115 protein-coding genes and 1 tRNA gene (2 of these 116 cut by a window edge) are annotated in these 111622 nt (G+C 62.3%); 68 read left to right on the top strand and 48 right to left on the bottom strand.

The genetic code is table 11. The annotated features are described in order from the left end of the window. Window positions 1–207: the end of a DUF1489 family protein gene (locus tag F2P47_RS09480; protein ID WP_152216111.1), read on the top strand. Its footprint begins 228 nt before the window's first position; 207 of the gene's 435 nt are visible here — the last part of the coding sequence; its start codon lies off the left edge, out of view; it ends in the stop codon at window positions 205–207. Here F2P47_RS09480 and panC read toward each other — a convergent pair. After that, the gene (gene panC / locus F2P47_RS09475) at window positions 204–1070 is read right to left on the bottom strand and encodes a pantoate--beta-alanine ligase (protein WP_152216110.1); all 867 of its coding nucleotides are present in this window, start codon (window positions 1068–1070) and stop codon (window positions 204–206) included. The genes F2P47_RS09480 and panC overlap by 4 nt on opposite strands. 88 nt (window positions 1071–1158) lie before the next feature. On the opposite strand from panC, the gene F2P47_RS09470 reads away from it, so the two are divergent. Then, entirely contained in the window at window positions 1159–1497 is a 339-nt protein-coding gene (locus tag F2P47_RS09470; RefSeq protein ID WP_152216109.1) for a hypothetical protein, read from the top strand. Window positions 1498–1500: 3 nt separating this feature from the next. On the opposite strand, the gene F2P47_RS09465 is transcribed toward F2P47_RS09470, so the two are convergent. From F2P47_RS09465 to F2P47_RS09450, 4 genes are all read right to left on the bottom strand, one after another. Then, window positions 1501–2679: an iron-containing alcohol dehydrogenase gene (locus tag F2P47_RS09465; protein ID WP_152216108.1), complete on the bottom strand. Its 1179-nt coding sequence runs from the start codon at window positions 2677–2679 to the stop codon at window positions 1501–1503. Then, entirely contained in the window at window positions 2676–4070 is a 1395-nt protein-coding gene (locus F2P47_RS09460; protein WP_152216107.1) for an aldehyde dehydrogenase family protein, read from the bottom strand. The genes F2P47_RS09465 and F2P47_RS09460 overlap by 4 nt, the downstream gene beginning before the upstream one ends. After that, window positions 4070–5449 carry a glutamine synthetase family protein gene (locus F2P47_RS09455; protein ID WP_152216106.1) on the bottom strand — a complete coding sequence of 460 codons (1380 nt, stop codon included), beginning with the start codon at window positions 5447–5449 and terminating at the stop codon, window positions 4070–4072. Before F2P47_RS09455 ends, F2P47_RS09460 begins: the two co-directional genes overlap by 1 nt. A 112-nt stretch (window positions 5450–5561) precedes the next feature. Further along, a complete protein-coding gene (locus tag F2P47_RS09450; RefSeq protein ID WP_246176815.1) occupies window positions 5562–7127 on the bottom strand; it encodes an amino acid permease in 1566 nt (521 codons plus the stop codon). A 416-nt stretch (window positions 7128–7543) separates the two neighbouring features. Between F2P47_RS09450 and F2P47_RS09445 the strand changes: the two genes are divergently transcribed. After that, window positions 7544–8467 (top strand): division plane positioning ATPase MipZ, encoded by a 924-nt coding sequence (locus tag F2P47_RS09445; protein WP_204886606.1) that lies wholly within the window; start codon window positions 7544–7546, stop codon window positions 8465–8467. On the opposite strand, the gene F2P47_RS09440 is transcribed toward F2P47_RS09445, so the two are convergent. Next, entirely contained in the window at window positions 8464–10338 is a 1875-nt protein-coding gene (locus F2P47_RS09440) for a D-alanyl-D-alanine carboxypeptidase (RefSeq protein ID WP_152216104.1), read from the bottom strand. The two genes, F2P47_RS09445 and F2P47_RS09440, sit on opposite strands and share 4 nt — an antisense overlap. 457 nt (window positions 10339–10795) lie before the next feature. On the opposite strand from F2P47_RS09440, the gene clpS reads away from it, so the two are divergent. From clpS to F2P47_RS09420, 4 genes are all read left to right on the top strand, one after another. Beyond that, a complete protein-coding gene (gene clpS, locus F2P47_RS09435) occupies window positions 10796–11125 on the top strand; it encodes an ATP-dependent Clp protease adapter ClpS (protein WP_152216103.1) in 330 nt (109 codons plus the stop codon). A 70-nt stretch (window positions 11126–11195) separates the two neighbouring features. Beyond that, a complete protein-coding gene (gene clpA / locus F2P47_RS09430; protein WP_152216102.1) occupies window positions 11196–13583 on the top strand; it encodes an ATP-dependent Clp protease ATP-binding subunit ClpA in 2388 nt (795 codons plus the stop codon). Then, window positions 13580–13963, top strand: coding sequence for a hypothetical protein (locus F2P47_RS09425; RefSeq protein ID WP_152216101.1), 384 nt, complete (start codon window positions 13580–13582; stop codon window positions 13961–13963). Before clpA ends, F2P47_RS09425 begins: the two co-directional genes overlap by 4 nt. 50 nt (window positions 13964–14013) lie before the next feature. Then, window positions 14014–14379 (top strand): VOC family protein, encoded by a 366-nt coding sequence (locus F2P47_RS09420; RefSeq protein WP_152216100.1) that lies wholly within the window; start codon window positions 14014–14016, stop codon window positions 14377–14379. Window positions 14380–14444: 65 nt separating this feature from the next. Here F2P47_RS09420 and F2P47_RS09415 read toward each other — a convergent pair whose 3' ends face one another. The 5 genes from F2P47_RS09415 to F2P47_RS09395 form a co-directional block, all read right to left on the bottom strand. Then, the gene (locus F2P47_RS09415) at window positions 14445–14870 is read right to left on the bottom strand and encodes an HIT family protein (RefSeq protein WP_152216099.1); all 426 of its coding nucleotides are present in this window, start codon (window positions 14868–14870) and stop codon (window positions 14445–14447) included. Between the two features lie 2 nt (window positions 14871–14872). Then, on the bottom strand, window positions 14873–16084 hold the full coding sequence (locus tag F2P47_RS09410) for a GNAT family N-acetyltransferase (protein ID WP_152216098.1): 1212 nt from the start codon (window positions 16082–16084) through the stop codon (window positions 14873–14875). A 124-nt stretch (window positions 16085–16208) separates the two neighbouring features. After that, complete coding sequence (locus tag F2P47_RS09405; RefSeq protein ID WP_152216097.1) at window positions 16209–16676, bottom strand: RidA family protein; 468 nt, start codon at window positions 16674–16676, stop codon at window positions 16209–16211. 85 nt (window positions 16677–16761) lie between these two features. Further along, window positions 16762–17025 carry a hypothetical protein gene (locus tag F2P47_RS09400; RefSeq protein ID WP_152216096.1) on the bottom strand — a complete coding sequence of 88 codons (264 nt, stop codon included), beginning with the start codon at window positions 17023–17025 and terminating at the stop codon, window positions 16762–16764. 98 nt (window positions 17026–17123) lie between these two features. Continuing rightward, window positions 17124–18095, bottom strand: coding sequence for a 2-hydroxyacid dehydrogenase (locus F2P47_RS09395; RefSeq protein ID WP_152216095.1), 972 nt, complete (start codon window positions 18093–18095; stop codon window positions 17124–17126). Between the two features lie 109 nt (window positions 18096–18204). Between F2P47_RS09395 and F2P47_RS09390 the strand changes: the two genes are divergently transcribed. Both F2P47_RS09390 and F2P47_RS09385 read left to right on the top strand, forming a co-directional pair. Next, a complete protein-coding gene (locus tag F2P47_RS09390; protein ID WP_152216094.1) occupies window positions 18205–19092 on the top strand; it encodes an EipB family protein in 888 nt (295 codons plus the stop codon). A 14-nt stretch (window positions 19093–19106) separates the two neighbouring features. After that, on the top strand, window positions 19107–19691 hold the full coding sequence (locus tag F2P47_RS09385) for a glutathione S-transferase family protein (protein WP_152216188.1): 585 nt from the start codon (window positions 19107–19109) through the stop codon (window positions 19689–19691). On the opposite strand, the gene F2P47_RS09380 is transcribed toward F2P47_RS09385, so the two are convergent. The 4 genes from F2P47_RS09380 to F2P47_RS09365 are packed head-to-tail and all read right to left on the bottom strand — an operon-like array spanning window position 19681 to window position 22861. Then, entirely contained in the window at window positions 19681–20955 is a 1275-nt protein-coding gene (locus F2P47_RS09380) for a DNA polymerase IV (RefSeq protein ID WP_152216093.1), read from the bottom strand. The two genes, F2P47_RS09385 and F2P47_RS09380, sit on opposite strands and share 11 nt — an antisense overlap. After that, window positions 20952–21869 (bottom strand): ROK family protein, encoded by a 918-nt coding sequence (locus F2P47_RS09375; RefSeq protein ID WP_152216092.1) that lies wholly within the window; start codon window positions 21867–21869, stop codon window positions 20952–20954. Before F2P47_RS09375 ends, F2P47_RS09380 begins: the two co-directional genes overlap by 4 nt. 3 nt (window positions 21870–21872) lie before the next feature. After that, window positions 21873–22586 (bottom strand): hypothetical protein, encoded by a 714-nt coding sequence (locus tag F2P47_RS09370; RefSeq protein ID WP_152216091.1) that lies wholly within the window; start codon window positions 22584–22586, stop codon window positions 21873–21875. Next, on the bottom strand, window positions 22583–22861 hold the full coding sequence (locus F2P47_RS09365; protein ID WP_152216090.1) for a DUF3572 domain-containing protein: 279 nt from the start codon (window positions 22859–22861) through the stop codon (window positions 22583–22585). Before F2P47_RS09365 ends, F2P47_RS09370 begins: the two co-directional genes overlap by 4 nt. A 208-nt stretch (window positions 22862–23069) precedes the next feature. Here F2P47_RS09365 and F2P47_RS09360 point away from each other — a divergent pair, with 208 nt between their 5' ends. The 3 genes from F2P47_RS09360 to F2P47_RS17695 are packed head-to-tail and all read left to right on the top strand — an operon-like array spanning window position 23070 to window position 24998. After that, window positions 23070–23435, top strand: coding sequence for a response regulator (locus F2P47_RS09360; protein ID WP_152216089.1), 366 nt, complete (start codon window positions 23070–23072; stop codon window positions 23433–23435). 9 nt (window positions 23436–23444) lie between these two features. Next, the gene (locus F2P47_RS09355; protein ID WP_152216088.1) at window positions 23445–24815 is read left to right on the top strand and encodes a PleD family two-component system response regulator; all 1371 of its coding nucleotides are present in this window, start codon (window positions 23445–23447) and stop codon (window positions 24813–24815) included. Window positions 24816–24839: 24 nt separating this feature from the next. After that, complete coding sequence (locus tag F2P47_RS17695; RefSeq protein WP_185681045.1) at window positions 24840–24998, top strand: hypothetical protein; 159 nt, start codon at window positions 24840–24842, stop codon at window positions 24996–24998. A gap of 306 nt (window positions 24999–25304) precedes the next feature. Here F2P47_RS17695 and rpmG read toward each other — a convergent pair whose 3' ends face one another. From rpmG to F2P47_RS09330, 5 genes are all read right to left on the bottom strand, one after another. Beyond that, complete coding sequence (gene rpmG, locus F2P47_RS09350) at window positions 25305–25472, bottom strand: 50S ribosomal protein L33 (RefSeq protein WP_152216087.1); 168 nt, start codon at window positions 25470–25472, stop codon at window positions 25305–25307. A gap of 135 nt (window positions 25473–25607) precedes the next feature. Further along, window positions 25608–26798: an MFS transporter gene (locus F2P47_RS09345; protein WP_152216086.1), complete on the bottom strand. Its 1191-nt coding sequence runs from the start codon at window positions 26796–26798 to the stop codon at window positions 25608–25610. A gap of 142 nt (window positions 26799–26940) precedes the next feature. Then, window positions 26941–27591: an NUDIX hydrolase gene (locus tag F2P47_RS09340; protein ID WP_152216085.1), complete on the bottom strand. Its 651-nt coding sequence runs from the start codon at window positions 27589–27591 to the stop codon at window positions 26941–26943. Next, a complete protein-coding gene (locus F2P47_RS09335) occupies window positions 27591–28358 on the bottom strand; it encodes an NUDIX hydrolase (RefSeq protein ID WP_152216084.1) in 768 nt (255 codons plus the stop codon). The genes F2P47_RS09340 and F2P47_RS09335 overlap by 1 nt, the downstream gene beginning before the upstream one ends. A 34-nt stretch (window positions 28359–28392) precedes the next feature. After that, the gene (locus tag F2P47_RS09330; RefSeq protein ID WP_152216083.1) at window positions 28393–29412 is read right to left on the bottom strand and encodes a LysR family transcriptional regulator; all 1020 of its coding nucleotides are present in this window, start codon (window positions 29410–29412) and stop codon (window positions 28393–28395) included. A 104-nt stretch (window positions 29413–29516) separates the two neighbouring features. Here F2P47_RS09330 and F2P47_RS09325 point away from each other — a divergent pair, with 104 nt between their 5' ends. Further along, on the top strand, window positions 29517–30767 hold the full coding sequence (locus F2P47_RS09325; protein WP_152216082.1) for an NADH:flavin oxidoreductase/NADH oxidase family protein: 1251 nt from the start codon (window positions 29517–29519) through the stop codon (window positions 30765–30767). Between the two features lie 5 nt (window positions 30768–30772). Continuing rightward, window positions 30773–31201, top strand: coding sequence for a VOC family protein (locus F2P47_RS09320; protein WP_152216081.1), 429 nt, complete (start codon window positions 30773–30775; stop codon window positions 31199–31201). 29 nt (window positions 31202–31230) lie between these two features. Here F2P47_RS09320 and F2P47_RS09315 read toward each other — a convergent pair whose 3' ends face one another. From F2P47_RS09315 to topA, 3 genes are all read right to left on the bottom strand, one after another. Continuing rightward, the gene (locus F2P47_RS09315) at window positions 31231–31656 is read right to left on the bottom strand and encodes a DUF983 domain-containing protein (RefSeq protein WP_152216080.1); all 426 of its coding nucleotides are present in this window, start codon (window positions 31654–31656) and stop codon (window positions 31231–31233) included. A 92-nt stretch (window positions 31657–31748) separates the two neighbouring features. Next, on the bottom strand, window positions 31749–34154 hold the full coding sequence (rnr, locus tag F2P47_RS09310) for a ribonuclease R (protein WP_152216079.1): 2406 nt from the start codon (window positions 34152–34154) through the stop codon (window positions 31749–31751). Between the two features lie 153 nt (window positions 34155–34307). Beyond that, complete coding sequence (gene topA, locus F2P47_RS09305) at window positions 34308–37007, bottom strand: type I DNA topoisomerase (protein WP_152216078.1); 2700 nt, start codon at window positions 37005–37007, stop codon at window positions 34308–34310. Between the two features lie 361 nt (window positions 37008–37368). Between topA and F2P47_RS09300 the strand changes: the two genes are divergently transcribed. Next, on the top strand, window positions 37369–37641 hold the full coding sequence (locus F2P47_RS09300; protein ID WP_152216077.1) for a hypothetical protein: 273 nt from the start codon (window positions 37369–37371) through the stop codon (window positions 37639–37641). A 3-nt stretch (window positions 37642–37644) separates the two neighbouring features. On the opposite strand, the gene dprA is transcribed toward F2P47_RS09300, so the two are convergent. The 4 genes from dprA to F2P47_RS09280 are packed head-to-tail and all read right to left on the bottom strand — an operon-like array spanning window position 37645 to window position 41670. After that, window positions 37645–38766 (bottom strand): DNA-processing protein DprA, encoded by a 1122-nt coding sequence (gene dprA / locus F2P47_RS09295; protein ID WP_152216076.1) that lies wholly within the window; start codon window positions 38764–38766, stop codon window positions 37645–37647. 11 nt (window positions 38767–38777) lie between these two features. After that, complete coding sequence (gene plsY / locus F2P47_RS09290; protein ID WP_152216075.1) at window positions 38778–39404, bottom strand: glycerol-3-phosphate 1-O-acyltransferase PlsY; 627 nt, start codon at window positions 39402–39404, stop codon at window positions 38778–38780. 2 nt (window positions 39405–39406) lie between these two features. Continuing rightward, complete coding sequence (gene pyrC, locus F2P47_RS09285; RefSeq protein ID WP_152216074.1) at window positions 39407–40705, bottom strand: dihydroorotase; 1299 nt, start codon at window positions 40703–40705, stop codon at window positions 39407–39409. After that, window positions 40702–41670, bottom strand: a complete 969-nt coding sequence (locus tag F2P47_RS09280; RefSeq protein WP_152216073.1) for an aspartate carbamoyltransferase catalytic subunit — start codon at window positions 41668–41670, stop codon at window positions 40702–40704. The genes pyrC and F2P47_RS09280 overlap by 4 nt, the downstream gene beginning before the upstream one ends. A 124-nt stretch (window positions 41671–41794) precedes the next feature. Here F2P47_RS09280 and F2P47_RS09275 point away from each other — a divergent pair, with 124 nt between their 5' ends. Next, on the top strand, window positions 41795–43471 hold the full coding sequence (locus F2P47_RS09275; protein ID WP_152216072.1) for an isovaleryl-CoA dehydrogenase: 1677 nt from the start codon (window positions 41795–41797) through the stop codon (window positions 43469–43471). 28 nt (window positions 43472–43499) lie between these two features. After that, window positions 43500–43955 carry a hypothetical protein gene (locus F2P47_RS09270; protein ID WP_152216071.1) on the top strand — a complete coding sequence of 152 codons (456 nt, stop codon included), beginning with the start codon at window positions 43500–43502 and terminating at the stop codon, window positions 43953–43955. A 316-nt stretch (window positions 43956–44271) separates the two neighbouring features. Here F2P47_RS09270 and F2P47_RS09265 read toward each other — a convergent pair whose 3' ends face one another. The 3 genes from F2P47_RS09265 to ruvX all read right to left on the bottom strand — a co-directional run bounded on the left by F2P47_RS09265 (window position 44272) and on the right by ruvX (window position 47016). After that, window positions 44272–45186: an AEC family transporter gene (locus F2P47_RS09265; RefSeq protein ID WP_152216070.1), complete on the bottom strand. Its 915-nt coding sequence runs from the start codon at window positions 45184–45186 to the stop codon at window positions 44272–44274. 97 nt (window positions 45187–45283) lie between these two features. Next, window positions 45284–46570: an MFS transporter gene (locus tag F2P47_RS09260; RefSeq protein WP_185681044.1), complete on the bottom strand. Its 1287-nt coding sequence runs from the start codon at window positions 46568–46570 to the stop codon at window positions 45284–45286. Window positions 46571–46608: 38 nt separating this feature from the next. Continuing rightward, complete coding sequence (gene ruvX, locus F2P47_RS09255) at window positions 46609–47016, bottom strand: Holliday junction resolvase RuvX (RefSeq protein ID WP_246176823.1); 408 nt, start codon at window positions 47014–47016, stop codon at window positions 46609–46611. A gap of 309 nt (window positions 47017–47325) precedes the next feature. Between ruvX and gatC the strand changes: the two genes are divergently transcribed. The 11 genes from gatC (at window position 47326) to F2P47_RS09200 (ending at window position 55795) form a co-directional block, all read left to right on the top strand. Further along, a complete protein-coding gene (gene gatC / locus F2P47_RS09250) occupies window positions 47326–47613 on the top strand; it encodes an Asp-tRNA(Asn)/Glu-tRNA(Gln) amidotransferase subunit GatC (protein ID WP_152216067.1) in 288 nt (95 codons plus the stop codon). A 3-nt stretch (window positions 47614–47616) separates the two neighbouring features. Next, entirely contained in the window at window positions 47617–49095 is a 1479-nt protein-coding gene (gatA, locus tag F2P47_RS09245) for an Asp-tRNA(Asn)/Glu-tRNA(Gln) amidotransferase subunit GatA (protein ID WP_152216066.1), read from the top strand. 5 nt (window positions 49096–49100) lie between these two features. Further along, window positions 49101–50585: an Asp-tRNA(Asn)/Glu-tRNA(Gln) amidotransferase subunit GatB gene (gene gatB, locus F2P47_RS09240; RefSeq protein WP_152216065.1), complete on the top strand. Its 1485-nt coding sequence runs from the start codon at window positions 49101–49103 to the stop codon at window positions 50583–50585. 220 nt (window positions 50586–50805) lie between these two features. Beyond that, window positions 50806–51180 carry a histone H1-like repetitive region-containing protein gene (locus F2P47_RS09235; RefSeq protein ID WP_152216064.1) on the top strand — a complete coding sequence of 125 codons (375 nt, stop codon included), beginning with the start codon at window positions 50806–50808 and terminating at the stop codon, window positions 51178–51180. Window positions 51181–51324: 144 nt separating this feature from the next. Further along, a complete protein-coding gene (locus F2P47_RS09230; RefSeq protein WP_246176821.1) occupies window positions 51325–51972 on the top strand; it encodes a glutathione S-transferase family protein in 648 nt (215 codons plus the stop codon). A 149-nt stretch (window positions 51973–52121) separates the two neighbouring features. Next, entirely contained in the window at window positions 52122–52463 is a 342-nt protein-coding gene (locus F2P47_RS09225) for a hypothetical protein (protein WP_152216063.1), read from the top strand. 33 nt (window positions 52464–52496) lie between these two features. Further along, window positions 52497–53132: a glutathione S-transferase N-terminal domain-containing protein gene (locus F2P47_RS09220; RefSeq protein WP_152216062.1), complete on the top strand. Its 636-nt coding sequence runs from the start codon at window positions 52497–52499 to the stop codon at window positions 53130–53132. Between the two features lie 177 nt (window positions 53133–53309). Further along, window positions 53310–53579, top strand: a complete 270-nt coding sequence (locus tag F2P47_RS09215; protein ID WP_152216061.1) for an SEL1-like repeat protein — start codon at window positions 53310–53312, stop codon at window positions 53577–53579. Window positions 53580–53672: 93 nt separating this feature from the next. Then, entirely contained in the window at window positions 53673–54530 is an 858-nt protein-coding gene (gene tesB / locus F2P47_RS09210) for an acyl-CoA thioesterase II (protein ID WP_152216186.1), read from the top strand. An 88-nt stretch (window positions 54531–54618) separates the two neighbouring features. Further along, window positions 54619–54711, top strand: a tRNA-Ser gene (locus F2P47_RS09205). A 139-nt stretch (window positions 54712–54850) separates the two neighbouring features. Further along, on the top strand, window positions 54851–55795 hold the full coding sequence (locus tag F2P47_RS09200; protein WP_152216060.1) for a glycosyltransferase family 8 protein: 945 nt from the start codon (window positions 54851–54853) through the stop codon (window positions 55793–55795). Here F2P47_RS09200 and F2P47_RS09195 read toward each other — a convergent pair. Then, on the bottom strand, window positions 55792–56850 hold the full coding sequence (locus F2P47_RS09195) for an O-fucosyltransferase family protein (protein ID WP_152216059.1): 1059 nt from the start codon (window positions 56848–56850) through the stop codon (window positions 55792–55794). The two genes, F2P47_RS09200 and F2P47_RS09195, sit on opposite strands and share 4 nt — an antisense overlap. Before the next feature lie 290 nt (window positions 56851–57140). On the opposite strand from F2P47_RS09195, the gene scpB reads away from it, so the two are divergent. Further along, entirely contained in the window at window positions 57141–57959 is an 819-nt protein-coding gene (scpB, locus tag F2P47_RS09190; RefSeq protein WP_152216058.1) for a methylmalonyl-CoA decarboxylase, read from the top strand. Between the two features lie 26 nt (window positions 57960–57985). Here the strand turns inward: scpB and F2P47_RS09185 are convergent, their stop codons facing one another. Next, window positions 57986–58576, bottom strand: a complete 591-nt coding sequence (locus F2P47_RS09185) for a cell wall hydrolase (RefSeq protein WP_185681043.1) — start codon at window positions 58574–58576, stop codon at window positions 57986–57988. A 208-nt stretch (window positions 58577–58784) separates the two neighbouring features. Here F2P47_RS09185 and F2P47_RS09180 point away from each other — a divergent pair, with 208 nt between their 5' ends. Next, window positions 58785–59171 carry a hypothetical protein gene (locus F2P47_RS09180; protein ID WP_152216056.1) on the top strand — a complete coding sequence of 129 codons (387 nt, stop codon included), beginning with the start codon at window positions 58785–58787 and terminating at the stop codon, window positions 59169–59171. A gap of 69 nt (window positions 59172–59240) precedes the next feature. On the opposite strand, the gene F2P47_RS09175 is transcribed toward F2P47_RS09180, so the two are convergent. Both F2P47_RS09175 and F2P47_RS09170 read right to left on the bottom strand, forming a co-directional pair. Further along, window positions 59241–62327, bottom strand: a complete 3087-nt coding sequence (locus F2P47_RS09175; protein WP_152216055.1) for an efflux RND transporter permease subunit — start codon at window positions 62325–62327, stop codon at window positions 59241–59243. Window positions 62328–62341: 14 nt separating this feature from the next. Next, complete coding sequence (locus tag F2P47_RS09170) at window positions 62342–63475, bottom strand: efflux RND transporter periplasmic adaptor subunit (protein ID WP_204886602.1); 1134 nt, start codon at window positions 63473–63475, stop codon at window positions 62342–62344. Window positions 63476–63655: 180 nt separating this feature from the next. Here F2P47_RS09170 and F2P47_RS09165 point away from each other — a divergent pair, with 180 nt between their 5' ends. After that, on the top strand, window positions 63656–64288 hold the full coding sequence (locus F2P47_RS09165; RefSeq protein ID WP_152216054.1) for a trimeric intracellular cation channel family protein: 633 nt from the start codon (window positions 63656–63658) through the stop codon (window positions 64286–64288). Between the two features lie 252 nt (window positions 64289–64540). Beyond that, the gene (locus F2P47_RS09160; RefSeq protein ID WP_152216053.1) at window positions 64541–65245 is read left to right on the top strand and encodes a class I SAM-dependent methyltransferase; all 705 of its coding nucleotides are present in this window, start codon (window positions 64541–64543) and stop codon (window positions 65243–65245) included. Here the strand turns inward: F2P47_RS09160 and F2P47_RS09155 are convergent, their stop codons facing one another. After that, window positions 65246–66115: an alpha/beta fold hydrolase gene (locus F2P47_RS09155; RefSeq protein WP_152216052.1), complete on the bottom strand. Its 870-nt coding sequence runs from the start codon at window positions 66113–66115 to the stop codon at window positions 65246–65248. Then, window positions 66112–68499, bottom strand: a complete 2388-nt coding sequence (locus F2P47_RS09150) for a lytic transglycosylase domain-containing protein (RefSeq protein ID WP_185681042.1) — start codon at window positions 68497–68499, stop codon at window positions 66112–66114. The genes F2P47_RS09155 and F2P47_RS09150 overlap by 4 nt, the downstream gene beginning before the upstream one ends. Window positions 68500–68850: 351 nt before the next feature. On the opposite strand from F2P47_RS09150, the gene dapA reads away from it, so the two are divergent. Genes dapA through F2P47_RS09130 form a run of 4 tightly spaced genes read left to right on the top strand, consistent with a single transcriptional unit; the run spans window position 68851 to window position 71853 of the window. Further along, on the top strand, window positions 68851–69726 hold the full coding sequence (gene dapA, locus F2P47_RS09145; RefSeq protein ID WP_152216050.1) for a 4-hydroxy-tetrahydrodipicolinate synthase: 876 nt from the start codon (window positions 68851–68853) through the stop codon (window positions 69724–69726). Between the two features lie 19 nt (window positions 69727–69745). Further along, on the top strand, window positions 69746–70243 hold the full coding sequence (gene smpB / locus F2P47_RS09140; protein ID WP_152216049.1) for an SsrA-binding protein SmpB: 498 nt from the start codon (window positions 69746–69748) through the stop codon (window positions 70241–70243). A gap of 3 nt (window positions 70244–70246) precedes the next feature. Beyond that, a complete protein-coding gene (locus F2P47_RS09135; RefSeq protein ID WP_152216048.1) occupies window positions 70247–71185 on the top strand; it encodes a DMT family transporter in 939 nt (312 codons plus the stop codon). After that, window positions 71182–71853, top strand: a complete 672-nt coding sequence (locus tag F2P47_RS09130) for a sulfite oxidase-like oxidoreductase (RefSeq protein WP_152216047.1) — start codon at window positions 71182–71184, stop codon at window positions 71851–71853. The genes F2P47_RS09135 and F2P47_RS09130 overlap by 4 nt, the downstream gene beginning before the upstream one ends. Window positions 71854–71861: 8 nt before the next feature. Here the strand turns inward: F2P47_RS09130 and F2P47_RS09125 are convergent, their stop codons facing one another. Further along, window positions 71862–72518 carry a uracil-DNA glycosylase gene (locus F2P47_RS09125; RefSeq protein WP_185681041.1) on the bottom strand — a complete coding sequence of 219 codons (657 nt, stop codon included), beginning with the start codon at window positions 72516–72518 and terminating at the stop codon, window positions 71862–71864. A gap of 17 nt (window positions 72519–72535) precedes the next feature. Continuing rightward, the gene (locus F2P47_RS09120; protein WP_152216045.1) at window positions 72536–73159 is read right to left on the bottom strand and encodes a LabA-like NYN domain-containing protein; all 624 of its coding nucleotides are present in this window, start codon (window positions 73157–73159) and stop codon (window positions 72536–72538) included. Between the two features lie 154 nt (window positions 73160–73313). Here F2P47_RS09120 and folK point away from each other — a divergent pair, with 154 nt between their 5' ends. From folK to parC, 12 genes are all read left to right on the top strand, one after another. Beyond that, window positions 73314–73859 (top strand): 2-amino-4-hydroxy-6-hydroxymethyldihydropteridine diphosphokinase, encoded by a 546-nt coding sequence (folK, locus tag F2P47_RS09115; protein WP_152216044.1) that lies wholly within the window; start codon window positions 73314–73316, stop codon window positions 73857–73859. 104 nt (window positions 73860–73963) lie between these two features. Further along, complete coding sequence (gene rpoZ, locus F2P47_RS09110) at window positions 73964–74386, top strand: DNA-directed RNA polymerase subunit omega (protein ID WP_152216043.1); 423 nt, start codon at window positions 73964–73966, stop codon at window positions 74384–74386. Window positions 74387–74521: 135 nt separating this feature from the next. Further along, the gene (locus F2P47_RS09105) at window positions 74522–76672 is read left to right on the top strand and encodes a RelA/SpoT family protein (RefSeq protein WP_152216042.1); all 2151 of its coding nucleotides are present in this window, start codon (window positions 74522–74524) and stop codon (window positions 76670–76672) included. Between the two features lie 80 nt (window positions 76673–76752). Further along, the gene (gene pyrE, locus F2P47_RS09100; protein ID WP_152216041.1) at window positions 76753–77337 is read left to right on the top strand and encodes an orotate phosphoribosyltransferase; all 585 of its coding nucleotides are present in this window, start codon (window positions 76753–76755) and stop codon (window positions 77335–77337) included. Between the two features lie 10 nt (window positions 77338–77347). Next, complete coding sequence (locus F2P47_RS09095; protein WP_152216040.1) at window positions 77348–77935, top strand: DUF2062 domain-containing protein; 588 nt, start codon at window positions 77348–77350, stop codon at window positions 77933–77935. Between the two features lie 21 nt (window positions 77936–77956). After that, a complete protein-coding gene (locus F2P47_RS09090; RefSeq protein ID WP_152216039.1) occupies window positions 77957–78715 on the top strand; it encodes a pyridoxine 5'-phosphate synthase in 759 nt (252 codons plus the stop codon). Next, complete coding sequence (acpS, locus tag F2P47_RS09085) at window positions 78712–79134, top strand: holo-ACP synthase (protein ID WP_152216038.1); 423 nt, start codon at window positions 78712–78714, stop codon at window positions 79132–79134. Before F2P47_RS09090 ends, acpS begins: the two co-directional genes overlap by 4 nt. A 97-nt stretch (window positions 79135–79231) precedes the next feature. Then, complete coding sequence (gene lepB, locus F2P47_RS09080) at window positions 79232–79990, top strand: signal peptidase I (protein ID WP_152216037.1); 759 nt, start codon at window positions 79232–79234, stop codon at window positions 79988–79990. Then, window positions 79978–80700 (top strand): ribonuclease III, encoded by a 723-nt coding sequence (gene rnc / locus F2P47_RS09075; RefSeq protein ID WP_204886600.1) that lies wholly within the window; start codon window positions 79978–79980, stop codon window positions 80698–80700. Before lepB ends, rnc begins: the two co-directional genes overlap by 13 nt. Then, window positions 80693–81622 (top strand): GTPase Era, encoded by a 930-nt coding sequence (gene era / locus F2P47_RS09070; RefSeq protein WP_152216035.1) that lies wholly within the window; start codon window positions 80693–80695, stop codon window positions 81620–81622. Before rnc ends, era begins: the two co-directional genes overlap by 8 nt. A gap of 93 nt (window positions 81623–81715) precedes the next feature. Then, window positions 81716–82456, top strand: coding sequence for a DNA repair protein RecO (gene recO / locus F2P47_RS09065; protein WP_152216034.1), 741 nt, complete (start codon window positions 81716–81718; stop codon window positions 82454–82456). Between the two features lie 106 nt (window positions 82457–82562). Continuing rightward, complete coding sequence (gene parC / locus F2P47_RS09060; RefSeq protein WP_152216033.1) at window positions 82563–84812, top strand: DNA topoisomerase IV subunit A; 2250 nt, start codon at window positions 82563–82565, stop codon at window positions 84810–84812. A gap of 56 nt (window positions 84813–84868) precedes the next feature. Here the strand turns inward: parC and F2P47_RS09055 are convergent, their stop codons facing one another. The 5 genes from F2P47_RS09055 to motA form a co-directional block, all read right to left on the bottom strand. Next, window positions 84869–85351, bottom strand: a complete 483-nt coding sequence (locus F2P47_RS09055) for a BsuPI-related putative proteinase inhibitor (RefSeq protein ID WP_152216032.1) — start codon at window positions 85349–85351, stop codon at window positions 84869–84871. A gap of 49 nt (window positions 85352–85400) precedes the next feature. Continuing rightward, on the bottom strand, window positions 85401–86141 hold the full coding sequence (locus tag F2P47_RS09050) for an arginyltransferase (RefSeq protein WP_152216031.1): 741 nt from the start codon (window positions 86139–86141) through the stop codon (window positions 85401–85403). A gap of 94 nt (window positions 86142–86235) precedes the next feature. Continuing rightward, complete coding sequence (locus tag F2P47_RS09045) at window positions 86236–86718, bottom strand: RDD family protein (RefSeq protein WP_152216030.1); 483 nt, start codon at window positions 86716–86718, stop codon at window positions 86236–86238. A 75-nt stretch (window positions 86719–86793) separates the two neighbouring features. After that, window positions 86794–87744, bottom strand: a complete 951-nt coding sequence (locus F2P47_RS09040) for a flagellar motor protein MotB (protein WP_152216029.1) — start codon at window positions 87742–87744, stop codon at window positions 86794–86796. Between the two features lie 26 nt (window positions 87745–87770). Continuing rightward, a complete protein-coding gene (gene motA / locus F2P47_RS09035; protein ID WP_152216028.1) occupies window positions 87771–88637 on the bottom strand; it encodes a flagellar motor stator protein MotA in 867 nt (288 codons plus the stop codon). Window positions 88638–88877: 240 nt separating this feature from the next. Between motA and F2P47_RS09030 the strand changes: the two genes are divergently transcribed. Continuing rightward, window positions 88878–89369: a flavin reductase family protein gene (locus F2P47_RS09030; protein ID WP_152216027.1), complete on the top strand. Its 492-nt coding sequence runs from the start codon at window positions 88878–88880 to the stop codon at window positions 89367–89369. A gap of 3 nt (window positions 89370–89372) precedes the next feature. Here the strand turns inward: F2P47_RS09030 and F2P47_RS09025 are convergent, their stop codons facing one another. Then, entirely contained in the window at window positions 89373–89882 is a 510-nt protein-coding gene (locus F2P47_RS09025; protein ID WP_185681040.1) for a MarR family winged helix-turn-helix transcriptional regulator, read from the bottom strand. Window positions 89883–90143: 261 nt separating this feature from the next. On the opposite strand from F2P47_RS09025, the gene F2P47_RS09020 reads away from it, so the two are divergent. The 4 genes from F2P47_RS09020 (at window position 90144) to F2P47_RS09005 (ending at window position 93634) form a co-directional block, all read left to right on the top strand. Further along, a complete protein-coding gene (locus F2P47_RS09020) occupies window positions 90144–90938 on the top strand; it encodes a hypothetical protein (RefSeq protein ID WP_152216025.1) in 795 nt (264 codons plus the stop codon). 106 nt (window positions 90939–91044) lie between these two features. Next, the gene (locus F2P47_RS09015) at window positions 91045–91914 is read left to right on the top strand and encodes an NAD(P)-dependent oxidoreductase (protein WP_152216024.1); all 870 of its coding nucleotides are present in this window, start codon (window positions 91045–91047) and stop codon (window positions 91912–91914) included. Window positions 91915–91938: 24 nt separating this feature from the next. Continuing rightward, window positions 91939–93081: a type III PLP-dependent enzyme gene (locus F2P47_RS09010; RefSeq protein ID WP_152216023.1), complete on the top strand. Its 1143-nt coding sequence runs from the start codon at window positions 91939–91941 to the stop codon at window positions 93079–93081. A gap of 97 nt (window positions 93082–93178) precedes the next feature. Beyond that, the gene (locus F2P47_RS09005) at window positions 93179–93634 is read left to right on the top strand and encodes a TetR/AcrR family transcriptional regulator (protein WP_152216022.1); all 456 of its coding nucleotides are present in this window, start codon (window positions 93179–93181) and stop codon (window positions 93632–93634) included. 6 nt (window positions 93635–93640) lie between these two features. Here the strand turns inward: F2P47_RS09005 and F2P47_RS09000 are convergent, their stop codons facing one another. Together F2P47_RS09000 and hemB are read right to left on the bottom strand one after the other, a co-directional pair. After that, window positions 93641–94681 carry an isopenicillin N synthase family dioxygenase gene (locus F2P47_RS09000; RefSeq protein WP_152216021.1) on the bottom strand — a complete coding sequence of 347 codons (1041 nt, stop codon included), beginning with the start codon at window positions 94679–94681 and terminating at the stop codon, window positions 93641–93643. A gap of 163 nt (window positions 94682–94844) precedes the next feature. After that, complete coding sequence (gene hemB, locus F2P47_RS08995; RefSeq protein WP_152216020.1) at window positions 94845–95855, bottom strand: porphobilinogen synthase; 1011 nt, start codon at window positions 95853–95855, stop codon at window positions 94845–94847. Between the two features lie 234 nt (window positions 95856–96089). Between hemB and ldtR the strand changes: the two genes are divergently transcribed. The 5 genes from ldtR to F2P47_RS08970 all read left to right on the top strand — a co-directional run bounded on the left by ldtR (window position 96090) and on the right by F2P47_RS08970 (window position 100483). Continuing rightward, window positions 96090–96596, top strand: a complete 507-nt coding sequence (ldtR, locus tag F2P47_RS08990; RefSeq protein ID WP_422560991.1) for a transcriptional regulator LdtR — start codon at window positions 96090–96092, stop codon at window positions 96594–96596. 124 nt (window positions 96597–96720) lie between these two features. Next, window positions 96721–97974 (top strand): L,D-transpeptidase family protein, encoded by a 1254-nt coding sequence (locus tag F2P47_RS08985; protein ID WP_185681038.1) that lies wholly within the window; start codon window positions 96721–96723, stop codon window positions 97972–97974. Window positions 97975–98028: 54 nt separating this feature from the next. Further along, on the top strand, window positions 98029–98814 hold the full coding sequence (locus tag F2P47_RS08980; protein ID WP_152216017.1) for a glycerophosphodiester phosphodiesterase family protein: 786 nt from the start codon (window positions 98029–98031) through the stop codon (window positions 98812–98814). Window positions 98815–98979: 165 nt separating this feature from the next. Then, a complete protein-coding gene (gene hemA, locus F2P47_RS08975) occupies window positions 98980–100191 on the top strand; it encodes a 5-aminolevulinate synthase (protein ID WP_152216016.1) in 1212 nt (403 codons plus the stop codon). Continuing rightward, the gene (locus F2P47_RS08970) at window positions 100181–100483 is read left to right on the top strand and encodes a DUF6898 family protein (RefSeq protein WP_204886598.1); all 303 of its coding nucleotides are present in this window, start codon (window positions 100181–100183) and stop codon (window positions 100481–100483) included. Before hemA ends, F2P47_RS08970 begins: the two co-directional genes overlap by 11 nt. A 21-nt stretch (window positions 100484–100504) precedes the next feature. Here the strand turns inward: F2P47_RS08970 and F2P47_RS08965 are convergent, their stop codons facing one another. Further along, entirely contained in the window at window positions 100505–100954 is a 450-nt protein-coding gene (locus tag F2P47_RS08965) for a Ros/MucR family transcriptional regulator (protein WP_152216015.1), read from the bottom strand. Window positions 100955–101407: 453 nt separating this feature from the next. Between F2P47_RS08965 and glyA the strand changes: the two genes are divergently transcribed. The 9 genes from glyA (at window position 101408) to F2P47_RS08920 (ending at window position 110450) form a co-directional block, all read left to right on the top strand. After that, window positions 101408–102724, top strand: coding sequence for a serine hydroxymethyltransferase (glyA, locus tag F2P47_RS08960; protein ID WP_152216014.1), 1317 nt, complete (start codon window positions 101408–101410; stop codon window positions 102722–102724). Window positions 102725–102783: 59 nt separating this feature from the next. Continuing rightward, a complete protein-coding gene (gene nrdR / locus F2P47_RS08955) occupies window positions 102784–103263 on the top strand; it encodes a transcriptional regulator NrdR (protein WP_152216013.1) in 480 nt (159 codons plus the stop codon). 35 nt (window positions 103264–103298) lie between these two features. Further along, on the top strand, window positions 103299–104417 hold the full coding sequence (ribD, locus tag F2P47_RS08950; protein ID WP_152216012.1) for a bifunctional diaminohydroxyphosphoribosylaminopyrimidine deaminase/5-amino-6-(5-phosphoribosylamino)uracil reductase RibD: 1119 nt from the start codon (window positions 103299–103301) through the stop codon (window positions 104415–104417). Continuing rightward, window positions 104418–105041, top strand: a complete 624-nt coding sequence (locus tag F2P47_RS08945) for a riboflavin synthase (RefSeq protein ID WP_152216011.1) — start codon at window positions 104418–104420, stop codon at window positions 105039–105041. Window positions 105042–105046: 5 nt separating this feature from the next. Next, window positions 105047–106198, top strand: a complete 1152-nt coding sequence (ribB, locus tag F2P47_RS08940) for a 3,4-dihydroxy-2-butanone-4-phosphate synthase (RefSeq protein WP_152216010.1) — start codon at window positions 105047–105049, stop codon at window positions 106196–106198. Further along, complete coding sequence (ribH, locus tag F2P47_RS08935) at window positions 106192–106653, top strand: 6,7-dimethyl-8-ribityllumazine synthase (RefSeq protein ID WP_204886610.1); 462 nt, start codon at window positions 106192–106194, stop codon at window positions 106651–106653. Before ribB ends, ribH begins: the two co-directional genes overlap by 7 nt. Window positions 106654–106670: 17 nt before the next feature. Further along, a complete protein-coding gene (nusB, locus tag F2P47_RS08930; RefSeq protein ID WP_152216008.1) occupies window positions 106671–107189 on the top strand; it encodes a transcription antitermination factor NusB in 519 nt (172 codons plus the stop codon). After that, the gene (gene thiL, locus F2P47_RS08925; RefSeq protein WP_152216007.1) at window positions 107167–108156 is read left to right on the top strand and encodes a thiamine-phosphate kinase; all 990 of its coding nucleotides are present in this window, start codon (window positions 107167–107169) and stop codon (window positions 108154–108156) included. The genes nusB and thiL overlap by 23 nt, the downstream gene beginning before the upstream one ends. A 170-nt stretch (window positions 108157–108326) precedes the next feature. After that, window positions 108327–110450, top strand: coding sequence for a sodium-translocating pyrophosphatase (locus tag F2P47_RS08920; protein ID WP_152216006.1), 2124 nt, complete (start codon window positions 108327–108329; stop codon window positions 110448–110450). Window positions 110451–110533: 83 nt separating this feature from the next. Here F2P47_RS08920 and F2P47_RS08915 read toward each other — a convergent pair whose 3' ends face one another. After that, complete coding sequence (locus F2P47_RS08915; protein WP_152216005.1) at window positions 110534–111064, bottom strand: outer membrane protein assembly factor BamE; 531 nt, start codon at window positions 111062–111064, stop codon at window positions 110534–110536. A gap of 116 nt (window positions 111065–111180) precedes the next feature. Between F2P47_RS08915 and F2P47_RS08910 the strand changes: the two genes are divergently transcribed. Beyond that, window positions 111181–111622, top strand: the 5' portion of a protein-coding gene (locus F2P47_RS08910; RefSeq protein WP_152216004.1) for a ubiquinol-cytochrome C chaperone family protein. The gene runs 122 nt beyond the window's last position; 442 of the gene's 564 nt are visible here — the first part of the coding sequence; the start codon lies at window positions 111181–111183; its stop codon lies off the right edge, out of view.

Raw genomic sequence — 111622 nt, 5'->3', positions numbered from 1 at the left:
CCCTTCGTCGATGGCGAGGGCATCAAGCGTTGCCGCCTGGTGCTCGATCCTGAAATCGTGCTGGTGCGCCGCCGCGAGCGCCGCCCCTTTCAGGGATGGCGCTATCTCGACCCGAAGGACGCGCCCGAGGATGTGAAGGGCGTGGATGAGGTTGACGACATGCCGGAAGACATGCGTCGCGAGCTGGAGGAGCTGGGCTTGCTCTAGACCGGCATATTGTCGATGAGGCGCGTGCGGCCGATCTTAGCGGCGACGAGAATGCGTGCGGGCGCGGTTGGATGGCCCGACGGGAAAATCTCCAGCGATGCGGCGTCGCGCACTTCCAGATAATCCACATGGTCGAAGCCAAGCGCGCGGATGCGGTCCGCGCCTTCGCTTGTCGCTTCGGGAATGATCGTGCCGGCCGCGACCTTCGCCGCCGTTTCGCGCAGGATCACGTTCAACTGGCCTGCCGCCTCCCGCTCCCGTTCCGAGAGATAGACATTGCGTGACGACATGGCGAGGCCGTCGGCTTCGCGCAGGATCGCGCCGCCGAGGATTTCGACCGGAATGTCGAGGTCTTCGGCCATGCGGCGGATGACGGCGAGCTGTTGCCAGTCCTTCTCGCCGAAACAGGCAATATCGGGAAGCGCCTGAATGAGCAACTTCGCGACGACGGTGGCGACGCCCGCGAAATGCGTCGGGCGGAACTGGCCTTCGAGCGGCGCGGAAACGCCTGCGACAGAAACCGTGGTCGAAAAACCGGGGTGATACATTTCCGCAGCCGAGGGGGCGAAGATGAGGTCGCCATGTCCGGCGAGCTTTTCGGCATCGGCGGCTTCGGTGCGCGGATAGGCGCCGAAATCCTCGTTCGGCGCGAATTGCGTCGGGTTGACGAATATCGAGACGACGACGCGGTCGACTTTCGTTTTTGCAAGATCGACGAGCGAAAGGTGGCCGGAGTGAAGTGCACCCATGGTCGGAACGAGGCCGACTTTCAGTCCTTGCTTGCGCCAGTCCGCAATGACGGCGCGAAGGCTCGCGACGCTGCGCGCAACGGGGATGGCATAGCTGGTCGTGTCGATGGTCATGGTCGCTTCTCCGGGAAATCCGGGCGGACCTTAAACGATTGAGCTAGTGTCCTCAACGAGGCTGGCGAAGCGCGAGGAGGCTTCCCATATGTGTGCCATGCGTATCCGGATTCAAACGATTGCAGCTTTTTTCGCGCTTTTTGGCGCGATGACGCCGCTATATGCGGGCCAATTTCCGTGGGAGCCGGTGAGGCCCGCGACGCCTCCGGTCATTTCGACGCAGCCGAAAACGCAGCAGCAAAAGCCGCCTGCTGTCGAGCCTCCGAGCCGCATTGTGCCGGGGCATCAGAGCAAGCAGGGATACGTGCCGACCTATGAGAGTACGGGGCCGGTGCACGCGCCCGCCGAGCCGGGGCAGAAATCGCAAGGATGGGTGCCCGGCCACCACGACGCCAATGGCGCATGGGTGCCGGGCCATCCCGAGTAGTCGTCAGACGAGGCGGCCCTCGATCGCGTTGCGATAGAGCTTTTCATAATCGCCAACGGTCATGGGCAACGGGTTGCCGCCGGTCGACGGATCTTCGAGCGCCATGGGCGCGGCTTCCGGGATCGCGTCGAGATCGACGCCGATTTCCTTCAGCGTGTGCGGAATGCCGATTTCCTCGCGGATCGCCAGCACCCAATCGACATAGCCGTTGAAGCTCTGATCCTTGAGGCCCATGTAGCGCGCCGCCGCGGCGAGCTTTTCCTCGATCGCGGATTTGTTGTGGACAAGCACATAGGGCATGACGACGGCATTGGTGAGGCCGTGATGCGTGCCGCGCAGCGACGAGCAGGGATGGCTCATCGAATGCATGGCGCCGAGGCCCTTCTGGAACGCGGTCGCGCCCATCGAGGATGCCGCCAGCATGTAGGAACGCGCCTCGATATTGCTGCCCTGTTTGACAGCGGTGGGCAGCCAGTCCTTTACGAGCCGCATGCCTTCGAGCGCGATGCCTTGCGCCATCGGATGCCAGAAGGGCGAGCAATAGGCTTCGAGATTGTGCGAGAGGGCATCCATGCCCGTCGCCGCCGTAATGTGGGCGGGGAGGCCGACGGTGAGTTCCGGGTCCGCGATCACTTCCACGGGCTGCATCTTCGGATGGAAGATGATCTTCTTTGTGTGGTCGCGCTCATCGGTGATGACGGCGGCGCGACCGACTTCAGAGCCCGTGCCGGCAGTCGTTGGCACGGCGACGATGGGGGCGATGCCCTTCGCATCGGCGCGGGTCCACCAGTCCTCACGGTCCTCATAGTCCCACATGGGCCGCGTCTGACCTGACATGAAGGCGATGGCCTTGCCCGCATCCATGGCGCTGCCGCCGCCGAAGACGATCACGCCGTCATGCTTGCCGTTGCGGAAAACCTTGAGGCCCGCTTCGACATCGGCGCCGATGGGATTGGGATGCACATCGGCGAAAAGCGCGCTCGGCAAGCCGTTCTGTTCGAGCGAGCCGATGGCATCGAGGATCATGTGCATCGGCTTCAGGCCGGGATCGGTGACGAGCAGAGGGCGCGATATGCCAGCGGCGCGGCATGCATCCGCCAGTTCCTTGATGCGGCCCGGACCGAAGCGAACTTTCGTCGGATAGTTCCAGTTGGCGGAAAGGGAAGGGTACTTGTCGATCATTTTGTTTTTGTCCGCAGGTGATAGCTTTTGGGCCGCGTCAGGAATTCATAGCCGACGCTCGAAAGCGTCGCACCGCGACCCGTGTCCTTGACGCCGGTCCAGGGGAGAGCCGGGTCTAGATAGTCGCAACGGTTCATGAAGAATGTTCCCGTCTCGACCTTCTCGCCAATGGCGATGGCGGCGTCTTCGTCTTCCGTCCAGACAGAGGCGGTGAGCCCATAGGGGCTGTCGTTCATCAGCTGAACGGCTTCATCGTCGGAGCGCACCTTCATGATGCCGATGACGGGGCCGAAGCTCTCCTCGCGCATCACTTCCATCTGGTGGTTCACATCGACGAGAACCTGCGGCGCGAGATAGGGTGTACCTGCCTTCGACGCCGGGAAGAGCTTTTCGTCGATCAGCGCCTTCGCGCCGCCGCACACAGCGCTTTCGATCTGTCCACGGACGAAAGCCGCGGCGGAAGACCGGACCATCGGCCCGAGCGTGGTCGAGGAATCGAGCGGACTGCCGAGCTTGTATTTCTTCGTCAGGTCCACGAAGCCATCGACGAATTCGTCATAGACCGCTTCATGCACATAGATCCGTTCCTTGCCGCAGCAGGACTGGCCCGAGTTGAAGAAGGCGCCATCGACGAGGTTCTCGACCGCGAAGGGCAGGTTGGCATCGGGGCGGACATAGGCCGGGTCCTTGCCGCCGAGCTCGAGGCCGACATTGATGAAGCGGCCGGAGGCTGCCTTTACCACGGCATGTCCGCCGGAGACGGAGCCCGTGAAGGCGACGTAATCGACGCGAGGATCGCCGATCGTCTTCTCCGTCATCTCATGGCTCATGTGGATCGCCTGAAAGAGGCCATCCGGCGCGCCGGCCTTTTCGAAAGCCTGCGCAAAGCGTTCGGCACAGAGCGGCGTCTGGCCGGAATGTTTCAAGATGACGGCATTGCCGGCCATGATCGCTGGAACGACGACATTGACCGAGATGAGGTAGGGATAGTTCCACGCGGCGACCGCGAGCACGACGCCGAGCGGATCGCGCCTGATCCAGCGATGAAAGCCTTCCTTCGGACCGACATCGATATCGGCGAGCGCGTCGGCTGCGATATCGACCATGTAGCGCGCGCGTTCCTCGAAGCCGCGGACTTCGCCCGCGCCATAGGCGATGGGACGACCCATCTGCCAGGCGAGCTCGGGCACGACTTCGTCCTTCATCGCGGTGAAGGCTTCAACGAAGCGAAGCGCGAGCGCGGCACGTTCCGCGACAGGCACGAGCTTCCACGCCGCCTGGGCGCGCTTCGCCTCGGACAGCGCCTCATCGACCTCTGCCCAGGTGGCGAGAGGCCGCTCGACATACACACTCCCGTCGACGGGAGAAATTACCTTCAGTGTTTCAGCCATTATCCGCGCTCGAAACCTCTCATGATTTCCCAATCTGTGACCCGGCGGTCATATTCGAACTGCTCCCAGCGGCCGGTGTGGAGATAATGCTCGACCACCTCGTCGCCCAGCGTGGCGCGGAGAGTAGCCGAGTTTTCAAGCTCGGTCAGTGCGTCACGAAGGCTTTTCGGTAGCGAGGGAATGCCTTCGCCGACATATGCGTCGCCGGAGAATTCGGGCTCGAGCTTCATCTTCTTTTCGATGCCCGCAAGGCCGCCTGCGATCAGACCCGCAAAGGCGAGATACGGGTTGAGATCGGCGCCGCCGATGCGACATTCGACACGCAGGCTCTTGCCGTGCCCGCAGAGGCGGAAGCCCGCCGTGCGGTTGTCGTTCGACCAGACGATATTGGTCGGCGCGAAGGTCCCGTTCACGAAGCGCTTGTACGAGTTGATGTTGGGCGCGAGGAAATAGGTGAGTTCCCGCGCATGGGCGAGCTGGCCCGCAAGGAATTGCTGGCCGAGATCCGAAAGGCCGTGGAGCTTGCTCTTGTCATCATGGAAGAGCGCCTTCTTCACCTTGTCGTCCCAGAGCGAAACGTGGATGTGGCAGGAGGAGCCGGCCTGCGCATAGTTCCACTTCGCCATGAAGGTGATGGCCTTGCCGTGAAGATGGGCGATTTCCTTGATGCCGTTCTTCAGGATCGTATGCCGGTCGGCCATTTCCAGCGCCTCGGCATAGCGGATATTGATCTCTTCCTGACCGGGGCCCCATTCGCCCTTGGAATTCTCGACAGGAATGCCTGCGCCTTCGAGCCCGTTGCGGATCGCGCGCATGATCCCTTCTTCCTTGGTCGTGCCAAGGATGTGGTAGTCCTCGATGTACCAGTTCGCGGTCTTGAGGCCCTTGTAGTGTTTCTCATGCGCGGCCTCGTAGGTCTCGTCGAAGAGATAGAATTCGAGCTCCGACGCCGTCATCGCCGTCATCTTCGCCTTGGCGAGACGCTTCAACTGCTTCTTCAGGATCGCGCGCGGCGCGTGCGGCACGTCTTCGCCGTGATGGTCGAGCGTGTCGCAGATGACAAGGGCGGTGCCGGGAAGCCAGGGGATACGGCGAAGCGTGCCGAGATCGGGCTTCATGACGAAATCGCCATAGCCCTGCGCCCAGCTCGCGGCCTTGTAGCCCGGCACCGGCTCCATGTCGGTGTCGACGGTGAGCAGATAGTTGCAGGCATGGGTTTCATGCACGGCCGTATCGAGGAAATAGCCGGCCTGCATGCGCTTGCCGACGAGGCGGCCCTGCATGTCGGGCATGGCCATGACGACGGTGTCGATGTCGCCCGTGCTGACGAGGTCGGATAACTGGTCGAGAGTGAGCTTACCTAGAGCGGGTTGAGGCATTCGGAGTAACTCCATTGTGCTTGCTCTGCGGGTTTGGATAGCCCGCTCGAACCGCCAAGGGCGTCAGGCCGGTGAGACCTGACGCCCTCTCATGCGGCTAGAATCTGAAACGTCAGACTTTCGTGGTCTCGCCGACAGCGGCTTCCGCCGCCTTGATGTTGGCGAGACGTTCGGCGGCAAGTTCGCCGGTGGGCGGACCCTGGAAGCGCCGGTTTTCGAAGATCACCCAGACGATAGCCGTCAGGATGAGAAAGCCGACTGTGATGTTGAGCGCCCAGTCGTTCGGCGGCTGTACGCCGATGATGAAGATCAGGACGATCGACGCAATCGAAAGTAGTGCGACGAGCGAGTATGCCGCACGACCGATATTCCATGGGCCCATTTTCGGCCACTTCGACGTTCCGTAGGCGAAGAGACCGAGCGTGATCGGGATCGCGAAGGAGAAGAAGAGGAAGATGACCGTGCAGGACACGACGATGGCGTAAGCCGATGTGCCCGCGATGGAGACGACCGTGGAGCCCCAGACGAAGAGCACGGAGAGAGTCGCGCCGACCCAGATCGCAGCCACCGGCGTCCGGTGCTTCGGCGAGACTTTCGAGAGGATCTTCGAGAAGGGAAGGCCGCCGTCGCGCGAGAAGGCGAAGATCATGCGCGAAGCGGAGGTCACCGTTGCCAGGCCGCAGAGGAGCTGCGAGATGAAGATGGCGACGTAGAGGACTTCCTTCAGGCCAGCCGGGACGCGCGCGTCCATGGCCCAGAAGAAGACGTTCCAGCCTTGTTTGGCTGCATCGTCCATGTTCGGAATGAGCAGCACGAAGGAACAGAGCATGATGTAGCCGAAGACGGCCGACCAGATCACCGAACGCACCATGCCGCGCGGAACGGCGTGCGCCGCCTTCACGGTTTCTTCCGATGTATGCGCCGAGGCGTCATAGCCGGTGATGGTGTAGATCGGCAGCAGCAGACCGAGCAGGAATACCCAGTTGTTGGAGACCTGCGGCCAGACGCCGCCACCGACGTCGCCCGAATAGTTGTGGAACGTGAAGAGGCGGGAGAAGTCCCAGCTCTCCGCGAAGATGAAGCAGACGATCGTGAGCGCAATGGCGGTCGCGAAGATGAGGTAGCCGGAAAAGTCGGTCAGCATCGCCGTAAGTTTGATGCCGTAATGGTTGATGAGCGCCATCGCGCCGGTGACGATGACAAGGAAGATCATCTGATTCGTTAGTGTGCCCTCAATTCCCAGCGCTGGTCCGAAGGCGCCGACGAAGAAGGTCCATGTGCCGACATTGATGGCGCCGAGAACGGTGATGAGGCCGAGCAGGTTGAACCAGGCGGTCACCCAGCCGGTGAAGCGGTTGCCGAGGAGTGAGCCCCAGTGATAGAGACCGCCGGCCGTCGGATAGGCCGAGCTGATCTGCGCCATGGCGAGAGCGAAGACGCCGGAGATGGCGCAGCCGAGCGGCCAGCCCACGCCGATGCCGAAGCCGCCAGCACCCGACGTCGCTTGGGCGAGCGAATTGATGCCGCCGGACAGAATACAGATGATGGAAAAGGAAATCGCGAAGTTCGAGAAACCACCCATCGAGCGGCTCAGCTCCTGCGCATATCCCATGTCATGCAGAATCTTGACGTCTTCGGAAATGTCGCCAGCCCCTGGCGAATTCGGATTTGCAGTCATCGTCCCCTCATTTTCGTTCAAAATGTTTTGCGTCGGAGGATCGACGATCCACCGCTTAAACCACAGAACGGGAAGACGACGCGCAGCCGTTTAGTCCCCGGCTTTCACCGATGGACCATACGTTTCTCCATATTTCTCAGTCTGAATTGCAACAGCGTCATCATCTGCGGCCCCCCTTGGCGAAACCGCGCGGACTTCCCGCAAGAAGTCTGCACGGTTTTGCCTGCCGTTTCATCAGGATTATTAAATGGGCAAGGTCTGATTTTGAGAATGCTGTTAATCGCATTATCAGAAGGGTGTGAGGGATTCGGGGTTGGCGGGCGGCGCGATTGACGCGGGACAGCCGAACCCACACTCTGCTACAGATTCATCAGGCGTACAGGTACGGGGCGATGACGGAGACGATGCCGGAGGCTATGCCGGACAAAGGTTCAGCCCATATTGTGGTGCTGGGCAACGAAAAGGGCGGGTCGGGCAAGACGACGACGGCCATGCATCTGATTGCGCTGCTGCTCCATGAGGGCGCGCGGGTCGGGTCCATGGACCTCGACAGCCGGCAACGCTCGCTTACCCGCTATGTGGAAAACCGCAAGGCCTGGGCCGAGGCGAATGGCGTCAATCTCGTCATGCCGGATCATGTCGTCATTCCGCGCTCGGATGCGGACACGGTCAGCGAAGCGCAGGCGATAGAGCGGGCGGCCTTCGAATCGGAGTTCAACCGGCTGGCGGCCAACAATGACTTCATCGTGATCGACTGCCCGGGCGCCGACTCATATCTGTCACGACTTGGCCACGCCAATGCCGATACGCTCATCACCCCGATGAATGACAGCTTTGTCGATTTCGACCTTCTGGGCCGTGTCGATCCGCAGAGCTGGAAGATCAAGGGCCCCAGCGTCTATAGCGAAATGGTCTGGGAGAGCCGCAAGCGCCGCGTCATGCGCGATGGCGGCAAGATCGACTGGGTTGTGATGAGAAACCGTCTGTCGTCGCTTGCCGCCAAGAACAAGCGGCGCGTCGAGGGAGTCCTGGAGGCGCTGGCCACTCGCATCGGCTTCCGGCTCGCACCGGGCGTTGGCGAGCGTGTGATCTTCCGTGAAATGTTTCCCTCCGGCCTGACGCTGCTCGATCTCCGTCAGGAGGGCGTCGAGGCACAGATGTCGATGTCTCATGTCGCTGCACGAGCGGAGGTGAGGGCGCTTCTGGATGTGCTCGATCTGCCAATGCCGGCAGCGCGGGCCGATAAGCTGGTGGCCGAAACAGCGCCCGAGGCTCAGGCGGAATCGGCGTCATCCTCTGAAGAGGCCGCGGACGAAGCCACGGGCTCCAACGCGGGTTAGCCCTGCTGCTTTTCTCTGGTCGAGCCCTTGGGCATCGCCCAATTGGCCGGCGGGATCGCGATGCAGGAAATGCTCTCACGGGCGAGGCGGCCGCAGGCATTGCGGGCCTCGCGTTCGTCGTCAAATCCGGCGAAGCGGGAACGATAGAGCGTGCGATTATCCGCCGTCTTGACCGCGAGCGTCACCGGAACAGCCTTGCCGAGTTCCGGCGCGGCCTTGATCGCGGAACGGATGCGATCAACCGCATCGGCCTGATCTGCATAGGCGCCGATCTGGATAACCCAAGAACCCTCCGGAATAAGCGGGTCGCCGGCACGCCAGCCATGGTTCGTGCGCGCAAGGATGGGATTGGCCGTCGCCTGGCTGAGGTCGATTTTCTGGCCGGTGGCCAATTGCGTCGCCTGATTGCCTTCGCTGGCCTGCGCGGGCGTTACGATCAGGCCGCCGATTTCGCGACTGGCGGTCCTCACCGGGCCTTCAGCCTTGTGCAGCGCCGCAAGCGCATAGGCCGTGGCGCGGTCGATGGGGGCCGAGGCGGTACGCGTTGCCGCGACGGGCGCGGCCGGTGCCGGTGCTGCTGCCGCCGCCGCAACAACGGGGCGCGGTGCAGGGATGATCGCCGGAGCAGCGGGCTCGATGGAAGCGACGCGTTGTGGCGCGGGCTCCGCGTTCAGCACGGCCGCCGGCGTGGAGGGGGCAGGTGTGCCGATGGCGGCCGACTGAACCACCGTCGCGGGCTTCGCGGGCGTCACGACCGGACGCGTCGTTTCGACGAGCGGCTGTGCGGGTGCAGGGGCGGTCAGGCTCGCAACCTGGTCGGTGCCCGTATAGGATTCTTCATCCGGATCCGGCTCGTCGCGGGAAGCGAGCGAAGCCAGCGCCAGACGGTCGCTATCCGAAACGCCCGTGGCCTTGGTAGCCGGGCGCGGAGCAGCGGCGGAGGCGACGCGCGTACCAGTGTCGCGCATGGCTATAGCGCTCGGCATGGCGCGGTCGAGGATCGACACCATCTGCAGATCGCGGGCACGCGATGTCTTGCCGCCGAGCACGACGCCGATGAGAGACTTGTTGTCGCGTTTGACGGTCGTCGTGAGGTTGAAGCCGGAGGCGGCGGTATAGCCGGTCTTGAGTCCCGTCACGCCTTCATATTTGCCGAGCAGGTGATTGTGGTTCCTGATGACCATGCCGTTCCAGGCGAATTCCTCGGTGCTGAAATAGCGGAAATACTGAGGGAAGTCGGTCTGCATGCGCTTCGCCAGCATGGCCTGATCGCGGGCCGTGGTGAGCTGACCCCTGTTGGGCAGGCCCGAAGCATTCATGTATTGGGTGCGGCTCATGCCGAGTGCGCGGGCCTTCGCCGTCATCAGGCGGGCGAAGTCTTTCTCTGTGCCGCCCATATATTCGCCGAGGGCGACCGCTACATCGTTCGCTGATTTCGTGACCAGCGCGAGGATCGCATCCTCGACGCGAATGGTCTGGCCAGGCCGGATGCCGAGGCGCGAGGGCGCCTGGTTGGCTGCATGAGTCGAAATAGGAACGCGCGAATTGAGCGAGATCTTGCCCTGTTGCAGGCGCTCGAACAGCAGATAAAGCGTCATCACCTTGGTCAACGACGCAGGGTAGGTCTGAGCGTCGGCGTTGCTCGAATAGAGGACGCGGCCGGAATAGGCGTCGATGACGAACGACGCTGCGGTGGGCGTGAAGCCTCCGCCCGCGCTCTGTCGGTGGTGGTGCTTCTTGGTCTTGGCTTCCGCGACGGTCGAGAACGCCAGACACGCAACGAGGACGGCGCAGAGGACTGCCATGCTCTGGCGGCGCAGCCTGGAAAAGCCGCGGCCTGACGGTGCAATCGCGAGTGCAGACGAAAACATACCCCGATGACCCCTTCATTCAGCCTGCCCCTGCCGGACAAGCAAGGCGAATACGCAACGCCACCTTGCGAATACTCTACCCGCTGCGAGTCGCCTTGTGAATCCCTCGTAACCATGAAAACGTCAAAAAAACGTCGAGATTCCCGTGACTTGGACAAGTTTTGCCCAAATTGAACCACCTTGGCGGCGCCGTCTCTGTTTGTTGGCGCCGCGACGGAGAGGCACATCCGACTCAGCATATGATCAATTTCAGCGGAAGCTGTTCCGCATCTTGTTTGCGCCAGGTCGATTAACGCCCGGTCATTGCGATGGATCGGGCTTTGAAATTGTCGAATTTGGCTTATCTAATAGGAGAGCCGGGAAAGAGCTTCCCGGCCTGGATTGAAGGTCGAACGTCGAAATCCGGCTTGCCGGGATGGGAGATTGGCCGGTTTGAGTGATTTGGCAGGATCGGGGCATGTCTGACGACACGCGGCGGGGAGATGACGAGGGTACGAATACCGGCGTCATCTCGAAAACGAAGCCGAAAACGAAAAAGCCCTCTTTGTACAAGGTGCTTCTGCTGAACGACGACTACACGCCGATGGAGTTCGTGGTTCTGGTTCTCGAGCACTTCTTCAACAAGGGGCGGGAAGATGCGACCCGGATCATGCTGCATGTGCATCAGCACGGCGTCGGAATCTGCGGTCTCTATACGTATGAGGTTGCGGAGACGAAGGTCACCCAGGTCATGGATTTCGCACGGCAGCACCAACATCCGCTGCAATGCACGATGGAGAGAGAGTAACATTTAGAGCGCTTGTTTAAGTCACTCGTTGAGTCACTGGGCTGACGCGCAGCGGAAGGAAAGGTCTTAAGTGCCGACATTTTCACGCAGTCTGGAGGAAGGCCTACATCGGGCACTGGCGCTGGCCAATGACCGTAACCACGAATATGCGACGCTCGAGCATCTGTTGCTGGCCTTGCTCGACGATTCCGACGCCGCCGCCGTCATGCGCGCCTGCAATGTCGATCTGGGCGTCCTTCGTCAGCAGCTCACCAATTACATAGACAATGAGTTGTCGAGCCTTGTCGTCGATGACGGCGAGGATTCGAAGCCGACGGCCGGCTTCCAGCGCGTGATCCAGCGCGCGGTGATTCATGTCCAGTCGTCAGGCCGCGACGAGGTGACGGGCGCCAATGTGCTGGTCGCCATGTTCGCCGAGCGCGAGAGCCATGCCGCCTATTTCCTGCAGGAGCAGGACATGACGCGCTACGACGCCGTGAACTACATCAGCCACGGCATCGCCAAGCGCGCGGAGATGAACGAGCAGCGCCCTGTGCGCGGCGCGTCGGAAGGCGAGGGCGAACCCCGCGAGAAGCCGAAGGGCGGCAAGGAGCGCTCGACCGAGGCGCTCGACGCCTATTGCGTCAATCTCAATGAGAAGGCGAAGGCGGGCAAGATCGACCCGCTGATCGGGCGCGAGAAGGAAGTTGAGCGCACGATCCAGATCCTCTGCCGCCGCTCGAAGAACAATCCGCTCTTCGTGGGCGATCCGGGCGTCGGCAAGACAGCCATTGCCGAGGGCCTCGCGCGCCGCATCGTCAAGGGCGAGGTGCCCGGGGTGCTGCTCAATGCGACGATCTTCTCGCTCGACATGGGCACGCTGCTCGCGGGCACGCGCTATCGCGGCGATTTCGAGGAACGCATCAAGGCGGTCATCAAGGAACTCGAAGCCTATCCGGGCGCGATCATGTTCATCGACGAGATCCACACGGTGATCGGCGCAGGCGCCACATCGGGCGGCGCGATGGATGCGTCGAACCTGCTGAAGCCGGCGCTGGCCAGCGGCACGCTGCGCTGCATCGGCTCGACCACCTATAAGGAGTACCGCCAGCACTTCGAGAAGGACCGGGCGCTCGTCCGCCGCTTCCAGAAGATCGACGTGGCGGAGCCGACGGTGCCGGACTCGATCAAGATTCTGAAGGGTCTGAAGCCTTACTATGAGGACTTCCACAAGGTCCGCTATACCAACGATGCCATCAAGTCGGCTGTCGAGCTGTCGGCGAAGTACATGCACGACCGCAAGCTGCCCGACAAGGCGATCGACGTTATTGACGAGGCGGGCGCCTCGCAGATGCTGCTGCCGGAATCGCGCCGCAAGAAAACCATCGGCGTGACAGAGATCGAAAGCGTCGTCGCGACCATGGCGCGCATTCCGCCAAAGTCCGTGTCGAAGACCGATACCGAAAAGCTGAAAGACCTCGACAAGGAGCTGAAGCGTGTCGTCTTCGGTCAGGACAAGGCGATCGACGCGCTTGCCGCCTCGATCAAGCTTGCCCGCGCCGGATTGCGCGAGGCGGAAAAGCCGATCGGGTCCTATCTCTTCTCCGGTCCCACGGGCGTCGGCAAGACGGAGGTCGCGCGTCAGCTTGCCTCCATCCTGGGCGTCGAGATGCTGCGCTTCGACATGTCGGAATATATGGAGCGGCACACCGTCTCCCGCCTCATCGGCGCGCCGCCCGGCTATGTCGGCTTCGATCAGGGCGGCCTGCTTACCGATGGAGTGGATCAGCATCCGCATTGCGTGCTGCTGCTCGACGAAATCGAGAAGGCGCATCCCGACCTCTTCAACATCCTGTTGCAGGTCATGGATCACGGCAAGCTGACCGACCATAACGGCAAGAAGATCGATTTCCGCAATGTCGTCCTCATTATGACGACCAATGCGGGCGCGTCGGAAGCGGCGAAGAACGCCATCGGCTTCGGCGCCGGCAAGCGCGTCGGCGAGGACGAGGATGCGATCAAGCGGCTCTTCACGCCGGAGTTCCGCAATCGTCTCGACGCGGTCATTCCCTTCGCGCCCCTGTCGTCGGACGTCATCGCGAACGTGGTCGAGAAGTTCGTGCTGCAACTCGACGCGCAGCTTGCCGACCGCAACGTGACCATCTCGCTGACGCCGGAAGCGAACAAGTGGCTCGCCACGCGCGGCTATGACGACCTGATGGGCGCGCGGCCTCTCGCCCGCGTCATTCAGGAGGCCATCAAGAAGCCGCTCGCCGACGAAGTTCTGTTCGGCCGCCTCATCAAGGGCGGGCATGTCACAGTCAAGGTGGATGACGAAGAAGATACGCTGGTCTTCGACATCGAAGAGGCGACGCCCCGGCACCCCGGTTCGCCGAAAAAGCCCGGCGCGCCCAAAAGCGGCGGTGACAATGGCAATGACGGCAGCGCGACGCCCAAGGTTCCGCTTCTCGTCGAATGAGTGACCATACCGATAGCATCAATGCGGCCATGAAGTGTCTCGACGACTTCATGGCCGCTTTCAATGCCCGGGACGTCGTGGCATTTGAGGCGACGTTCAATTTTCCGAGCGTGCGGCTGGCATCAAACACGCTGACGATCATCGAGCCCGGGCATCACAAGCCCTCGATGTTCGACAACTCGCTTGGAGAGGGGTGGCACCACTCGGCATGGGATCGCCGCGAGGTTATCCATGCCGGCCGTGAGAAAGTGCATTTCGATACGCGCTTCACGCGCTATCGTGCTGACGGCAGCGTGATCGGGCACTACGATTCCATTTATGTCGTGACGAACGAAAACGGGCACTGGGGCATCAAGGCGCGATCGAGCTTCGCACCCTGACGGTCCGGACAAGACGGCAACAACCATAAACTGACAGGGAGAACGATCAGATGATCGGATACGTAACGCTCGGCAGCAACGACCGCAAAAAGGCGGGTGCTTTCTATGACGAACTGCTTGGCCTTCTCGGCGCGAAGCGCGTGATGGAGGATGGCGACCGCCTGATCCTCTGGTCGAATGGCGGCCCCATGCTCGGCGTCATCGCGCCCTATGACGGCAATCCGGCCAAGGCCGGCAACGGCAACATGGTGGCCCTTGCCGTCGGCTCGCGCGAGAATGTCGACAAGATCCACGCCAAGGCGCTTGCGCTGGGCGGCTCGGACGAAGGTGCGCCGGGCCTGCGCGGCGGCAATTTCTACGGCGCCTATTTCCGCGATCTCGAAGGCAACAAGATCTGCGCCTTCCATATGGGCTAAGAGCGGAAGCTCTTCATCGTCATGCGCGGACATGAACCGCGCATGACGAATGGAGAGACGAGACGTTAGTGCCTTTCAAGCTCCGCCTTGATCAATTCGGCCTGCTTCTTCAGAACCTCAAAGTCAGCCAGTTCTCGCGCATGCAGCTTCAGGTCCGCGCCGCTCCAGCGGGGGATGACGTGCATGTGGATGTGGAAGACGGTCTGCCCGGCCTCCGCGCCGTTCAACTGTGCGATCATCAGTCCCGGCGCTTTGATCGCCCGCTTGACCGCGGCTGCGACTTTCTGCGTTGCCTGAATCAGGCTCGCGGCGTCATCGGGCGGAAGGTCGAAAATGTTTTCTGCGGCCATCTTCGGGATCACCAGCGTATGTCCCTCGGACTGCGGCATCACGTCCATGAAGGCGATGTTGCGCTCATCCTCATAGACCTTGAAGCAGGGAGCCTCGCCGCGAAGGATTTTCGCGAAAATATTGTTGTTGTCGTAGGCCATTCTCAGAAATCGTCCTCTTGCATATCCGCACCGGCGGCGTCAGATGCGAGATGGTGCCTGAAGGGCGAATATTCGCCAAGGGCCTCGACATCGCGATCCACGTAAATCCGCTCGCGCTCCAGATAATCGGCAACGGCCTCACGGAAGGCGGCATTGGCGATCCAGTGCGCGCTGTAGGTTCTGGAGGGCAGGTAGCCTCGCGCGAGCTTGTGTTCGCCTTGCGCGCCAGCTTCCACGCGGGAGAGCCCGCGGCTGATGGCGAAGTCGATCGCCTGATAGTAGCAGCATTCGAAATGCAGGAACGGGTGATGCTCCACCGCGCCCCAGTTCCGCCCGAAGAGAACGTCGCCACCAATGAAGTTGAGCGCGCCCGCGACGTAGCGGCCAGCACGCTTCGCCATGACGAGCAACGTCTGCTCGGGCATGCGCTCGTTGATGAGGCTGAAGAATTCGCGCGTGAGATAGGGGCTGCCCCATTTGCGGCTGCCGGTATCCATATAGAACGCATAGAAGGCGTCCCAGTGATCTTCGGTGAGGTCGGAACCCGTCATCCATTCGATTTCGACACCGTTTTCCAGTGCGCGTTCGCGCTCCTTGCGGATCATCTTGCGCTTGCGCGAGGAGAGGTCCGCGAGGAAGTCGTCGAATGTCGCGTAGCCGCGATTGTGCCAATGGAATTGCTGGTCGAGGCGCTGCAGGCAACCCTGCGCGCCAAGCCGCGCCCATTGCCGCTCCGGCAGGAAGGTCCAGTGGATGGACGATACGCCCATGCGCCGCGCAACCTCGATTGCGCCCGCAAGCAGCTGATCTTCCGCCGCCTCCCGGCCCGGCCCCGCAGGCGTCAGCAGGCGCGGGCCCGTTGCGGGTGTGAAGGGAACCGACACCTGCAACTTCGGATAGTAGTTTCCGCCCGCGCGCTGATAGGCGTCGGCCCAGCCATGGTCGAAGACGTATTCGCCGCGGCTATGGCTCTTCAGATACATCGGCATGGCGCCCGCGAGCCCGCCGCAACCATCTTCGAGGAGCAGATGATAGGGCGCCCAGCCCGTGCGCCGCGTGGCCGAGCCGCTATCTTCAAGTGCGCTCAGAAAGGCATGGGAGACAAAGGGATTGAAAGGCTCGTCGGCAGGGTTCGCGCAAGCATCCCACGCCGCCGGATCGACGGCGCCGAGGCCTTGCGCGACTTTGATGATGGCTTGTTCGGCGTCACCCATGCGGCGAGTTTAAAGCATGTTTCCATTGCCGTCATGGCCCGGCTTGTCCGGGCCATCCCCGTCTTTCTTGACTGCTTCAAAGACGTGGATGCCCTGCATGAAGCAGGGCATGACGGTGAGGCCTTTATTCAATCTCGAAAATGGCTTCGACCTCGACCGAGATGTCGACCGGGAGGCTCGGCGTGGAAACGGCGGAGCGCGCGTGGCGGCCGGCATCTCCGAAGATTTCGACCATGAGGTCCGACGCGCCGTTGATGACGGCGGGCTGCTGGTTGAACTCAGGCGTCGAGTTGACGAAACCGACAAGCTTCACGCAGCGCTTTACGCGGTCGAGATTGCCGCCGACGGCCTCGCGAAGCTGGGCGATGACGTTGAGCGCGGTGAGGCGGGCGGCCTTGCGGCCTGCTTCGACGTCATGGTCGCGGCCGAGCTTGCCGGCATATTCGACGCCGTTGGGTCCCACCGGTCCCTGACCCGAGATAAAGACGAGGTTGCCAGTGATCACCCAAGGCACGTAGTTCGCCATCGGGGCCGCTGCCTTGGGGAGCACGATTGCGAGTTCCGAAAGCCGCGCGTCGATCCTGCCTGTCATTTCCGTCTCCGCCTCGTTTCATCTCGATGAACAGGAGTAATACCTAATCCGTCGATGCCGATTGGGGAAGGGAAATGAAATTCGTTCAATTGCGCGGGGCCAGGTGCTCGGCGCTGCCTGCCGGGGACATGATGGTATTGTGAGCCGGTGGCTTCATCTGGCTCGACTGAAGCGTTTCAAGGGTAATATTGACGACAATGACGAGCATGAAAACGATCGTCAGTATCGCGAGTGTTTCCCAGAAGGCCTCGACCGGCCCGGACCGATCGTCGGAGCCATGGGATGAGACCGGCTCCTCGCTGCGCGGAGCTGGCAGGGAAGAATATGGCTCAATGTTGCGTTCGGGCATTGCCGGGATCTGCTTGTTGACGCCCGGATAATGCGCGGAATGCGCATAAAAATTCGATGTGGACTCTCGTCGGTCTTTATCAAGGCCGCATCATGCGGTCAGCCTTTCACACGATCCCTCGGTTCCCGGCCCGCGAAGAAGTCGTCGAGGTTGTCCAGCGCGCGGAAGCCCATGGCGTTGCGGGTTTCGAGGGTCGCGCTGCCGAGATGCGGCAGCAGGAAGGCGTTTTCGAGCGTCCGGTAGCGCGGATCGATATTGGGCTCGTTGGCGTAGACGTCGAGACCGATGGCGCGGAGATGCCCCCCCTGAAGCGCCGAAATCAACGCTTCATCGTCCACGATGTCGCCCCGCGCGGTGTTGATCACGATGGCGCCCCTGGGCAGCAGGGCGAGCGTACGGGCGTTGACGAGCAGGCGCGTCTCCGGCGTCGAGGCGCAATGGACGGAGAGGACATCCGAGGCGGCGAAAAGCTCATCCGCGGTCGCGTGGAAATGAGCGCCTTGCTCCTCCGCCGCGTCGAGCCTTTTGCGGTTGTGGTAGTGGATCGTCATGCCGAACGCGCGGGCACGGTGCGCCACCGCCTGGCCGATGCGGCCCATGCCGAGGATGCCGAGCCGCTTGCCTTTGATGTCCGTGCTGAGCATGCCCGTGGGGGCCCAGTTCTTCCATGTGTTGTCGCGGATGGCCGCCATACCCGCCGCCGCACCCCGCGCCGCTCCGAGGATGAGGAGAAGGGCAATGTCCGCCGTCGCGTCGGTCAGCACGTCCGGCGTATTGGTGACGGGGATGCCGCGCGCATCGGCCGCCTTCACGTCGATATGGTCGTAGCCGACCGAGAAACTCGCAATGACGCGAATGGAAGCGGGCAGGCGGACGATCAAGGCGGCATTGACCCTGTCGGCAGGCGTGACCAGAAGCGCATCCTTGCCCTCGGCCCTGGCGACGAGCTCATCCGCCGTTAGCACAGCATCCGTCGGGTTGGTGTCCGCGTCATAGCTTCGGGCAAGCCGCGCCTCGACGTCGGCGGGCAGCTTTCTGGTGACGAGCAGGCGGGGCAGCGAAGTTGGCACGGCGGGCCTCTGGGGTCTGATACCGGATGCTTTGGTTTATCCGATGGGTTGGGGTAGAAAAAGGACTGTCTGGCGGGCGACGGCGACTTCGGAAGGACGATACCCATAAATGTGGGACGGGTTTGGAATTCGGCAGAGGGGCGTCGCAGGCGCGCGCGGCCTCTTCATCGGCGCGGCAGTGGTCGCCCTTGCCCTGGTGGCCATGCTGGTCTGGGCTGCGAAAACGCGAAACGCAGGGCCGGCGCTTGCCATGCAGATGCATCGCGCGGTCTATGACCTGTCCATAGATGCAGCGAAATCGACAGGTGACACCGATGCCGTGTCGGGCCGCATGGTCGTCGAATGGCGAGGCGGCCCGCGCTGCGAAGGCTACACGTCCGAGCAACGCGTCGTGACCAATCTGGGCGATGGTAGCGGCGGCACGACGACCAGCGACATTCGGCTGAGTTCCTGGGAGTCGCTCGACGGCAATGAATTCCGCTTCGACAGGACCGAATATACGGACGGCAAGGTCACGGCTCATGTCAGCGGCCATGCGGTCCGTGAGGATGACCACGTACTGATCGAGGAGCAGGGCAAGGCCGCCGAGAAACTGCCCGAAGATGTGCTGTTTCCCACGGCCTTCAATATCGCATTGTTGAAGGCGGCGGCGGATGGCAAGGGTGTGTTCTCCGGCCCGCTCTTCGACGGTACCCAGGATGGGCCCACCGCCATTACCGCCTTTATCGGCGCGGCAGGCGATGCGCCCATCGATGCGCGCAAGGTCCGCGTCAAGAACAGGGGCGCGGGCGACGCGCTCGCGGCGGTCCATGCCTGGCCGGTGCATATGAGCTATTTCGACAAGGACAATGATGAGCAGGATGGCACGCCGAGCTTCGAAATGGGGTTCCGCATGTTCCCGAACGGCGTCATGAGCTCGCTGGAGATGAATTATGACGATGTGGTCCTGAAGGGGGAGCTCTCCCAAATCGAATATTTCAAGCCGGGGACTTGCTGAGGGAGAGGTGTGTGCTGACGATTTACGGAGATTCGATTTCGGGCAATTGCCACAAGGTGAAATTCGTCTGCGACCGTCTCGGTATTCCCTATCGCTGGATCGAAATGGATATTCTGAGGGGCGAGACGCGGACGCCCGAATTTCTGGCGATGAACCCCGCTGGGCAGGTGCCGACCGTCCGGTTCGAGGATGGCCGGTCGCTCGCGCAGTCTAACGCGATCATGCTTTATCTCGCCGATGGCTCAGACCTCATTCCGGCGGATGCTTTCGACCGCGCACTGATGAATCAATGGCTTTTCTGGGAGCAATACAGTCACGAAACAGCCATCGCGGTGCGCCGCTTTTACGCGCATATCCTGAAGAAGCCGGAAAGCGAGATCGACCCGGCGCTGATGGATAAGGGCAAGCGGGCGCTTGGCGTCATGGAAGGGCATATTGCGACGCGCCGATACTTCGTCGGTGAAAAGCTGACGCTCGCCGATCTTGCGCTCGTCGCCTATACGCGCTTTGCCCATGAGGCGGGTTTCGACCTTGCTGAATTTCCGCATGTGAGGTCGTGGGTCGACCGCGTGAAGGCAGACCTCAACCTCACTTCCTGATCCCGCGCCCTTTGATGATCGCGTCGGCACCGAACCTGGCGCGCACCTTGTCCATCGCCCTTTCGGCGGTGGCGCGCCGCGTCGCGGCTGGATCGAGCATGTCAGGGGGATCGGCGAGTTCGCCTTCGCCGAGTTGCGAAAGGCCGATGCCGAGAAGTCGGAATGCTGTGCCGTCCGCTTCTTTGGCGAGCAGCGGCGCGCCGATGCGATATATCACTTCGGCAAGCTGGGTCGGATCGGGGAGCGTGACGCTCCGTGTTCGCGTCTTGAAGTCGGCGGTCTTGAGTTTCAGCACGACCGTCTGCCCGGAAACGCCCGCCGCCTTGGTGCGCTCCGCCACTTTTTCGCAGAGCGGCCATAAGCGTCGTTCGAGCTCGGCGGCGTCGAAAATGTCGTCGAGGAAAGTCGTTTCGGCGGAAATGCTCTTCGCCACATTGGCGCTCGAAACAGAGCGATCGTCGAGCCCGCGCGAAAGCCGCCAGAGCCGCCGTCCCATGCTGCCGTAGCGCGCCATGAGGTCGCTTTCGTCCATCTTCTGAAGTTGCGAGATGCGGCTGATGCCGTCCCTGGTGAGCTTCTGCTCGAAAGCCTTGCCGACACCCCAGATCAGCGAGACGGGCTTCGTTGCGAGAAAGCCGGGCGCCTCCGCCTCGCCGATCACGGAGAAGCCACGCGGCTTGTCCATGTCCGAGGCGATCTTCGCGAGGAACTTGCAATAGCTGAGGCCCACCGAAACGGTGATGCCGATCTCCTTTTCGACGCGGGCCTGGAGCTTGGCCATGGTGATGGCGGGAGCGGAATGGTGGAGCCGTTCGGTGCCCGTGAGATCGAGAAAGGCTTCGTCGATGGAGAGCGGCTCGACGAGCGGCGTGAGGTCACGCATCATCTGGCGCACTTCGCGCCCGACGCGCGCGTATTTTTCCATGTCCGGGCGAATGACGACGGCTTCGGGGCAGGCCTGCAACGCCTTGAACATCGGCATGGCGGAACGCACGCCGCGAATGCGGGCGATGTAGCAGCAGGTTGAGACAACGCCGCGCTTGCCGCCGCCGATGATGAGCGGCTTGTCGAGAAGCTCGGGGTTATCGCGCTTTTCGACTGACGCATAGAAGGCGTCGCAATCAAGATGCGCGATGCCGAGATCGTGGATTTCCGAGTGAAAGACGAGACGGGGGCGGTTGCAGGCGGGGCAGCGCGTCATGCCCTCCGCGACAGCCGTGAAGCAGTCGCGGCAGAAACCGGGCCGTGGCGCCGCTTCCGTCATGCGATCCCGTCCCCCGACGCACTCTCCGGCCAGAGCCATGCCGCGCCGCGAACGCCGCTCGAGTCGCCATGCATGTTGCGGAGGAGCCTTGTGTCGACGCGATCGGAAAAGACATAAGCGCCCCAACGCGCGGGGACTTCGTCATAGAGCGCGGCCACGTTCGACATGCCGCCGCCAAGCACGATGACATGCGGGTCGATGAGATTGATGACGTGGGACAGTGCGCGGGCCAGGCGGTCGGCATAGCGGCGCAGCGCGAAGCGGGCGGGGCGGCTTCCCGCTTCCGCGGCGGCGACGATTTCCTGCGCCATCAGCGGTTCTTCGCCGGAGGCCGCGTATTCCGCCGCGAAGCCCGGCCCCGAGTTCCAGCTTTCGATGCAGCCCTTCTTGCCGCAGTAGCAGTCCGGGCCGGGGAGTTCGTCGGGCAACATCCAGGGCAGTTGGTTGTGGCCCCACTCGCCTGCGATGGCGTTGGGACCGGAAAGGAGGCGTCCATTGACGACAATGCCGCCGCCGACGCCCGTGCCGAGGATAATGCCGAAGACGCTCGCCGCGCCTGCGCCCGCACCATCCGTCGCCTCCGAGAGCGCAAAACAGTCGGCATCATTGGCGAGGCGCACCTCGCGCCCAAGCGCCGCCTCGAGATCGCGGTCGAAGGGCTTGCCGATGAGATAGGTGCTGTTGGCGTTCTTCACGAGGCCCGTCGCAGGCGAGATCGCGCCCGGCATGCCGATGCCGACCGTGCCGCGAGACTGCGTCTCCTGCTCCAGGGTGGCAACGAGGTCGCGGATCGCGGCAACGGTCGCGTCATAGGTGCCCGGCGTCGCGATACGCTTCCGCGCCAGTTCGCGTCCACCCGCGCCAAGCGCGATGCCTTCGATCTTGGTGCCGCCGAGGTCGATGCCGATACGCATAAATCAGAACCCGTCCTCTTCGAGCCGGGCCGAGATGAAGTCATGCGCCTTTGCCCAGTCGGTCGTGTGGAAATGGCTGTGCTCGGAGGGGCCGAGGAGTTTGGCGAGGCGCTGATCGGCGATGAAATGCACGCGATGCGTCGGCGCATGGGCTGCCGCCACCGAGGCGAGGTTGTGCGGAATATCGTCCAGGAAGACAACCGGCGCCTCGACGATTTCGGCGAGCCGCTTTACCGCGCCGCCCTTGAGACCCTTGTTGGCGATGACGGGGTAGGCCATGCCATGCGCGGCGAGGTTCCGGACGCGCGTTTCCTTTTCCGAGAAGGACACATTGGTCAGCACGACGACCTGTGCGCGGTTGGAAAGCGCGGTGAGCGCCTTCGCTGCGCCGGGTACGGGGATCAGTGAATGTGTGGAGGAGGCGAAGAAGCCCTGCATCAGCGCGGGCATCTCGGACGCGGGGAGGGCCTCGCCCGTGTCCCTGCGCTTGATGTTGCCGGTGAGGGCGAAGCTCTGCAGATCGAGCCAGAGGCCCTGCGTTTCGAGATAGAGCTCGAGCCCGGCAATGAACTGCATCAGCACTTCGTCGCAATCGGAGACGATAATGGGCTTTCCGCGCACGAGGCTCAACGCTTCGATCTGCGGCAGCACCTCCTCGTGCAGCGCGAGCGGATCGAGGCCGCGCAGATGCGGCGTGGCAGGGGCGGTCGTCGTCATGTCCAGTGCACCTCTTCGCCGCCGGGAAGGACCTTGCGCACTATGCCGGGAAGTTCGGGCCGCAGGTCCACCGCATCGCAGAAGGCGAGGAGGCGGGCTTCGTCCATCAGCAGGAAGTCGAGCACACCGCCCAGAATCTCCGGCTCGCCGGCGCGGGCCCGCAGGTCGTCGGGAGCGAGCCCGGTTATGTCGAAAAATGCAAACAGAAGCTCGTCGTCACCGGCGATATGGCCAAGTGCTTGAATGGCAATGATTTCAGCCTGTTCGGGCTTCATCTCAAATCCCGCTCTCCAATAGCTCGTTAAGCATGGCGCAGGTTCGAAACAAAACGCTGCAAATCGACCAGCTCTTTAAAGACTTAGTTAAGGATATTGACGTCATATGGAACGCCAGAGGACCGGGAATCAAGCCCGACCTGCCTTGGGCAGTATCGTGGCGCCGGCCAAATCCGGCAACAGGTGGAGTCTTGGAGCTATGGATGCGATGACCAAGAAAGTTCTGATCGTCGAGGACAATGAGCTCAACATGAAGCTCTTCCACGACCTTCTTGACGCGCACGGCTACGAGACGCTGCAGACCCGCGACGGGATCGAGGCGCTGGAGATCGCGCGCAAGAGCCGCCCCGATCTGATCCTCATGGACATTCAGCTTCCCGAAGTCTCCGGCCTCGAAGTCACCAAGTGGATCAAGGAAGACGACAACCTGCGCTCCATTCCGGTGGTGGCGGTGACCGCCTTCGCCATGAAGGGCGACGAGGAGAAGATCCGCGAGGGAGGGTGCGAGGCCTATATCTCCAAGCCCATCTCCGTGACTCAGTTTCTGGAGACGGTGCAGCGTTTCCTGAGATAAGGGCAGCCCGTGACCGCGCGCGTACTCATCGTCGACGACGTTCCCGCAAATCTGAAGCTGCTCGACGCGAAGTTGACGGCTGAATATTTCGATGTGCTCAAGGCCTCATGCGGGCCCGAGGCGATCGAGGTCGCGACCGCCCAGCAGCCCGACATCATCCTGCTCGACGTGATGATGCCCGGCATGGACGGTTTCGAGGTGTGCCGCAGGCTCAAGGCCGCGCCCCAGACCGAGCATATTCCCATCATCATGGTGACCGCGCTCGACCAGCCGCGCGACCGCGTGCAGGGTCTCGAAGCGGGCGCCGACGATTTCCTGACCAAGCCCGTCAACGATCTGGCGCTGTTTGCCCGCGTGAAGAGCCTTGTTCGCCTCAAGATGGTGACGGACGAGCTGCGCATGCGCGAGGCCACCGGGCAGCGCATCGGCGCTTTTATCGGCACCAGCACCGAAAAGATGCTCATGGTTGAGCCGGGCCGCGCCCTCGTTCTCGACGATCGCCCGACATCGCTGAAGCGGATGAGCGAGGCACTTTCGATCGAACATACGGTCACTGTCACCGAAACGCCGGAAGAGATGCTGCAGCTCGCCAGCGTCGGCGATTTCGATCTGTTGATCGTCAGCCTGACGTTGCAGGAATTCGACGGGTTGCGCCTCTGCTCGCAGCTCCGCTCGCTCGAGGCGACGCGCCAGACGCCGATTCTCGCCATCGTGGAGGAGGGCGACATGACGCGCCTCGTCCGCGCGCTCGACATGGGCGTGAACGACTATCTGCTGCGGCCGGTGGATCGCAACGAGCTGGTGGCCCGCTGCCGCACGCAGCTTCGCCGCAAGCGCTATCAGGATTATCTGCGCGACAAGTTCCAGCGGGGGCTCGAACTGGCGATCACGGACGGCCTCACGGGCCTCTACAATCGCCGCTACATGGAGAGCCATCTCGACTCGCTGGTCGATGAGGGCATCCAGTCCGGCAAGCCCGTCTCGCTGCTCATCTTCGACATCGACTTCTTCAAGTCGGTCAACGACACCTATGGTCATGCGGCCGGCGACGCGGTGCTGAAGGAATTTGCGCAGCGCATCCAGCAGAATGTCCGCGGCGTCGATCTGGCCTGCCGCCTCGGCGGCGAGGAGTTCGTGGTCGTCATGCCGGACACCGACATGTCCTACGCCTTCATGGTCGGTGAGCGGCTCCGGCAAAAGGTGGCCGAGGTCCCGTTCCGTGTCGAACCCACCGTCACGCTCAACGTGACCGTGAGCATCGGCATCGCCGTGACCGAGAAGGGCACCGACAAGGCGCAGGATCTTCTGGTCCGGGCCGACACCGCGCTTTATCGCGCCAAGCGCGATGGGCGAAATCGCGTGGTTGCGGAAGCGGCCTGAATATTTTTCCTTCTGATCAATGCTTTGAAGGCAGTTGTTGAAGCAATGCTGCACCTGATTGGTGCGCGGGAGTTGCTTGCCCGCTGCTTCATCGAAGAGATCATTAACCACGTTTCTTCATGGTTAATCATTGAATTGAGGGTGTTCGCTGCCATCCGGCTTTATTTGAATGCCCCGGAATGATACGCTCAATTTTAATCGAATACGTTTCGCTGCCGCGCTGGTTTCCCTAGCTGGGGGGTGAAGGAAACCGGGTCCGATGGCAGCGATGTGTGTCCTCGCGGGGCGCTCAGGTCCGCCGCATCTCCTGGGTCCGTGGGGCACGGCCGGTCGGAACGTGGCAGTGGAGTGGCCTCCTCTGTTAAGCCATGAAATTTCCGGCCGGCCACTTTTCGCGCTTCTGCGCCGCCGTCACGGCAAACGAAAAGGCCGGTCCAATGGACCGGCCTTTTTGCTTCATAAGGCGACGGGAGCAAGTCCCATCAAGCCTTATTTGATCTTTGTTTCCTTGAACTCGACGTGCTTGCGCGCGATCGGGTCGTACTTTTTGATCACGAACTTCTCGGTCATCGTGCGCGAGTTCTTCTTCGTCACGTAGAAGTAACCCGTGTCCGCGGTGCTCTCGAGTTTGATCTTGATGGAAGCCGGCTTCGCCATGGCGCGAAATCCTTGAATTGGGCGGGTCGGCCTGAGGCGCCCGCGAGGGTTCGTCTCGCCATCGGTGGGATGTGCGGATTGCGCCGGAGACTACTCGCCACGGGCGTCAAGTCAAGCCGTCCGTTGAGTTTCCCCTCAACCGGCGGTCGGGTCGTCCTTTACCATTTGCCAGCGCCACAGGGCCAAAAGCATGTATCCGAGGCCAAAAACGGCCATTGAGGCCGGGAGTCCGTGGGGAACCCAGGCCTGCATGGCAGCGCCGCCGATGGGCGGGCCCATCAGTGCGCCGATGCTGTAGCACATGACGAAGGCCGAATTGGCGGCGGCGAGGTCGGGCCCATGGAATCGCTGGCCGAGAAGCGTCAGCCCCACGGAATAGAGGCCGGTCACCATACCCCCGAAAACGAAGATCGCCGGAAAGACGAGCAAGGTGCCCGCAACGAGCGGGAGCAAGGCAATGATTCCCCCGGCCAGTCCGCCGCAGATGGCGAGCAGCAGGCGGCGGTTCATCCGGTCGGCCAGAATGCCGAGAGGGATCTGGCAGAGAATGTTGCCCGCCGCGAAGGCAGTGAGCACCAGCGCCGCCACCCGCGGCGTGAGACCGATCTTGACCCCGTAGATGGGCAGGAGGTTCATCACGCCCTGTTCGACCGCGCCGAAGACGAGGGCGGCGAGCGTTGCCGTCGGTGCGACTGTCAGGAAGGCCGCGAAGGAGCGGCTGGGCGCGTGGCCCTCGCCGCCGGGAGCCGTGTTGCCCGCCATGAGCACCGGAACGCAGGCCATGAGCGCGAGGCCCGCGATGAGGCCGAAGGGCAAGAAGCCCTCAGACCCCGCGAGGAAGAGCACCACTGGACCGGCGGCGAAGCCAATGGCCAGCACCGCGCCATAGATGCCCATGATGCGGCCGCGCGTCTTCTCATCGGCCAGCGCGTTGATCCAGATCTCGCTGATGACGAAGGCGATGGTAATGGCAGCACCATTGATCGCGCGTAGCGGGAACCAGGCCCAGTAGTTGGGGACCAGGTAGCATCCGATCATCGCCCCGGCGGAGAGAATGAGGCTCACCACGACAAGCCGGTTAGCAGGCACATGCTGCATCAGCTTCGGAATGAAGGGCGTGGCGATGAGCCCCGCGAGCGACGGAATGGCCGAGTTGAGCCCGATCATCGCCGGCGGCACGCCCTGACTGGCCAGAACCAGCGCGAGGAAGGGCATGGAGGCACCGAGGCAGGCGCCAACGACCGTGAGGCAGGCAATGGCGGCGGCAATGCCGCGGCGGCGCTCAGCGGATGTGAGGTGGGAGGAAAAGCTTATCTGAGAGGTCATGCGTCATCGTCAGTTTCGCTGCGCAGGAAAGCGCACGGATGACGGCCCTTGATGTTGTGACTGCATCGTCTGTCGGGATGCCGGTGCAGTCTAGCCGGGGGGAAGCGAAGTTTCCAGCCGCCCGCGATTCTGTGCCGCAGGTTCAGGGGCGCCTGAGCGGTTGTCCGTTGCGGTAGCTGTAGAGCGGAACGCGGTCCGTTCCTCCGTTTCGACGCTGCGCAACCTCGTGCAACACGAATTCAGTGACGTCGATGATCGGAAGCTTCAGTGCTTCCGACAGCGGATACCAGTCGAGATCTTCGAGTTCGCCGCTGCCGGCGAGCGTTCCTTCGAGGGCGGAGGCCGAGGCCGTAAAGAAACGGGCATGGAAGCGGATGGGGCTTCCCACCGGTGTGATCGCGCGGGCAAGCGCCGAGAGTGCGTCGAGGCGCGGCGCGATCCCGCATTCGCGAAAATGCGCCCAGCTTTGTGCGGCCTCCGCTCCCACTTCGCCTGGCGCGGCGAGAAGGAGGCCGGTCTCTTCAAATGTCTCGCGGATCGCGGCCATGGCGAGCGCGCGCGCCTTTGGTCCGAAGTTCACGGCAGCGGGAAGTTCGGTCGCGGGGCGCGCGATGAAGTCGTCGGGATCGAGTTTGCCTCCCGGAAAGACGAAGGCATCGGGAACGAAAGCCATGCGGGCATGTCTGCGTCCCATCAGGATGCGCGGCTCATCGCCCTGATCATCGACGAGGACGAGGCTTGCCGCATCGCGCGGACGGATGCTGCGCGGGCGCAGGGGAACTTCGCTGGTCATCAGCCCTCCAGCGTATCGCGGACGGCTTCGCCTCTGCGGAAATGGATGAAGGGCACAGGCCGCGTGCGCTGGGCGGCAGCGCTCTGGCGCAGACGTTCGTCAATCTCCGCAAGCACGACGCGCGTGATGTTCGGCAGGTCGAGTTCTTCGGCTTCCTTGATGCCGATCCAGTGCAGGCCCTGCAATTCACCAGAGCCTGCAACATTTGCCGGATCGCCATGAATATGTTCGGCATCCGCGATGAAGAAGCGCGTGTCGAAGCGGCGTGTGCGATAGGGCGGCGTGATGGCACGGGCGACGAATTCCAGCGCGCCGAGCGCGGGCGACACGCCGACCGAGAAATAGGCGTTCCAGTCCTTGTGCTTGCTTGTCTGACGCGTGCCGATCGAGCGGCCGACCGCGAGCCCCGTTTCCTCGAATGTTTCGCGGATCGCGGCGAGTGCGAGCGCACGGGCGCGATTTTCCGAAGGCGTGCCGCGCATGCGCGAGAGGAGAAGCCGCGCGACTTCGGGGCGCAGATCCTCGACCGGACGAATGCGGCTATCGGCCGGATCGACGCGCCCGCCGGGGAAGACGAACTTGTTCGGCATGAATTTATGATTGGCGTGGCGCTGACCCATCAGCACACGAGGGCTCGCGCCATCATTGCGCACCAGGATCAGCGTCGCCGCGTCGCGCGGCCGTACGGCGCGCCCTGCGCTGCCGTCGCGATATTCCTGGTCGCGCGATTGTTTTGGGTCGAACGCGCCCGTCTGTCCCTCTGCCATGTTTCCGTCCCGGTTTCTTGAATATCGTTTCCCGTCAGGATGCCCGCCCGGCTCCTGCCTGTCCAGCAAGGGGGGTAATCCAGGGGTCGCCTTCTGCAGTGGCACCCTGCACATGCCCGGAAAGATCCATCGAGCCGATCCCAAGCTCGTTGAGACAGGCGTCGAGCCGCCGCAGCATCGTGGTGCAATAGTCCGCAAGGGCGGTAACGCGGTGCGGCCTCTGGCGACTCGGCGGCATTACGATCTGGAGATCAACATCCGCCGCGCAATAGGGTGCGAGTATGGCTTCGAGATGCCCCGCCTTGATGTCGTCGGCCACATCCCACGCCGATTTCAGAACGACGCCCTTGCCTTCAATGGCCCAGTCGCGAAGAAGGCCGCCGTCATTCGCGTCGCGGTCGCCCGTCACCTTCACGGTTGTTGCCGCTCCATCGACGAGGAAGGGCCAGAGATCGAAGCGACCGCCGCCGCGATAGAGCGTCATGCAGTTGAGCGCACGGAGATCATCGGGCTTTTGTGGGCGGCCCACGCGGTCGAGATAGGCCGGGGCGGCGACGGGCAGACGTCTGTTCGACGATATGCGCCGGATTCGCAGGGCGCTGTCGGGTAGTCGCCCGTAGCGAATGGCGATGTCGATCCCGTTTTCATTGAGATCGAGCATCGTGTCGGAGAATAATAGGCTCACGGACAATCTTGGATTGTCGCGCATATAAGCGTCCATCGCCGGGGCGACGTAGCGCCGTCCGAGGTCGATCGGCGCGGAGATGCGCACCTGGCCCTTGAGCGCGCCCTGGTCGCCGGAGAGGAGCCCTCTGAGGTCGTCCATCTCGGCGAGCACGCGCTTTGCCGTTCGGTAGAACTGGTCGCCGGCTTCGGTGAGCTGCAACCGCCGCGTCGAGCGGCGCAGCAATTGAGCCTCGGCGGATTTTTCCAACGCAGCAAGGCGGAGCGAGACGGCACCTTGCGACAGGCCGAGTTCACGCGCCGCCGCTGTCAGCGAGCCGCGTTCGACGATCAGAATGAATAGCTGTAAATCCGCGAAGCGGTCGATCATTCATTAAATATACAAATGAATGTGTTTTATGTCAGCCTATTTTTAAGAGGAAGGATGTATGCGATCTCCACAGGACCGTCACCGCAACAGATCGGAACCGGCCCATGATCCCGACCCTTTCCACGCCCCTGAATCTTCCCTCTGGTACGACGCTGCCGAACCGCATCATCAAGGCCGCCATGAGCGAAGGCATAGCCGACGCGCATAACGACGCGACGCCGCGCCTCGAAACGCTTTATCGCCGCTGGGCGCAGAGCGGCGCGGGCATGCTCCTTACCGGCAATGTTCAGGTCGATCGTCATCACCTGGAACGGCCGGGCAATGTCGTTCTCGACGCCGAGACGGACCTTGCCGCGCTCCGCGCCTTCGCGAAGGCGGGGACCTGCGCCGGCAATCATTTGTGGATGCAGTTGAGCCATACGGGCCGTCAGGTCGATGAGAAGATCAATGCGGCGCCGCTGGCGCCCTCCGAAGTCGAACTCGATGTGGCACGCGGCGCAGGCTATTCCTTCGCAAAGCCGCGCGCGATGACGGAGGCGGATATTCTTCACGTCATCGGGCAATTCGCCTATGCCGCGAAGATGGCGCGTGAGACGGGGTTCACGGGCGTCCAACTCCATGCTGCGCATGGCTATGTCCTGTCGCAGTTTCTCAGCCCACTGACTAATCGCAGAACCGATGCCTGGGGCGGTTCGCTTGAAAGCCGCGCACGCTTTCTGCTGGAGACGATCGCAGCCGTGCGGAAAGCGGTCGGTCCGGATTTTCCGGTCTCGATCAAGCTCAACTCGTCCGACTTTCAGAAGGGGGCTTTCACCAATGCCGAATGCATCGAACTCGTCGGCTGGCTCAACGAAAGCTCGCTCGATCTGCTCGAACTCTCCGGCGGCAGCCTTGAGCAGCCCAAGGTCGTCGGCGTCAGCCTGAAGGACGAGGGCGAGGATGCGCGTCCCGAAAGCATGAAGAAGCGCGAGGCCTATTTCCTCGACTATGCGGCGAGCGTCCGTGCCGCCGCGAAGATGCCGGTCATGGTGACGGGCGGTTTCCGCACGGTCTCGGTTATGGAGGATGCGCTGGCGAATGGCGATCTCGACGCAGTGGGCATCGGCCGTCCAATGATCGCCGACCCCGAATTGCCGAAGCGCATCCTGAGCGGTGAAGTCACCCGCGCGCCGACGCCAGAGGACAGGATCAACCTTTTCCATCTGCTGGGCTGGAACAACGCTCAACTCGAGTGCCTTGCGGAAGGCCTGGATCCCGACCTTGGCCTCGACGGAGAAGCCGCCGCCGCTCTCTTCAAAACACGCGAGGAGAAGGTCTTTGCGGATCTCCTGAGCTATCAGCGCCGGGTCGCCTGACGCCCATGTCGATCCGCAAGCTCGCGCATTATTCGATCCGGACGCAGGATCTTGCCGCGTCGGAGAAGTTCTATACGGAGGTGATGGGATTTCGGGTCGGCTATCGGCCCGGTTTTCCTTTCCCTGGTCTCTGGCTCTATGAGGACGCCGACGAGAGCGATTACGGGATCGTGCACATCATCGGCGTTGACCCGGAGGAAGCCTCCGGCCTTGTGGATTATCTCGGCGATCGGGCGGGCGGCGATGGCACGGGCGCTCTCGATCACATCGCCTTTCTCGCGAGGCACTGGCGCGAGATGCGCGGACGTCTGCACCGGATGGCCGTTCCCTATGTCGAGAGAACGGTGCCGATACTCGGTCTGCTTCAAGTTTTCCTGAGGGACCCGTCGGGGGTCACCATCGAACTGAATTATCCCGCGTCCGAAGCCAGCTGACTGGCGGCATAGCGGGCCCCGTCGCGGGATCAGTCGTGGACTTCGCCGCCGAAGCCGTGCATGCGCTGGGCCCATTGCAGGCCGACCACGGCGCCCTTGATGCGCGGGAGCAGAAGGAGCGAGAGCGCGGCGGTGAGGAGGGGCCAGACGGTCATCTGGATCCACACCGGCGGCGCATATTCGAGTTCGACCGCAAGGATGATCGGCACGACGATGTGGCCGACGATCAACATGGTGAAATAGGGAGGCGCGTCGTCGGCACGGTGGTGATAGAGGGCCTCACCGCAATGCGGGCACTCGTCCGCGACCTTGAGGAAGGCGCGAAAGATATGACCTTTGCCGCAGTTCGGGCAGCGCTCAAGGAAGCCGCGCCAGATGGAGCGGCCAAAAGCGCGCGGTGCAAGCCGGACAGGCTCGTAGATCGTGGGCTGGTCGATATCCAATACGGAGCTCATTCTGACCCTGGGTATGTGGCAAAAGTGCTACCGCAGATTTGTCGCATTCCAGAGAAGATTGAATGCGTCAGGTTGACGCGTGTTGATCCCGATCAATGTTTTGTGGACCGGTTCTTGCTGGTTCGCGCCGCTTTCGGCTTTCCGCGCGGCTTCATGCCACGGGGCTTGCCGCCGGCCTTCGCCTTTACGCCGGGGCGGCCTTGGCTTCGCTTAAAGCCCTGACGTCCGGCGGGTTTTCCCTCCGAACCACCTTCGACGATGTCGAAGCGCAATCCGCCGGTGACGGGAACCGCTTCGGCGAGCCGAACGCGGACCTGCTCGCCCAGACGATAGGTCAGGCCGGAGCGTTCGCCGATCAGCGCGTGGCCTGATTCGTCGTGATGGAAGAATTCCGTACCAAGATTGCCGATGGGGATGAGGCCGTCCGCGCCGGTTTCTTCGAGCTTCACGAAGAGGCCGAAGCGCGTGACGCCGGAAATGCGGCCGGGAAATTCCGCGCCGATGCGATCGGCGAGGAAGGCGGCGATGAAACGATCCGTCGAGTCGCGCTCCGCAAGCATGGAGCGCCGCTCCGTACCGGAGATGTGCTCGGCGATTTCCGCCAACGCGCCCAATTCCTCTGCGCTTTGTCCGTCGCCGCCGAAGCGCAACGCCGAGACGAGCGCGCGATGGACGATAAGGTCCGCATAGCGGCGGATCGGCGATGTGAAATGGGCATAGCGCCGGAGGTTCAGACCGAAGTGGCCGATATTGTCGGGCGAGTAGACCGCCTGCGACTGCGAGCGAAGCACGACGGTCGAAACCATCTGGTCGAATTCGGTGCCGTCCACTTCGGCCAGGATGCGGTTGAAGTTCGCCGGTTTGACGAGCTGGCCCTTTGGAAAACTCAGATTGAGCGTTTGCAGGAACTCTGAAAGCGCCACGAGCTTCTCGCGGGAAGGCACGTCGTGAATGCGATAGACGAGCTTCGTCTGCTTTTGCTCGGCGGTTTCGGCAGCGCAGACATTGGCGAGGATCATGAACTCCTCGATGAGCTTCATCGACTCGTATTTGGCTGCGATGTTGATCGCAGCGACGCGACCTCGCTCGTCGAGCTTCGCCTTGTATTCCGGCAGATCGAGGTCGAGCGGTCCGCGCTTCTCGCGCGCGAGCGAAATCGTCTTGTAGGCGTCCCAGAGCGGGCGCAGCACTGTTTCGAGGATCGGGCCCGTCTTGTCGTCGGGCCTTCCGTCTATCGCCATCTGCATCTGGCGATAGGTGAGGCGGGCGGCGGAGCGCATGATGCCGCGCACAAACTCATGACTGCGCTTGTTGCCTTCGCTGTCGAAGACCATGCGCACGGCGAGACAGGCACGTTCTTCCTTTTCACGCAGCGAGCAGAGATCGTTTGAGATGCGCTCCGGCAGCATCGGCACGACGCGGTCGGGGAAATAGGTCGAGTTGCCGCGCTTCTTCGCTTCGCGGTCCATGGGCGAGCCGGGGCGCACATAGGCGGCGACATCGGCGATGGCGACGATGGCGACATAGCCGCCTTCGTTTTTCGGATCGGTGTCGAGCGCTGCCCAGACGGCGTCGTCATGATCGCGCGCATCTTCGGGGTCGATGGTGACGAGCGGAATGTCGCGCAGATCGGTGCGGCCTTCCGGGCCCGCGGGCTTCGCGGCTTCGGCTTCCGTGATGACGTTGTCGGGGAAGCGGTCGGGAATGCCATGCGTGTGAATGGCGATGAGGCTGATAGACTTCGGATCGTCGCTGCGGCCGAAGACCTCGCGCACACGGGCGCGGAGAAGCCCGTAGCGCTTGCCCGGCACGGTTTCGGCGAGAACGAGGTCGCCATCCTTCGCGTTGCCGGTATCGTCGCGCGCGATCTCGTATTCGTTGCGCTCGCGCTTGTCGACCGGGACGAGCCGTCCACCCTCGGACCCGCTGCGGAAAAGGCCGAGCACACGCTCCGCGCCCTTGTCGAGGCGGCGCACGACACGCGCTTCGTAGTCGTAGATTTCGTTGACTTCGGTCGTGCGCGTCAGGCGCGCAAGTACACGGTCGCCGACGCCTGCCGGTGGCTCGGCCTCGCGATCCTTGACGTGATGCTTTTTTGTCTGGGGCGTGACGACAATCGAGGGCGGAGCGTCCGTGCCCTTCCAGTCGACGGGGCGCGCGACGAGTTCGCCGTCGGGATCGGTGTGGGTGATCTCGATGGCGGCGACGGACGGCAGCTCGCCAGCGCGATGAAGCTTGCGCTTCTCGCTCTTCACGAGGACGCCTTCCTCGGCCATCGCCTTCAGCATCTGCTTCAGCGGAATGCGGTCGGCGCCTTTGACGTTGAAGGCGCGGGCGATCTCGCGCTTGCCGATATTGCCGGTGGCGGAAGAAACGAATTCGAGGATTTGCTCTCGCGAGGGCAATCCATTCGAGCGCTCGCGTTTTTTGGGCGCGTCTTTTTTTAGCGCTGGTTTCGGCGCGGGCTTCTTTGAGGGCTTCTTCGGCTTATCGGTCATGTGGAATTCGCCCGGAATGCTGTGTGGTCCCGGGGCTCGTCCCCAGGCTCCATTCTCCTCGCCATCCGCCGCGCCGCCGAACGGGTCCCGGCGACGCGCGCCGGGACATTATCCAGTGCTTGGCCGGCCGGAGAAAGAGCGGCCGATAGAACGTCAGTCGGCCTGCTTGGCGGCGCGTGGCTTCGCCTTGGCGGCAGGCTTTTTCGCGGCAGGTTTCTTGGCTGCTGTCTTTTTCGGTGCGGCCTTTTTGGCAGCCGGCTTTTTGGCGGCGGGTTTCTTTGCCGCCGCTTTCTTCGCAGGCTTTTCTGCCGGTTCGGCCTTGGCCTTTTTTGCAGGGGCCTTCTTCGCGCCCTTGCCGGATTTCTCGGCAAGCAGGGCCACGATTTCTTCCATCGTCATGGCCTGCACGTTGGCTTCCTTCGGAAGCGTGGCGTTGGTGCGGCCATGCTTCACGTAAGGACCGTATTTGCCTTCCATGATGAGGATCGGCTTGCCGTCTTGCGGATGGGCACCCATGTCGCGCAGCGCTTTGCCCGCGCGCTCTTTTGCCTTGGCGGCCTTCTCGGCGAGAAGATCCACGGCGCGGTTGATGCCGATGGTGAAGACTTCTTCCGGCTCCTTCAGATTGGCATAGACGCCATCATGAAGAATGAAAGGACCGAAGCGGCCGAGCCCGGCGGTGATCGGAAGCCCCGTTTCGGGATGGATGCCCACTTCGCGCGGAAGGGAGAGAAGCTCGACGGCGCGTTCGAAGGTGATGTTGGCTGCGGAGGTGCCGCGCGGGATGCCCGCGCGTTTCGGCTTCTCGCCTTCTTCTTCGGCTTCGCCGAGCTGGATATAGGGACCGAAACGACCCGACTTCACGAGTACGGGCTTGCCGCTCTCGGGATCAACGCCGAGATTGCGGTCGCCCGTCGCGCCTTCCTCGCCATCGGCGCCGACGGTGAGCTGGCGCGTGAAGCGGCATTCGGGATAGTTCGAGCAGCCGACGAAGGCGCCGAACTTGCCGACCTTGAGCGAGAGGCGGCCATCGGCGCAGGAGGGGCATTTGCGTGGATCGGTGCCGTCGCCCTTGTCGGGGAAGACGTGCGGCCCGAGCACGTCATTCAGACGGTCGAGGACTTCGGTGATGCGAAGCTCCATCGCCTCGCCGACGGCGGCGGTGAAGTCCTTCCAGAAGTCGCGCAGCACGTCCTTCCAGTTCATCTCGCCGGCGGAAACCTTGTCGAGCTTCTCTTCGAGATCCGCCGTGAAGTCATATTCGACGTAGCGGTTGAAGAAGTTCTCAAGGAAGGCAGTGACGAGGCGGCCCTTGTCGTCCGGCACGAAGCGGCCCTTGTCCATATGGACATAGGTGCGGTCGCGCAGCGTCTGCAGCGTCGAGGCATAGGTCGAAGGGCGGCCGATGCCGAGCTCTTCCATGCGCTTGACGAGCGAGGCTTCGGTGAAGCGGGGCGGCGGCTCGGTGAAATGCTGGTCGGGCCGCACATCCTTGAGGCCGAGCTTGTCGCCGCGCGAAACCTTGGGCAGGCGTCCGCCGTCCTCGCCATCCTCCGCCTCGTCGCGGCTTTCCTGATAGAGACGCAGGAAGCCGTCAAACGTGATGACGGAGCCGGTTGCGCGAAGGCCGATCTGCTGCTCCTCGGCCTCGATCTCGATGGTCGTGCGTTCGAGTTGCACGCTCTCCATCTGGCTCGCGATGGTGCGGTTCCAGACGAGTTCATAGAGGCGGCGCTGATCTTCGTCGAGCGCGCGGGCAACATGTTTCGGCAGGCGCGAGAGATCGGTCGGGCGGATGGCTTCGTGGGCCTCCTGCGCGTTCTTCGCCTTGGTCTTGTAGATGCGCGCCGTGGACGGAAGATAGGCCTCACCGAATTCATTATTGATGACGGTGCGGGCCTGGGCGATCGCTTCGTCGGCGATCTGTACGCCGTCGGTTCGCATATAGGTGATGAGACCGGCGGTCTCGCCGTCGATCTCCACGCCTTCATAGAGGCGCTGTGCGATCTGCATGGTGCGGCTCGCGGAGAAGCCGAGCTTGCGCGAGGCCTCCTGCTGCAGTGTCGAGGTGGTGAAGGGGGGGTAGGGATTGCGCTTGGCGGGCTTGCTTTCGACCGACTTCACGGTGAAGCGCGACGACCTGATGCGCTTCACGATGTCGTCAGCGGTTTCCTTGTTCGGAATGTCGAACTTCTCGAGCTTCTTGCCGTCGAGATTGACAATGCGCGCGGTGAAGGGCGAACCCGAGCCGGTCTGAAAATCGGTCTCGATGGTCCAGTATTCCTGCGCGCGGAAAGCCTCGATCTCGAGTTCGCGGTCGCAGATCAAGCGAAGCGCGACAGACTGCACGCGGCCCGCCGAACGCGCGCCCGGCAGCTTCCGCCAGAGTACGGGCGAAAGCGTAAAGCCGACGAGATAGTCGAGGGCGCGGCGGGCGAGATAGGCGTCGATCAGTTCCTTGTCGAGCCCGCGCGGATGCTTCATCGCCTCCAGCACGGAATTCTTGGTGATGGCGTTGAAGACCACGCGCTCGACATCGACGCCCTGAAGCACCTTCTTCTTATTCAGGACTTCCAGCACATGCCAGGAAATCGCCTCGCCCTCGCGATCAGGGTCGGTTGCAAGGATGAGCTTGTCCGCGCCTTTGACGGCGGCGGCAATGTCGTTGAGGCGCTTCTGGCTCTTGGGGTCAACGTCCCATGCCATGGCGAAATCGTCGTCGGGCAGGACGGACCCGTCCTTCGAGGGCAGGTCGCGGACATGTCCGTATGATGCCAGGACCTTGAAGCCCTTGCCCAGATATTTGTTGATGGTTTTCGCCTTGGCCGGCGACTCAACAATAACAACGTCCATCGGGCGCACTCGTCTCCAATTCCGCGACCGCGCAGGGGATGGGGGCCGCCCCCATTGCCGTGGGCGGGCCAGATCGCCTGGTCACCGATGAAATGAGAAGGCGTGGAGTCACGCCGCCGCCGGCTCCATCGGCCGCAGGCAGAACATGGTGAAAAGGCGAGGTACTGTCAAATCCCGCAGAAAACTGCCAGAAAATGACACAACGCCCGGATGTCACGGCATTTTATATAACAAAAGATCTAAACACGAGCCGATGAGAAATATCTATTTCTCTGTTTGGATACTCGTGCATATAATCCAAAAGGCGTATGTCAATGGGGTTGGTTATCTGGCTTGAAGGCCAGGCAGGGGAGTGTGAGCGATGCGGAATGCGACGAGTGGCGTCGGCCTGGAGCGGAGCTTCCAACCAGCATCGGCATTGGCGGGGGCAGTCGAAGCGGCCCCCCGGTCCGGCGAGATGGAGGAAGAGGATGTCGCGGCCTATCTCTTTGACCTTCTCGTCGGGGCGAGGCGGCTTGCAACCTCGCGCCGGCAGCGGTTTCTCGCCTATCTGATCGGCATGGCGCTGGAGGAAGCGCGGCTCCTTACCATGGGCCGCTCGGCGGCTGACGGATCGCGCAAGGCGCGGCCCTGAGGCTCAGATATCGCCTTCGGGCAATAGGCTGACGCGGTCTCCCGGATCGCGGTGGAGGCGGCCAGCGAGGTCGAGCTCCAGCAGCACCATGCGAATGACGGGCACGCTCGCGCCCGTCATTCGCAGGATTTCATCGACAGGCGTGGGCGTCGGCCCGAGCGCGGAAAGGACTCGCTTGCGCGTCGCGGCGTCGGGCTCTGGCGCAGTTCCGCCTGCGGAGTCGAAGCGATCTGGCGCGGGTTCCGAGAAGGGGAGCATCGGCGCCTGAGCGAGCGCGGCTATGATGTCGTCGGCTGATTCCACCAGCGCTGCGCCATCCTTGATGAGGCTGTTGGAACCGCGCGCCCGTGGATCGAGCGGCGATCCCGGCACGGCGAACACATCGCGGCCTTGCTCAAGTGCGAAGCGCGCCGTGATGAGCGAGCCCGAACGCATGGCGGCTTCGACCACGACGACCGCCAGCGAGAGCCCGGAGATGAGCCGGTTGCGGCGTGGGAAGTGGCGAGCCTGGGGGCGCGTGCCCGGCGGCATTTCGCTGATCAATGCGCCGCGTTCCGCGATTTCGAGTTGGAGCGCGCGGTTTTCTTCCGGGTAGACCACATCGAGGCCGCCTGCGACGACGCCGATCGTGCCGGTGTCGAGCGATGCCTTGTGCGCGGCGGCATCAATGCCGCGCGCGAGGCCGGAGACCGTGGTGTAACCGCGCTGGCCGAGATCGCGGGCGATGGTGCTGGCGAGCTTCGCGCCTGCCGCCGAGGCATTGCGCGAACCGACGAGAGCGATGGCGGGGCGCTCGGCGAGATGGAGCGAGCCGAGGACCGATATGACGGGCGGGGCGGGGTCCACGGCGGCGAGGCGGCGCGGAAAATCGGACTCGCCGAAAACGATCAGGCGCGCGCCAAGCTTTTCGGTCGCGGCGATTTCGCGTTCGGCTTCGGCGCGGCTCGGAATACGCGGCGCGGATTTCCGCCCGCCACGCGCGGCGAGCGAAGGCAGCGCGTCAAGTGCTTCGACGGCATTTGGAAAATGCTGGAGCAGATCTCGGAATGTGACGGGGCCGACGGTGTCGCTACGCGCAAGACGCAGCCTCGCCAGACGTTCCGCCGCGGAGAGCGGAGCGCTCATACGGGCTAGCCTCAGGACTTCTTGGAACCGATGCGGGACTCGGTGCCCGAAAGCAACCGACCGATATTGCCGCGATGGGCGACAAAGATCAGGATAGCCAGAAAAATGCTCAGGGGAAGGATGGAGTTCTGCCCAAGGAGGAAAAGATAGGCGGGCGTGAGCGCCACCGCGACGAGGGTGGCGAGAGACGAGTAGCGGAAAATGACGGCGATCAGCAGCCATGTCGCGCCGAAGAGAAGGACAACAGGCCAGTAGAGCGCGAGGTTGATGCCGATGAAGGTCGAGAAGCCCTTGCCCCCCTTGAACTTCAGCCAGATGGGGAAGAGATGGCCGACGACGGCGCCTGCGCCCGCGAATAGCGACAATGCTGGCGCGATGGCTTCCGGCGCGAACTGACGCGCCAGCAGCACGGCGGCGGCGCCTTTGCCCGCATCGCAGAGAAAGGTGGCGCCCGCGACCCACTTATTGCCGGTGCGCAGCGCGTTGGTCGCGCCGATATTGCCGGAGCCGATATCGCGGATGTCGCCGAGCCCAGCCATTCGTGTGAAGATCAATCCGAACGGGATTGATCCAAGAAGATAGCCGACGGCCAGCGCCGCCAGAACCCAGGGCGCTGCCGTGTTCAATGCCTCGATCATGATTAGTGTCCCCCGTCCCCGTGAATATAGACCGTGCGTCCGCCGACCATGGTGCGCAGCGCGCGGCCCTGAACGCGGCGATCCTCGAAAGGCGTGTTCTTGGATGTCGAGCGCAGCCTGGCGGATTCTACGACCCAGGGCATCCCCATGTCGATGAGGACGAGATCGGCGGGAAGACCGGCAGCCAGACGACCGGTCTGGAGGCCGAGAAGGTCTGCGGGCGCGAAGGTCAGCGCACCGAGAAGGCGGGTGAGCGGCACGTCGCCATCATGAACGAGGGCGAGGCTCGCGGGCAGGAGCGTTTCGAGACCGATGGCTCCGAAGGAAGCCTCCGCGAAGGGATGGCGCTTCGCGTCCGCGTCCTGCGGATTGTGGCCCGAGACGATGACGTCGATGGTGCCATCGGCGACACCGGCAACGAGCGCCTTGCGGTCTTCCTCCGAACGGAGCGGTGGCGAGACCTTGAAGAAGGTGCGGTAGCCGCGAATGTCGTTCTCGTTGAGCGCGAGATGCGCGGCGGAGACGCCGCAGGTGACGTTGAGCCCGTTATGGCGCGCGCGCCGGATGATCTCGACGGAAGCCGCGCAGGAAACCTGCGCGACGTGATAACGACCGCCGGTCGTTTCGAGAAGGCGCAGATCGCGCTCGATCATGATGGTTTCGGCAATCGCCGGAATACCGGAAAGGCCGAGACGGCTGGCAAGCTCGCTATCGTTCATCACGCCGGTCGCAAGCTCGGGCACTTCGGCATGCTGGACGATGAGCGCACCGAAAAGGCCCGCATAAGACATGGCGCGGCGCATGACCTGCGCGTTGGCCACGGCGCGGTCGCCATCGGTGAAGGCGACGGCGCCGGCTTCCTTGAGGAGGCCGATCTCGGTCATCTCGGCACCGGCAAGGCCCTTGGTCAGCGCCGCCATCGGATGGATATGCACGATGCCGGTGTCGCGGGCGCGGCGCTCGATGAAATCGACAAGCGCGACATCGTCGATCACGGGATGCGTGTTCGGCATGACGATGAGCGTGGTGACGCCACCAGCGGCGGCGGCAAGGCTCGCGGTGCGCAGTGTTTCACGATGTTCTGCGCCGGGTTCGCCGGTGAAGACGCGGCAATCGATGAGACCGGGAGACAGAATGTGCCCGCGGCAATCGACGATCTCCGCACCGTCTGGAATGCCGTCGCTGAAAAGGTCGGGGCCGAGATCGGCGATCTTGCCGTCGGCGACGAGCAGGTTGCCCTTTACGTCGAGGCCGGAGGCCGGATCGACCAGTCGCGCATTGATGAAGGCTGTGCGGCTCATATGCGCAACTCGTTCGGCAGATTGCGGGCAAGCGCATCGAGAACCGCCATGCGGACCGCAACGCCCATCTCGACCTGCTCGCGGATAACGCTGCGGTTGATGTCGTCGGCAACGGCGCTGTCGATCTCGACGCCGCGATTCATCGGGCCGGGATGCATGACCAGCGCGTCGGGCTTCGCATGGCCGAGCTTTTCGTAGTCGAGGCCGAAATAGTGGAAGTACTCGCGCTGCGAGGGCACGTAGGAACCCGACATGCGTTCGAGCTGGAGGCGCAGCATCATTACAATGTCGCAGCCTTCGAGACCCTTTCGCATGTCGTGGAAAACCTCGACGCCGAAACGGTCAATACCCCTGGGCAGAAGCGTGGGCGGCGCGATGACGCGGACGCGCGCGCCCATGGCGCCGAGAAGCAGGATGTTCGAACGCGCGACGCGGCTATGCAGGATGTCGCCGCAGATCGCGACGGTGAGACCTTCGATGCGGCCCTTGCGGCGGCGGATGGTAAGCGCGTCGAGAAGCGCTTGCGTCGGATGCTCATGGGCACCGTCGCCCGCATTCACGACCGAGCAGGAGACTTTCTGCGACAGAAGCTCGACCGCGCCGGAAGAAGCATGGCGGATGATGATGAGGTCCGGGTGCATCGCGTTGAGCGTGACCGCGGTGTCGATCAGCGTCTCGCCCTTTTTGACCGAGGACGAGCCGACCGACATGTTCATGACATCGGCGCCGAGACGCTTGCCCGCCAGCTCGAAGGAGCTTTGCGTGCGCGTGGAGGCCTCGAAGAAGAGATTGATTTGTGTGCGACCGCGAAGGACGGAGCCCTTCTTGTCGACCTGGCGGTTCTGCTCGACATAGGTGTCGGCGAGGTCGAGAAGGGCTGTGATGTCGGCAGCAGAAAGCCCTTCGATCCCCAGCAGGTGCCGGTGTGGAAAGATCGGGGGGAGCTGTTTTTCCGCGCTGGTCATTAAAGCCGCATTGTATAGGGCCGATTCCGGAATGCGGCAAGTATCGAGGGGTGCGGCAAGTGAGTTATCCCCGTTTTCGGCGGCCATGCTAGGCTTCGGGCCGATCGGAAATGGAGGAATGCGTATGACCAGCCCCAGCAATTTTGCCACGCATGAGGTCTTCAACCAGCCGCCCGCGCTGGAAGGCTACAACCTCTTTACATCCGACCGTGTGCTCGCCGAAACGGTGGAGCGGGAGGGCGCGGGCGACGCCGCGGCCTCGCTGACGGCCTTCGGCGCGAAGCTCGGGACGGCGGAGGTGATCGACCTTGGGCGTCAGGCCAATACCTATCTGCCGGTGCTGAAGAGCTTCGACCGTTTCGGCCATCGCACCGACAGGGTGGAGTTCCATCCTTCCTATCATCAGCTCATGGCGCTGTCGGTGGAGCAGGGGCTTCAGGGATCGCCCTGGGAGCATCTGCTGACGGGTGGGCAGCCGCAGCCCGGCGCGGTGGTGGCGCGGCTGGCGGGCACCTACATGATGACCCAGATCGAGGCGGGGCACGGCTGTCCGATCACCATGACCAATGCGGCGGTGCCGGCGCTGCTCTTCCAGCATGACCTTGCCAAGGAATGGGTGCCGCGCATCCTGTCGCGGAAATATGACGGACGCTTCATTCCGGCAAAGGAGAAAACCGGCGTCACCTTCGGCATGGGCATGACGGAGAAGCAGGGCGGCACGGATGTGCGCGCGAATACGACGGTCGCCGAACCTGTGGGCGCGGGCGGGCCGGGCGCGGAATATCGCGTTACAGGCCACAAGTGGTTTTTCTCCGCGCCCATGTGCGACGCGTTTCTCGTGCTCGCGCAGGCGCCGGGTGGACTCTCGTGCTTCCTGATGCCGCGTTTCACGCCGGATGGAGAGGTCAATCCGATCCGTATACAGAGGTTGAAGGAGAAGGTGGGTAACCGCTCCAACGCCTCGTCGGAAGTGGAGTTTCAGGCGGCGAGCGCATGGCTCATCGGCGAGGAAGGGCGCGGCGTTCGCAACATCATTGAAATGGCGACCTATACGCGGCTCGACTGCGCGGTGGCGACGGCGGGCATGATGCGTCAGGCGGTGGCGCAGGCGGTGCATCATTGCAGTTATCGCACCGTGTTCCAGAAGAAGCTGATCGACCAGCCCCTGATGGCGAATGTGCTGGCCGATCTCGCGCTCGAAACGGAAGCGGCGACGGCGCTGTCATTCCGCGTGGCGCGGAGCTTCGACCGTGCGGAGAGCAACGAGCAGGAAGCGGCCTTCCGCCGCATCATGACGCCGGTAGCGAAATACTGGGTCTGCAAGCGCGCGCCGAACCTTGCCTATGAGGCCATGGAGTGTCTGGGCGGCAACGGTTATGTCGAGGAAGGGATTGCGGGCCGCATCTATCGCGAGATGCCGGTCAATGCGATCTGGGAAGGCTCCGGCAATGTCATGTGCCTTGATGTGCTCAGGGCGCTGTCGCGCGAGCCCGATGCGCTGAACGTGGTGATCGACGAGCTCGAAACCTCGCGCGGCGCAAACCGCGCCTTTGACGGCGCGCTCGATGCGCTGAAGGATGCGTTCACGGATCTCGCGGGACTGGAAGGCCGCTCACGCCAGATCGTCGAGATGATGGCGAAGCTCGAAGCCGGCGCGATCCTGATCCGCCATGCGCCGGAATATGTGTCGGACGCTTATTGCGCGACGCGGCTCGGCCGCGACTGGGGCGATATTTACGGGACGCTTCCCGCGGGTGTCGATCAGCGCGCGATTTTGGAGCGGGCACGAGTGGTGCGGTGAGGACTGCAAGAATAGTGGGAGGAACATAATGGGTTCTGATACGCTGCCTCATTGGGTACTTTGGATGCAGGCTTTGGCCACGCCAACCATTGCCGTAATAGGTTCATGGGTGGCTTGGCAACAGATGAGAATTTCGTCAAGGAGGCTTGATTTCGATCTTTATGATCGGAGGTTTGCAGTTTTTGTGGCCGCGCGGACGCTTATTGGAGAGGTGGTTTCGAAGGTGGAAGTTTCAATTGAGGCGATGAGGACATTCAATTTAGGCGTTGAGGATGCTCCATTTCTTTTAGACGAGAAGACAAATTTGTATCTTACAGAATTGCGCAAGCAGGCGGCTGCAGTTCAAAGCTTCAAAGATATGGTACGGTATCAGCGGCAATATAGCGAAGCGCTACAGTGGTTTGGGCAGCAGGTGGACGGCCAGATATTGCAGTCGAAGTTTCTTCCAACGCTATCCTTCGCTCAAAGAAAGCGAAGCTGCTAAAAGACTTATCCCCGTTCTAAATTTCGTCCGGGTAAAGACGACCTATTGACGAGCGTGACGCTGCTTCCCATTTATTCGTAATCTTCAGAAGTGCGTCCATTCAGCTTCGTCATCCCGGCCTCGAGCCGGGATCCATCTTTGCTGCGTTGTTTGAAGGGAAGATGGATGCCGGATCGGGTCCGGCATGACGGTTGGTGGGGATGCTCATTACACATATGTCGTCCCGACACTTGTTGCGGGCCCCATGGGCGCCGCGTCATGTCGGGCGGTCTTTGGGTTCCGGGGCTAGTCCCGGGATGACAGCATTGGTTTGCGATTACCCGAACACCCACAGCATCAACGGCATTGTGACGATTGCGAGCACCGTGCCGCCGGTGATGAGGCTCGACATCAGTTCCATATGACCGCCCAGTTGGCGCGCGAGGACGTAGGACGACGTTGCTCCGGGGACGGCGGCGCAGATGAGGACGACGAGACGGGGGAGGCCGGTGACGCCGAAGAGGAAGCAGAAGCCCATCATCATCGCGGGCATGAGGAGGAGCTTCAGGGCGCTCGTATAGAGCACGGTCCATTTCGCCTCGAAGACATGGCCGATGCGAAGCCCGGCGCCGACGGCGATGAGGCCGAGCGTCAGCGAGGCGTCCCCGATGATCTTCGCGGTGACGGCGAGGGGGCCGGGCAGGCCGATGCCCGTCGCGTTGAGGAAGATGCCGGCAGCGCAGGCGAGGATGAGCGGATTCTTCGCGAGTAGCTTCGCGAGTTCCAACGGCTCCGCACGGCGATTGAGGGCGTAGCGCGTCAGCACCGTTACCGAGAGAATGTTCGCCAGCGGCACCAGCACGGCGACCGAGACGGCGGCCATGGTGACGCCCTGCTTGCCATAGAGCGAAGCGATGGAGGCCAGCGCGACGAAGCTGTTCCAGCGGGCGGCGGCCTGGAACATGCTCGAAAATTCGGGGCCGGAGACCGGCAGGAGGCGCTTGGAGAGCATCAGCACGCCGACCATCGCGAACATGCCGCAGGCGAGCGCGAAGGCCATGGGCCAGATGTCGAAGCTGCGCAGGTCGGCGGTCGCCAGCGTGTTCAGCAGCAGGGCCGGGAACAGCACATAGTAGTTGAGCTGGTCGAGGGGCAGCCAGATACCCTCGCCGGGAAAGCCCTTGCGCCGGATCACGAAGCCGAGCGCGATGACGAGGAAGATGGGAACGAGCGAGTTCAGAATGGCGAGCATGGTGGGATCGTTTCCTCACTCCGCCTTGTTTTTATGAATGTGCGGCGGCGCTTCTTTCTTCTAGCCGATTTCACACCTGGCTCAAGGTGTTTGCGCTTCAAAGGAACGGCTTGGGCGCGGTGTCGACATCGAGCTCGACCTCGGGAGAAATCTCGTCGAGCGAGCGGCGCGCGGTCTCGGGCAGGAAGAAGATGACCGGGATGATGGCCAGCGGCGCAAGCGCCAGAAGGATGATGACCGAAAGCGCATGCGATCCGACCAAGGCGTAGAGCGCGCTTTCGGCGGCGAGGCCCGCAATGCCCGAGACGGTGTTGATGACGCCGCGCGCGGCCGAGGAGGTCGAGCGATAGGAGGTCGGGAAGAGTTCGCTGCCCATGGCCGACAGCGTGACCTCGGAGGCGAAATAGAAGAAGAGGCAGCCGATCCAGCTTGCGACGAGAAACGTCGGGTCGTTGGTCAGGTAGAAGGCGAGGAAGAGCCCGACGACGAGGGGGATGCAAATGCAGAGCACGAGACGCCGGCCCGCGAAGTCCCCGATGCGGCCTGCGGTGAAGAAGCCGAGGATCGAGAGCGCGCCGCCGAAGAATTGCAGATAGCCGACCTGAGCCGGCGAGAAGCCATGCGTCTCCTGCAGGAACTTCGAGATGAAGGCGAAGGCCGCTGAAATGCCAAAGGCGTAGGGCGCAGTGGTGCCGACCAGCGCGACGAAGCGGCCCGGATAGGCGCGGGCGAGGGAGACGATGGGCCTCAGGTGGTCGCGGAAGCTCTGTGTCGCGCCGCGCGACGCCTTGAGTTCGGAAAAGCGCGCCGTCTCCTTGAGGCTGCGCCGCGCCAGCATGATGACGATGAGGCCAAGGCCGCCGATCAGGTAGAAGTCGCGCCAGCCATGCGGCAGCGCGCCGATCTGTCCATAGAGCAGCGATGAGAGGCCATAGCCGAGCGTACCGAGCGCCGCGAGGCGGGCAAGCGCCCAGCCGCGCAGATGCGGCGCGATCTCTTCCGCGATGATCACATAGCAGATCATTTCCTCGGCATAGGAGAAGCACCGGGCGAAGGTCTGCAGCACGAGATATTGCGGCGCGTTCTGGGCGAAGGCGCTCAGCACCGTCGACAGCGTCATGCCGATGACGGTGAAAAGGAGCAGCTTCCGGCGGCCGACGACATCGGCCATGAAGGCAAGCGGGAAGGCGAGCAGCACGCCGAAGCGGATGATGCCGGTATAGAGGCCGAGGTTTTCTTCCGGGATATGGAGCGAGGCCTGTATCTGCGGCAGGGCGAGGGCGAAGATGCCGAGATCGTAATTGTTGATGAGGAGGGAACTGCCGACGAGAAGGAGCAGCAGGCGTTGCTCGCGCGGAAGCTTCTGAACGGCAGTGTCGGTCAATTCGTATCCCCCCAGTGGACGGCGCTCCGCCGATGCGGTTACAAACTCCGCATCCGTTCCAGCGCCCCCTGGAGGATGTAGGCAGCGGCCATCTTGTCGACAACCTCGGCGCGGCGCGCACGGCTCGTATCGGCTTCGAGCAACGTCCTGGTGACGGCGGCGGTGGAGAGGCGCTCATCCCAGAAGGCAAGTGGCAAGGGTGAGAGCTTTTCGAAATTGCGGACGAAGGCGCGGGCCGACTGGGCGGAGGGGCCCTCCGAGCCGTCCATGTTGAGGGGAAGGCCCACGACGAGACCGCCGACGCCGTGTTGGGCGATGAGTTCGAGCATGCGGTTGGCGTCCGCCGTGAACTTCACGCGCCTGATCGTCTCCAGCGGCGTTGCCACGGTCAGCGACAGGTCGGAGAGGGCGAGGCCGATGGTTTTTGAGCCCAGATCGACCCCCATCAGCCTTTCGCCGCGCTTCAGGGCGGATTTCAACTCGCCCGGCGTCTTCAGATTGTCGCTCAACGGCGCTCCATTCACAGAAATCGCTTATTTGTCAGGAAGATAGGGGGTGAGGCGAAAGTGCGCAACGATATCCCCACAAACCTCCCATATCTCCCTATATCTCCCTATATAGGGTGGCGGCGGCGTTGCCCCCGACGCTCCGGCTTTGTTATGTTGCCCGCATCGAATCCTCTCCAATACGGGGTCGGCAGCCAAGGGTGCCCGGAACGGGCGGCCCTTCTCCGAACCACAACCAAAGGCAGGCTTATGTCGGTCGATCAGAACACGGTCCGGCACATTGCCCGGCTTGCGCGGATCGCAGTCCGGGACGATGAGCTTTCGGCTCTCGCAGGCGAACTCAACTCCATCCTCGACTGGGTGGAGCAACTCGGCGAGGTCGACACCAATGGTGTCGAGCCGATGACGAGCGCCGTCGCCGTGACCATGAAGATGCGCGACGACGTCGTGACCTCGGGCAACCTCCAGAAGGAAGTCACGGAGAACGCGCCCGGTTCCGAAGACGGCTTCTATGTCGTGCCGAGGGTGGTGGAGTAAATCATGACCGATCTGACCAAGCTGACGCTGGCCGGCGCGCGCGACGCGCTGAAGAAGAAAGAATTCACCTCGCTCGAGCTGACCGACGCCTATCTCGGCGCGATCGAGGCGGCGACTCCGCTCAACACCTATGTGACCGTGACGGCCGATCAGGCGCGCGAAATGGCGAAGGCCTCCGACCTGAAGCTCGGCAAGGGCCAGGGCGGCGCGCTCGAAGGCCTGCCGCTCGGCATCAAGGATCTTTTCGCCACGAAGGGTGTGCTGACGACGGCGTGCAGCCACATCCTCGACGGATTCAAGCCGCCCTACGAGTCGCAGGTGACGCAGAACCTGTGGCACGACGGCGCGGTGATGCTGGGCAAGCTCAACAATGACGAGTTCGCCATGGGCTCGTCGAACGAGACGAGCTTCTACGGCCCGGTGGTGAACCCGTGGCGGCGGAACGGCGACACGACGAAGATCGTGCCGGGCGGCTCGTCGGGCGGTTCGTCGGCGGCGGTGGCGGCGAAGCTCTGCCTTGCCGCGACGGCGACCGACACGGGCGGCTCTATCCGCCAGCCCGCGGCCTTCACCGGCACCGTCGGCATCAAGCCGACCTATGGCCGCTGCTCGCGCTGGGGCGTCGTCGCCTTCGCCTCGTCGCTCGATCAGGCGGGCCCGATCGCCCGCGACGTGCGCGACGCGGCGATCATGCTGCGCTCGATGGCGGGTTATGACGACAAGGACTCGACCAGCGTCGATCGCCCGGTGCCCGACTACGAGGCATCGCTCGGCCAGAGCCTCAAGGGGCTCCGCGTCGGCATTCCGAAAGAGTATCGCGTCGACGGCATGCCAGCCGAGATCGATGCGCTGTGGACGAGAGGCATCGAGTGGCTCAAGGCTGCGGGCGCGGAGATCGTCGATGTGAGCCTGCCTCACACCAAATATGCGCTGCCGACCTATTACATCGTGGCGCCTGCCGAATGTTCCTCGAACCTCGCGCGCTATGACGGCGTCCGCTATGGCCTGCGCGTTCCAGGCAAGGACATCACCGACATGTACGAGAAGACCCGCGCGGCGGGCTTCGGGACGGAAGTTCGCCGCCGCGTGCTGATCGGCACCTATGTTCTCTCGGCCGGTTATTACGACGCCTATTACCTGAAGGCGCAGCAGGTGCGCACGCTGATCGCGCGGGACTTCACCGAGGCTTACGCGAAGTGCGACGTGCTGCTGACTCCGACGGCGCCCTCGGCGGCCTTCGGCATCGGCGAGAAGACCGCCGATCCGCTGTCGATGTATCTGAACGACGTGTTCACCGTGACGGTGAACCTGGCGGGGCTTCCCGGCATCTCGGTGCCGGCTGGCCTGTCGAGTGACGGTCTGCCGCTGGGCTTGCAGCTCATCGGCAAGACGTTCGACGAAGAAACCTTGTTCCGCGTGGCTTACGCGCTTGAGGAAGCGGCCCAGTTCAAGGCCGAACCGGCAGTCTGGTGGAGGTCGTGATCCAAATGCGCAACCGCGAACCCCGTAACGAAGATCTGATCAAAGGCATGACTGGCGACTGGGAGATCGTGCTCGGTCTCGAAGTCCACGCCCAGGTGACGTCGAATGCGAAGCTCTTCTCCGGCGCGTCGGCCGCGTTCGGCGCGGAGCCGAACACGCAGGTGAGCCTCGTCGACGCCGCGCTGCCCGGCATGCTGCCCGTCATCAACCGTTACTGCGTCGAGCAGGCGGTGAAGACCGGCCTCGGCCTCAAGGCGCAGATCAACCTGCGCTCGATCTTCGACCGGAAGAACTATTTCTATCCCGATCTGCCGCAGGGCTATCAGATCTCGCAGTTCAAGCATCCGATCGTCGGCGAGGGCGAAATCGTGATCGACCTGGCGGGCGGCCGCTCGGAAATCGTGGGCATCGAGCGCCTGCATCTTGAGCAGGATGCGGGCAAGAGCATCCACGATCTCGGACCATCGGTGAGCCATGTCGACCTCAACCGGTCGGGCGTTGCGCTGATGGAAATCGTTTCGAAGCCGGACATGCGTTCCGCTGACGAAGCAAAGGCTTACGTCACGAAGCTGAGGACGATCCTGCGCTATCTCGGCACTTGCGACGGCAATATGGAAGAAGGTTCGCTTCGTGCGGACGTTAACGTCTCGGTGCGCCGCCCCGGCGGTCCGCTCGGCACGCGCTGCGAGATCAAGAACGTCAACTCGATCCGCTTCATCGGCCAGGCGATCGAATATGAAGCGCGCCGTCAGATCGAAATCCTCGAAGAGGGCGGCAAGATCAATCAGGAAACCCGCCTTTTCGATCCGAAGGCGGGCGAGACGCGCTCCATGCGCTCCAAGGAAGAGGCGCATGACTATCGTTACTTCCCCGATCCCGATCTTCTGCCGCTGGAAATCGTGCAGGCCGACGTCGACGCGATCAAGGCGAGCCTGCCCGAACTTCCCGACGACAAGAAGGCGCGCCTGATCGCCGAATACGGTCTGTCTCCCTATGACGCGACCGTTCTCGTCGGCGAAAAAGCGACCGCCGACTTCTATGAAGCGGTGGCGAAGGGGCGCGATGCGAAGCTCGCATCGAACTGGGTGACGGTGGAATTGTTCGGCGCGCTGAACCGGGAAGGACACTCGATCGAGACCTCTCCGGTGTCTGCGGAGCACCTCGGAAAGCTCATCGATCTGATCTCGGACAACACCATCTCCGGACGAATCGCGAAGCAGATTTTCGAATCAATGTACAAAACCGGCGGCGACCCCGCCGAAATCGTCGAAAAAGAAGGTCTGCGTCAGGTGACCGATACGGGCGCCATCGAGGCCGCAATCGACGCGGTCATCGCGGCGAACCCGGACAAGGTCGCGCAGGCAAAAGAAAAGCCGTCTCTCGCGGGCTGGTTTGTCGGACAAGTCATGAAATCCACGTCTGGCAAGGCAAATCCGCAAGTCGTCAACGAAATCCTCGCGCGCAAATTGGGCCTTTCGTCCGACGGCTGATCAATTTTTCACGGCTCCCTGTGAACCGTTTGTCAACCACTTTCGACAGAGAGTGGCGCGCCGACGCTTGCACAAAAATGCAACACTGTGTTGCGGAGGGCATTGACCGCGCTCATATTATTCATCGCGCCTGAGGGGTACGAGGGCGCAAGAAAAGTGTGTGCGTTGCGAGTCAATGGATTGTCGCCAACGATATCGGCACATCAGGAGCTAGAGAAACATGGCTACGAAAGCTAAAGCAAAACCCGCCGCCAAGAAGCCGGCTGCGAAGAAGCCCGCCGCCAAGAAGACGGCTGCGAAGAAGACTGTGAAGAAGCTCGCCGCCAAGACGACGGCGAAGAAGACCACGGCGAAGAAGCCGGCCGCCAAGAAGGCGGCGGTGAAGAAGCCCGCGGCGAAGAAGGCTGCTGTGAAGAAGCCTGCGGCGAAGAAGCCCGCCGCAAAGAAGGTTGCCGCCAAGAAGCCGGCCGCCAAGAAGGTTGCCGCGAAGAAGCCGGCCGCCAAGAAAGTCGCCGCCAAGAAGCCGGCTGCGAAGAAGCCGGCCGCCAAGAAGGTTGCCGCGAAGCGGAAGCCGGCGGTCAAGAAGGCGGCCTGATTAGTGACCGGTAATCGCCGGCCTGCCGCGCTTTCTGCGGCAGGCAAGCGCTCTCCCAAGCAGGCCTCTCCCGCAGTGCGGGATGGGCCGAAGCCGATCGATCTCTATTACTGGCCGACGCCAAACGGCTGGAAGATATCGATCATGCTGGAGGAATGCAGGCTGCCCTATGTGGTCAGGCCGGTGAATATCGGAGTTGGCGACCAGTTCAAGCCGTCCTTTTTAAGGATAGCTCCGAACAATCGGATGCCAGCCATCGTGGACCCGGATGGTCCAGGGGGAAAACCGATCTCGATTTTCGAGTCGGGGGCAATCCTTCAATATCTCGGCCGCAAGACGGGGAAGTTTTATCCGTCGAATGAACGGCAGAGAGTTGAGGTCGACCAATGGCTGTTCTGGCAGATGGCTGGGCTTGGTCCCATGGCGGGCCAAGCCCATCATTTCCGGCAGTACGCACAAGAGAAGATCCCTTATGCGATCGACCGCTATACAAACGAGGTGAACCGGCTCTATGGCGTTATGAACAGACGCCTCAAGGACCGCGATTATCTCGCCGGGCGATACTCGATTGCAGACATAGCTTGCTGGTGCTGGGTCGTACCTTACAAGAACCAGGGTCAGCAGCTTGAAGACTTTCCCCGCCTCAAAGACTGGTTCGAGCGGGTTGGCGCCCGACCGGCCGTCAAAAGAGGCTTCTCCCTTGGACGCGAATTGCGCCAGGGAACCCTTGGGGACAAGACCAAAGCAGCCGAACAGGCTCGGAAGATTCTGTTCGGGCAACGCGCACAATAAAGGGCCGACTTACGTCGCGTCCCGCTTATGCTAAACTTGCAGCGTGTCCGGCAACCCGGACACGCTGTTTGTCTTTATGGGGTTGCTCTCATGGGCTTCGCTTCGCGAAAGCCCGACGCGGAGGTCGGTGTCCGATGAATAATCGTGTGATGAGACTCGCTGGAGCTGTGGTTCTGGGCATCTCTCTGGTCGGCGGGACGGCGCAGGCGGCAGAGGTGACTGGCACAGGCACCCTTGTCATGAAGGACAAATATCACACGCAGACGGAGTGGGGTTCGGGCCTCTCGCTGCCGCGCGCCGGCAAGATCACACGCGTCATGGACGGCACCTATGGATTTGCGATCCGCAACGCCAAGGGCGAGGAGGTCGCGAATTTCCTTGATCCGCAGCAGGCAGTCGGGTTGAAGCTGGCCGCCGGAAACTATGTGCTTGACCCCTATGTCTGCACACGCCATCGCCATCACCATGTGGAAGTGACCGCGGAATATTGAGCGGCGAGCCGCAATCCGGTGGAGGAGGCGAGGGTGATCGATCTCTATACCTGGACGACACCGAACGGGCGCAAGGTCTCCATCATGCTGGAGGAGTGCGGCCTCGAGTACACGGCGCATGCGATCAACATCGGCAAGGGCGAGCAGTTCGCGCCGGAATTTCTGAAGATCAGCCCCAACCACCGCATCCCGGCTATCGTCGATCAGGAAGGCGATGGCGGGCCGCTCGCCGTTTTCGAATCCGGCGCGATCCTCATCTATCTCGCGGAGAAGACCGGCAAGTTCCTCGCGCCGAAGGGGCGCCAGCGCGCCCAGGCACTCGAATGGCTGATGTGGCAGATGGGCGGCGTCGGGCCGATGTTCGGACAGCTCAATCACTTCATCAACACGGCGCCGGAAAAGATCCCCTATGCGACAGATCGCTACGCGAGCGAGGCGGCGCGCCTCGTCGGCGTGATGGACAAACGCCTCGGCGAAGCGCGGTTCCTCGGCGGTGATTATTCGGTCGCGGACATCATCACCTATCCCTGGATTGCGCCGGCGATAGACCTTATCGCGGCCGCGAAGCCCGACATGGTGGGCGAGGCAGCGAACACGCGGCGCTGGATCGCCGAGGTCGGCGCGCGCCCCGCCGTTCAGCGCGGCATGGCTGTGCCGAAGCTCGGCTGAACGTCCCACGCCTTCCAACGCGCGGACCTGGTCCGCATATGGCAAATGGTGCGTTAACCATTTTTTCAGCGTAGCGATGAAATGCTTTCCTCAGGGGCAAGGAATTCCTTGCGGCTGACGGGCGGCGCCGAGTGGGTTTGGAATCAGGCGAGCCGCCACTTTGGGAAGAGGTGGGCAATGGCTCGCATGCAGCACGAAGCGCTTCAGGAGAGCGAACTTGCGTCGGAAGGCGGCAAGTGCGACGCGCTCTATGAACTGGGGCTGATCTACTCAACCGGCAATGGCGTCGAGGTCGATCTCGTCACGGCGCACAAATGGTTCAACCTTGCGGCCATGCGCGGCAGCGAGGCGGCCCGCTCCTATCGCGCCGAACTTGCCCGGGAAATGGGCCCGGCCGAAGTCGCCGAGGCGCAGCGGCAGGCGCGCGAGTGGCTTGCCACGCACTGATCTTTGCTAGCGTCATCGCACCGCCTTGAACCGGATGACAGGCGACGGCTTGCGCTTTATGTTCGCGCGAAACGAGACGCGACAGGAGCGATGATGGCCGACGCCGTGGAAGACCTCATCCAGTTACTCAACCTCGAACAGATCGAGGTGAATCTTTTCCGGGGCCACAGCCCCGACTCGAGCTGGCAGCGCGTCTTTGGCGGGCAGGTGATCGGGCAGGCGCTGGTCGCCGCCTATCGCACGGTCGAGGATCGTGTGTGCCATTCGCTGCACGCCTATTTCATCCGGCCCGGCGATCCGAAAATTCCGATCGTCTATGAGGTCGATCGCTCGCGCGACGGCAAGAGCTTCACGACGCGGCGCGTCGTGGCGATCCAGCACGGAAAGCAGATATTCAATCTCGCCGCTTCGTTCCAGACGCCGGAGAAGGGCTTCGAGCATCAGTCGACGATGCCCGACGTGCCGCAGCCCGAAGACCTGCCGAGCGAGCGCGAGCTGAGGAGGGCGATCGAAGGCCAGCTGCCTGAAGCGATCCAGAAGCATTTCGCGCGTCCGCGCCCGATCGAGATTCGCCCCGTCAATCCGCAGCACTATATCGACCCGGCGCCGATGGAGCCGGTGCAGCATGTCTGGGTCCGCGCGCGCAAGGAGATCGGCAACGACATCGCGCTCAACCAGTGCATCCTTGCCTATGCCTCCGACATGACGCTGCTCGATACCTGCGTTCGCCCGCATGGCGTGAGCTGGGTGTCGGGCAAGCTGCAATCGGCGAGCCTCGACCATGCGATGTGGTTCCACCAGCCGTTCAACGTCAATGAGTGGATGCTCTATACGCAGGACAGCCCAAGTGCCTCAGGCGCCAGGGGACTCAACCGGGGCAGCATCTATACGCGGGATGGGCGGCTTGTCGCTTCCGTGGCCCAAGAAGGGCTGATCCGCTACCACGGATAAGATTTCCATGCTTTTTCGCCCCGGAAATGCGCCTGAGAGGGACTTCTCCCTTGAAGCAAACGGCAATCTTGGGCATACACGGGCCTACGGAGAGGTGGCCGAGAGGCTGAAGGCGGCGGTTTGCTAAACCGTTATACGGTCAAAAGCCGTATCGTGGGTTCGAATCCCATCCTCTCCGCCATTCCCCCTTTTAAATCATTGATTTTTAAAGATATTTTTGCGGGCTGTACACGGGGCAGGCGAAGCGGCCGGCTTGCGCGCGGTCCGGGGCGTGTCATCATGTGCGATAGTCGCTGCAGCGGCACCCGGGGCCCCACCTGATGCAAACGCAAGCAATTGAAGATGAGAAGGTCGCCGTCGTGTGCTGCGCGACGTCGAACTGGCTTCCCGCCGCCGCAGTGACCCTGCTGTCATGCCTTCGCCATGGCGTCCCTGCCAATGCCGATTTCGTCATCATGCTCGTCGGGGGCGGGCCCGCCGACGAGGCGGCTCTGGAAGCCTTCAACGCCAGGCACTCGACCGCGATCAGGCTTCAGCATGTCGAGATCGTAGAGAAGGAAATTCTGAATCTTGGCCGGTGGCTAGGCCACGGCATCCGGCTGACCATGAGCAGGTATTTTGATGAGCGTTACCGCCGGGTTCTCTACCTCGATAGCGATGTGCTCGCGCTTCAGCCCATTGATGACCTGCTCGAAACGGACTTGAAGGGTTATCCCCTCGGAGCGGCCATTGATGTCGGCTTCATGCCCGATCTTGTGACCACTGCCGCCACGCACCGCGCCGATATTGGCTTCGATGAGGTGACGCCTTATTTCAATTCGGGCGTTCTCCTGTTCGATTGGCGGCAGTGCCTGTCCGGGCAATATCTGCAGAAGGCGGTTGCGCTGTTGCCGACGGTGGAGAAGTCGCTTTTTTCCGAGCAGGACATATTGAACATCGTCTTCCGCGGTCGGTGGCGGGTGCTGCCCCCAAAATGGAACGTTATTGCGCTCATCACCGAATACATGTCGTGTGAGATCGGCATCAAACATTTCACCAGTTCGCCGAAACCGTGGGCCGAAGCGCCGCGTTTTGCCGACAGGAAGTTCCGTGCCTTCTATCAGGACAGTCTCTCGGGCACGCCGTGGAGCGGTTTTGTCGTTCCCGGTGGCTGGCGGTGGTCGCTCAAGGGTGTGGAGCGCTTCTTGCGCAAGACGCTTTCATTCGGCAAGCGCCGCATTCTCGCGCAAGCGCTCGAACGCGCCGAGCAGGCCTCACGCGTCTAGGCGATAACTGGCGTCATTGCCGCGCTCTTCGCCAAAGCAGGGGCGGGCGATTGGGCAATATGCTTCTTGATCCTGTCCGCCACCAACTTCGGATCGACGCTTCCGTCAGGGCTTTTGATCAACCAGCCGTCCAGCGCCGGATTGAAGGTGGGCTCATAAATGACGACGCCGTTGTTGTACAAGGCAGCGACGTAGCTGAAGGAGCTCTTCGACATCACCAGAATGTCACTCTCAATGAGGCCCCTCAACGTGTCGAGAGCATCCGTATCGAGATGAAGCGAGCACCCAAGCTCGACGAACTCCTGAAAGTCGTCTTTGCTGCCTTGCGAAAAAACCGCGATCGACAGTCTTGTATTCGCCAGCGCCGCAGCTTCTTTCAGACATTTGATCGTTTGAAGAATTTTACTGTTCGGGGTGAAACGAAGCGAATTGCTTTCCTGCCCGACATCTCCTCGTCTGACGTGAACGGCGACAGACAGGGTGTCTCCCGGTTGCTCACTGAGGCCCATCTTTTTTCTGAAGAGGTCCCGCACGTCGAGGAATGAATTTGGATAGCGGCGCGTGAAATACCAGCATTGCTGAAATCTCAGAACCGAGTTTTCGGTCAGCTTCTCTTTCCCGGTCAAATAGTCCGCGTAGTCGATAACGGAATGCCTGTCCGTCACGACTTCTTCACCTTTGCCGAAATTGAAGAAGCGCTCCCAGCTGCTGACCCACTCTTCAGGATCGCCGTCGGAGTGGTCGATATCTGTGAAGGGGGAGTGAACATAGGTCGCGCCAAAGGCTTTGGCGAAGCTGATGGTGGACATCCGGGTAAGGGCCTGCATGCCGATTCCATCGGCGCGCCCGCTACAGGTTATCTTCACACCTTGCGGCAGAACGCCTCTTGAGAGCTTTACGGCAGCGTCGCTCGTGAAGAAGTTCTTATCCGTCCCCACGTTCTGCCTTGCCAGCAATTTGAAAAAATACCACGCGCGGCGCAATTCACTGGCAAGGACGTGTCTGTATTTCAGTTTATGCACGGTCAACTCAACCTGTTTAAACGCATTGTTCAATCGCGGGTGTCGTCACCAGGCTCGTACTCCGGCCGGTCCGGCACCAGTTGCGAATACCTATCAGGTCGCCATGCCCGATTTACGGGGAGCGACGATGCCATTGGGAACGGGGGCCGTCACCTTTTTTATTACGCCGTTTGTTCGTGTCCGCGTGCAACCCGCGGGCGGATAGGTAGTCCTCCTTAGTGGTCAAGCGCTTGTGCAAGGGCGATCATTTCAGAAGCGGCGGAGTATTCGCACCCGCGTTTCCCTTTACGCAAATCCCGGTAAATCGGAGTGGTGTGACATTCATGGCTGAAAATAATATTCGCGCTCAACGCTACGCTGCGACGCCGCTTGTACGGATGGAGAGGGTTGGCGATATCGGCATCGTTACTCTTGCGAACCAGGCCAAGCGCAACGCGCTGACGCATGAGATGATGAACGGCCTGACCGAGGCGATTGAAGCGCTTGGCGGCGCGAAGGCGCGTGTCGTGATCATCCGCGCGGAGCCGGGCCAGAAGGTCTGGTCGGCGGGCCACGACATCGGAGAGCTGCCGATCGGTGGGCTCGATCCGTTGAACTATGCCGATCCTATGGAAGAAACGCTGCGCGCGGTCCGCCTGTTTTCCGGCCCGGTGATCGCGATGGTGCATGGATCGGTCTGGGGCGGTGCGCTCGACCTCGTGCTGAGTTGCGACATGGTGATCGCGGACGGGACCGCTACCTTCGCCATTACGCCGGTCAATCTGGGTCTGCCTTACAACACGACCGGGCTGCTGCATTTCATCGGGCGGCTGCGGCTCAACGTGGTCAAGGAACTCTTCTTCACTGCGGCGCCTGTCGATGCCGAGACGGCGCTCGAATGGGGCATCATCAACCATCTGCTGCCGGAAGCGGAGCTTGAGACCTATACGATGGATATGGCGCGGCGTATGGCGACCAAGGCGCCCCTTGCGATGGCCATCATCAAGGAGCAGATCCGGGTGATGAGCGACTATGTGCCCATTCCCGCCCAGACCTTCGAACGTATTCAGGACATGCGCCGCAAGGTCTATGACAGCGCCGACTATCGCGAGGGCGTGGCCGCCTTCCGCGAAAAGCGTGCGCCGGTTTTCAAGGGTGAGTGAGCCTTACCAGCGCGCGAGGAACCCGCTCAGGGCGCGATGAAGACGTGGTTGCCGATCTGCACGGTCTTTTCGTCGTTCTCCACCCATTCGGGCGGGCCGTCCCTGAATTCGAAGACGGAATAGAACGACGTCGCGCCTTGCGTCAGGTCCTCGCTGTAGCCGGCGATGAGCTTGTCGGCGACGGTGGCGGCGGTTTTCCATCCGCGCGTCTTGCCGATGGCGACTCTTTTGCGCGAGATCTTCCGGGTCCAGCCGAACTGCTTCTTCTCATAGACGACGTCGCAGACAGTGGTGCCTTCCGGTCTCTCTCCGAGACGGTTGAGCACGACATGGCCGACCGCTTCCATGCCTTTTTGGCCTTCGCCATGGGCTTCGTAGTACATCACAGCGACAAGGCAGGTGCGGTCCTTTGCGTTCAATTGCAGGGGTTGCCGGAGCGGAAGATCGGGCACCTCGACGAGAGGCGGCGCGAATGTGGGGTAGGGCGCAGAATGGGCGCGGGGAGTGTAGGTCAAGGGCTCCGCTGGCACGGCGATTTCACGGGCGGGCGACGAGGCGCAAGCCGCCAGCGTCGCGCTGGCAACCGCAATCATGGGCAGGGTCAAGAGACGGCGCATAGAGGGTCCTTGGCTGTGCGGCATGGTGGCGGATTATGCCGCCCGGAGGGTGGCTCTGATACCCGGGAAATGCGGCGATAAGTTGGACCGAAGGCGGCAAGAACCGAAAACTGCCCGGATTTCCCCCGTTACGGAGATGTCCCGCCATTTGCGCCGCCGCCGCCGATGCGGATAAACTCGCGCACACCGAGCCGGAGGGACGATTCATATGCTGGGAATGACGAGGGGCAGGCTGGCGCTTGCGGTTGCGACGCTGGTGCTGGCGGGATGTACATCCCAGCTCGGGCCATCGGCGGGCTTCAACACGCCGGACACGGTGGGACCCTTGCCGGCTGACTACAATGCGGTGGCGGCGGAGTGGGTCCGTGCCTCGCTGAAGGACCCCAGGAGAACGTTGACGGTGCTTCCGGCCTCGCCCGATATCGCGGCCTGCAATATCAGCGTACTCGGCAAGCATTTCGGCTGGCGGGTTCCCGTGCGCTACAGCGTGAGTGCCGAGGAAGGCTGCGGCGACTGCAATGGCGAGAAGACGGTCTATCTCTGGTTCAGTGGTGGCCGGGTCGAACGCCAATCCTATTTTCCCGACCAGTGCTGAGCGTCCGCGTCGACCCCACCTGTCATTGACGGATGGGGCCGGTTTGAGAGGCGGGAGCAGCCCGAGGCTCTAGTGGACCTCAGCCTCGGCGGCGGCCAGTGCGTCTTCCTCGGCCTTGATCGCCTGATGGTCTTCGGCGATCAGCATGTACATGGCGGGGACGACGAAGAGCGTGAAGAGCGTTCCGATGGCAAGGCCACTCGCAATGACGAGGCCGAGATTGAAACGCGACACCGCGCCCGCGCCGCTTGCGAGGATGAGCGGCATGACGCCGAGCACCATGGCGGCGGTGGTCATCAGAATGGGACGGAGACGGATGCCGACCGCTTCCTCGATCGCTTCGCGCTTCTTCTTGCCTTCGAGCTGAAGGTTGTTCGCGAATTCCACGATCAGAATGCCGTGCTTGCTGATGAGGCCGATCAGCGTCACGAGGCCCACCTGCGTATAGATGTTGAGACTCGCGCCGCCGATGCCGAGGCTGATGAAAATCAGCGCGCCGCAAAGCGACATCGGCACCGTGATCAGGATGATAACCGGATCGCGGAAGCTTTCGAACTGCGCCGCCAGCGTCAGGAAGATGATGACGAGGGCGAAGAAGAACGTGATGAGAAGGGCACTGCCTTCCTGCACGAACTGACGCGACTGGCCGCCGAAGTCGACCGTATAGCCGGCGGGCAAGGTCCGGGCTGCAAGGTCGCGGAGGTAGTTGAGCGCTTCGCCCGTGGTGATGCTCGGGCTCGGCACACCGGTGATCGAGGCGGCGTTGAGCTGCTGGAAGTGGTTCAGCGCCTCCGGCACTGTCTTCATCTCGATATGGGCGATGGTGGAAAGCGGAATCGACTTACCTGATGATGTGCGGATGTAGTAGTTCGTCAGCTGGTCCGTGTTCAGGCGGAACTGCTGCTGCACCTGCGGGATCACCTTGTAGGAGCGGCCGGACAGGCTGAAATAGTTCACATATCCGCCGCCGAGCATCGAGGTGAGCGCTGCGCCGACATCCGTCATGGTCAGGCCCATGTCCGCGACCTTGTCGCGGTCGATGACGATCTGGGCCTGCGGCTTGTCGAATTTGAGGTCGGTATCGAGGAAGATGAAGTTGCCGCTCTTCTGCGCTTCGGCGAGGAAGCTGCGAGAGACCTCGTCGAGCCGCTCGAAAGGCTCTGTCGTCTGAATGACGAAGTCGACCGGAAGGCCGCGCGCGCCGGGAAGCGGTGGCGGCTGGAAGGCCACGGCGCGAACGATCGGAATCTGGTTGAGCTGTCCCTGCAGTTCCGTCTGGATCTGTGTGGCCGTCTTCGAACGTTCGTCCCAGGGAATGGTGACGAGGCCGGCGATCGCCTGCGTCGGCATGATCGCCTGGAAGACGTGATCCGTTTCCTTGTGGCTTCGGATCGCTTTGTAGACCTCCGCCTGTCCGATCTGGCGCTGCGTGATCGTCGCCGTGGGCGGCGAGGTGATCATGCTGATGACGATGCCCTGGTCTTCCTGTGGGGCAAGTTCCGTCTTTGCGAAGGACCAGAAGATGTAAAGGCTTCCGATGACGATGAGCGCGAAGACGACCACGACCTGAATCTGGTCGAGGCTCGCCGAGAGGGCGCGCGAATAGCCCCGGTGCAATTGCTCGAAGCGCCGGTCGATGTAGCGGATGAGGCGCTGTTCCCAGTCGCTCTTCTCGGCATCATGCGCCTTGAGCAAGCGCGAACACATCATCGGCGAAAGGGTGAGGGCGACGATGGCGGAAACCGTGACCGCGCCGACCAGTGTGAAGGCGAATTCCGTGAAAAGCGCGCCGGTGAGACCGCCCATGAAGCCGATCGGGACATAGACCGCGATCAGAACCACGGTCATGGAGATGATCGGGCCGCTGAGCTCCCGCGCGGCGAGGACGGAGGCCTGTAGTGGAGGGAGCCCTTCCTCAAGATGCCGGTTCACGTTTTCGACCACGATGATCGCATCGTCCACCACGAGTCCGATGGCGAGAACCAGGGCCAGCAGCGTGAGCAGGTTGATCGAGAAACCGAACATCAGCATGAAGGCGAAGGCGCCGATCAGCGACAGCGGAATGGCGAGCGTCGGGATAAGCACAGACCGCGGCGAGCCGAGGAAGGCGAAGACGACGAGCGTTACGATGATCAGCGACTCGACAAGCGTGCGCACCACTTCCGAGATGGAACTGTTGACGAACTTCGTCGCGTCATAGGCGATGGCGCCGTGGAGGCCTTCGGGGAGCTGCGCCTCAATTTCCGGGAAAATGGCGCGCAGGCGCTTGATGACGTCGAGCAGGTTTGCTGTCGGCGCGACCTTGATGCCGATCTGCACGGCAGGCTTCCCGTCGAAACCGGCGGCGGACTCATAGTCCTCCGCGCCAAGCGTCACATTGGCGACGTCCTGAACGCGGACCGAGGTGCCGCCCTTGTTCTTGATGATGAGGTTTCGAAACTCGTCGAGTGTGTGAATGCTCGTCGAAGCCGTCAGGTCGTATTGCACCATCTGGCCCTTGGTGGTGCCGACGGCGGAGAGGAAGTCGTTGCGGGCGAGCGCCGTCGAGACGTCGGTGGCCGTGAGGCCATAGGCGGCGAGCTTGTCCGGATCCATCCAGACGCGAAGCGCGAAGCGCTTTTCGCCGAGGAATTCGGCCTGCTGCACGCCTTCGACGGCTTGCAGCTTCGGCACGACAACGCGCAGCAGATAGTCGCTGATCTGGTTCGTGGCCAGCACTTCGCTGTTGAAGCCGAGATACATGGAGTCGATCGTCTCGCCGACGGCGATGGTGATGACCGGTTCCTGGGCTTCGGCGGGAAGCTGGTTCTTGACCGCGTTGACGCGGGTGTTGATTTCGGTGAGCGCCTTGGCGGAGTCGTAGTTGAGGCGGATCTGCACCTGGATCTGTGACAGGCTCTGAAGGCTGCTCGACGACATATAGTCGATGCCGTTGGCCTGCGCGATGGAGGCCTCGAGAGGCGTGGTGATGAAGCCGGCCACCACATCCGCGCTGGCGCCGTAGTAGGACGTCGTCACGGTCACCACGGCGTTCTCGGTGCGCGGATATTGCAGGATCGGCAGCAACGAGACCGAGCGGAGCCCGAGCACGAGGATGAGCAGGCTCACCACCGTGGCAAGGACGGGACGCCGGATAAAGATGTCCGTGAAGTGCATGGCTTACTCCGGCCTTAGCGGTCCTGTACTGTCGGCGAGGTATCGTTGGGCAGTTTCACGCTATCGCTGATGACGATATGCGACCCGTTCTTCAGCTTGATCTGGCCGGAGGTGACGACCATGTCTCCATCCTTGAGGCCCTTCAACACGGCAATCTCGTCGCCCCGCGTGTCGCCCGTCGTGATAAAGGTCTGGTCCACGGTGAGCACAGGCTTGCCGTCGGCGCCGGGCTCGCCCTTCTTCACGATGAAGATCGACTGGCCATAGGGATTGAAGGTAATGGCCGTCTGAGGCAGTGCGATGATCTTCTCCGGTTCGCCTGTAACGACCTTCACCGAGCCGAACATGCCGGGCAGGAGCCTGCGGTCGGGATTGGGAAGTTCGGCCCGGACCGCGACGTTGCGCGTTTCAGAATCGAGCTTCGGATCGATGGCGGCAATCTCGCCCGTGAAGGTTTCGCCCGGGAAGGCATTGGTCGTCAGCGTGATCTTCTGACCCGGCTTCACGAGGTGGACCGACTGCTGCGGGACGGAGAAGTCGATGAAAATAGGGTCGAGCGCCTGAAGGGTCGTGACCTTGGTGCCTGCCGTCAGATACTGGCCGACATCGACGAGGCGGATGCCAACGCGGCCCGCGAAGGGCGCCTTGATCTGCTTCTTGTTGACCAGCGCCTGCTGGGCAGCGACCTGCGCCAGCGCGCTCTTGTAGGTGGCAACAGCACTGTCCAGCGCGGCTTGGCTGACGGCGCGCGTGCGGACGAGTTCCTTGTTGCGCTCATAGGTGATGCGCGCGAGCTCGGCCGAAGCCTTGAGGGAATTCAGGTTCGCGACGTCGTCTTCATCGGCAAGCTGCAGCAACACGTCGCCCGCCTTGACGTCATCGCCGGACTTGAAGGGGACGGAGGCAACCACGCCTGCAAGCTGCGGCGCGATGTCGGTGCCCCGAACGGCGCGGAGGCTGCCTACGGCGCTGATCGTCGGTTCCCAGTTCTGCGGAGTCACGGTCATGGCGGCGACCGTTTCGGCCTTGTTGCCCATCGACGCCATGAACTTCTTGATCATCATGCCCATGAAGATCTTGTAGCCGATGAACAGCGCAAGAATGGCGCCGACTATGGCGAGCATGATTGCCATGCGTCTGGTCATCATGGGCTTCTCCAGGTGCAATTTCAGCTAAGGTTACAGAATGGTGTCGGCGAGCGGGGGGGGGCAGGACCGAAGTCCATATGGGGGATCGGCCCGACATTTAAAATAGAGCATCTGCCGATTTTACTAAAGGCAGTGCTGCCGCGTAGCAAGGGGTGGCAGCGATTTGGGAGGCGAAACGGCATGCTTGCTATCAATTTACTAGCGTTTCTTCAATTCATCGGCGTTGCCGCCTTCGCCGTGTCCGGAGCACTGGTCGCGGGCGAGCGGGAAATGGACTGGTTCGGGGTTGTGGTTCTCGGTGTCATTGTCGCCGTCGGCGGCGGGACGCTTCGCGACATGATGCTTGGCGCGACGCCGGTTTTCTGGATTGTCTCGCCTTGGTACGTCGCCGTGGCATCGGGATTCGCGCTGGCGACAATCCCCCTCGTGATGTGGGGGATTGATGTCCGCCGCCCCATGCTGATCGCGGACGCCATCGGCCTTGCGGTCTTTGCCGTGCTCGGAACGCGCAAGGCGCTGGACATGGGCATCTCGGGCTCGGTTGCTGTGATCATGGGCGTGGTCACGGGGGTCTTTGGCGGTCTTATCCGGGATGTATTGGCCAACCGGACTCCGATCATCCTGAAGCGCGAGGTCTATGCGATTGCCGCCCTGATCGGGGCGGCGCTCTTCGTGCTGCTGCGCCAGTTCGATCTCCCGGCGGGGCTGGACCTCTGGGGTTCCATCGCCGTCGCTCTGGCGATCCGTCTCGCCGCGCTCGCCATGCGCTGGTCGATCCCGACCTTCAAGGTCGAGCCGACGGAGCCGGAGTGAGTGGGCGGGGTTGGCAAGCCCTCGGACCGGGAGTAGATTGCCGGCCATTCCCGGATTTGCCGGGCGAGGATAGACCGATGACGCGCATGTTTCTTTGCAACAAGGCTTGGTGGACCACCTGAAGGGTGGCCCAGTCATGTCGTCTATCGACCTGCCGGATCGGCCGCCCCATTTGGAGGCGGCCTTTTTATTTCCGTAACCGGATGGAAGGCGCCTTCAGGGGCAGCCTCCGGCGCCGTTACGGAGCGCAAAATGATCAAGGAAGCTGAAGCACGAAAGGAATTCGACCTCGGGGGCATCGTGCCCTGGGGGCGGCGATATGACGAGTACGCGGACTATTTCGCGTTTGCCGACATGCCGCCGGAGGGGCCAGTCCTCGACGTAGGCGGGGGCCCTGCGTCCTTCGCGGCGGAGGCCGCGGAGCGGGGGCTCAATGTTGTCGCCTGCGATCCGATCTACGCGGCGAGTGGCGAGGCGATCCGGCAGCGCTTCGAGGCAACCCGCAACGACATGATGGCGGGACTGCGTGTCGCGCAATACCGCTTCAACTGGAAGCGATACGGTTCGCCGGAGCGGATCGAAAAGATTCGGCGCGAGGCGCTGGAGCTGTTCCTTGCAGACTTCGAGGCTTGTGGCCGCGAGCGGTATGTGCCTGCATCATTGCCGGCTCTGCCCTTCGGCAATGATGCGTTTCAAACAGCGCTCTGTTCCCATCTCCTCTTTCTCTATGGGGACGATCTCGATGCAGCGTTTCATGTCTCGGCGGCGCTCGAACTCGCGCGGGTCGCGCGCGAGGTGAGGATATTCCCGCTGGTCAATCTCGACGGGCGTCCATCCAGCCATCTGCCGGCGGTCATGGATGCGCTGGAGGCGGCGGGGCTGTTTCCGGAACTCGTGCGCGTACCCTTCGAGTTTCAGCGCGGTGCGACCCGGATGCTCCGCATCAGAAAGGAATAGTCAGATGCGCTCGAAAAACGTGTCGAGAGTGGCCACGGCTTCCGGCTCGTCGAGGAAGGGCACATGGCCGCGATCCCTGACCGTGACGCTTTGGAGATCGGCATGGGCGGCCTCCATGCGCTTTACGGTCTCCGCCGTGAGGATGTCCGAGTTCTCGCCGCGAATGACGAGCGCGGGCACATGGCCAATTGTCCTGAACTGGGCCCACATGTCGGGAAGGGCGCCATTCGCAGCCTCGAGTCCTTTGCGGAGCGCCGTTCCGATCTTCGCGTCATAGTCGATCTTCGGCGCGCCGTTTTCCTCCGCGAAGCTGCGGCGCGCATAGGCGTACCATTCCTCGCTGGTGAGGGTGGGGAATTCGCGCTCATTGGCCATGCGCAGGCGGAAGGCAGCCTCCGTCCAGTCCGGCGGCGCTTCGCCCACGCCCGCATAACCGGCGATGCGCTGCAACCCGGCAATGGCAATTTCCGGGCCGATATCGTTGAAGACGACGCCTGCGATGGCGTTGGGCCGCTGCGCCGCCATGAGCATGGTGACAAGGCCGCCACGCGAGGTGCCGACGAATATGGCGCGGTGAATGCCCGCCGCGCCCATCAGGTCGAAGGTGTCGAGCATTTCGTTGGCAGGCGTGTAATCGGTCCAGCTCCCGCAATATTGCGAGCGGCCACGTCCGCGCAGGTCGGCGCAGATGACGCGCCGCGTCGCCGCGAGGCGTTCGGCGAAGGCTTCGAAATCGCGCGAGGTGCGGGTGAGGCCCGGAAGGCAGATCACGGGCGTTGCCCGCGATGCGCGCGCGCCATAGTCACGCGCAAAGAGGCGGAGTCCGTCCTGCGTGGTGTAGAACAATTCGCGATAGGGAAGTGCGGTCATTGCTTTGAATGCGGACGTTTGGGCGCGACGGGCATGGGCACTGCATTGCCATCTGCGGCGGCCTCAGTCACGGGCTTTGCAGCGGCGGGTTTCTCGTCCTCATCGGCAACCGGCGCCATTCCGGAGGCGGGCAGCACCAGCGAGGGCTCAAGCGGCATAGGGTCCGCCGTGGCCGCAGGCATTGGCGAGGGCGTCGTGATCGGCGCGCCGGTATGGCGGCTCAAATCTTCCTTGAGCCGGATCCTGCCCGGCACACCGTTGAGCCGCGTTCTGTAGATTTCGGTGTTTTCCATCACGCGCTGAACATAGTTGCGCGTTTCCGAGAAGGGGATGTTTTCGATCCAGTCGATCGGATCGACGGCGGCAGAGCGCGGATCGCCGAACTGACCCATCCATTCGCCAACGCGCGAGCCGCCAGCGTTATAGGCCGCGACGCTCATGATGTAGGAGCCCGAATAGTTCTCGATGAGATCGCCGAGATGGGCCGAGCCGAGCATGGCGTTATAGGCCGGGTCGCTGGTCAGGCGGTCGGTCGAATAGGGAACCTTGATCTGCCTGGCAACGATCTTGGCGGTGCCGGGCATGAGCTGCATCAGGCCGCGCGCGCCTGCGGGACTGACGACACCGGCATCGAATTCGCTTTCCTGACGCGAGAGGCCATAGACGAGCGCCTTTTCGACGGTCGGGCCCTTTACGCGGTAGGCCGGCATCAGCGCCACGGGATAGGCGCGCTGCGGCAGGACGATATTGCGCTGGGAGGCCGCCTTCGCGATGCGCAGTGCGAGCTTCGGCTCGCCATATTTGACCGCCAGGTCGGAAAGCTCGGCAAGCTCTCCGCGGTCGTCGAGAATGTCCGCGAGGTGAAGCATGAAGCTCCACATCTGGTCCGTCCGTCCGAGGTCGTGCAGCACCTTCGTCGCGTGGACGAGTTCGAGCTTCTCGAAGGCGGCCTTCGCGCCCGCCGTCGGGGCAGGGTCCTTTGGCAGGCGCAGGCGCGCCGTTTCGCCCTTCATGCCCGCGAGCGCAGCTGTGCCGAGCTGACCGTAGAAGGTAGTCGGATAGGCTGACGCCTTTCGGTAATAGAGTTCGGCGACGGCCTTGTCGCGGCCGGCTTCGGCGGCGCGGCCGCACCAATATTCTGCGCGCGCCTTGCTGATCGGGGTCGATACGGCATCGTTGAGGCGTGCGAAATGGGCAAGCGCGCTGCCCGGATTGTTCAGATACTGAAGCGCGATCCAGCCCGACATGAATTCAGCTTCCGCGAAGTCAGAACCGCTCTTCAGCCCGTGTTTGGAGACGATCTGATAGGCCTGCTTGTACTGGCCTGACGCGAGCGCCTTGCGCGCCGCGATCTTGCGTTCGATCCACCAGGCGTCTGCCTCGATCATGGCATGGGGCCCGCTCGGCGCGGTCAGCACAAGGGCGACGGTCTTGTCGTCATTGCCGCGGCGGCGCTCGTAGCGGATCTGGTCGTAGATGAGACCGGGATCGGATTTGAAGGAGGATGGCAGGCTCGTGAGCGCGCCGGGGGCGAGCGACGAACCCGTCATGAGCTTGATGCGCGTATCGGCGAGCTTCTGCGCGTCGGCGCCGATCAGCGCCGCGGTGGCCCGGGCGTCGGCGCTGCGTTCGTCGAAAAGCAGGCGGTCGAGCCGCGCCTTGTGGGTGGAGGCCGTGAGGTAGGGGCGGAAGCTGCTCAGGATTTCCTTCTGGCGGGAGAGGGTGAAGTCGTTTTCCACCCAGGCGCGCTGGATCCATTCCTTGCCCTCGTCGCCGCGGCCATTGGCGATGAGCGCCTTTCCATAACGCAGCCGTCCTTCGCCCGTCATGGGCGGATGTTCGCCGAACCAGGACATTATGTCCTGATCGCTCATCGAAAAGGCGAGAAGCGCTTCCTCGGCGCGGCGGGACAGGATTGCCTGTCGAGGCCAGTCGGGGTTTTGCTGCTGGAAAGCAACAATCTCGGCCAGTGTCGCGCCCGAATCCTGCGCAACGAGGCGCGACCAGAGAACGAGCTTCGCGGCAGCGGGATCGGCGACCCGCGCCGCATGGCGCATGGCCTCAGGCCAATGTCCCCGGTCCGCTTCGGCATAGGCGTCGTTCAGGGCGGCGAGGTCCGCCTTGGTGAGCAGCGTCGAACTTACGACCGCGAGATGGCGCTTCGGGGCGGCCTTTTTCGCGGTCTTCTTGTTCTTCGTGGTCTTTTTCGAGGCCGCCTTCCTGGTGGTGGTCTTTTTGGACGCGGTCTTCTTCTTGCTAACGGTTTTCGACTTGGCGGCCGTCTTCTTCTTGTTCTTGGCCGTTGTGGTTTTTTCAGAGGTGGTCTGCGCGGCTTCGGCCCCGGTGAGGGCCGCTGGTCCGAAAGCCAGGCATGCGCCGAGCATCAGCGCGAGGACGTGCCGGGCGCTCCACGACCTCCGGACCTTTGCCCGGTTCGGCCTACCATCGCGCTCAATAACCGGCAATGACGCGTTCCAATTCATGAATTTCGGCCGGATCGCCCCCCTGAGGAACGCCTTCGACCCCTTCGACGGCAGCCGGCATTTTTGCGACTCACTGCCGGTTTGTCGTTCATTGAGATTAGCGTTGTGGTAACAAGCACGGCAATGGGCCGCAAGTCGCATCGCCTGCCGTTTTCGGCGGATTTCTTGCCGCGCCCGTGGGTTATGGTTATCGTGCGCGCCGCCCGAAAGGCGGGCGTCCCCGGCAAGGCGGGGCTTTGGAGCTTGAGGAACATGTTCAAGGGATCGTACGTCGCTCTCATCACCCCGTTCAGGGACGGCAAGGTGGATGAGGACGCGTTCGCCAAACTGGTCGAATGGCAGATCACCGAAGGTACGCACGGGCTCGTTCCCTGCGGAACGACGGGCGAGTCGCCGACGCTTTCCCATGAAGAGCACCGCAAGGTCGTCGAAATCTGCGTCGAGGTGACGAAGAAGCGCGTGCCGGTCATCGCTGGCGCCGGGTCGAATAACACGGCCGAAGCGCTGGAATTGATGCACCATGCCAAGAAGGTTGGCGCGGACGGCGCGCTCTGCGTGACGGGCTACTACAACAAGCCCTCGCAGGAAGGCCTCTACCAGCATTTCAAGGCGCTGAACGATGCGGTCGAGCTGCCGATCATTCTCTACAACATCCCCGGCCGCACGATTGTCGACATCAGCGTCGAGACAATGACCCGGCTCTTCGAGCTGAAGAACATCGTCGGCGTGAAGGACGCAACCGCGAACCTCGCCCGCGCGAGCCTTCAGCGCCAGGCCATGGGCCCCGACTTCATCCAGCTTTCGGGCGAGGATGGGACGGCGCTGGGCTTCAACGCGCATGGCGGACAGGGCTGTATCTCGGTGACGGCGAATATCGCGCCGAAGCTCTGCGCCGAATTCCAGAATGCCTCGCTCTCCGGCGACTACAAGAAGGCGCTGGAGATTCACGACAGGCTCATGCCGCTTCACCACAATCTCTTCATCGAGCCGAGCCCCGGCCCGATCAAGTATGCGGCGAGCCTGCTCGGCCTTTGCCGTGAAGAATTGCGCCTGCCGCTCGTGCCGGTGACCGAACCGACGCGCGAGAAGGTTCGCGGCGCCATGCGCCACGCCGGCCTTATCAACTGAGTTTCCGAACCGGGATCACATGTCATCGAAGAGCGGCGGCGCAAAAAAGAAGCTGGGAGACGGCCGGAAGATCATCGCCGACAACCGCAAGGCGCGATTCCACTATTCGATCTCCGATGTCTATGAAGCGGGCGTCGAACTGAAGGGCACCGAGGTCAAGTCGCTGCGCGTCGGGCAGGGCAGCCTCAATGAGGCCTATGCGCAGGCGACGAAGCAGGGCGAGATCATGCTCGTCAACGCCTATATCCCCGTCTATCTGCAGGCGCATCAGTTCAACCACGAGACGCGGCGGCCGCGAAAGCTGCTGCTGCATCGTCGCGAGATCGACAAGCTCTCGCAGGCCGTGCTGCGCCAGGGCATGACGCTCGTTCCGTTGAAGATGTATTTCAACGACAAGGGCCGGGTGAAGGTCGAGCTGGGTCTCGCACAAGGCAAGAAACTTGCAGACAAGCGAGAGACGGAAAAGCAGCGTAGCTGGGAGCGCGACAAGGCTCGCGTGATGCGCGAACGGGGGTGACGTGTGGAAGATGTGAAACGGCGCGGAATTGTGGCGTATGCGCTGAGCTTCCTGTTCAACCAACCCTATCTTCTTCTTTCGCTGACGGCGCTTTTCTGGAGCGGTAACGCAATTGTCGGTCGCGCCGCGATCGAGCAGGGCATGCCGCCCATAGGGCTTTCCTTCTGGCGCTGGTTTCTCGCTTTCCTGATCGTGCTTCCCTTCGCGTGGCGGCATCTGCGCATCGAGTGGCGTAGCATGCTCGACACCTGGCCCGTCATGCTCGGCCTCGGCACGCTTGGCGGAGCGAGCTTCAATCTCTGCATGTATATCGGCCTCCAGACGACGCAGGCGATCAATGCCGGTCTGTTGCAGGCCTTCATTCCCGTGACGATCCTCATGCTCGCCATTCCGATTCTGGGCGAGCGGACGAGCGTGCGGCAGGTGTCCGGCATGGTTGTCGCCTTTGCAGGCGTTCTGGCGATCATCTTTCAGGGCGATATTGCGAGGCTTCTCGACCTTTCCTTCACGCGCGGCGACGTCTGGATCGTGGCGGGCGTCGTCCTCAACGCCTTCTACTCCATCGTGCTGAAGTGGAAGCCGAAGGTGCATCCGCTAAGCCTGCTCGCCGGGATATTCGGCGTGTCCTCGATGGCGCTGCTGCCGCTGTATCTGGTCGAGACGATGAACGGGCGGCCGGTCCCCCTCACCGAGGTGAGCCTTGGCGCCATCCTCTATGTGGCGCTCTTTCCGGCAGTCGCAGCCTATTTCTGCTACAATCGCGGCATTGAATTGCTTGGGCCGGCGCGCGCAGGCGTTGCGATCTATCTCGTGCCGATGATGGTGAGCCTGCTCGCGGTCGGTCTTTTGGGAGAACCGTTCCACCTCTATCACGCCATCGGCATGGCGCTGATCCTGGGTGGGCTGGCATTCGCGGAGGCGCGGCGAGGAGGCGGGAAATGAGCGACGGCGAGAAGCCCAGCCTGATCGGGCAGATCAAGGACAAGCTGATCCACTCCAAGGAGAGGACGGCGGCTGAAGGGCGTCACCTGACTGGCAAGGCCGATCTTCGCCGCGAGAACAGGTTGCCGCCCGGGCAGCATCTCGTCGAGAAGTGGCCCGTGCTCGACCTCGGCATTCAACCCGACATTCCGCTCGACACCTGGGCCCTCGTTATCGACGGCGCTGTCCGGAATCCCGTTACGCTTGGCTTCGATGAGTTCATGGCGCTGCCGCAGGTCCATTACGTCAGCGACATTCATTGCGTGACGACATGGAGCCGCTACGACAACAACTGGGACGGCGTTTCGTCACAGACGATCCTCGATCTGGTGAAGCCAACCGACGCGGCGCGGCACGTCATTTTCCATTCGCATGACGGCTATACGACCAACATCAAACTCGAAGTCTTTGCAGAACCCGATGTCCTGCTTGCCCATGCCTGGGAAGGCGAGCGGCTGACGCGCGAACATGGTGGGCCCGTGCGCGCCATCGTGCCGCAATGGTATTTCTGGAAGAGCGCGAAGTGGATCGAGCGGATCGAGTTCAGCCCGGTCGACAAGCCCGGCTTCTGGGAAGAGCGCGGCTATCACAACGAGGCCGATCCGTGGACGGAAGAACGGTATAGCTGAGAATATTCTCAGCGCTGATCCAGATAAGCCCGGATATCCCTGAACACCGCATGGAACATCTCCGGCGTCAGTCGCCGCGTGTTCGTGTTGTAGCGCGAGCAATGATAGCTATCGAAGAGGCGCAGGCCGTTGCCGATGTCGTGGCTCGCCTGATGGGCAAAGGGAAACCTGGAGCGCTTCGCCTCATGCGCCGTCAGTACGCTGTCATGGGCGATGCGGCCAAGCGCGAGGATGGCGGCGAGTTTGGGCAGGGCGGCGAGGCGGGCGGAGAAGAAGCGCAGGCAGGTCTTCGCTTCAAGCGGCGTCGGCTTGTTCTGTGGCGGCACGCAGCGCACGGCGTTGGAAATCATCGCGTCATGCAGCGTCAGCCCGTCATCGGGCCGTGCCTTGAACTCGCCCTTGGCGAAGCCGAACTCGATCAGCGTCGAATAGAGAAGGTCGCCCGCATAGTCGCCGGTGAAGGGCCGGCCGGTGCGGTTCGCGCCCTGAACGCCGGGGGCGAGGCCGACGATGAGAAGGCGCGCCTTCTCGTCGCCGAAGGACGGCACGGGGCCATTATACCAGTCCGGATGAGCGGCCTGATTTTCGCGCCGGTAGGCGACGAGGCGGGGGCAGAGCTGGCAATCGCGCGGCGCTTCGGGCGCCGCAGCTTCGATGTCGGACATGCCGCTTTCTAGCGCGTTCAGGCCCGCGCGGGAAGGTCGATATCGTCCTCGTCTTCATCGTCGTAATAGTCGTCATCCTCGTCCACCGGCTGGACCACCTGAGGCCGGTTGTCCGCATTGCGGCCGATGAAGCCCCGCAAGCTTTCGAGGTCGATGAACTGGTCCGCCTGACGGCGAAGCTCGTCGGCGATCATGGGCGGAGAGCTGCGCGTCGTGGAGACGACCGAGACACGCTTTCCCTTGCGCTGGATGGCATCGACGAGGCGCCGGAAATCACCATCGCCGGAGAAAATCACGACATGATCGACCTTGTCGGCGATTTCCATCGCGTCGATGGCCAGCTCGATGTCCATATTGCCTTTGACACGGCGGCGGCCCGTGGCGTCGGTGAACTCCTTGGCGGGCTTCGTCACCACTGAAAAGCCGTTGTAGTCCAGCCAGTCGATCAGCGGGCGAAGCGGCGAATATTCCTGATCTTCAAGCAGGGCCGTGTAGTAGAAGGCGCGGAGCAAAGTGCCCTTGGAACGGAAGAGTTCGAGAAGGCGCTTGTAATCGATGTCGAAGCCGAGACCGCGCGCGGCAGAATAGAGGTTCGCACCGTCGATGAAGAGCGCGATGCGTTCCTGTGGATAGAAATTCATGCTGCACTCCTGAGAGTAGCTAATGCGTTTCGATGATTTGAAAAGTAGAAAGGCCTGGCGATGCTGTGCGGCTTGGGGTGGCCATTTATGGCGAGAAAATATAGAAGCCGGTTTGCTTTGAAAATGGGTATTCGGGCTACATGGACAATTTGAAATGATCCTGCTCGCCTTCGGCGCAAATCTTACGTCTGTTCATGGCGAGCCGATAACGGTGCTGGAGAAGGCGCTCGAATTGATGCCTTCGCTTGGCATATCCGTTCGGCGTCGCTCCTCCTGGTACCGGACGCCTGCAATCACGCCTTATGCCCAGCCGCCTTATGTGAATGGCGTTGCCGTGGTCGAAGCGGCGCTGCCGCCGGTGGAGCTTCTCCAGATGCTTCACCGGATCGAGGCGATGTTCGGCCGGGTCCGCCGCGTGCGCTGGGGGGAGCGGATCATCGACATCGATTTGCTCGATTATGACGGGTTGGTGGTCCCGCCCGTCGGGCGTCGGGGCGCCGATGCGGGGCTCGGACAGTTGCCGCTGGCTCTGCCGCATCCGGGCATTCCCGACCGGGGGTTCGTGCTGGTTCCGCTGGCCGAAGTCGCGCCGGAGTGGCGCCACCCCGTGACCGGGCAGGGGCCGGAGGAACTTCTCCAGCGGCTCCAGGCGGCGCAAGGCATTGGCGCGCTTGCCGGAATTGAGAAAATCACCGCCTAGAACGGGACGCTTCCGCCTAAGAGCCTGTTTCTGCTTGCTTTCTCCTTGCTCAGCCCCTACATACACAGCACAATAGATTTCCCGCCTTACCCGGAGTTGCGATCATGGCGCGTGTGACCGTTGAAGATTGCGTCGACAAGGTGCCGAACCGCTTCGAGCTGGTTCTGCTCTCCGCTCATCGCGCGCGGGCCATGTCGGCCGGCGCCGAGCTGACTGTCGATCGCGACAACGACAAGAATCCCGTCGTGGCGCTGCGCGAGATCGCCGAGCGGACCATCGTTCCGGGCGATCTTCGCGAAGACCTGATCGGCACCATGCAGAAGCGCGTCGAGACGGACGAGCCGGAGGCCGAGAGCCTGCAGCTTCTGACGGCCGGCGAAGTGAGCGCCGCCGACATCGACACCTTCGGCGCGGGCGCCGGCGGCGACCGTATGAGCGAAGAGGAACTCCTCCGCGCCATCCAGAGCCAGATCGACTCGCCGCAGCAGAAATCTGCCGACGCGGACGACATGGACGGGGAAGACTAAGCGACCGCAAGGCGGAGATGATTTCCGCTCCCGTGCGTTAATCGGTTTAGAGCGCCGCCCCGGCCGGAAGGTAAGGGCGGCGCTTTTGTTTTGAGTTGTTCGGGCGAAATTGAACGGAGGCAGGCAGGGTCGAGAATGCTGCGTCAGTATGAGTTGGTCGATCGGATACTCGGCTACGATCCCAAAGCGGACGAGGCCCTGATCAACCGCGCCTATGTCTATGCCATGAAGCAGCATGGCAGCCAGAAGCGCGCCTCGGGCGACCCCTACTTCTCGCATCCCATCGAAGTCGCCGGCATTCTGACCGATCTCAAGCTCGATACTGCGACGATCGTCACCGCAATCCTCCACGACACAATCGAGGATACCGGCTCGACGATGGAAGAGCTGACCAAGCTCTTCGGCGCGGAAGTTGCCAATCTTGTCGATGGCGTGACGAAGCTCACCCGCATCGAGCTGACGTCCGAACATTCCAAGCAGGCGGAAAACTTCCGCAAGTTCCTGCTCGCCATGTCGAACGACATTCGCGTGCTTCTGGTGAAGCTTGCAGACCGCCTGCACAACATGCGGACGCTGCAATACATCTCCTCGCCCGAGAAGCGGGCGCGCATCGCGCAGGAGACGATGGACATCTACGCGCCGCTCGCGGGCCGCATGGGCATCCAGGAGATCCGCGAAGAGCTGGAAGATCTGGCGTTCAAGGAGCTGAACCCGGAAGCCCGCGAAACGCTGATGAAGCGGCTGAACGAATTCAGTGTCGCGAGCGGCAACATCGTAGAGCGCATCGCGAGCAACCTGCAGGCCAAGTTGCAGGAAGCGGGGCTTGCCTGCGAAGTGGACGGGCGGCAGAAGCGCGCCTATTCGGTCTGGCGCAAGATGGAGCGCCGCGCCATTTCGCTCGAGCAGCTTTCCGACATTTTCGGATTCCGCGTCATCGTTGACGATGTGGCCGACTGCTATCGCGCGCTCGGCATTCTGCACACGAACTGGCCGATGGTTCCGGGACGTTTCAAGGATTACATCTCGACGCCGAAGAACAACGGCTATCGCTCCATCCACACGACCATGATCGGGCCGGAGCAGAAGCGCGTCGAAGTGCAGATCCGTACGCACAAGATGCACGAGCTGGCCGAACTCGGTATCGCCGCCCATTGGCTTTACAAGGAAGGCGCAGGCGGGGCCGAAAAGTCGGCGGAATTCGCCAGCACCTTCCGATGGTTGCGTCAGCTCATCGAAATGCTGGAGCATGGCAGTACGCCTGAGGAATTTCTGGAGCACACAAAGCTTCAGATGTTTTCGGATCAGGTTTTCTGCTTCACGCCGAAGGGCCTTCTCATCACGCTGCCGCGTGGCGCGACGCCCATCGACTTCGCCTATGCGGTGCATACCGATGTCGGCGACAGTTGCGTGGGCTGCAAGATCAACGGCCGCCACATGCCGCTGCGCAGCGTCTTGCAGAACGGCGATGAAGTCGAAATCATTCGCTCGCAGGCGCAGCGCCCGTCGCCTGCCTGGGAAGCCTTTGTTGCGACAGGCAAGGCGCGCTCCGCCATCCGCCGCTCCATCCGTCAGGTGAAGCTTGCCGAGTTCGGACGCCTCGGGCGGCAAATCCTCAAGGGTGTGTTCGACGCGGCGGCCAAGGAAATGAGCGATGTCATTCTGCAGCGTGCGGCGGGTGCCCTGCATCAGGAGGATGTTGACGATCTTCTGGCTTCCGTAGGTGCGGGCGAAATCACCGGCGAGCAGGTGCTCGAAGCCGTCTATCCCGAATTGCCGGTAAAGAAGGGCACGAAGCGCAAGTCCGTAAAGGGCATTGGCACCGGCGATGAACGCGCTGTGGTGCGGCTCACCGGGCGTGGCTCTGGTCTCGCGATCAGTATGGCGCCGAACAGCTTTCCGCTGCCGGGCGAGCGCATCGTCGGCATCGTCACGCCGGGCAAGGGCATCACGATCTATCCGATCGACTCGCCGGCGCTGGAGGAGTTCGACGGCGACCTGACGCGCTGGCTTGACGTGAAATGGGACATCGACGCCGAGCATCCGCAGGTTTTCCCGGCGCGGCTCATGATCACGGCGCGCAACGAGGTGGGCTCGCTCGGCCATATCACCTCGCTGATCGCGGATTATGGCAGCAATATTACAAACCTCTCGATGACCCAGCGGGATGCGGACTTTTATGACATGCAGGTCGATCTCGAAGTGCGCGACTTCAAGCATCTGACGCGGATCATGGCGGCGCTGAACGGGTTGTCGGCGGTAAGCAAGGTTTCCAGACCGCGCCGCTGAGCGGCGGATGTGTCATTTAATTTCCGGGTCATCGCAGTAGAAATCTGCTATCCCGTAGCGGCAAAAAAATGGGGAGCGCCATGAAAGAGGCAAAAGTTCTCAAGGAATTCGAGAAATCGGGTGCGCTGCTGCGTGGGCACTTCATTCTTTCGTCGGGGCTGCACAGCCCGCTCTTCCTGCAGAAGGCGCGCGTCTTCATGAACCCGAAGCGCACCTCCAAGCTCTGCAAGGCGCTGGCGGCCAAGGTCCGCGACGAGATCGACAAGCCGATCGACGCGATCGTCTCGCCCGCGGTCGGTGGCATCATTCCCGGTTACGAAACGGCGCGGCATCTCGGCGTACCCGCCATGTATGTCGAGCGTGAGAACGGTGAGTTCGCAGTGCGGCGCGGCTTCGAACTCAAGAAGGGCATGAATGTCCTGATGGTCGAAGATATCGTGACGACGGGCCTTTCCTCGCGCGAATGCATCGCCGCGATCCGAAAGACGGGCGCCCGCGTCGTCGCGGCGGCCTGTCTGATCGACCGCTCCGGCGGCAAGGCCAAAGTCGGCGTCAAACTCATCTCGCTTGCGCAGATCGACGTGCCGGCCTATCCGGCGGACAAGCTTCCGCCGGAACTTGCGAAGATCCCGGCGACGAAACCGGGCAGCCGAGGTCTCAAGTAAGGATTGATCGGTGTTCCGGCGTAGGGTCGAACTTCACCCGCTGCAAAAGCTGCGAGAGTCGCTCTGGCCCCGCATCGGCTGGATTCGTGCGAGCCAATATATCTGGCGGCGCGTCTGGCGGCTGACTGGATCGCCGCACACGATTGCCATTGGGGTGGCGGCAGGCGCCTTCACAGCCTTTACGCCGTTCCTCGGCTTCCACATCATGTCAGCGATCGTGATCGCCTGGGTGCTCCGCGGTAATCTCATTGCGGCTGCCTTCGGAACGCTTGTCGGCAATCCGCTGAGCTATCCGCCGATCTGGATCGCGACCTATGATGTGGGCAACTGGATCCTCGGAATGTCGGGCCGGACTCATGTGAACTTCTCCGAGCTTTTGATGAGCCACAAGGCTTTCGACATGATCCTGCCGGTGCTTGTGCCGATGGCCGTGGGTTCCTTGCCGCTCGGCATTGCGGGCGCGGTCGTGACATATTTCATCGTGAAAACGGCGGTCGCGGCCTATCAGCTTCGCCGTCGTGAGCAGCTGGAGGCCCGTGTCCTCGCCCGCATGACCGAGCGGGATGCGATGAACGACGAGAATGACGAGCAGGAATAAGGCACGCGGGAGTTTCGAGGCATGAGCGGGACAAAGACGGCGCGTCTGCGCCTCGGTGTGAATATCGACCACGTCGCGACAATCCGGAATGCCCGTGGCGGCGATCATCCAGATCCGGTGCGCGCGGCCCATGCAGCTGCGGCGGCGGGCGCGGACGGGATCACTGCTCATCTGCGCGAAGATCGACGCCATATTCGCGACGAGGATATCGACAAGCTGATGAAGGAAATCGGCCTGCCGCTCAATCTCGAAATGGCCGCGACCGAAGAGATGCTCGAGATCGCCTTGCGCCATCGTCCCCACGCCTGCTGCATCGTGCCGGAGCGGCGTGAAGAGGTGACGACGGAAGGCGGGCTCGACGCCGCAGGCCAGCGGCAGAATCTTGCGCCCATCATCCGGCGCCTCGGCGACGCCGGCATTCGGGTTTCGCTCTTCATCAATCCCGATAGCCGGCAGCTCGAAGCGGCCCGCGCGCTCGGTGCTCCGGTGGTGGAGCTGCATACAGGCGCCTATTGCGACACGACGGGCACGGCGCATGCCGAGGAGCTTGCGCGGCTTACCAGGGCGGCGCGGGAAGGGGCCGAGCTCGACCTCGAAATTCATGCGGGCCACGGGCTCACCTTCGGCAATGTGAAGCCGGTGGCCGCGCTGCCGCAGGTGGCCGAGCTCAATATCGGTCATTTCCTTATCGGGGAGGCGATCTTCGGCGGGCTCGACTCGACGATCAAGCATATGCGCGAGTTGATGGATCAGGCTCGCGCCGGAGCGCAGGTCGCATGATCATCGGCATTGGCAATGACATGATCGACATTCGTCGCGTGGAGAAAACGCTCGAACGCTTTGGCGACCGCTTCGTCCGACGCATTTTCACCGATATTGAACGGCAGAAATCGGACCGCCGCCGTAACAGGGCCGCTTCCTACGCCAAGCGCTTCGCGGCAAAGGAAGCCTGCGCCAAGGCGCTCGGCACCGGGGTCAACCGGGGCGTGTTCTGGCGTGACATGGGTGTGGTTAACCTTCGGGGTGGGCAACCGACCATGGCGTTGACCGGAGGAGCGGCGGAGCGCCTCGAGAGCCTCACCCCGGCGGGGATGGAGGCCGTTATCCACATTACGATTACCGACGATTTTCCTCTCGCCCAGGCTTTCGTCATAATTTCGGCCATTCCGGCCCGCAATTTGGCCGAAGGGCAAGGTTGAAGCCCGGAGACGGTTGGCCGTCCGCGACGGTGTGATATGGTCCGCCGTCCCTTGTCGGGACGGCCTGCGGGGCAGGCGGGGCGCCAGGAGCTCGATGATGACGATGACTGACAATATCAAGAAGGCCGGAACGAGCTCCGTTGGGGAGAACGCGCGGACGATTGGCTATGCGCTGCTGATTGCGCTCGTCATTCGCGCACTTCTGTTCCAGCCGTTCAATATCCCGTCGAGCTCGATGGTGCCGACGCTGCTCATCGGCGACTATCTCTTTGTCTCGAAATACAGCTACGGCTACTCCAAGCACTCGCTGCCCTTCAGCCCGCCGCTTTTCGACGGACGTATTTTCGCCCGCCAGCCGGCCCGTGGCGATGTGGTGGTGTTCAAGAAGCCGACCGACAATCGCACCGACTTCATCAAGCGGCTGATCGGCCTTCCGGGCGACACGGTCCAGATGAAGCATGGCGTTCTCTATCTGAACGACAAGCCGGTTCCGCGTGTGCGCGTCGAGGACTTCGTGGCGCGTGACAATCTCGGGAACGTGCAGCGCATCCCGCAATACCGCGAAACGCTGCCCAATGGCGTTTCCTACACGACGCTCGACCTGATCGAGGAGAGCGTGACGGACAATACCGGCGTCTATGTCGTGCCGCCGGGACACTATTTCATGATGGGCGACAATCGCGACAACTCGGCCGATAGCCGCGTTCCGAGTGTCGTCGGCTACGTGCCCTTCGAAAATCTCGTCGGCAAGGCACAGATCATTTTCTTCTCGACCGATGGCAGCGCCCATTTCTGGGAAATCTGGAACTGGCCGTCATCAATCCGCTGGAACCGCATTTTCAAGTGGGTCGATTGAGCAGGGACCGCCGCAACAAGAGCCGTGCGCTGGAAGCGCGGCTCGGTCATGTGTTCGCCGACAAGTCGCTTCTCGATCTGGCGCTCAGTCATCCGAGCGCGTTGACGGGGACACAGTCTCCGGCCTTGTTCAGTAACCAGCGGCTCGAATTTCTGGGCGACCGTGTGCTTGGGCTTGCCGTTGCCGAATGGCTGCTACGCGAATATCCCAAGGCCGATGAGGGCGAGCTTGCGGTGCGCTATAATGCGCTGGTCCGCAAGGAAGCCTGCGCCGCTGTTGCGGAGCGTGTCGGCCTTGGTGCGCATCTGGCGCTTGGACCCGGCGAAGAGCGGGCTGGCGGACGCCAGAAGGCGGCGATTCTGGCGGATGCCTGCGAGGCGGTGATCGCGGCGCTTTATCTCGATGGCGGGCTCGAAGCGGCGACACGCTTCATCGCCGCCGAATGGGCGCATTTCGTCGCCACGCCGACGCAGCTTCGCAACGACGCCAAGACGGCGCTGCAGGAATGGACGCAAGCGCGCGGACGCGGCGTACCCGTTTACAAGGAGATCGGCCGTTCGGGTCCGGATCATGCGCCCGTCTTCGAGGTGCAGATCGAAGTGAAGGGATTGCCGGCGGAGACGGGCAGTGGAAGCTCGAAACGTCAGGCGGAGCAGGCCGCAGCGCGCGCCATGCTGATACGTGAAAGTGTATGGACCGAAAATGACTGATACCGCGAAACCCAAAGAGACGAAGTGCGGCTTTGTCGCCATCATCGGCGCGCCGAATGCGGGTAAGTCGACGCTTCTGAATGCCATGGTCGGCTCCAAGGTGGCGATCGTTACCCACAAGGTACAGACGACGCGCGCCCGCATTCGCGGCATCGCGATCGAGGGCGATACGCAGATCGTCTTCGTCGACACGCCCGGTATCTTCAAGCCGAAGCGCAGGCTCGACCGCGCGATGGTCGAGGCCGCATGGGGCGGTGCGGGCGACGCCGATGTCATCATCCTGATGGTCGATACCGAGCGCGAGCGCGGCGAAGATCTGCAGCGCGTACTCGAAGGGCTGAAGGAGCAGGGGCGCAAGGCCGTGCTGGTGCTCAACAAGGCCGACGTCATGACGAGCGAGAAGGGCCGCGAGAAGCTGCTGAAGCTCGCCGCCGAACTCAACGAGACGGGCCTCTTCACCCGGACCTTCATGATCTCGGCGCTGACCGGCGACGGCGTGAGCGACCTCAAGCGCTATATCGCGGATCAGATGCCCAAGGGGGCCTGGCACTATCCTGGAGATCAGACAGCAGACGTGCCGATGCGCTCGCTCGCGGCGGAAGTGACGCGCGAGAAGCTCTTTCTGCGCGTCCATGACGAACTGCCCTATGAACTCACCGTCGAAACGGAAAGCTGGGAGCAGAAGAAGGATGGCTCCATCCGCATTCAGCAGGTGATTTTCGTTCAGCGCGACAGCCAGAAGAAGATCGTGCTCGGTGCGGGCGGGCAGACGATCAAGACGGTCGGCCAGCTGGCGCGCCAGGAACTTGAAGAGATGCTGGAAACGAAAGTGCATCTCTTCCTTTTCGTGAAGGTGCGTGAGAACTGGGGCGACGACCGCGAGCGTTACCGCGAGATGGGTCTCGATTATCCGAAGGATTGAGTGGAGCTATAGGGTTCGATAGAACGCGCAAGCACCCGTTTTTCCGTTATAATCGGCCCATGTTGAGAAACCGCTTCAACAGAGGCTGTCCCCATGGAATGGCGTGACGAGGGCATCATCCTCTCGGCGCGAAGCTATGGCGAGTCGGGCGCCATCCTGGAGCTTTTCACCCGCGAGCATGGCCGCCATTTGGGCCTTGTGCGCGGCGGCGCGGGCCGTCGTCACAAGAGCTCGCTACAGGCCGGAAACAGCCTCGCCGCACATTGGCGGGCGAGGCTCTCCGAGCATCTCGGCACCTATACGGCGGAGCTGATGAAGCCGCGCGCGGGGCTGCTGATGGAAGATGCCTTCTCTCTGATGGGCCTCAGCGCGGCCTGCGCGGTGGCGGGCATCATCCCCGAACGCGAGGCGCATCCGGCGCTTTACGAGGGCTTCGAGCTTCTGCTCGACACGATGGATGACCCCGACATCTGGCCCGCGGTTTTCGTGCGCTGGGAGCTGGGACTCCTTCAGGAGTTGGGCTTCGGTCTCGACCTCGGCCAATGCGCGGCGACCGGCTCGCGCGACGATCTCGTCTATATCTCGCCCCGCAGCGGCGGCGCCGTGAGCCGGGAGGCGGGCGATCCATACAAGGAGCGGCTCTTCCGGCTACCCCAATTCCTGATCGGGGCGCAGGCTGGCGCCGCGACGCCCGACGATGTGGCGGAAGGGTTCCGAATCACAGGCCATTTCCTCGACCGGCATCTTTTCACGCCGCATGGCCGGCATCTGCCCGACGCGCGGATTCGCCTTGCCGAGCGCGTGTTCACCCGAAGCCGGGCGGTGGCGAACTAGGCTGCATTTACGCGACAGATGTGGCAATCCGGGAGGGTTGCCGGAGAATCACCTACCCGAAGAGACTGACCCAGGCTGACTGGGCCGAGCCGACTGGAAGTCCGATATGAGCAAACTCGCCCCCCCGCCCGAGGGACCGGAACACATCATCAATCTGCGCGAGGCGCTGGAAGAGCGCTACCTCGCCTATGCGCTCTCGACGATCATGCATCGCGCTCTGCCGGATGTGCGCGACGGTTTGAAGCCGGTGCATCGCCGCGTGCTCTATGCCATGCGGCAGCTGAAGCTCGATCCGGGTTCGGGCTTCAAGAAGTCGGCCCGCGTCGTCGGCGACGTCATTGGTAAGTATCACCCGCATGGCGACCAGTCGGTCTATGACGCGCTGGTGCGCCTCGCGCAGGATTTCTCGGTCCGCTATCAGCTGGTCGACGGTCAGGGTAATTTCGGCAATGTCGACGGCGATGGCGCGGCCGCCATGCGTTACACGGAAGCGCGGCTGACCGACGTCGCCGCGCTGCTGCTGGACGGCATCGACGAGGACACGGTCGACTTCCGAGAAACCTATGACGGCAGTGAGAAGGAGCCGGTCGTCCTGCCCGGCGCCTTCCCGAACCTGCTGGCGAACGGCTCGGCGGGCATTGCGGTCGGCATGGCGACCTCCATTCCGCCGCATAATGCGGCTGAGCTTTGCGACGCCGCGCTCTATCTCATCAAGCATCCCAATGCGCGGACGGAGAAGCTCATCGAATTCGTCCCCGGCCCCGACTTTCCGACAGGCGGCATCATTGTCGAAAGCCGGGAGTCGATCGCGGAGGCCTATGCGACCGGCCGCGGCGGCTTCCGTGTGCGCGCGCGCTGGGAGATCGAGGAGCTGCCACGCGGCATGTGGCAGATCATCGTCACGGAAATTCCCTATCAGGTGCAGAAGTCGAAGCTCATCGAGAAGCTCGCCGAGCTTCTGATGGCGAAGAAGCTGCCGTTGCTTGAAGACGTACGCGACGAGTCGGCGGAAGAAATCCGCGTCGTGCTCGTGCCCAAGAGCAAAGCTGTCGAAGCCGACCATCTGATGGAGTCGCTCTTTCGCGCGACGGAACTCGAAACGCGCTTCCCGCTCAACATGAACGTGCTCTCGGCGGGACAGGTGCCTGGCGTGATGAGCCTGCGCGATGTGCTCAAGGCGTGGCTCGATCATCGTCAGGTGGTGCTGCAGCGCCGCTCCGCCTTCCGCCTCGACAAGATCGCCAAACGTCTCGAAGCGCTCGAAGGCTATCTGATCGCCTATCTCAACCTCGATGAGGTGATCCGCATCATCCGCGAGGAGGACGAGCCCAAGCTCGAACTGATGAAGGCGTTCAAGCTCAGCGACAATCAGGCCGAAGCGATCCTCAACATGCGCCTGCGCAGCTTGCGCAAGCTCGAGGAAATGGAGATCCGCACCGAGCACAAGGAACTCTCGGCCGAGCAGAAGGCGCTGAAGACCCTGCTCAAGTCCGAGGACGCGCAATGGGCGAGGATTGCGGACGAGATCAAGGATGTGAGGGCGACGTTCGGCCCCAAGACGGAACTCGGCCGCCGCCGCTCGACTTTCTCGAATCCGCCCGCCATGACCTACGTGCCGCCGGAAGCGATCATCGAGCGCGAGCCGATCACGGTCGTCTGTTCGGCCAAGGGCTGGATACGCTCCATGAAGGGGCATGTGGGGCCCGACACCGAGATTAAATATAAGGAAGGCGATAACGAACGTTTCGTCATCCACGCCGAAACGACGGACAAGCTGATCCTGTTCGCGACGGACGGGCGTTTCTTCACGCTCACTGCCGACAAGCTGCCGGGCGGGCGCGGCCATGGGGAGCCGCTGCGTCTGTTGATCGACATGGAGGAGGGGCGCGAGATCGTGGCGCTCTTCGTTCATCAGCCGGGCCGCAAGCTTCTCGTCGCCTCCCATGAGGGCAACGGATTCGTCGTGCCGGAAGACGAGGTGGTGGCGATGCGCCGCGCGGGCAAGCAGGTGCTCAATGTCTCGGGCACCGACGAGGCGGTGGCCTGCGTGGTGGTGAAGGGCGATCACGTTGCGGCGATGGGCGAGAACCGAAAGCTGCTTATTTTCCCGCTTGCCGAGGTCAATGAGATGACGCGCGGCAAGGGCGTGCGCCTCCAGAAGTACAAGGATGGCGGCCTTGGCGATATCAAGTGCTTCCATCTGAAGGAAGGCCTGACGGTCTATGATCGCTCCGCACGGGCGCGCCTCTTCACCGATCTGAAGGAATGGCTCGGCCAGCGCGCGCAAGCGGGGCGCCTGCCGCCCAAGGGCTATCCGTCGGGCTACAAGTTTGGCGGAGATTTTGGCGCGGCGTGACGCACCAAAACGTGAGCTGGAAAACGGCCCGGCAGTTTTGCCGGGCCGTTTGCTTTTCAGCGGATGGTGACGGCGGCGTTCGTCTCATGTCCCCAATAGCGGACGAAGATGTGATAGTCGCCGGGATGAACGCGCTTCGGGTCGAGCGCGATCGGGAACTTTTCGGTCATGATGTTACGAGCGGCGAGCACTGTGGATACAGTAACCTGTGCGCAAACCTTGTCGTCGGCCTGCGACTGCACGAATTCTTTCTTGTCGTCGGTCAGGAACCAGCGGAACACGTCGCATTGCGTGGACGCGGTCAGGGCCTGCGTCTCTTTCGTATTGTTCTCGAGCCGGACGGTCACGTCGAGATTGATGGGCTTGCCGGCGGCGGACGCCTCGGGCTGCTCCGTCGTCAGAGTGAGCGTGACGGGCTCGTCGGGCTTCACCGCGCCTGTGTAGATGAAATAGGCGATGACGCCGATCGCGGCGAGCATCGCGAAGGACATGTTCATCATCCGCTTTCCGAGATCGGACGGCGTTTTCGGATCGGTCATCTCTTCTCCGGTGCTTCTTCTATTTTTCCGGGGTGGGTGTTTTCCGGGTTCAGGCGGGATGGCGTTCCCAGCCGTTCATTCCCAACGCTTCAAGCGGACGGTAGCGCATCTTGTAGGCCATCTTGCGGCAATCGGCGACCCAATAGCCGAGATAGACGTAAGGCAGGCCCTTGCGCTGCGCCCGCCTGATGTGGTCGAGCACCATGAAGGTGCCGAGGCTGCGCTCCTCCGCGCTGGTGTCGAAGAAGCTGTAGACCATGGAGAGTCCATCTTCGAGCGTGTCGGTGAGCGCGGCGGCGATGAGCGGGGCCTTTTCCTCGTCGGATGCTGGCGGCGAACGATACTCGACCACCGATGTCATGACGTTGGTGTCCTCGATCATCGAGACATAATCGAGGGATGTCATGTCCGCCATGCCGCCTTCCGCGTGGCGTGCATCGAGATAGACGCGCAGCAGTGAGAACTGTTCCGGCGTCGCGCGCGCGGGCTTCTCCTCGCCATTGAGGTCTTCGTTGCGGGCCAGCACGCGGCGGAAGCTGCGATTTGGTTCGAACTCATCGACGACGATGCGCACCGATACGCAAGCCGCGCAGCCGTCGCAGGCCGGGCGATAGGCGATGTTCTGGCTGCGGCGAAAGCCCGATTGCGTCAGCACATTGTTGAGCGCGACGGCATTCTCGCCGAGGAGATGCGTGAAGACCTTCTTCTCGTAGCGGCCGGGCAGGTAAGGGCAAGGCTGTGGCGTCGTGATGTAGAACTGCGGAAAGCGGTTGCCAAAATGTTCTGTCACGTCTGCGTCCCGATCGCCTTGCACACCGATGCCTGATCCTCAATGGACACAGGATAATGGCGAAGGCGCCCGATGACGAGCCCCCTTGCGCGGCTCAGACCGGCTCGCGATGGACGACGACCGTGCCGCAGAGGAAGTCGTGCAGGCCGCGGCGGCGCTCGTTGAAGAAGGGCACGATGAGGACCACGGCCCAACTGATGCCGACCGTTATATAGAAGAGGATTGTCTGTAGCGCCGCCTGGAGATAACCGGGGCGCCGCCCGTCCCAGGTCCTGAGCTCGATTCCCTGCCAGCGCATGCCGGGCGTCGCGGAGTTGGGCCCGCCGAGGCTGAGGACGAAATAGGCAAGCGTTATGAGCGGCGTCAGCGCCGCTCCGGGCCATAAAAGGCCGAAGGTCAGAATTCCCAGAATGCCGAAGACGATGATCGCTGCGGTGATGATGACCAACAGCACCAGAAGGTCGGCGATATAGGCAAGTGCCCGGGCCGCGATGATCCCGTCGAAAGTGCCCCTGGGCCAGTCATAGCCGCCGGACCGGGCGGGTTCGAGCCCGACCAGACTGTTTTCGTCGCTCATCTCGCCCGCAAGCTCCCTGTTCCTCAGACCCCTTTGAGATAGGCGACGGACAGGACCACTGCAAGGCCGGGTCGGTCAGGGCTTGAAGTTGGCCGGCATGGCAGGGGCTTCGCGGAGCAGCACGATCGACAGGCGCCGGTTTGCAGCCATGTGGGGATCTTCAGGGAAAAGCGGCTCGGAGTCGGCCTTGCCGACGACCTGATAGATGCGGTCGCCGGGAAGGCCCTGCCGCGCCATGATGCGGCGTGCGGCATTGGCGCGGTCGGACGTCAGTTCCCAGTTTCCGTAACCGGGCGCTCCGGTAAAGGGCGTCGAGTCCGTGTGGCCGGAAATGCTGATGCGGTTCGGGAGCTTCATCACGATCTTGGCGACGGCCTCGATCAGCTTTCGTGTCCGCTCATAGGGTTCGGCAAGGCCGGAGGGGAACATGGAGCGCCCGTCCTGATCGACGATCTGCACACGCAGGCCTTCGGGTGTCTCGTCGATGATGACGTTCTTCGACAGCTCGGCGAGATCGGGGTCGTTCTGCATCGCCTGGCGCAGGCTTTCGGCGGCGCTGCGGAAATTCTGTTCGTCGCGCGATATGGCTTCGGCGGCGGCAGCGTTCGATGTCGTCTGGCTGGGCGAGGATTGAGTGGAGTTGGTGGACTCCATCGTGCCGTTCGACGCACTGGCTGTGCGCTTGTCGTTCGTCTCGGGGCTTTTCGGCGCGGCGGGCGTCGAGATGGTCATGACCACGCGGGGCGCGGAGCCGGCCATGCGCGCGCCTTCGAGTTCGAAGGCGGTGCCGCCCAGAACGCCGCCGGCACCGCTGGTCGAGCGGCTGACACTTGCGGGCGCGAAGTAATCGGCGAGCCCCTGCTTCTGCTCCGGGGTCGTCATGCTGATGAGCCACATCAGCAGAAAGAAGGCCATCATCGCCGTCACGAAGTCGGCATAAGCGATCTTCCAGGCGCCGCCGTGATGGGCATGAGCCTGCTTCTTGATGCGCTTGATGATGATCGGTTGTTCGTTCGATACGGCCATCCTGGCCTCCCGTTACGTGCGTGCGTTCAGCCCGCTGCGGGTTGCAGATTGGCCGTCGACTGCTCCACTTCGATGAAGGTCGGGCGCACATCCGACATGAGGGCCTTGCGGGCGAACTCGATCGAAACGGCGGGCGCGTAGCCCGACATATGCGCGAGGAGGCCGGCCTTCATGGAGAGATAATATTTATCTTCGGCTTCGTAGATGTTGCGCAGCGACTGTGCCATCGGGCTGAAGAAGCCATAGGCGCAGAGGACGCCGAGGAATGTGCCGACAAGCGCGCCCCCGATCAGATGGCCGAGAACTTCCGGCGGCTCGGTGATCGAGCCCATGGTGTGGATGACGCCGAGCACGGCCGCGACGATGCCAAGGGCGGGTGTGCCATCGGCGAGCGACTGAAGGCTCATCACGATGCGCTCGCGCTCCTGATGATGCGTTTCGAGCTCCTCGTCCATCAGCGCTTCAAGCTCATGCGCAACCTCCGTGCCGAGCGTGATCATGCGCAGGTAGTCACACATGAACTCGACTGCGTGGTGGTCTGACGCGAAGCGGGGAAACTGCGCGAAGATCGCGGATTCGGCGGGGTTTTCGATATGCGCCTCAAGCGCGAGATTGCCCTTGCTCTTGGCGAGCTTGAAGAGCGTGAACTGAAGGCCGAGCAGTTCGAGATAGGCGCTCTTGTCATAGCGCGAACCCTTGAACAGCGTACCGAACATGCCGCCCATGGCTTTGAGCACCGCCGGCGGATTGCCGATGATGAAGCCGCCCATGGCCGCGCCGAGAATGATGAGAAGTTCGAAGGGCTGGAAGAGCACGGCTATGTGCCCGCCATTGGCGAGATAGCCGCCGAAGACGCTGGCCAGAACAACGAACATGCCGATGAGCAGCTTCATCGCGCCCGATACTTTCTATTAAGAACCCCACAAAGGTGCCGTCGCACCCCGACACAGGCATTCTGTCGGCTTGCGATTAACAGCGGGTTTAATCCGCTGGTTTTGCAGAAAAAACGTTGGATTTGCGCTGGCTGCGGGTTGCGCGGGCCAATTTACTGGGATTTAACCGATTGGCCGTCGGACAAAAGCCGCCTGAAGCGGCAGTCCCGGAAGGTTGGTACAGGGAGAAGATCGCCCCAAATGACGCACGACACTCGCAAGTTCCGCAATGCGCTGGGTTGCTTTACGACCGGCGTGGCGGTGATCACGGCCCAGCTCGAAGGCCGCCCGCCGATCGGAATAACGGTGAATTCCTTCTCCTCCGTTTCTCTCGATCCGCCTCTGGTGCTCTGGAGCCTCGATCGCAAGTCGGACACGCTGCCGGTCTTCGAGGCGGTGACGGGCTTCACGGTGAACGTGCTGCGCGAGGATCATCGCGACATTTCCAACCGCCTGTCGAAGCAGGGCGATCACAGCCTCGAAGGGCTGGCGCTCCGCACCGGCGCCTGCAATGGCTGCCCGGCGCTGGAGGAGGCGTTGGCGCATTTCGAGTGCAGCGTCGAGGCGCGGCATGAGGGCGGCGACCACATCATCTTTATCGGCCGCGTCCTGCATTTCGAATATTCGGAAGACGGACGCCCGCTGCTCTATCATCGTGGCGGCTACAAGGGCCTTGCCGAGGGGACGCCCTGAGTTTCAGGCCCCGGCCTGGTCCATGCCGTCGGTTCTGACGAGATTGCCGCGCATGAGTGCGATGCAGTCGAGCATGGTCAGATATTCATCCAGCCCTATACCATCGATCGCCGCATTGTGAATGTCGGCGTAATGGGCCATGCCCTGATCCTTGTGTGCATGGAGCAGCGGCGTCAGGTAGATGCACTTGGCGCGACGGTCGGTCGGATGCGCGCGGCGCTCCACCAGGCCGAGCGCTTCCAGCTCGTTCACATAAATCCCGATCGAGACCTTGTGGATGTGAAGCTCCTGCGCGAGGTCGGTCTGCGTCTGGCCGTCATGCTGCAGGAGGGCGGTGATGATTTGAGTCTGGTTGCGGCTGAGGCCGCTGCGCCGGTCATAGAGCTTCGCGAGCAGGGCACCGACCTCGGTGATGAGGTTCAGAAAATATTGCGGCGACAGGCGAGTGTCGATGTCTTTGTCCGAAGGCGTGCTGCCTGCAATGCGCCCGGCATCCTCTCTGTGCTTTGCCACTTCGCGTCTCCCCCCAACCAATCCGTATCCGGATTATGCGGCATTATGCTGCCTGTTTTAAATTCTTGTCGGATACGACACGCGGCTTGACGCGTCGCTTCCCCGGTGGTTTCGTAATGCCAAATTACTAAAAGGGAGGCTCTCGCGATATAAAAACGTCGCGAATGGGGAGTGAGGTTCCGGGGAGGAACCGTAATTTCCGTGTAGCCAGTCCCGGCCAGAGAGGGAGGTTGTGCCGCGCAGGCGGCGCACGGCGCAGCTATGGTTTCAATCGATTCGGCTCATGCGGCATTCTCCGCTCAAGGCTGGGCGCGTCCGCGCCGCAGTCGTCTGCGCTATTGGGGGCTTGCGTTCGCGCTTCTGGTGCATGTGCCGGTCTATTTCATCGTGACATCAGAGGACGATATGCTGCCGCGAGCCGAGCGGCTCGTCGCGGTTACGATCTTCCCGACACCAAAGCCCAGGGAATTGCCGCCGCCGCCCAAGATCGAGCCGAAGCCGAAGCCCGAGCCGAAGCCGGCGCGCAAGGCCTCGCGTCCCAGGCCGCCAAAGGTCATTGAAAAGCCGGTCGAGCAACCGAAAGAGGGGCTGAAAGGCGCGGGGATCATGCCCGTTGCGCCAGCCACAGACGTTCTTGATCCGATACCGGCCCATAAAGGCGTCGCGCTCACCGGCAACGACATACGCACGCGCATGGGTGGGCGGGAGTTTCACCTCGAAATGGGCCGTCTCGACCAGCAGGGAAGCAATCGCCTCATCAATACAGTGATCGAGCTTCACGCGGATGGCACGAGCAAGGTGACGCTCACGCATTACTACTTCCAGACCTATCACAGCCAATATTCCTCGACGCGGAGCGAGAGCGGCGAGGGCCATTGGTGGGTCGAGGGCGACCGCTGGTGCCATCAGTCGGATATCATCAATTACGGCACGAAAGACTGCTACGACCTCACGGCGGATGGCTCCGTCGTCCGCCTCTATTATGCGGAATGCGGCAATGAGTCCTCAACGCTCTGCAAGACCGGACGCATCGCCGCCGAGGGCGAAGTGAAATAGTCGATTTGTATACGGATTAAAGTCGCCGGTCAGCTCCGTTTGAATTTCGGTCCCTGCCTGCTAGAAACAGTGCATGGCAAGGTATTGCAGGCAAGGCGAGGCGATAATGGCGGAGAAAGTTGCGTTCCTGGGGCTCGGTGTCATGGGCTATCCCATGGCGGGGCATCTGGCCAAGGCCGGTCACGATGTGACCGTCTACAACCGGACAGCCGAAAAAGCGGCCAAATGGACCGCGGAGCATGGCGGGCGCGCCGCCCCGACCCCTGGCGAAGCCGCGAAGGGTGCTCGCTTCGTCTTCGCCTGTGTCGGAAACGACGACGATGTGCGTCAGGTAACGACGGGTGCCGGGGGCGCGTTCGACGCGATGGACCGTGGCGCAATCTTTGTCGACCATACGACGGCCTCTGCGGAACTCGCCCGCGAACTCGACGCGGCGGCGCGGGAGCGCGGTCTCGGCTTTGTTGACGCGCCGGTATCGGGCGGGCAGGCGGGTGCGCAAAATGGCGCCCTCACCGTCATGGCGGGTGGCGAGTTGGCAAGCTACGCGGCTGTAGAGCCGATCATTGCGGCCTATGCCCGGGCCGTCAGGCGCCTGGGGCCTGCGGGCGCCGGGCAGCTCACCAAGATGGTCAACCAGATCTGCATTGCGGGCCTCGTCGAGGCGCTTTCGGAAGGCATCCAATTCGCGATGAAGGCGGGGCTCGATCCCGAGGCCGTCATCGACGTCATCTCCAAGGGCGCGGCGCAATCCTGGCAGATGGAAAACCGTTACAAGACGATGATAGCTGGTGAGTTCAATCACGGCTTCGCAGTGGACTGGATGCGCAAGGACCTCGCCATCTGTCTCGAAGAGGCGCGGGCGAATGGCGCGCATCTTCCTGTCACTGCGCTGGTTGACCAGTTCTATGGTGAAGTGCAGACAATGGATGGCGGCCGCTGGGATACATCGAGCCTCATTGCGCGGCTGCTGAAGTGAGACGCTGATCGAAAGGGCCAACACGTGAAAGAAGTCAGGTTTCGTTCCGTCGCCGATGTCATCGAACGGCTTAACCCGTCTTATCCCGTGTTCATGGTCTTTCCCGAAATACTCAAGGACCGGGCGAGGGCGTTCCTCGACGGCTTTCCGGGCACCGTCCTCTACGCGGTGAAATGCAATCCTGATCCGCATGTGCTTCGCGCGCTCTACGCCGCTGGCGTGCGGCATTTCGATACGGCCTCCCTGCCCGAGATCGCCAAGGTCTCGGAGCTCTTTCCGGACGCTCATTGCTACTTCAACCATCCGGTGAAAAGCCGGGGCGCATTGGAGTCGGCGCACGAGGTTTACGGGCTTGAACATTATGTGGTCGATCACATCGATGAGTTGGACAAGCTCTGTGATGTCGTTGGCACCGGCATTACCGTGGAGGTGCGGATCGCGACGCCCAAAGGGGCGGCCGTCTATAATCTCTCGTCGAAGTTCGGCGCGGTGCCTGACGATGCCGTTGCGTTGTTGAAGGAGGCGAACCGTCGCGGAATGCGCACGGCAATCGCATTCCACGTCGGCAGCCAGTGCCCCGACCCGGAAGCCTATCGCGTCGCCATGGCAGAGGCGGCGGTCATTGCGCAACGCGCCAATGTGCCGATCGACTATATCGACGTTGGCGGCGGCTATCCCGCCGAGTATGGCGATCCCGTTCCGCCGATCGAGACATTCTTCTCGGTCGTCAAGGCGGCGCGCGCAGAACTCAAGCTCGACTTGCCGCTATATGCGGAGCCGGGCCGCGCACTTGTTGCCGATGGCTGCTCGGTGCTCGCGCAGGTGCAGCTTCGCAAGGGCAGCGACCTCTACATCAATGACGGCATTTATGGTTGCCTCGCCGAGATACAGCTCGGGCCACTGAAGCCGCCGGTTCGTGCGCTCGGGCGCCGCGACGGTCGTTGCGTTCCGGTGACGGGAGAAGCAAAGAGCTTCCGAATCTTCGGGCCAACTTGCGACAGCCTCGATGTTTTCGGGGTTGAATTCGAACTGCCGGACGGCATTGCCGAAGGCGACTGGATCGAGTTCCGTCGCATGGGCGCTTATTCGATCGGTATGCAAACCGCCTTCAACGGCTTCTACACGGACACGGTTGTTCAGATAGACGGACATGAGGACATTGTTTGAAATGCCGCAAGTTCCTGTGTCGTTCTTTATTTATACATGTGATATATGTTAACGGCGATAACATAAAGAGCGTGCGCACAAACGAGGAACGCCGGAGATGCGGGCAAGGCTGAGGGGACAAAAGACCCAATATCATCACGGCGATCTCAGGCATGCCTTGCTCGAAGCGGCGATGACATTGATCGATATTCGTGGGCCCGAGGCGCTAACGCTTCGTGCGGCGGCGCGGCGAGCGGGCGTTTCCGAAGCGGCGCCCTATCGGCACTTCGCCAATCTCGACGCGCTTCTCGGAGCTGTCGTCCTCGAAGGTTTCGAGATCCTGATCACCGATCTTGAGAGCGTGAGCAGCGCGCGGTCGAGGCGCGACACCTATCTCGCTTTTGCAGGCGATTTTCCGGGGCGCTACTCAATAATGTTCGGGCCGCTAGCCGATCGAGGTTCAGCCGCGAAGCGGCATGACGAGGTTGCGCATGTCTCCGAGCTCGTCGAGGAGGCCGGTGGCCTTGCATTGCTTCACGGGATGGCGTCGTTGCGGCTGGCGGGACTATCCTGACTGCGCTCAGGCTTCTTCCTTTTTGAAGTAGCCATATGTCTCCGCAAAGCGGCCCGACACATATTCATAAGCCGTGACGGGTTCGTATTTGGCGGGGTGCTCTCCGTCGACGCAATTGGGTAGCGGCGTCAGCACGGTTGCATAGTCGCAGCCATAGAAGAACGGGATCGAGTAGCGTTCGCGCCCGCTGCGATTGATGGCGCGATGGAGCGTCGATTTGAAGAGATCGTTCGACCAGCGCGCCATCTGATCGCCGATATTGACGACGAAGGCGCCGTGTATCGGCGGCGCGGAAATCCACTCGCCCTTGGCGTTGAGAACCTGCAACGCCTCGACGTCGCCGCCCTGGGCGAGAATGGTGAAGCACTCATAGTCGGAATGCGCACCTATGCCGATCTGCTTTTCATCGATGACACCTTCCTGCGGCGGATAGTAGAGAACGCGCATCGAGCTGCCGGGACGCTTGATCATGGGCGCGAAGAAATCCTCGTCGAGTTCCAGCGCGAGCGCAAATGCCTGGAAGATGCGTCGGCCGAGCAGAATCATCTCGTCGTAATAGCGCGTCAGCGGCTCGCGGAAGTTGGGCATGCTCTCGGGCCAGACATTGGGCCCGTGCAGCGTATGGCCGGCGAGAACCTCCGGATCGTCCGCCGGAATATCGAGCGAGAGGTCGAAGGCTTCGTGCAAGTCGCCCTTCGCCGTCGGATCCGTGTTTTCCTCGAGCAGCGGTCCGTAGCCGCGATGATTGGTGGACTTGGCGACGTGAAGCCGCATCTTCTCTTCGAGCGATGTTGCGAAATAGCGTTTCGCGGCGCCGAAGGTCGCGTCGATCACTTCCTGCGGCACCCTGTGATTTTTGAGGTAGAAGAAGCCGACATTCACACAGGCGTCTTTCAGCTCGGCGGCGACCTTCAGTCGGTCGGCGATGTCGTCGCTTGCCATCGGGGCAAAGTCGATTTGAGGAATTTCGGTGAAATCGACCTTGCGGGCGGTAAGGCCCGTGCCTGTGAAATTCCTGATGCCGTTCCCCGTCCGCACGATATTCATTGAGTTGCCTCGCCTTCGCCTGATCGAATTACGGGCGGGACGATGCAAATTGCATGCAAATGGAAGTGTAAGGCGAAGCCGCGACTCTCGGCGCGCATGAACGAGCGAACCTGCCGCAAAGTGGGCAGGCGGCATCTAAAATGACCAAAGCCTGGGCAGGCGTTTAGCGCTGCTGCAGGAGCCTTGCGGCGGCCGGCGCAAAATAGGTGAGCACGCCATCGGCGCCGGCGCGCTTGAAGGCCAACAGGCTCTCAAGGATCACGCGGTCGCGGTCGAGCCATCCATTCTGGATGGCTCCGGCGAGCATCGCGTATTCGCCCGACACCTGATAGGCGAAGGTCGGCAGGCCGAATTCCTGCTTCACGCGGTGGAGAACGTCGAGATAGGGCATGCCGGGCTTCACCATGACCATGTCCGCGCCTTCGGCGATGTCGAGCGCGACTTCGCGCAGCGCCTCGTCGGTATTGGCGGGGTCCATCTGGTAGGTGCGCTTGTCGCCCTTGAGCGCGCCGGACGAGCCGATGGCGTCGCGGAAGGGGCCGTAGAAGGCCGAGGCGTATTTGGCCGCATAGGACATGATCTGCGTGTCGGTATGCCCGGCATTTTCGAGCGCCGCGCGGATCGCGCCGATGCGCCCGTCCATCATGTCGGACGGCGCGATAATGTCGCAGCCTGCTTCCACCTGAATGAGCGACTGCTTGATCAGCGCCTCGACCGTCTCGTCGTTGAGAATGCGGTCGCCATCCATCAGCCCGTCATGGCCGTGGCTGGTGAAGGGATCGAGCGCCGCGTCGCAGAGCACGCCGATCTGCGGAAATGCCTTCTTGATTGCCCGCGTCGCCTGGCAGACGAGATTGTCCGGATCGGTCGCGAGCGAGCCCATGGGGTCGCGCTTTTCCATCGGCGTATGCGGGAAGAGGGCGATCACCGGAATGCCGAGGGAGACCGCTTCTTCAGCAGCTCGCACCGACTCATCGACCGAGAGCCGCTCGACGCCGGGCATCGAGGGGATGGCCTCGCGCTTCGACGTGCCTTCAACGAGGAAGAGCGGCCAGATCAGGTCGTTCGCCGAGAGGCTGTTCTCGGAGACGAGGCGGCGTGACCAGTCCGCCTTGCGGTTGCGGCGCATGCGGATGGCGGGAAAGGCGGCGGCGGAGCGGGGCTGTGTTTTCATGGGCGAAACTCATACCGCCGTAACCTCGGCCTCGACAAGCCTGCTCAGCGGGCAATGTTGCGGCTCAAGAGCACATATAGGCACTAGGGTCTATACGAGAGAAGTTTTTGGGCCAATTTGACGAGAGTTTAAACCAGTCGTTAGGACGCGACTGGATATGTTCGGTCCTTAACGGGGTCATTTTTACCACCCCAGTCCAAATATATCTGCTGTTGAGAGGCCAAATCCATGGCTATGACGACGACCCAAGCCAGCATGGCAATCGCGCCCACCGACAATGTGGCGAGCAAACCCGCCTATCTGGAGGCGCTCACCTATGTGGAGCGCCTGCATCGCCGCCTTCTCGATGTGATCAAGGATGAACTGGACCGGATCGGCTGCTCGGAGATCAACAGCGTCCAGGCGCTGCTGCTTTTCAACATTGGCGATGCGGAAATGACGGCGGGCGAGCTGCGCACGCGCGGCCATTATCTCGGCTCCAACGTCTCCTACAATCTGAAAAAGCTCGTCGAGGCAGGCTATATCAGCCATCAGCGCTCCCGGCTGGACCGCCGCTCGGTGCGCGTCCGTCTGACGGACAAGGGCCGCGCCATCTGCAAGTCCATCGACGATCTTTACAACAAGCATTGCCGCTCGGTCGCCGAAGTGGGTGACATCAGCATTGCGGAGCTGAAGCTCATCAATTCGACGCTCCACAAGCTCGAGCGCTTCTGGACCGATCAGATCCGCTACCGCCTCTAAAACCGGCGGACCAAGCACGGCTCTTGCAGCGCGCCTCGAACCAAGGCGCGCTGCAGTCGTTTTGGGGCTCGGAATGTCCCAAAGCCGCACTTTGCGGGCCAAAATGACTAATCGGAGCAGGGCATTGAAGCGGTTCGGGAAGATCGGGGGCTTTGACATTCTGGCGCTGCTGGCGATTTTCGCCTGCGCCGGGACGCCTGCTGCCGCCTCGGGCGCCGGGGAGCCGCAATGGATCGACCCCTGGGCGCCGCCGAGTGCAGCGGCTGAGGCCGCTGAAGCCCCGCTGGCAAAATCGAACGTTCCCACACTCAGCGATGAGGGCTTCTGGCCGGTCGTCCGCGCCATTGCGGCTTACAAAGAGATCGCGAGGCGGGGTGGCTGGGGCCGGATTCCGGATGGCGAGCGACTCGAGCAGGGCATCCGCGATGCCCGCGTGGCGCTGATCCGCAAGCGCCTGATCGCCACCGGCGACATGGCGGCGGGAAGCGGAGATCCTTTGCTTTTCGACCGGGGGCTCGCGGAGGGGGTCCGCCGCTTTCAGGCGCGCCATGGGCTGCCGCTCGATGGCACGGCTGGCCATGCGACGATTGCAGCCATGAATGTTCCAGTCGCCGCCCGCATCCGGCAGCTCGAGGTCAATCTCAAGCGGCTCAACGAGGTCGCACCGAAGGTCGGGCAGCGCTATGTCTTCGTCAATATCGCCGGTCAGGAAGTCGAGGCGGTGGAGAATGGCCGCATCGCGCTGCGCAAGCGCGTCATCGTCGGCAAGGAAGATCGTCAGACGCCGGAATATTCGAGCCGCATCAATTCCGTCACGCTCAATCCCTATTGGAACGTGCCGCAGTCTATTGCGGTGAAGGACTTGCTTCCGAAGATCAAGGCCGATCCACGTTTTCTGGAGCGCATGGGCATTCGCGTTCTGAAGTGGTCGAACGGCGCGGAGCGGGAGGTGAGCTCCGCCAGCGTTGACTGGTCGTCGCCCGCCGTCACTTCTCGCTACAGGCTGCGTCAGGACCCGAGCAGGCTCAACTCGCTCGGAACGGTGAAGGTGAACTTTCCCAACCCCTATTCGGTTTATCTCCACGATACGCCTGTGAAATCGCTCTTCAGCCGGGGCGCGCGGAATTTCAGCTCGGGCTGCGTCCGGGTGGAGGGAGTGCGCGACCTTGCGGCCTGGCTTCTGGCGGGAACAGGGAGCTGGAACCGCGCCCGCATCGACGCAACGATTGCAGGCGGCGAGCATATGGATGCGGCGCTCGCGGCGCCCGTGCCGATTTACATGCTCTACCTGACGGCCTGGGTCGACAGCGACGGCACGGTCAACTTCCGCAACGACGTCTATCGCCGCGACACGAAGCAGAGCGCTCTGTCCAATTAGTCTAGACTTGAGGCCGACTCACCCGGCCGGGCGAGTCGTTGGGGGAGCGGGGAGATGGCGACACGGCGGCCTGCTGGATTTCCATATCTTGAGCATGACGGGGTTCTGGCCTTCGCCCATCGCGGCGGCGCGGGGGACTGGCCGGAGAACACCATGCCCGCCTTTCAGGCCGCGGTGGATCTCGGCTACCGCTATGTGGAAACCGATGTCCATGCGACACGCGACGGCGTGTTGCTCGCCTTTCACGACGACGAACTCGATCGCGTAACGGATTGTTCGGGGACAATTGCCGAGATGGATTACGCGGATGTGGCCAAGGCCCGCGTCGGCGGCCGGGAGCCCATACCGAGGCTGGAGGAGCTGCTGCTCGCCTGGCCGGAGCTTCGCCTCAACATCGACCCGAAGCGTGACAATGCCGTAGCGCCGCTCGTCCGCGCCTTGAAGGCGAGCGGTGTGGTCGACCGTGTCTGCGTCACCTCCTTTTCCGGCGCCCGCATCCAGGCCGTCAGGGAGGCTCTGGGGCCGCGGCTCTGCACAGGCCTTGCCCGCATGGAGACGCTGCGTTTGCGGCTGTCGAGCTGGAGTGGCGGGGCGGGTTTCCTCTGGGGCGGATTCGCCGGGGGTTGCGCCCAGATACCCGTCAGCAATCATGGCATTCCCCTTGCGGACGAGGCGCTTATCGCCCGCGCGCACGAATTGGGGCTTCAGGTTCATGTCTGGACCATCGACGAGCCGGCCGAAATGAACAGGCTGATTGACCTCGGCGTGGACGGGCTCATGACCGACCGGTCGGCGGTTCTTAAAGCGGTTCTTGTTGAAAGAGGGCTTTGGACCTCGTAATAACCCTGATGGTCGCGCAGTGAAGTTAATGCGACAATTCGTGGCAGCTCATAACTGCCTCCGAAAGATAATGTGTGTTACTAAATGGGGCACAAGGCGACGGGAGCCGGCCGGAGGCCAGCTTTTCGCCGTTGCGAAGGCCGAAGTAAGAACAGGGTTACGGCCATGGACTATCAGACCAAGCTCGCCGATGCGCTCCGCTCCGTGAAGGATGAAGGTCGCTACCGCGTTTTTGCCGACATCCTTCGCCATCGTGGCGATTTTCCCCGCGCGACGTTCCACACGCCCGAAGGCGCACGCGACATCGTTGTCTGGTGCTCCAACGACTATCTCGGCATGGGGCAGCATCCGATCGTGCTCGATGCGATGCATCGCGCGATCGATGAATGCGGCGCGGGTTCGGGTGGTACGCGGAACATCTCCGGCACCACGCATTATCATGTCGATCTCGAAGCCGAGCTTGCCGACCTTCACCAGAAGGAAGCCTCGCTTCTTTTCACGTCGGGCTATGCCGCGAATGACGCGACGCTTTCGACGCTGGCGCGCGTTCTCGGCGATTGCGTCATCATCTCCGATGCGATGAACCACGCCTCGATGATCGAAGGCATCAAGCGCGGCGGTGGTCCGAAGCGTCTGTGGAAGCATAACGACCTTGCGCATCTCGAACAGCTGCTGAAGGATATCGATCCCGAACAGCCGAAGATCGTGGCCTTCGAATCCGTTTATTCCATGGATGGCGACATTGCGCCGATCGGCGAGATTTGCGATCTCGCGCATAAATATGGCGCGTTGACTTATCTCGACGAAGTACATGCGGTCGGCCTCTACGGCCCGCGCGGCGGCGGCATTGCCGAGCGCGACGGTGTGCTCGACAAGGTCGATATCATCGAAGGCACGCTGGCCAAGGGCTTTGGCGTCATGGGCGGTTATATTGCCGGCTCCTCGGTGCTGGTCGATGTCGTGCGCTCCTATGCGCCGGGCTTCATCTTCTCGACCTCGCTTGCGCCGGTGCTCGTCGCAGGTGTCCTCGCCTCGGTGCGTCATCTCAAGACGAGCAATGTGGAACGCGAACAGCATCAGGAGCGTGCCGCCACGCTGCGCGCCAAGCTCGCGGCCGCGGGCCTTCCCGTGATGATGTGCGAAAGCCATATCGTGCCGGTGATGGTCGGCGATCCGGTCATTTGCAAGCAGGTGACTGACGATCTGCTCAACGACCACGATATCTATGTGCAGCCGATTAACTATCCGACCGTGCCGCGCGGCACGGAGCGGTTGCGCTTCACGCCTTGCCCGGTCCACACGGACGAAATGATGGACGACCTCGTGAGGGCGCTCGATCAGGTCTGGACGCGGCGGAAAATCCGGCGTGCCGCCTGAGGGGAAATCCGGCAGTCCCTCGACGCCCGGCGGACAGCCGGGCGAACCCCGCGAAGTGATTTTCGAATATATGCCGCTCGGCGCCAGCGTGAAGGTGACGGCGGTGGATTGCGCGACGGGCGCCGAAGCCTCGGTGCTCGGCCCGTTGGGTGCGCCGCAACGCGACCTTGAGCGGCTCGCACTTCATAAATTGCAGCAAAGAATTTTGCGCGAAATGGATGGGCTCGGCAGAGCGCCAGAAAAACCCACGCCCGAAAAGGGTGGGCGCGGCGGCGGCGGAATAATCGTCTAGCGATTTACTTCCAGGCAGCGATTACTTGCGCTTGCGGCCGCGAGTCCCTTGCGTGCTGGCGCGGCCGAGGCCGATCTGCTTGGCGAGGCGCGAACGCTGCGCGGCGTAGTTTGGTGCCACCATCGGATAGTCGAGCGGCAGGCTCCACCGCGCCCGATATTCCTCCGGCGACATGCCGTATTGCGAGCGGAGATACCGCTTCAGCATTTTCAGCTTCTTGCCGTCTTCGAGACAGACGATGTAGTCGGGCGCGACCGACTTTTTGACCGGCACGGCAGGTGTGAGTTCCTGCGCCGGCCCTTGCGCCTTGCCCGCTTCAAGTTCGGAGAGGGTGGTGTGGACGGTTCGGATCAGGTTCGGCAGGTCATTGGCGGGGACAGTATTCCTGCTCAGATAGGCGGAGATGATGTTGCTCGCGAGGCCGAGAAGCCCCATTGAGGTCACTTCGGTCATGCCCTTGCTCTCGCTCATCGTCTGGAGGCCTTCTCTTCGGTGCGGTCGTCGCAATCGACCGAATCGTGATGCGAAATATTGAGTTTGTTTTATCTCGTTAAGTCTGTGGAGATCAAGGTACGCCGCGGCCACTGCGGAGATCACCGACACTAAAATCGGGATGGGAAGCAGGTATAGACGTAATAATCGTGTTATGAATTTGAATACATTTGGACGAGGATTGTGCAGATCGGCCGTTTCATTACGCCGGCTTAATCCTTCGTCTCCCCGACCGTGAATGCGCCTCCGGCAGGCCCCACCCGCGCAGCCCGTTGATCATGTAGCGCGTTGGCTTCACGAGGCGATATGTGGTATCACGCGCGCAGAGGCGGGGCCGAATATAGCCCAGGTCCGGTGTCCAGTATTGGGCCATCCGGGTCCGCAATCCGAATACCCGTCTGGTTCAATTTTCCGGCGAACAAGGTTCAATCGATGTCATCGAGCAATGCGGCAACTGGGCAGGCAGTACCTGCCGGTTTCTTCAACGACAGCCTTGCGGAGAGTGATCCCGACATCCTGCGCGCCATCGAGCTGGAGCTCGGGCGCCAGCAGACGCAGATCGAACTGATTGCGTCGGAGAACATCGTCTCACGCGCTGTGCTCGAAGCGCAGGGCTCGATCATGACGAACAAATACGCCGAGGGTTATCCCGGACGCCGCTATTACGGCGGCTGCGAATTCGTCGACATCGCTGAAAATCTCGCGATCGAACGCGCGAAGAAACTCTTCGACTGCGCCTTCGTGAATGTGCAGCCCAATTCCGGCTCACAGGCGAACCAGGGTGTCATGATGGCGTTGCTGAAGCCGGGCGAAACCATCATGGGCATGAGCCTCGCCGCAGGCGGCCATCTCACGCATGGCGCCGCGCCGAACCAGTCGGGCAAGTGGTTTCATGCGGTGCAGTACGGTGTGCGCCAGCAGGATCATCAGATCGATCTCAATGAGGTTGAGGATCTGGCGAAGAAGCACCAGCCCAAGCTCATCATTGCGGGCGGTTCGGCCTATCCGCGTATCATCGACTTCAAGGCCTTCCGCGCCATCGCCGACAGCGTGGGCGCGCTGCTCATGGTCGATATGGCGCATTTCGCAGGCCTCGTCGCGGGCGGCGTCCATCCGAGCCCGCTGCCCTATGCCGACGTGGTCACGACAACGACGCACAAGACGCTGCGCGGCCCGCGCGGCGGCATGATCCTTTCGAACAACGAGGATATCGGCAAGAAGATCAACTCGGCGATCTTCCCCGGCATTCAGGGCGGCCCGCTGATGCATGTGATCGCGGGCAAGGCTGTCGCCTTTGGCGAGGCGCTGCGTCCGGGCTTCAAGCTCTATGCGCAGTCGGTCGTCGACAACGCCCGCGCGCTTGCTGCAACGCTCGCTGACGCGGGCTTTGCCATCGTGTCGGGCGGCACCGACACGCATCTGATGCTCGTCGATCTGCGCCCCAAGAAGCTTACCGGCAAGGTTGCAGAGGCGGCACTGGAGCGGGCCAGCATCACCTGCAACAAGAACGGCATTCCCTTCGACCCCGAGAAGCCGACCATCACGTCAGGCGTACGCCTCGGAACGCCTGCGGGCACGACGCGCGGTTTCGGCGTGGCCGAGTTCCAGCAGGTCGGCAAGCTCATCACGGAGGTCCTGACGGGGCTTTCGCAGAATGGCGAAGAGGGGAACGCGAAGGTCGAGGCCTCGGTGCGCGAACGCGTGCTCGGTCTCTGCAAGCAGTTCCCGATCTATGGTGGTCCGAAGTAGGGTCATCGCAAGGCGGCGATTTGAGGTCTGTTCGATGAAAAAGGCGGGGGTCTGAGGGGATGCGTTGTCCGTATTGCGGAAATGAAGATACGCAGGTCAAGGACTCACGTCCGACCGAGGACAATACCTCCATCCGGAGGCGACGCTTCTGCACCGCTTGCGGCGGCCGGTTCACCACTTTCGAGCGGGTCCAGTTGCGCGAGCTGACCATTATCAAGGCCAGCGGACGCCGGGTTCCCTTCGATCGCGACAAACTCATGCGTTCCGTGCAAATCGCGATGCGCAAACGCCCAGTTGAGCAGGAGCGCGTGGAGCGTATGGTGAGCGGCATTGTGCGCCGGCTCGAAAGCATGGGCGAAAGCGAGATTCCGTCCTCTGTTGTCGGGCGGCTCGTTATGGAAGGCCTGAGCTCCATCGACGCCGTCGCATATGTCCGTTTCGCTTCGGTCTACAAGAATTTCCACGAAGCGAAGGATTTCGAGGAGTTTCTGGGCGAACTGAGCGGCCCGGGCCGGGACGAGGTCGACGACGACCGCTGACCGATCTCGCCCCAACAGACAGATTGGGATGCGAGATGGCGAAAGCCACGAACAAGTCGAAAGACACTGATTTCATGAAGATGGCGCTGAGCCTCGCGGCTCGCGGCCTCGGCATTGTTGCGCCCAATCCGGCCGTCGGCTGCGTCATCGTCAAGGATGGCATCGTCGTTGGACGCGGCTGGACCCAGAAGGGCGGCAGACCCCACGCCGAGACCGAGGCTTTGGCCCGAGCGGGCGCCGCCGCCAGGGGCGCCACCGCCTATGTCACGCTCGAACCCTGCGCCCATCACGGCAAGACGCCCCCCTGTGCCGAAGCGCTGATCGCCGCCGGTATCGCCCGCCTGGTCGGCGCCGTCTCCGATCCGGACCCCCGCGTCGCAGGCAAGGGTTACGACATGCTTCGCAAGGCGGGCATTGAGGTCGTCGAGGACGTCTGCGAAACGGAAGCACGCGATCTCAATCAGGGCTTCCTGCAGAAGGTCACCGAAGATCGTCCGCTGGTGACGTTGAAGCTCGCGACTTCCGCCGATGGGAAGACAGCGACGCATGGCGGTCAGAGCCGCTGGATCACGGGCGAGGGCGCCCGCGCCCGCGGCCATTATCTCCGCGCGACGCATGACGCGATCATGGTCGGCAGTGCCACAGCGGTTGTCGACGATCCCGAACTTACCTGCCGCCTCCCGGGCCTCGAAGGTCAATCGCCGGTGCGCATCATTGCTGATGGGCGCTTGCGCTTGCCGCTCACCTCGAAGCTGGTGCGCGATGCGAAGAAAATTCCACTCTGGATTCTCACGCTGCCGGGCGGGGACTCTGCGCGGCGTGCCGCCTTTGTCGACTGCGGCGCGGAGCTTATCGACATTCAGCCGGGTACGGATGGGTTGATGGACATGAAGGCGGCGATGCGCCGTCTCGCGGAGCGTGGAGTGACGCGGCTGTTGGTTGAGGGCGGAGCGCGGCTCGCGGCCTCGCTCATCTCGGCGCATCTTGTCGACCGCATCGAATGGTTCCGCGCCTCGCGCATCATTGGTGGTGACGGCTATTCCGGAATTGCGTCGCTCGGTATCGAGCTGCTCGATAAGGCGCCGTCGCTGGCGCTGACGCGGACCGTCTTCCTCGGCGAGGACACTCTTTCAAGCTATGTGGTGCGAGGCTGAATGTTCACGGGTATCATCACCGATGTCGGACGGATCAAATCCGTCGAAACGCGCGGCGACACGCGCTTCGTCATCGAGACGAACTACGACCCCGACACGATCGCACTTGGCGCCTCCATTGCCTGTTCGGGTTGCTGCCTGACCGTGATCGAAAAAGGGCGCGGCGCGGAGCGCAACTGGTTCGCGGTCGATGCTTCGGGCGAAACGCTTGGTTGCACGACGCTCGGGAGCTGGAAACAGGGCACTGCGATCAACCTCGAACGCGCGCTCAAGGCGGGCGATGAACTCGGCGGTCACATCGTCAGCGGCCATGTCGACGGCGTCGGCAGGATCGTCGACATGCACCCGGAAGGCGACTCTATGCGCTTTACGTTCGAAGCGCCTGCCGCGCTTCGCAAATTCATTGCCCCCAAAGGCTCGGTGACCATCGACGGCACGTCGCTCACCGTCAATGAGGTGGAAGACGTCCGCGTCGATGACGAGATGAGGGCGCGTTTCGGCGTCAACATCATTCCCCACACGCAGGCCGTCACCACCTGGGGGCAGGCAAAGGCCGGAAATTCCGTAAATCTTGAAATCGACATGCTGGCGCGGTATGTGGCCCGGCTCGCAGAAAAGGACTGACACCCGTGTACAAGGAATACCTGTCGCCCATCGAAGAGGTGATCGAGGACGCCCGCAACGGCAAGATGTTCATTCTTGTCGACGCCGAGGATCGTGAAAACGAAGGCGATCTCGTCATCCCCGCCCAGATGTGTACGCCTGAAGCCGTCAACTTCATGGCGAAATACGGCCGCGGCCTGATCTGCCTTTCGCTCACCAACGACCGTGCGAAGCAGCTCAATCTGCAGTTCATGTCGTCGAACAACCAGTCGCGCAACCAGACGGCCTTCACCGTCTCCATTGAAGCGCGCGAAGGCATCTCGACCGGCATTTCGGCGCATGACCGCGCCCATACCGTCTCGGTCGCCATCGACCCGACCAAGGGCCAGAACGATATCGTTTCGCCCGGTCACGTTTTCCCGCTCGTCGCCAAAGATGGCGGTGTGCTCGTCCGCGCCGGTCATACCGAAGCTGCGGTCGATATCGCGCGTCTCGCCGGGCTTTATCCCTCGGGTGTCATCTGCGAGATCATGAATGACGACGGCACCATGGCGCGTCTGCCCGATCTGGTGCAGTTCGCGCAGCTTCATGGCCTCAAGATCGCGACGATCGCCGATCTGATTTCCTATCGCCGCCGCTATGACCACTTCATCCATCGGGCCATCGAAACCGAACTGGAAAGCAAGTTCGGCGGAGAGTTCAAGATGATGGTCTATCTGAACACTGTCGAATATGCCGAGCATATCGCGCTGGTGAAGGGTGACATCTCGACCTCCGAGCCGGTTCTGGTGCGCATGCATGCAATGAACGTGTTCGACGACATTCTCGGCGCGTCTGGCGGGCGATCCGACCTGTTGAAGGATGCGATGGAGATCATCTCCGAGGAGGGGCGCGGCGTCGTCGTGCTCATTCGTGACACGACGGCGACGGTCGTTTCGGATCTCTTGCTGCGCAAGGGTGAAAACATCGAGCAGCGTATGCCGCGTCGCCTGCGCGAATATGGCGTCGGCGCCCAGATCCTGCTAGACCTCGGCGTTCACGACATGATCCTTCTTTCCGATACCGACCGCAGCATCGTCGGCCTCGATGGCTATGGCCTGAAGATCATCGGCCAGAGGGCGATCAGTGCCGGCAAGCGCGGGCAGAGCGAAAAGAAGGCGAAGGAGTCCGCATCTTGAAGACGACCAAGGCCCATATCCTCATCATCGAGGCTCGGTTCTACGAACATCTCGCCGATGAGCTGGCGCGGGGTGCCATTGCCGAAATCGAGGCGCGCGGCGCGACCTGGGAGCGTGTGTCGGTTCCCGGCGTGCTGGAAATCCCGGCGGCGGTCAAATTCGCTCTCGATGCCATGGCGCATGGTGCGGCGTCGCGGCGGATCGACGGTTTTGTGGTGCTCGGCTGCGTCATTCGCGGGGAGACCACGCATTATGATATTGTTTCCAACGAGTCGGCGCGTGCGCTAATGGATCTCTCGGTCGAGCGTTCTCTGGCGCTCGGCAACGGCATCCAGACGGTCGAGAACGAGGCGCAGGCGCTGGCCCGCGTCCGGGTGACGGATAAGAACAAGGGCGGCGGTGCTGCGCGGGCCTGCCTGGATATGATCGATCTCAAGCGCAGCTTGGGCGCATGACGCAAGGTGCAGCCAAAATGATGGCTTCTGCTGAGCCGCCCGTACCGGGCGGTAAAAATCTCGACAACAGCGCGCGCAGTGCCGCGCGGCTCGGTGCGGTGCAGGCGCTCTATCAGATGGATGTCGCGGGCACGCAGCTCGACGATATCGTCGATGAGTTCGTGCATCACCGTTTCGGCCAGGAGATCGAGGGCGACGTCTATCCGCGCGCTGACGAAGCGCATTTCGAAGACATCATTCGTGGCGTCGTGCGCGAGCAGCGCGACATCGATATGGCGATCAATGGCGCGCTGGCAAAGAACTGGTCACTGACGCGCCTCGACGCGACGCTCCGCGCGATCCTTCGCGCGGGAGTCTACGAGCTACGCCGCTGCAAGAATGTGCCGGTGAAGGTCGTCATCAACGAATATGTCGATGTGGCCCACGCCTTCTTCGAAGGCGACGAGTCTGGCGTCGTCAATGCCGTGCTCGACAGGCTTGGCGCGAGCGCGCGCAAGGCGGGTGGTGCGAGTGATGTCGCAGCCGGATCGTCCTGACGAATTCAGCCTGATCGAACAAGTCTTCGCGCCGCTGTCGGCCGAAGCGCCGGGGGCATTCGGACTGACCGATGATGCCGCCGTCTTCAGCCCGGGCGAGGGCATGGAACTCGTGCTCACGGTCGACGCCATTGTCGAGGGGGTGCATTTCCTCAGCTCAGACCCGGCGGACGGCATTGCGCAAAAGCTGTTGCGGGTGAACCTTTCCGACCTCGCCGCCAAGGGGGCTATTCCGCGCGGCTATCTCCTCGTGACTTCGTGGCGGCCGGATACAAGCCTCGCCTGGATCGAGAGCTTCGCGGCAGGACTGTGCCGCGATCAGCAGACATTCGGCATATCGCTCTGGGGCGGTGACACGGTTTCGACGCCGGGGCCGCTCACGTTCTCGGTGACCGCGATAGGCGAGGTGCCGCGCGGCAAATTGCTGCGCCGCTCTGGCGCGCGACCAGGTGACGACATTTATGTGTCAGGCACGATCGGTGACGGTGCGCTCGGACTGGCCGCGGCCGAAGGGCAACTCGGCGGCACACTGGAAGATATCCAGTTCCTCATTGATCGCTACAGATGCCCTCAGCCGCGCAACGCATTGGGGCCGCGCCTCATCGGCCTCGCAAGTGCCGCGCTTGACGTGTCGGATGGGCTCATGGCGGATCTGACCCATATGTGCGAAACCTCCCGCGTCGGCGCGCGCATCGAGGGCGCGCGGATCCCGCTTTCGCCTGCTGCCTCCCATGCGGTGGACGCCAATTCGTCATGGTTCGGAACAGCGCTGACAGGCGGCGACGACTATGAGCTTCTCTTTGCGGCCGCGCCCGAAAATGCGTCCGCCATCGCGGCGGCCGCGACGGAATCAGACGTTCCTGTTACCCGCATCGGCACAATCATGAGTCGGGAGGAGGGGGTCCATGCGGTCGATTCGCATGGCCGGCCGCTGACGTTCAGCCGGCTTGGATTCACGCATTTCTAAGCCCCCGTCTGCGTCGCATAAGCGCGCGGCCCATGGCTGCCTCCGGTTGCTTTCCAGCCGGGCAATTGGCATGCTTTCGTATCTACTACGTTCTGGAGGGGGAGGACTCGCCGGACCGCGTGGTCGCAGGCGACAGTCCCGGTGACTTAAGTCAAAGGGAATCAAAAATAATGAGCACTGCGTTGTGGTCAATAATAGGTTGCGGGGGTCTCGCAATCCTGTACGGCATTTTTGCGGGTCGTTCGGTTCTGTCGGCTGACCCCGGTAATGCGCGTATGCAGGAGATCGCTGCGGCGATCCAGGAGGGAGCGGGCGCCTATCTGAACCGGCAATACACCACCATCGGCATTGTCGGCCTTGTCATTTTCGTTCTGCTGTCCTGGCTTCTGGGGATCAAGGTCGGCTTCGGCTTTCTTGTCGGCGCAACGCTTTCGGGCGCGGCGGGTTACATCGGCATGCTGGTCTCCGTGCGCGCGAATGTTCGCACCACGCAGGCCTCGTCGAAGAGCCTTGCGGCGGGTCTTTCCATCGCGTTCCGCGCGGGCACGGTCACGGGCATGCTCGTCGCCGGTCTCGCGCTTCTGTCCGTGACGGTCTATTTCGCGGTGCTTACGGGCTATCTCGGCTTTGAAGCCAATTCGCGCGAAGTGATCGACGCGCTGGTCGCGCTCGGCTTTGGCGCTTCGCTGATCTCGATCTTCGCGCGTCTCGGCGGCGGTATCTTCACCAAGGGTGCGGATGTCGGCGGCGATCTCGTCGGCAAGGTCGAAGCGGGCATTCCCGAGGACGATCCGCGCAACCCGGCGACGATCGCCGACAATGTGGGCGACAATGTCGGCGACTGCGCCGGCATGGCCGCCGACCTTTTCGAAACCTATGCGGTAACGCTCGTTGCGACCATGGTTCTCGCCTCGATCTTCTTCGCGGGCGGCAGCAGCGTGTCGGTTGTCGACATGATGACCTATCCGCTTGCCATTGGCGGCTCCTGCATCATCACCTCGATCATCGGTGTGTTCTTCGTTCGTCTCGGCAAGAGCAACAACATCATGAATGCCCTCTACAAGGGCTTCATTGCCTCGGCGATCCTGTCGCTCGGCGCGCTCTGGTTTGTCACGGACAGGATCGTCGGCTTCGACTCGGTCTTCACGGTCGGCACGCAGACCTTCTCCGGCATGAGCCTCTATGCCTGCGGGGTCAGCGGCCTTGCGGTGACGGGCCTCATTGTCTGGATCACGGAATACTACACGGGCGTCAATTTCCGCCCGGTGCGCAGCGTTGCGGCCGCGTCGGTCACGGGCCACGGCACCAACGTGATCCAGGGCCTTGCCATCTCCATGGAAGCGACGGCTCTGCCGGCTCTCACCATCGTGGCTGGCATTCTCGTCACCTATAATCTCGCCGGTCTTTTCGGCATCGCCATCGCCGTTTCGACGATGCTGGCACTTGCCGGTATGGTCGTCGCGCTCGACGCCTTCGGTCCGGTTACGGACAATGCGGGCGGTATTGCCGAAATGGCCGATCTGCCGGCCAACGTCCGCAAGACGACGGACGCGCTCGACGCCGTGGGCAATACGACGAAGGCGGTCACCAAGGGCTATGCGATCGGTTCGGCGGGCCTCGGTGCGCTGGTGCTTTTTGCGGCCTATACGCAAGATCTGAACTTCTTCTCGGCCTCGCCGGAAACGCATCCTTACTTCATCGGCGTCACGCCTGACTTCTCGCTCTCGAACCCCTATGTGGTGGTTGGCCTCTTCATCGGCGGCCTGTTGCCCTATCTCTTCGGTTCGATGGGCATGACGGCCGTCGGCCGGGCGGCGGGCGCCGTCGTCGAGGAAGTGCGCCGTCAGTTCAAGGCCGATCCGGGCATCATGGCGGGCACCTCGAAGCCCGATTATGCGCGCGCGGTCGACATGCTGACCAAGGCGGCGATCAAGGAAATGATCATTCCCTCGCTGCTGCCGGTTCTCTCGCCCATCGTCGTCTATTTCGTCGTGCTGCAGATTGCGGGCAAGTCCGAGGCATTCTCGGCTGTCGGCGCGATGCTGCTCGGCGTCATTGTGACGGGCCTCTTCGTCGCGCTTTCCATGACCTCAGGCGGCGGCGCCTGGGATAATGCGAAGAAGTACATCGAGGACGGCCATTACGGCGGCAAGGGCTCCGATGCCCACAAGGCCGCCGTTACCGGCGATACGGTTGGCGATCCCTACAAGGACACCGCCGGTCCGGCTGTGAACCCGATGATCAAGATCACGAACATCGTGGCCTTGCTGCTGCTCGCCGTGCTCGCGCACTGACCTGCAGCGACCCAAAGAAAAAGGCCCCGCGGGAACCGCGGGGCCTTTTGTATTTATATATTCGCAGCGCGCTGCGGAAACGATCAGCCGCCGGGGCGACCCGGAACCGGGCTCGTGCCCGAACCCTTCTTTGAGTCGGTCGCCTTGTTGAAGCGGCCGAGGTTGCTGAATATCTGGCCGAGAACGGTGAGTTCCTTGCCGCGGGTCGGCGTGGTGCGTGTCTGCAGGTCGACGATCTGGCCATCCTGCAGCCCGTAGTAGGCGACTTCGTCGACCACCTTTTCCTTGGTGAAGTAGATAGCGACGACAGTGCGGTCTACTTCCTCGGGCGGATAGAAGGCATCCGTCTCGAACTTGCTGCTGATGTAATAGAAGGCTTCTCCGCCCGGACCGTTCTGAATGGTCGAACTGGTCGAAGGCGACCCCATGATGTCCTGGACCTGCTCCAGGGTCGTCTGGTGGGGTTTGATCCTTTTCAGGTTCTTTTCGTCGAGGATATAGCCGCGCTGCTCGACGACCGGCGAGCACCCCATAAGGGCGGCGGTGCTGACCGCAGTCAGGCAAGCCACGGCGAGCAGCAGACCCGCGCGGCGCCGCGGACGTTGAGAAGTCATGTTGGAGAACCCTCCTGGCCCATAGATGTTAGATTGACCTACCCTTGTCGCCCGGTAAATTCAATCTGCTTCTGAGCGGGACATGAACGTCCCAGGCCCGAGCAGTGGAGTAAGCTATGATATGGAAAAGGATTTTCGGTCGCTCGGACCGCGATGAAGTGCCGTTTGGGCTCTACCGGGGGCTGGTGGCCCAGGCGCGTATGCCGGCGTTTTACCTCCATGCCGGGGTGCCGGACACTGTGGAGGGCCGTTTTGAGATGGTTTCGCTCCATGCCTTTCTGGTGCTGCGGCGGTTGAAAGCGGCGGGAGAGCCCGCCAAAGAGGTTGCGCAGCGCCTTTTCGACATCATGTTCGACGATATGGACCAGACGCTGCGCGAAATGGGTGTAAGCGACCTTGCGGTCGGCAAGAAGATCAAGGGCATGGCTCAAGCCTTTTATGGGCGCATGGCGGCTTATGACGCGGGTCTCGACGCTCAGGATGAAACGACGCTGCAGGATGCTCTCCGTCGCAATGTCTTTGCCGGGCTCGATCCGACGGCTTCCGACGTCGCGGCGC

The sequence above is a fragment of the Parvibaculum sedimenti genome (assembly GCF_009184905.1).
Lineage (GTDB): Bacteria > Pseudomonadota > Alphaproteobacteria > Parvibaculales > Parvibaculaceae > Parvibaculum > Parvibaculum sedimenti.
The sequence above is the reverse complement of the archived record's forward strand: the minus strand, read 5'-3'. Positions and strand labels throughout refer to the sequence as shown.

Excerpts from the sequence above, each read along its gene's own strand:
- panC (WP_152216110.1), bottom strand. The coding sequence starts at position 1,070 with ATGACCATCGACACGACCAGCTATGCCATCCCCGTTGCGCGCAGCGTC.
- F2P47_RS09470 (WP_152216109.1), top strand. The coding sequence starts at position 1,159 with ATGTGTGCCATGCGTATCCGGATTCAAACGATTGCAGCTTTTTTCGCG.
- F2P47_RS09465 (WP_152216108.1), bottom strand. The coding sequence starts at position 2,679 with ATGATCGACAAGTACCCTTCCCTTTCCGCCAACTGGAACTATCCGACG.
- F2P47_RS09460 (WP_152216107.1), bottom strand. The coding sequence starts at position 4,070 with ATGGCTGAAACACTGAAGGTAATTTCTCCCGTCGACGGGAGTGTGTAT.
- F2P47_RS09455 (WP_152216106.1), bottom strand. The coding sequence starts at position 5,449 with ATGCCTCAACCCGCTCTAGGTAAGCTCACTCTCGACCAGTTATCCGAC.
- F2P47_RS09450 (WP_246176815.1), bottom strand. The coding sequence starts at position 7,127 with ATGACTGCAAATCCGAATTCGCCAGGGGCTGGCGACATTTCCGAAGAC.
- F2P47_RS09445 (WP_204886606.1), top strand. The coding sequence starts at position 7,544 with ATGCCGGACAAAGGTTCAGCCCATATTGTGGTGCTGGGCAACGAAAAG.
- F2P47_RS09440 (WP_152216104.1), bottom strand. The coding sequence starts at position 10,338 with ATGTTTTCGTCTGCACTCGCGATTGCACCGTCAGGCCGCGGCTTTTCC.
- clpS (WP_152216103.1), top strand. The coding sequence starts at position 10,796 with ATGTCTGACGACACGCGGCGGGGAGATGACGAGGGTACGAATACCGGC.
- F2P47_RS09425 (WP_152216101.1), top strand. The coding sequence starts at position 13,580 with ATGAGTGACCATACCGATAGCATCAATGCGGCCATGAAGTGTCTCGAC.
- F2P47_RS09420 (WP_152216100.1), top strand. The coding sequence starts at position 14,014 with ATGATCGGATACGTAACGCTCGGCAGCAACGACCGCAAAAAGGCGGGT.
- F2P47_RS09415 (WP_152216099.1), bottom strand. The coding sequence starts at position 14,870 with ATGGCCTACGACAACAACAATATTTTCGCGAAAATCCTTCGCGGCGAG.
- F2P47_RS09410 (WP_152216098.1), bottom strand. The coding sequence starts at position 16,084 with ATGGGTGACGCCGAACAAGCCATCATCAAAGTCGCGCAAGGCCTCGGC.
- F2P47_RS09405 (WP_152216097.1), bottom strand. The coding sequence starts at position 16,676 with ATGACAGGCAGGATCGACGCGCGGCTTTCGGAACTCGCAATCGTGCTC.
- F2P47_RS09400 (WP_152216096.1), bottom strand. The coding sequence starts at position 17,025 with ATGCCCGAACGCAACATTGAGCCATATTCTTCCCTGCCAGCTCCGCGC.
- F2P47_RS09390 (WP_152216094.1), top strand. The coding sequence starts at position 18,205 with ATGTGGGACGGGTTTGGAATTCGGCAGAGGGGCGTCGCAGGCGCGCGC.
- F2P47_RS09380 (WP_152216093.1), bottom strand. The coding sequence starts at position 20,955 with ATGACGGAAGCGGCGCCACGGCCCGGTTTCTGCCGCGACTGCTTCACG.
- F2P47_RS09375 (WP_152216092.1), bottom strand. The coding sequence starts at position 21,869 with ATGCGTATCGGCATCGACCTCGGCGGCACCAAGATCGAAGGCATCGCG.
- F2P47_RS09370 (WP_152216091.1), bottom strand. The coding sequence starts at position 22,586 with ATGACGACGACCGCCCCTGCCACGCCGCATCTGCGCGGCCTCGATCCG.
- F2P47_RS09365 (WP_152216090.1), bottom strand. The coding sequence starts at position 22,861 with ATGAAGCCCGAACAGGCTGAAATCATTGCCATTCAAGCACTTGGCCAT.
- F2P47_RS09360 (WP_152216089.1), top strand. The coding sequence starts at position 23,070 with ATGACCAAGAAAGTTCTGATCGTCGAGGACAATGAGCTCAACATGAAG.
- rpmG (WP_152216087.1), bottom strand. The coding sequence starts at position 25,472 with ATGGCGAAGCCGGCTTCCATCAAGATCAAACTCGAGAGCACCGCGGAC.
- F2P47_RS09345 (WP_152216086.1), bottom strand. The coding sequence starts at position 26,798 with ATGACCTCTCAGATAAGCTTTTCCTCCCACCTCACATCCGCTGAGCGC.
- F2P47_RS09340 (WP_152216085.1), bottom strand. The coding sequence starts at position 27,591 with ATGACCAGCGAAGTTCCCCTGCGCCCGCGCAGCATCCGTCCGCGCGAT.
- F2P47_RS09335 (WP_152216084.1), bottom strand. The coding sequence starts at position 28,358 with ATGGCAGAGGGACAGACGGGCGCGTTCGACCCAAAACAATCGCGCGAC.
- F2P47_RS09330 (WP_152216083.1), bottom strand. The coding sequence starts at position 29,412 with ATGATCGACCGCTTCGCGGATTTACAGCTATTCATTCTGATCGTCGAA.
- F2P47_RS09325 (WP_152216082.1), top strand. The coding sequence starts at position 29,517 with ATGATCCCGACCCTTTCCACGCCCCTGAATCTTCCCTCTGGTACGACG.
- F2P47_RS09320 (WP_152216081.1), top strand. The coding sequence starts at position 30,773 with ATGTCGATCCGCAAGCTCGCGCATTATTCGATCCGGACGCAGGATCTT.
- F2P47_RS09315 (WP_152216080.1), bottom strand. The coding sequence starts at position 31,656 with ATGAGCTCCGTATTGGATATCGACCAGCCCACGATCTACGAGCCTGTC.
- rnr (WP_152216079.1), bottom strand. The coding sequence starts at position 34,154 with ATGACCGATAAGCCGAAGAAGCCCTCAAAGAAGCCCGCGCCGAAACCA.
- topA (WP_152216078.1), bottom strand. The coding sequence starts at position 37,007 with ATGGACGTTGTTATTGTTGAGTCGCCGGCCAAGGCGAAAACCATCAAC.
- F2P47_RS09300 (WP_152216077.1), top strand. The coding sequence starts at position 37,369 with ATGCGGAATGCGACGAGTGGCGTCGGCCTGGAGCGGAGCTTCCAACCA.
- dprA (WP_152216076.1), bottom strand. The coding sequence starts at position 38,766 with ATGAGCGCTCCGCTCTCCGCGGCGGAACGTCTGGCGAGGCTGCGTCTT.
- plsY (WP_152216075.1), bottom strand. The coding sequence starts at position 39,404 with ATGATCGAGGCATTGAACACGGCAGCGCCCTGGGTTCTGGCGGCGCTG.
- pyrC (WP_152216074.1), bottom strand. The coding sequence starts at position 40,705 with ATGAGCCGCACAGCCTTCATCAATGCGCGACTGGTCGATCCGGCCTCC.
- F2P47_RS09280 (WP_152216073.1), bottom strand. The coding sequence starts at position 41,670 with ATGACCAGCGCGGAAAAACAGCTCCCCCCGATCTTTCCACACCGGCAC.
- F2P47_RS09275 (WP_152216072.1), top strand. The coding sequence starts at position 41,795 with ATGACCAGCCCCAGCAATTTTGCCACGCATGAGGTCTTCAACCAGCCG.
- F2P47_RS09270 (WP_152216071.1), top strand. The coding sequence starts at position 43,500 with ATGGGTTCTGATACGCTGCCTCATTGGGTACTTTGGATGCAGGCTTTG.
- F2P47_RS09265 (WP_152216070.1), bottom strand. The coding sequence starts at position 45,186 with ATGCTCGCCATTCTGAACTCGCTCGTTCCCATCTTCCTCGTCATCGCG.
- ruvX (WP_246176823.1), bottom strand. The coding sequence starts at position 47,016 with ATGGGGGTCGATCTGGGCTCAAAAACCATCGGCCTCGCCCTCTCCGAC.
- gatC (WP_152216067.1), top strand. The coding sequence starts at position 47,326 with ATGTCGGTCGATCAGAACACGGTCCGGCACATTGCCCGGCTTGCGCGG.
- gatA (WP_152216066.1), top strand. The coding sequence starts at position 47,617 with ATGACCGATCTGACCAAGCTGACGCTGGCCGGCGCGCGCGACGCGCTG.
- gatB (WP_152216065.1), top strand. The coding sequence starts at position 49,101 with ATGCGCAACCGCGAACCCCGTAACGAAGATCTGATCAAAGGCATGACT.
- F2P47_RS09235 (WP_152216064.1), top strand. The coding sequence starts at position 50,806 with ATGGCTACGAAAGCTAAAGCAAAACCCGCCGCCAAGAAGCCGGCTGCG.
- F2P47_RS09230 (WP_246176821.1), top strand. The coding sequence starts at position 51,325 with ATGCTGGAGGAATGCAGGCTGCCCTATGTGGTCAGGCCGGTGAATATC.
- F2P47_RS09225 (WP_152216063.1), top strand. The coding sequence starts at position 52,122 with ATGAGACTCGCTGGAGCTGTGGTTCTGGGCATCTCTCTGGTCGGCGGG.
- F2P47_RS09215 (WP_152216061.1), top strand. The coding sequence starts at position 53,310 with ATGGCTCGCATGCAGCACGAAGCGCTTCAGGAGAGCGAACTTGCGTCG.
- tesB (WP_152216186.1), top strand. The coding sequence starts at position 53,673 with ATGGCCGACGCCGTGGAAGACCTCATCCAGTTACTCAACCTCGAACAG.
- F2P47_RS09200 (WP_152216060.1), top strand. The coding sequence starts at position 54,851 with ATGCAAACGCAAGCAATTGAAGATGAGAAGGTCGCCGTCGTGTGCTGC.
- scpB (WP_152216058.1), top strand. The coding sequence starts at position 57,141 with ATGGCTGAAAATAATATTCGCGCTCAACGCTACGCTGCGACGCCGCTT.
- F2P47_RS09185 (WP_185681043.1), bottom strand. The coding sequence starts at position 58,576 with ATGCGCCGTCTCTTGACCCTGCCCATGATTGCGGTTGCCAGCGCGACG.
- F2P47_RS09180 (WP_152216056.1), top strand. The coding sequence starts at position 58,785 with ATGCTGGGAATGACGAGGGGCAGGCTGGCGCTTGCGGTTGCGACGCTG.
- F2P47_RS09175 (WP_152216055.1), bottom strand. The coding sequence starts at position 62,327 with ATGCACTTCACGGACATCTTTATCCGGCGTCCCGTCCTTGCCACGGTG.
- F2P47_RS09170 (WP_204886602.1), bottom strand. The coding sequence starts at position 63,475 with ATGATGACCAGACGCATGGCAATCATGCTCGCCATAGTCGGCGCCATT.
- F2P47_RS09165 (WP_152216054.1), top strand. The coding sequence starts at position 63,656 with ATGCTTGCTATCAATTTACTAGCGTTTCTTCAATTCATCGGCGTTGCC.
- F2P47_RS09160 (WP_152216053.1), top strand. The coding sequence starts at position 64,541 with ATGATCAAGGAAGCTGAAGCACGAAAGGAATTCGACCTCGGGGGCATC.
- F2P47_RS09155 (WP_152216052.1), bottom strand. The coding sequence starts at position 66,115 with ATGACCGCACTTCCCTATCGCGAATTGTTCTACACCACGCAGGACGGA.
- F2P47_RS09150 (WP_185681042.1), bottom strand. The coding sequence starts at position 68,499 with ATGCTCGGCGCATGCCTGGCTTTCGGACCAGCGGCCCTCACCGGGGCC.
- dapA (WP_152216050.1), top strand. The coding sequence starts at position 68,851 with ATGTTCAAGGGATCGTACGTCGCTCTCATCACCCCGTTCAGGGACGGC.
- smpB (WP_152216049.1), top strand. The coding sequence starts at position 69,746 with ATGTCATCGAAGAGCGGCGGCGCAAAAAAGAAGCTGGGAGACGGCCGG.
- F2P47_RS09130 (WP_152216047.1), top strand. The coding sequence starts at position 71,182 with ATGAGCGACGGCGAGAAGCCCAGCCTGATCGGGCAGATCAAGGACAAG.
- F2P47_RS09125 (WP_185681041.1), bottom strand. The coding sequence starts at position 72,518 with ATGTCCGACATCGAAGCTGCGGCGCCCGAAGCGCCGCGCGATTGCCAG.
- F2P47_RS09120 (WP_152216045.1), bottom strand. The coding sequence starts at position 73,159 with ATGAATTTCTATCCACAGGAACGCATCGCGCTCTTCATCGACGGTGCG.
- folK (WP_152216044.1), top strand. The coding sequence starts at position 73,314 with ATGATCCTGCTCGCCTTCGGCGCAAATCTTACGTCTGTTCATGGCGAG.
- rpoZ (WP_152216043.1), top strand. The coding sequence starts at position 73,964 with ATGGCGCGTGTGACCGTTGAAGATTGCGTCGACAAGGTGCCGAACCGC.
- F2P47_RS09105 (WP_152216042.1), top strand. The coding sequence starts at position 74,522 with ATGCTGCGTCAGTATGAGTTGGTCGATCGGATACTCGGCTACGATCCC.
- pyrE (WP_152216041.1), top strand. The coding sequence starts at position 76,753 with ATGAAAGAGGCAAAAGTTCTCAAGGAATTCGAGAAATCGGGTGCGCTG.
- F2P47_RS09090 (WP_152216039.1), top strand. The coding sequence starts at position 77,957 with ATGAGCGGGACAAAGACGGCGCGTCTGCGCCTCGGTGTGAATATCGAC.
- acpS (WP_152216038.1), top strand. The coding sequence starts at position 78,712 with ATGATCATCGGCATTGGCAATGACATGATCGACATTCGTCGCGTGGAG.
- lepB (WP_152216037.1), top strand. The coding sequence starts at position 79,232 with ATGACGATGACTGACAATATCAAGAAGGCCGGAACGAGCTCCGTTGGG.
- era (WP_152216035.1), top strand. The coding sequence starts at position 80,693 with ATGACTGATACCGCGAAACCCAAAGAGACGAAGTGCGGCTTTGTCGCC.
- recO (WP_152216034.1), top strand. The coding sequence starts at position 81,716 with ATGGAATGGCGTGACGAGGGCATCATCCTCTCGGCGCGAAGCTATGGC.
- parC (WP_152216033.1), top strand. The coding sequence starts at position 82,563 with ATGAGCAAACTCGCCCCCCCGCCCGAGGGACCGGAACACATCATCAAT.
- F2P47_RS09055 (WP_152216032.1), bottom strand. The coding sequence starts at position 85,351 with ATGACCGATCCGAAAACGCCGTCCGATCTCGGAAAGCGGATGATGAAC.
- F2P47_RS09045 (WP_152216030.1), bottom strand. The coding sequence starts at position 86,718 with ATGAGCGACGAAAACAGTCTGGTCGGGCTCGAACCCGCCCGGTCCGGC.
- F2P47_RS09040 (WP_152216029.1), bottom strand. The coding sequence starts at position 87,744 with ATGGCCGTATCGAACGAACAACCGATCATCATCAAGCGCATCAAGAAG.
- motA (WP_152216028.1), bottom strand. The coding sequence starts at position 88,637 with ATGAAGCTGCTCATCGGCATGTTCGTTGTTCTGGCCAGCGTCTTCGGC.
- F2P47_RS09030 (WP_152216027.1), top strand. The coding sequence starts at position 88,878 with ATGACGCACGACACTCGCAAGTTCCGCAATGCGCTGGGTTGCTTTACG.
- F2P47_RS09020 (WP_152216025.1), top strand. The coding sequence starts at position 90,144 with ATGGTTTCAATCGATTCGGCTCATGCGGCATTCTCCGCTCAAGGCTGG.
- F2P47_RS09015 (WP_152216024.1), top strand. The coding sequence starts at position 91,045 with ATGGCGGAGAAAGTTGCGTTCCTGGGGCTCGGTGTCATGGGCTATCCC.
- F2P47_RS09005 (WP_152216022.1), top strand. The coding sequence starts at position 93,179 with ATGCGGGCAAGGCTGAGGGGACAAAAGACCCAATATCATCACGGCGAT.
- F2P47_RS09000 (WP_152216021.1), bottom strand. The coding sequence starts at position 94,681 with ATGAATATCGTGCGGACGGGGAACGGCATCAGGAATTTCACAGGCACG.
- hemB (WP_152216020.1), bottom strand. The coding sequence starts at position 95,855 with ATGAAAACACAGCCCCGCTCCGCCGCCGCCTTTCCCGCCATCCGCATG.
- ldtR (WP_422560991.1), top strand. The coding sequence starts at position 96,090 with ATGACGACGACCCAAGCCAGCATGGCAATCGCGCCCACCGACAATGTG.
- F2P47_RS08980 (WP_152216017.1), top strand. The coding sequence starts at position 98,029 with ATGGCGACACGGCGGCCTGCTGGATTTCCATATCTTGAGCATGACGGG.
- hemA (WP_152216016.1), top strand. The coding sequence starts at position 98,980 with ATGGACTATCAGACCAAGCTCGCCGATGCGCTCCGCTCCGTGAAGGAT.
- F2P47_RS08965 (WP_152216015.1), bottom strand. The coding sequence starts at position 100,954 with ATGAGCGAGAGCAAGGGCATGACCGAAGTGACCTCAATGGGGCTTCTC.
- glyA (WP_152216014.1), top strand. The coding sequence starts at position 101,408 with ATGTCATCGAGCAATGCGGCAACTGGGCAGGCAGTACCTGCCGGTTTC.
- nrdR (WP_152216013.1), top strand. The coding sequence starts at position 102,784 with ATGCGTTGTCCGTATTGCGGAAATGAAGATACGCAGGTCAAGGACTCA.
- ribD (WP_152216012.1), top strand. The coding sequence starts at position 103,299 with ATGGCGAAAGCCACGAACAAGTCGAAAGACACTGATTTCATGAAGATG.
- F2P47_RS08945 (WP_152216011.1), top strand. The coding sequence starts at position 104,418 with ATGTTCACGGGTATCATCACCGATGTCGGACGGATCAAATCCGTCGAA.
- nusB (WP_152216008.1), top strand. The coding sequence starts at position 106,671 with ATGATGGCTTCTGCTGAGCCGCCCGTACCGGGCGGTAAAAATCTCGAC.
- thiL (WP_152216007.1), top strand. The coding sequence starts at position 107,167 with ATGTCGCAGCCGGATCGTCCTGACGAATTCAGCCTGATCGAACAAGTC.
- F2P47_RS08920 (WP_152216006.1), top strand. The coding sequence starts at position 108,327 with ATGAGCACTGCGTTGTGGTCAATAATAGGTTGCGGGGGTCTCGCAATC.
- F2P47_RS08915 (WP_152216005.1), bottom strand. The coding sequence starts at position 111,064 with ATGACTTCTCAACGTCCGCGGCGCCGCGCGGGTCTGCTGCTCGCCGTG.